Source organism: Pseudonocardia sp., from assembly GCF_035305885.1.
Lineage (GTDB): Bacteria > Actinomycetota > Actinomycetes > Mycobacteriales > Pseudonocardiaceae > Pseudonocardia.
On the sequence record NZ_DATGOP010000034.1, the window covers coordinates 57672 to 170705 of the forward strand.

The 113034-nt window shown below is 74.4% G+C and carries 111 protein-coding genes and 1 riboswitch (2 of these 112 running past the window's edge); of the genes, 70 read left to right on the plus strand and 41 right to left on the minus strand.

Annotation, left to right across the window (positions count from 1 at the left end):
- On the minus strand, positions 1–283 hold the 5' portion of the coding sequence (locus VKZ81_RS06655; RefSeq protein ID WP_324240538.1) for an APC family permease. 1163 nt of this gene lie to the left of the window's left edge; the window shows 283 of its 1446 coding nt (coding positions 1–283); its start codon is at positions 281–283; its stop codon lies beyond the left edge, outside the window.
- An 87-nt stretch (positions 284–370) separates the two neighbouring features.
- On the opposite strand from VKZ81_RS06655, the gene VKZ81_RS06660 reads away from it, so the two are divergent.
- On the plus strand, positions 371–3016 hold the full coding sequence (locus VKZ81_RS06660; protein ID WP_324240539.1) for a valine--tRNA ligase: 2646 nt from the start codon (positions 371–373) through the stop codon (positions 3014–3016).
- A gap of 6 nt (positions 3017–3022) precedes the next feature.
- Here the strand turns inward: VKZ81_RS06660 and VKZ81_RS06665 are convergent, their stop codons facing one another.
- On the minus strand, positions 3023–3463 hold the full coding sequence (locus VKZ81_RS06665) for an alpha/beta fold hydrolase (RefSeq protein WP_324240540.1): 441 nt from the start codon (positions 3461–3463) through the stop codon (positions 3023–3025).
- 24 nt (positions 3464–3487) lie between these two features.
- Between VKZ81_RS06665 and VKZ81_RS06670 the strand changes: the two genes are divergently transcribed.
- Positions 3488–3949, plus strand: coding sequence for a hypothetical protein (locus VKZ81_RS06670; protein ID WP_324240541.1), 462 nt, complete (start codon positions 3488–3490; stop codon positions 3947–3949).
- Here the strand turns inward: VKZ81_RS06670 and valS are convergent.
- A complete protein-coding gene (gene valS, locus VKZ81_RS06675; RefSeq protein ID WP_324240542.1) occupies positions 3939–6458 on the minus strand; it encodes a valine--tRNA ligase in 2520 nt (839 codons plus the stop codon). The genes VKZ81_RS06670 and valS overlap by 11 nt on opposite strands.
- A gap of 73 nt (positions 6459–6531) precedes the next feature.
- Here valS and VKZ81_RS06680 point away from each other — a divergent pair, with 73 nt between their 5' ends.
- The 4 genes from VKZ81_RS06680 to VKZ81_RS06695 are packed head-to-tail and all read left to right on the plus strand — an operon-like array spanning position 6532 to position 9347.
- Entirely contained in the window at positions 6532–8010 is a 1479-nt protein-coding gene (locus VKZ81_RS06680) for a bifunctional folylpolyglutamate synthase/dihydrofolate synthase (protein ID WP_414709335.1), read from the plus strand.
- Positions 8007–8384 (plus strand): DUF4233 domain-containing protein, encoded by a 378-nt coding sequence (locus VKZ81_RS06685; RefSeq protein WP_324240543.1) that lies wholly within the window; start codon positions 8007–8009, stop codon positions 8382–8384. The genes VKZ81_RS06680 and VKZ81_RS06685 overlap by 4 nt, the downstream gene beginning before the upstream one ends.
- Positions 8385–8421: 37 nt before the next feature.
- Positions 8422–8832, plus strand: a complete 411-nt coding sequence (gene ndk / locus VKZ81_RS06690; RefSeq protein ID WP_324240544.1) for a nucleoside-diphosphate kinase — start codon at positions 8422–8424, stop codon at positions 8830–8832.
- Entirely contained in the window at positions 8829–9347 is a 519-nt protein-coding gene (locus VKZ81_RS06695; protein ID WP_324240545.1) for a GNAT family N-acetyltransferase, read from the plus strand. The genes ndk and VKZ81_RS06695 overlap by 4 nt, the downstream gene beginning before the upstream one ends.
- Here VKZ81_RS06695 and VKZ81_RS06700 read toward each other — a convergent pair.
- Genes VKZ81_RS06700 through VKZ81_RS06710 form a run of 3 tightly spaced genes read right to left on the minus strand, consistent with a single transcriptional unit; the run spans position 9340 to position 11991 of the window.
- Positions 9340–10182, minus strand: coding sequence for an MBL fold metallo-hydrolase (locus tag VKZ81_RS06700; protein ID WP_324240546.1), 843 nt, complete (start codon positions 10180–10182; stop codon positions 9340–9342). The two genes, VKZ81_RS06695 and VKZ81_RS06700, sit on opposite strands and share 8 nt — an antisense overlap.
- A complete protein-coding gene (locus tag VKZ81_RS06705; protein WP_324240547.1) occupies positions 10179–10757 on the minus strand; it encodes a TetR/AcrR family transcriptional regulator in 579 nt (192 codons plus the stop codon). Before VKZ81_RS06705 ends, VKZ81_RS06700 begins: the two co-directional genes overlap by 4 nt.
- Before the next feature lie 22 nt (positions 10758–10779).
- The gene (locus VKZ81_RS06710; RefSeq protein ID WP_324240548.1) at positions 10780–11991 is read right to left on the minus strand and encodes an MFS transporter; all 1212 of its coding nucleotides are present in this window, start codon (positions 11989–11991) and stop codon (positions 10780–10782) included.
- 71 nt (positions 11992–12062) lie between these two features.
- Between VKZ81_RS06710 and VKZ81_RS06715 the strand changes: the two genes are divergently transcribed.
- From VKZ81_RS06715 to VKZ81_RS06745, 7 genes are all read left to right on the plus strand, one after another.
- Positions 12063–13022, plus strand: a complete 960-nt coding sequence (locus tag VKZ81_RS06715) for a helix-turn-helix domain-containing protein (protein WP_324240549.1) — start codon at positions 12063–12065, stop codon at positions 13020–13022.
- Between the two features lie 72 nt (positions 13023–13094).
- Positions 13095–14018: an ABC transporter ATP-binding protein gene (locus VKZ81_RS06720; RefSeq protein WP_324240550.1), complete on the plus strand. Its 924-nt coding sequence runs from the start codon at positions 13095–13097 to the stop codon at positions 14016–14018.
- Positions 14015–14845: an ABC transporter permease gene (locus tag VKZ81_RS06725; protein WP_324240551.1), complete on the plus strand. Its 831-nt coding sequence runs from the start codon at positions 14015–14017 to the stop codon at positions 14843–14845. Before VKZ81_RS06720 ends, VKZ81_RS06725 begins: the two co-directional genes overlap by 4 nt.
- Positions 14842–15681, plus strand: a complete 840-nt coding sequence (locus VKZ81_RS06730) for an ABC transporter permease (RefSeq protein ID WP_324240552.1) — start codon at positions 14842–14844, stop codon at positions 15679–15681. The genes VKZ81_RS06725 and VKZ81_RS06730 overlap by 4 nt, the downstream gene beginning before the upstream one ends.
- A 63-nt stretch (positions 15682–15744) precedes the next feature.
- The gene (locus tag VKZ81_RS06735) at positions 15745–16521 is read left to right on the plus strand and encodes a TspO-related membrane protein (protein ID WP_324240553.1); all 777 of its coding nucleotides are present in this window, start codon (positions 15745–15747) and stop codon (positions 16519–16521) included.
- Between the two features lie 57 nt (positions 16522–16578).
- Positions 16579–18570, plus strand: coding sequence for a TIGR03960 family B12-binding radical SAM protein (locus VKZ81_RS06740; protein WP_324240554.1), 1992 nt, complete (start codon positions 16579–16581; stop codon positions 18568–18570).
- The gene (locus VKZ81_RS06745) at positions 18563–19060 is read left to right on the plus strand and encodes a GNAT family N-acetyltransferase (protein ID WP_324240555.1); all 498 of its coding nucleotides are present in this window, start codon (positions 18563–18565) and stop codon (positions 19058–19060) included. The genes VKZ81_RS06740 and VKZ81_RS06745 overlap by 8 nt, the downstream gene beginning before the upstream one ends.
- A gap of 49 nt (positions 19061–19109) precedes the next feature.
- On the opposite strand, the gene VKZ81_RS06750 is transcribed toward VKZ81_RS06745, so the two are convergent.
- Both VKZ81_RS06750 and VKZ81_RS06755 read right to left on the minus strand, forming a co-directional pair.
- Positions 19110–19541 (minus strand): WD40 repeat domain-containing protein, encoded by a 432-nt coding sequence (locus VKZ81_RS06750; RefSeq protein ID WP_324240556.1) that lies wholly within the window; start codon positions 19539–19541, stop codon positions 19110–19112.
- A gap of 118 nt (positions 19542–19659) precedes the next feature.
- Positions 19660–20706: a class I SAM-dependent methyltransferase gene (locus tag VKZ81_RS06755; protein ID WP_324240557.1), complete on the minus strand. Its 1047-nt coding sequence runs from the start codon at positions 20704–20706 to the stop codon at positions 19660–19662.
- Between the two features lie 149 nt (positions 20707–20855).
- Here VKZ81_RS06755 and VKZ81_RS06760 point away from each other — a divergent pair, with 149 nt between their 5' ends.
- Positions 20856–23705, plus strand: a complete 2850-nt coding sequence (locus VKZ81_RS06760) for an AfsR/SARP family transcriptional regulator (protein WP_324240558.1) — start codon at positions 20856–20858, stop codon at positions 23703–23705.
- Here VKZ81_RS06760 and VKZ81_RS06765 read toward each other — a convergent pair.
- Positions 23638–24339 carry a PIG-L deacetylase family protein gene (locus VKZ81_RS06765; RefSeq protein WP_324240559.1) on the minus strand — a complete coding sequence of 234 codons (702 nt, stop codon included), beginning with the start codon at positions 24337–24339 and terminating at the stop codon, positions 23638–23640. The genes VKZ81_RS06760 and VKZ81_RS06765 overlap by 68 nt on opposite strands.
- Positions 24336–25472: an MFS transporter gene (locus VKZ81_RS06770; protein ID WP_324240560.1), complete on the minus strand. Its 1137-nt coding sequence runs from the start codon at positions 25470–25472 to the stop codon at positions 24336–24338. The genes VKZ81_RS06765 and VKZ81_RS06770 overlap by 4 nt, the downstream gene beginning before the upstream one ends.
- 101 nt (positions 25473–25573) lie before the next feature.
- Here VKZ81_RS06770 and VKZ81_RS06775 point away from each other — a divergent pair, with 101 nt between their 5' ends.
- The 8 genes from VKZ81_RS06775 to VKZ81_RS06810 all read left to right on the plus strand — a co-directional run bounded on the left by VKZ81_RS06775 (position 25574) and on the right by VKZ81_RS06810 (position 33709).
- Positions 25574–26164 carry an HAD family hydrolase gene (locus VKZ81_RS06775; RefSeq protein ID WP_324240561.1) on the plus strand — a complete coding sequence of 197 codons (591 nt, stop codon included), beginning with the start codon at positions 25574–25576 and terminating at the stop codon, positions 26162–26164.
- Between the two features lie 58 nt (positions 26165–26222).
- Complete coding sequence (locus tag VKZ81_RS06780; RefSeq protein WP_324240562.1) at positions 26223–26825, plus strand: helix-turn-helix domain-containing protein; 603 nt, start codon at positions 26223–26225, stop codon at positions 26823–26825.
- Between the two features lie 100 nt (positions 26826–26925).
- Entirely contained in the window at positions 26926–27975 is a 1050-nt protein-coding gene (locus VKZ81_RS06785; protein WP_324240563.1) for a BMP family protein, read from the plus strand.
- Positions 27972–29441: an ABC transporter ATP-binding protein gene (locus VKZ81_RS06790; RefSeq protein ID WP_324240564.1), complete on the plus strand. Its 1470-nt coding sequence runs from the start codon at positions 27972–27974 to the stop codon at positions 29439–29441. Before VKZ81_RS06785 ends, VKZ81_RS06790 begins: the two co-directional genes overlap by 4 nt.
- Positions 29438–30526, plus strand: coding sequence for an ABC transporter permease (locus tag VKZ81_RS06795; RefSeq protein WP_324240565.1), 1089 nt, complete (start codon positions 29438–29440; stop codon positions 30524–30526). Before VKZ81_RS06790 ends, VKZ81_RS06795 begins: the two co-directional genes overlap by 4 nt.
- A complete protein-coding gene (locus VKZ81_RS06800) occupies positions 30526–31398 on the plus strand; it encodes an ABC transporter permease (protein ID WP_324240566.1) in 873 nt (290 codons plus the stop codon). The genes VKZ81_RS06795 and VKZ81_RS06800 overlap by 1 nt, the downstream gene beginning before the upstream one ends.
- Entirely contained in the window at positions 31395–32705 is a 1311-nt protein-coding gene (locus tag VKZ81_RS06805) for an amidohydrolase family protein (protein ID WP_324240567.1), read from the plus strand. The genes VKZ81_RS06800 and VKZ81_RS06805 overlap by 4 nt, the downstream gene beginning before the upstream one ends.
- A gap of 14 nt (positions 32706–32719) precedes the next feature.
- Entirely contained in the window at positions 32720–33709 is a 990-nt protein-coding gene (locus VKZ81_RS06810; protein WP_324240568.1) for an isopenicillin N synthase family dioxygenase, read from the plus strand.
- A 205-nt stretch (positions 33710–33914) separates the two neighbouring features.
- Here the strand turns inward: VKZ81_RS06810 and VKZ81_RS06815 are convergent, their stop codons facing one another.
- Both VKZ81_RS06815 and VKZ81_RS06820 read right to left on the minus strand, forming a co-directional pair.
- Positions 33915–34358: a hypothetical protein gene (locus VKZ81_RS06815; RefSeq protein ID WP_324240569.1), complete on the minus strand. Its 444-nt coding sequence runs from the start codon at positions 34356–34358 to the stop codon at positions 33915–33917.
- The gene (locus VKZ81_RS06820) at positions 34355–34756 is read right to left on the minus strand and encodes a helix-turn-helix transcriptional regulator (protein ID WP_324240570.1); all 402 of its coding nucleotides are present in this window, start codon (positions 34754–34756) and stop codon (positions 34355–34357) included. The genes VKZ81_RS06815 and VKZ81_RS06820 overlap by 4 nt, the downstream gene beginning before the upstream one ends.
- A gap of 261 nt (positions 34757–35017) precedes the next feature.
- On the opposite strand from VKZ81_RS06820, the gene VKZ81_RS06825 reads away from it, so the two are divergent.
- From VKZ81_RS06825 to fxlM, 7 genes are all read left to right on the plus strand, one after another.
- Positions 35018–35797 carry a TIGR03936 family radical SAM-associated protein gene (locus tag VKZ81_RS06825; RefSeq protein WP_324240571.1) on the plus strand — a complete coding sequence of 260 codons (780 nt, stop codon included), beginning with the start codon at positions 35018–35020 and terminating at the stop codon, positions 35795–35797.
- A gap of 177 nt (positions 35798–35974) precedes the next feature.
- Positions 35975–39118, plus strand: coding sequence for a translation initiation factor IF-2 N-terminal domain-containing protein (locus tag VKZ81_RS06830; RefSeq protein ID WP_324240572.1), 3144 nt, complete (start codon positions 35975–35977; stop codon positions 39116–39118).
- Between the two features lie 114 nt (positions 39119–39232).
- Positions 39233–39541 (plus strand): 50S ribosomal protein L21, encoded by a 309-nt coding sequence (gene rplU, locus VKZ81_RS06835; protein ID WP_324240573.1) that lies wholly within the window; start codon positions 39233–39235, stop codon positions 39539–39541.
- Positions 39542–39553: 12 nt separating this feature from the next.
- The gene (gene rpmA / locus VKZ81_RS06840) at positions 39554–39811 is read left to right on the plus strand and encodes a 50S ribosomal protein L27 (protein WP_324240574.1); all 258 of its coding nucleotides are present in this window, start codon (positions 39554–39556) and stop codon (positions 39809–39811) included.
- Between the two features lie 81 nt (positions 39812–39892).
- Positions 39893–41383 carry a GTPase ObgE gene (obgE, locus tag VKZ81_RS06845; protein ID WP_324240575.1) on the plus strand — a complete coding sequence of 497 codons (1491 nt, stop codon included), beginning with the start codon at positions 39893–39895 and terminating at the stop codon, positions 41381–41383.
- Positions 41380–42507 (plus strand): glutamate 5-kinase, encoded by a 1128-nt coding sequence (gene proB / locus VKZ81_RS06850; protein WP_324240576.1) that lies wholly within the window; start codon positions 41380–41382, stop codon positions 42505–42507. The genes obgE and proB overlap by 4 nt, the downstream gene beginning before the upstream one ends.
- A 42-nt stretch (positions 42508–42549) precedes the next feature.
- Positions 42550–43773: a methyltransferase, FxLD system gene (fxlM, locus tag VKZ81_RS06855; RefSeq protein WP_324240577.1), complete on the plus strand. Its 1224-nt coding sequence runs from the start codon at positions 42550–42552 to the stop codon at positions 43771–43773.
- On the opposite strand, the gene VKZ81_RS06860 is transcribed toward fxlM, so the two are convergent.
- Genes VKZ81_RS06860 through manD form a run of 3 tightly spaced genes read right to left on the minus strand, consistent with a single transcriptional unit; the run spans position 43715 to position 47345 of the window.
- Positions 43715–44776, minus strand: a complete 1062-nt coding sequence (locus VKZ81_RS06860; protein WP_324240578.1) for an L-idonate 5-dehydrogenase — start codon at positions 44774–44776, stop codon at positions 43715–43717. The two genes, fxlM and VKZ81_RS06860, sit on opposite strands and share 59 nt — an antisense overlap.
- Entirely contained in the window at positions 44773–46122 is a 1350-nt protein-coding gene (locus tag VKZ81_RS06865; protein WP_324240579.1) for an MFS transporter, read from the minus strand. Before VKZ81_RS06865 ends, VKZ81_RS06860 begins: the two co-directional genes overlap by 4 nt.
- A gap of 11 nt (positions 46123–46133) precedes the next feature.
- A complete protein-coding gene (manD, locus tag VKZ81_RS06870) occupies positions 46134–47345 on the minus strand; it encodes a D-mannonate dehydratase ManD (RefSeq protein ID WP_324240580.1) in 1212 nt (403 codons plus the stop codon).
- 82 nt (positions 47346–47427) lie between these two features.
- On the opposite strand from manD, the gene VKZ81_RS06875 reads away from it, so the two are divergent.
- Complete coding sequence (locus VKZ81_RS06875; RefSeq protein ID WP_324240581.1) at positions 47428–48135, plus strand: GntR family transcriptional regulator; 708 nt, start codon at positions 47428–47430, stop codon at positions 48133–48135.
- Between the two features lie 76 nt (positions 48136–48211).
- Positions 48212–49243: a DUF3500 domain-containing protein gene (locus tag VKZ81_RS06880; protein WP_324240582.1), complete on the plus strand. Its 1032-nt coding sequence runs from the start codon at positions 48212–48214 to the stop codon at positions 49241–49243.
- Here the strand turns inward: VKZ81_RS06880 and VKZ81_RS06885 are convergent.
- Positions 49228–50103, minus strand: coding sequence for an MEDS domain-containing protein (locus tag VKZ81_RS06885; RefSeq protein WP_324240583.1), 876 nt, complete (start codon positions 50101–50103; stop codon positions 49228–49230). The two genes, VKZ81_RS06880 and VKZ81_RS06885, sit on opposite strands and share 16 nt — an antisense overlap.
- A 123-nt stretch (positions 50104–50226) precedes the next feature.
- Entirely contained in the window at positions 50227–50931 is a 705-nt protein-coding gene (locus tag VKZ81_RS06890; protein ID WP_324240584.1) for a YdcF family protein, read from the minus strand.
- Positions 50932–51080: 149 nt separating this feature from the next.
- On the opposite strand from VKZ81_RS06890, the gene VKZ81_RS06895 reads away from it, so the two are divergent.
- Positions 51081–51287, plus strand: a complete 207-nt coding sequence (locus VKZ81_RS06895; protein ID WP_324240585.1) for a nuclear transport factor 2 family protein — start codon at positions 51081–51083, stop codon at positions 51285–51287.
- Positions 51288–51399: 112 nt separating this feature from the next.
- On the opposite strand, the gene VKZ81_RS06900 is transcribed toward VKZ81_RS06895, so the two are convergent.
- Positions 51400–53511 carry a RecQ family ATP-dependent DNA helicase gene (locus VKZ81_RS06900; RefSeq protein ID WP_491723611.1) on the minus strand — a complete coding sequence of 704 codons (2112 nt, stop codon included), beginning with the start codon at positions 53509–53511 and terminating at the stop codon, positions 51400–51402.
- Positions 53512–53796: 285 nt separating this feature from the next.
- On the opposite strand from VKZ81_RS06900, the gene VKZ81_RS06905 reads away from it, so the two are divergent.
- The 4 genes from VKZ81_RS06905 to VKZ81_RS06920 all read left to right on the plus strand — a co-directional run bounded on the left by VKZ81_RS06905 (position 53797) and on the right by VKZ81_RS06920 (position 57467).
- The gene (locus VKZ81_RS06905; protein ID WP_324240587.1) at positions 53797–55041 is read left to right on the plus strand and encodes an MFS transporter; all 1245 of its coding nucleotides are present in this window, start codon (positions 53797–53799) and stop codon (positions 55039–55041) included.
- 204 nt (positions 55042–55245) lie between these two features.
- Positions 55246–56148: an AAA family ATPase gene (locus tag VKZ81_RS06910; protein WP_324240588.1), complete on the plus strand. Its 903-nt coding sequence runs from the start codon at positions 55246–55248 to the stop codon at positions 56146–56148.
- Positions 56149–56170: 22 nt separating this feature from the next.
- Positions 56171–56524 (plus strand): permease, encoded by a 354-nt coding sequence (locus VKZ81_RS06915; protein WP_324240589.1) that lies wholly within the window; start codon positions 56171–56173, stop codon positions 56522–56524.
- A gap of 85 nt (positions 56525–56609) precedes the next feature.
- Positions 56610–57467, plus strand: a complete 858-nt coding sequence (locus VKZ81_RS06920) for a phytanoyl-CoA dioxygenase family protein (RefSeq protein WP_324240590.1) — start codon at positions 56610–56612, stop codon at positions 57465–57467.
- 26 nt (positions 57468–57493) lie between these two features.
- Here the strand turns inward: VKZ81_RS06920 and add are convergent, their stop codons facing one another.
- The 5 genes from add to VKZ81_RS06945 are packed head-to-tail and all read right to left on the minus strand — an operon-like array spanning position 57494 to position 61834.
- Positions 57494–58480, minus strand: a complete 987-nt coding sequence (gene add / locus VKZ81_RS06925; protein ID WP_324240591.1) for an adenosine deaminase — start codon at positions 58478–58480, stop codon at positions 57494–57496.
- Complete coding sequence (locus VKZ81_RS06930) at positions 58480–59526, minus strand: ABC transporter substrate-binding protein (RefSeq protein WP_324240592.1); 1047 nt, start codon at positions 59524–59526, stop codon at positions 58480–58482. The genes add and VKZ81_RS06930 overlap by 1 nt, the downstream gene beginning before the upstream one ends.
- 21 nt (positions 59527–59547) lie before the next feature.
- On the minus strand, positions 59548–60276 hold the full coding sequence (locus VKZ81_RS06935; protein WP_324240593.1) for an ABC transporter permease: 729 nt from the start codon (positions 60274–60276) through the stop codon (positions 59548–59550).
- The gene (locus VKZ81_RS06940) at positions 60273–61010 is read right to left on the minus strand and encodes an ABC transporter permease (RefSeq protein ID WP_324240594.1); all 738 of its coding nucleotides are present in this window, start codon (positions 61008–61010) and stop codon (positions 60273–60275) included. Before VKZ81_RS06940 ends, VKZ81_RS06935 begins: the two co-directional genes overlap by 4 nt.
- Positions 61007–61834, minus strand: coding sequence for an ABC transporter ATP-binding protein (locus tag VKZ81_RS06945; protein ID WP_324240595.1), 828 nt, complete (start codon positions 61832–61834; stop codon positions 61007–61009). Before VKZ81_RS06945 ends, VKZ81_RS06940 begins: the two co-directional genes overlap by 4 nt.
- Before the next feature lie 95 nt (positions 61835–61929).
- Between VKZ81_RS06945 and VKZ81_RS06950 the strand changes: the two genes are divergently transcribed.
- Positions 61930–62529: a TetR/AcrR family transcriptional regulator gene (locus VKZ81_RS06950; RefSeq protein WP_324240596.1), complete on the plus strand. Its 600-nt coding sequence runs from the start codon at positions 61930–61932 to the stop codon at positions 62527–62529.
- On the opposite strand, the gene VKZ81_RS06955 is transcribed toward VKZ81_RS06950, so the two are convergent.
- Positions 62514–63365, minus strand: a complete 852-nt coding sequence (locus tag VKZ81_RS06955; RefSeq protein WP_324240597.1) for a TauD/TfdA family dioxygenase — start codon at positions 63363–63365, stop codon at positions 62514–62516. The two genes, VKZ81_RS06950 and VKZ81_RS06955, sit on opposite strands and share 16 nt — an antisense overlap.
- A gap of 64 nt (positions 63366–63429) precedes the next feature.
- Positions 63430–64167 (minus strand): MBL fold metallo-hydrolase, encoded by a 738-nt coding sequence (locus VKZ81_RS06960; protein WP_324240598.1) that lies wholly within the window; start codon positions 64165–64167, stop codon positions 63430–63432.
- Between the two features lie 38 nt (positions 64168–64205).
- On the opposite strand from VKZ81_RS06960, the gene VKZ81_RS06965 reads away from it, so the two are divergent.
- The 7 genes from VKZ81_RS06965 to nadD all read left to right on the plus strand — a co-directional run bounded on the left by VKZ81_RS06965 (position 64206) and on the right by nadD (position 69441).
- Positions 64206–65618, plus strand: a complete 1413-nt coding sequence (locus VKZ81_RS06965; RefSeq protein WP_414709336.1) for a vWA domain-containing protein — start codon at positions 64206–64208, stop codon at positions 65616–65618.
- 36 nt (positions 65619–65654) lie between these two features.
- On the plus strand, positions 65655–66212 hold the full coding sequence (locus VKZ81_RS06970) for a TetR/AcrR family transcriptional regulator (RefSeq protein ID WP_324240599.1): 558 nt from the start codon (positions 65655–65657) through the stop codon (positions 66210–66212).
- Between the two features lie 86 nt (positions 66213–66298).
- Entirely contained in the window at positions 66299–66757 is a 459-nt protein-coding gene (locus VKZ81_RS06975; protein ID WP_324240600.1) for a nuclear transport factor 2 family protein, read from the plus strand.
- A 307-nt stretch (positions 66758–67064) separates the two neighbouring features.
- Positions 67065–67688 (plus strand): alpha-ketoglutarate-dependent dioxygenase AlkB, encoded by a 624-nt coding sequence (locus VKZ81_RS06980; protein ID WP_324240601.1) that lies wholly within the window; start codon positions 67065–67067, stop codon positions 67686–67688.
- 92 nt (positions 67689–67780) lie between these two features.
- Complete coding sequence (locus VKZ81_RS06985) at positions 67781–68140, plus strand: SPW repeat protein (protein WP_324240602.1); 360 nt, start codon at positions 67781–67783, stop codon at positions 68138–68140.
- A 90-nt stretch (positions 68141–68230) separates the two neighbouring features.
- Positions 68231–68848: a TetR/AcrR family transcriptional regulator gene (locus tag VKZ81_RS06990; RefSeq protein WP_324240603.1), complete on the plus strand. Its 618-nt coding sequence runs from the start codon at positions 68231–68233 to the stop codon at positions 68846–68848.
- A gap of 2 nt (positions 68849–68850) precedes the next feature.
- Positions 68851–69441, plus strand: a complete 591-nt coding sequence (nadD, locus tag VKZ81_RS06995) for a nicotinate-nucleotide adenylyltransferase (RefSeq protein WP_414709337.1) — start codon at positions 68851–68853, stop codon at positions 69439–69441.
- A 15-nt stretch (positions 69442–69456) separates the two neighbouring features.
- On the opposite strand, the gene VKZ81_RS07000 is transcribed toward nadD, so the two are convergent.
- Genes VKZ81_RS07000 through VKZ81_RS07010 form a run of 3 tightly spaced genes read right to left on the minus strand, consistent with a single transcriptional unit; the run spans position 69457 to position 70546 of the window.
- Positions 69457–69879, minus strand: a complete 423-nt coding sequence (locus tag VKZ81_RS07000; protein ID WP_324240605.1) for an ATP-binding protein — start codon at positions 69877–69879, stop codon at positions 69457–69459.
- A 6-nt stretch (positions 69880–69885) separates the two neighbouring features.
- Positions 69886–70221 (minus strand): STAS domain-containing protein, encoded by a 336-nt coding sequence (locus VKZ81_RS07005; RefSeq protein WP_324240606.1) that lies wholly within the window; start codon positions 70219–70221, stop codon positions 69886–69888.
- On the minus strand, positions 70205–70546 hold the full coding sequence (locus tag VKZ81_RS07010; RefSeq protein WP_324240607.1) for a hypothetical protein: 342 nt from the start codon (positions 70544–70546) through the stop codon (positions 70205–70207). Before VKZ81_RS07010 ends, VKZ81_RS07005 begins: the two co-directional genes overlap by 17 nt.
- Positions 70547–70703: 157 nt before the next feature.
- On the opposite strand from VKZ81_RS07010, the gene rsfS reads away from it, so the two are divergent.
- The 4 genes from rsfS to VKZ81_RS07030 are packed head-to-tail and all read left to right on the plus strand — an operon-like array spanning position 70704 to position 73343.
- Positions 70704–71108 carry a ribosome silencing factor gene (gene rsfS / locus VKZ81_RS07015; protein WP_324240608.1) on the plus strand — a complete coding sequence of 135 codons (405 nt, stop codon included), beginning with the start codon at positions 70704–70706 and terminating at the stop codon, positions 71106–71108.
- The gene (locus tag VKZ81_RS07020) at positions 71105–71731 is read left to right on the plus strand and encodes a histidine phosphatase family protein (RefSeq protein WP_324240609.1); all 627 of its coding nucleotides are present in this window, start codon (positions 71105–71107) and stop codon (positions 71729–71731) included. Before rsfS ends, VKZ81_RS07020 begins: the two co-directional genes overlap by 4 nt.
- 13 nt (positions 71732–71744) lie before the next feature.
- Positions 71745–72467 carry a diglucosylglycerate octanoyltransferase gene (octT, locus tag VKZ81_RS07025; RefSeq protein WP_324240610.1) on the plus strand — a complete coding sequence of 241 codons (723 nt, stop codon included), beginning with the start codon at positions 71745–71747 and terminating at the stop codon, positions 72465–72467.
- A 27-nt stretch (positions 72468–72494) separates the two neighbouring features.
- Positions 72495–73343, plus strand: coding sequence for a DegV family protein (locus tag VKZ81_RS07030; protein ID WP_324240611.1), 849 nt, complete (start codon positions 72495–72497; stop codon positions 73341–73343).
- A gap of 15 nt (positions 73344–73358) precedes the next feature.
- Here the strand turns inward: VKZ81_RS07030 and VKZ81_RS07035 are convergent, their stop codons facing one another.
- Positions 73359–74396 (minus strand): ComEA family DNA-binding protein, encoded by a 1038-nt coding sequence (locus VKZ81_RS07035; protein ID WP_324240612.1) that lies wholly within the window; start codon positions 74394–74396, stop codon positions 73359–73361.
- Positions 74397–75281: 885 nt separating this feature from the next.
- On the opposite strand from VKZ81_RS07035, the gene VKZ81_RS07040 reads away from it, so the two are divergent.
- The 3 genes from VKZ81_RS07040 (at position 75282) to VKZ81_RS07050 (ending at position 80272) form a co-directional block, all read left to right on the plus strand.
- On the plus strand, positions 75282–77666 hold the full coding sequence (locus VKZ81_RS07040; RefSeq protein WP_324240613.1) for a ComEC/Rec2 family competence protein: 2385 nt from the start codon (positions 75282–75284) through the stop codon (positions 77664–77666).
- A 141-nt stretch (positions 77667–77807) separates the two neighbouring features.
- Entirely contained in the window at positions 77808–79052 is a 1245-nt protein-coding gene (locus VKZ81_RS07045; RefSeq protein ID WP_324240614.1) for an MFS transporter, read from the plus strand.
- A 65-nt stretch (positions 79053–79117) separates the two neighbouring features.
- Complete coding sequence (locus tag VKZ81_RS07050) at positions 79118–80272, plus strand: M20 metallopeptidase family protein (protein WP_324240615.1); 1155 nt, start codon at positions 79118–79120, stop codon at positions 80270–80272.
- Between the two features lie 9 nt (positions 80273–80281).
- Here the strand turns inward: VKZ81_RS07050 and VKZ81_RS07055 are convergent, their stop codons facing one another.
- A complete protein-coding gene (locus tag VKZ81_RS07055; RefSeq protein WP_324240616.1) occupies positions 80282–81238 on the minus strand; it encodes a threonine ammonia-lyase in 957 nt (318 codons plus the stop codon).
- Positions 81239–81262: 24 nt separating this feature from the next.
- On the opposite strand from VKZ81_RS07055, the gene VKZ81_RS07060 reads away from it, so the two are divergent.
- The gene (locus tag VKZ81_RS07060; RefSeq protein WP_324240617.1) at positions 81263–81787 is read left to right on the plus strand and encodes a peptide deformylase; all 525 of its coding nucleotides are present in this window, start codon (positions 81263–81265) and stop codon (positions 81785–81787) included.
- Positions 81784–82464 (plus strand): GntR family transcriptional regulator, encoded by a 681-nt coding sequence (locus VKZ81_RS07065; protein WP_324240618.1) that lies wholly within the window; start codon positions 81784–81786, stop codon positions 82462–82464. The genes VKZ81_RS07060 and VKZ81_RS07065 overlap by 4 nt, the downstream gene beginning before the upstream one ends.
- Positions 82465–82512: 48 nt before the next feature.
- Here the strand turns inward: VKZ81_RS07065 and VKZ81_RS07070 are convergent, their stop codons facing one another.
- Positions 82513–83100 (minus strand): TetR/AcrR family transcriptional regulator, encoded by a 588-nt coding sequence (locus VKZ81_RS07070; RefSeq protein ID WP_324240619.1) that lies wholly within the window; start codon positions 83098–83100, stop codon positions 82513–82515.
- Between the two features lie 126 nt (positions 83101–83226).
- Between VKZ81_RS07070 and VKZ81_RS07075 the strand changes: the two genes are divergently transcribed.
- The 4 genes from VKZ81_RS07075 (at position 83227) to VKZ81_RS07090 (ending at position 88107) form a co-directional block, all read left to right on the plus strand.
- Positions 83227–84141 carry an aldo/keto reductase gene (locus VKZ81_RS07075; RefSeq protein WP_324240620.1) on the plus strand — a complete coding sequence of 305 codons (915 nt, stop codon included), beginning with the start codon at positions 83227–83229 and terminating at the stop codon, positions 84139–84141.
- 154 nt (positions 84142–84295) lie between these two features.
- Entirely contained in the window at positions 84296–85942 is a 1647-nt protein-coding gene (locus tag VKZ81_RS07080) for a PEP-utilizing enzyme (RefSeq protein ID WP_324240621.1), read from the plus strand.
- 7 nt (positions 85943–85949) lie between these two features.
- The gene (locus tag VKZ81_RS07085; protein ID WP_324240622.1) at positions 85950–86756 is read left to right on the plus strand and encodes a PEP/pyruvate-binding domain-containing protein; all 807 of its coding nucleotides are present in this window, start codon (positions 85950–85952) and stop codon (positions 86754–86756) included.
- Positions 86749–88107 carry an MFS transporter gene (locus VKZ81_RS07090; protein WP_324240623.1) on the plus strand — a complete coding sequence of 453 codons (1359 nt, stop codon included), beginning with the start codon at positions 86749–86751 and terminating at the stop codon, positions 88105–88107. The genes VKZ81_RS07085 and VKZ81_RS07090 overlap by 8 nt, the downstream gene beginning before the upstream one ends.
- 7 nt (positions 88108–88114) lie before the next feature.
- On the opposite strand, the gene VKZ81_RS07095 is transcribed toward VKZ81_RS07090, so the two are convergent.
- From VKZ81_RS07095 to VKZ81_RS07115, 5 genes are read right to left on the minus strand one after another with little or no spacing between them, the layout of a single operon-like run.
- Positions 88115–89278, minus strand: coding sequence for an alpha/beta hydrolase family protein (locus VKZ81_RS07095; protein WP_324240624.1), 1164 nt, complete (start codon positions 89276–89278; stop codon positions 88115–88117).
- Positions 89279–89288: 10 nt separating this feature from the next.
- Complete coding sequence (locus VKZ81_RS07100) at positions 89289–90251, minus strand: fumarylacetoacetate hydrolase family protein (protein ID WP_324240625.1); 963 nt, start codon at positions 90249–90251, stop codon at positions 89289–89291.
- Between the two features lie 13 nt (positions 90252–90264).
- A complete protein-coding gene (locus tag VKZ81_RS07105; protein ID WP_324240626.1) occupies positions 90265–91203 on the minus strand; it encodes a VOC family protein in 939 nt (312 codons plus the stop codon).
- Between the two features lie 19 nt (positions 91204–91222).
- Positions 91223–92353, minus strand: coding sequence for an FAD-dependent monooxygenase (locus VKZ81_RS07110; RefSeq protein ID WP_324240627.1), 1131 nt, complete (start codon positions 92351–92353; stop codon positions 91223–91225).
- A gap of 11 nt (positions 92354–92364) precedes the next feature.
- Complete coding sequence (locus tag VKZ81_RS07115) at positions 92365–93354, minus strand: cyclase family protein (RefSeq protein ID WP_324240628.1); 990 nt, start codon at positions 93352–93354, stop codon at positions 92365–92367.
- A 108-nt stretch (positions 93355–93462) separates the two neighbouring features.
- On the opposite strand from VKZ81_RS07115, the gene VKZ81_RS07120 reads away from it, so the two are divergent.
- The gene (locus VKZ81_RS07120; RefSeq protein WP_324240629.1) at positions 93463–94389 is read left to right on the plus strand and encodes a LysR family transcriptional regulator; all 927 of its coding nucleotides are present in this window, start codon (positions 93463–93465) and stop codon (positions 94387–94389) included.
- Between the two features lie 3 nt (positions 94390–94392).
- Here VKZ81_RS07120 and VKZ81_RS07125 read toward each other — a convergent pair whose 3' ends face one another.
- A complete protein-coding gene (locus VKZ81_RS07125) occupies positions 94393–94980 on the minus strand; it encodes a TetR/AcrR family transcriptional regulator (protein WP_324240630.1) in 588 nt (195 codons plus the stop codon).
- Positions 94981–95088: 108 nt separating this feature from the next.
- Between VKZ81_RS07125 and VKZ81_RS07130 the strand changes: the two genes are divergently transcribed.
- On the plus strand, positions 95089–95877 hold the full coding sequence (locus VKZ81_RS07130; RefSeq protein WP_324240631.1) for an SDR family NAD(P)-dependent oxidoreductase: 789 nt from the start codon (positions 95089–95091) through the stop codon (positions 95875–95877).
- Here VKZ81_RS07130 and VKZ81_RS07135 read toward each other — a convergent pair.
- Positions 95874–96434, minus strand: coding sequence for a DUF308 domain-containing protein (locus VKZ81_RS07135; RefSeq protein ID WP_324240632.1), 561 nt, complete (start codon positions 96432–96434; stop codon positions 95874–95876). The genes VKZ81_RS07130 and VKZ81_RS07135 overlap by 4 nt on opposite strands.
- Positions 96435–96537: 103 nt before the next feature.
- Here VKZ81_RS07135 and VKZ81_RS07140 point away from each other — a divergent pair, with 103 nt between their 5' ends.
- Positions 96538–97152, plus strand: coding sequence for a TetR/AcrR family transcriptional regulator (locus tag VKZ81_RS07140; protein ID WP_324240633.1), 615 nt, complete (start codon positions 96538–96540; stop codon positions 97150–97152).
- Here VKZ81_RS07140 and VKZ81_RS07145 read toward each other — a convergent pair whose 3' ends face one another.
- The gene (locus tag VKZ81_RS07145; protein ID WP_324240634.1) at positions 97153–97728 is read right to left on the minus strand and encodes a TetR/AcrR family transcriptional regulator; all 576 of its coding nucleotides are present in this window, start codon (positions 97726–97728) and stop codon (positions 97153–97155) included. It lies immediately after the preceding gene.
- Positions 97729–97870: 142 nt separating this feature from the next.
- Here VKZ81_RS07145 and VKZ81_RS07150 point away from each other — a divergent pair, with 142 nt between their 5' ends.
- The 3 genes from VKZ81_RS07150 to VKZ81_RS07160 are packed head-to-tail and all read left to right on the plus strand — an operon-like array spanning position 97871 to position 101452.
- The gene (locus VKZ81_RS07150) at positions 97871–98335 is read left to right on the plus strand and encodes a (2Fe-2S)-binding protein (RefSeq protein WP_324240649.1); all 465 of its coding nucleotides are present in this window, start codon (positions 97871–97873) and stop codon (positions 98333–98335) included.
- A complete protein-coding gene (locus VKZ81_RS07155) occupies positions 98322–99281 on the plus strand; it encodes an FAD binding domain-containing protein (protein WP_324240635.1) in 960 nt (319 codons plus the stop codon). The genes VKZ81_RS07150 and VKZ81_RS07155 overlap by 14 nt, the downstream gene beginning before the upstream one ends.
- Positions 99278–101452, plus strand: coding sequence for a xanthine dehydrogenase family protein molybdopterin-binding subunit (locus tag VKZ81_RS07160; RefSeq protein ID WP_324240636.1), 2175 nt, complete (start codon positions 99278–99280; stop codon positions 101450–101452). Before VKZ81_RS07155 ends, VKZ81_RS07160 begins: the two co-directional genes overlap by 4 nt.
- A 9-nt stretch (positions 101453–101461) precedes the next feature.
- Here VKZ81_RS07160 and thrC read toward each other — a convergent pair whose 3' ends face one another.
- On the minus strand, positions 101462–102727 hold the full coding sequence (gene thrC, locus VKZ81_RS07165) for a threonine synthase (protein ID WP_324240637.1): 1266 nt from the start codon (positions 102725–102727) through the stop codon (positions 101462–101464).
- Positions 102728–102735: 8 nt separating this feature from the next.
- Positions 102736–102852, minus strand: a riboswitch (SAM riboswitch).
- 103 nt (positions 102853–102955) lie between these two features.
- On the opposite strand from thrC, the gene holA reads away from it, so the two are divergent.
- Positions 102956–103924 carry a DNA polymerase III subunit delta gene (gene holA / locus VKZ81_RS07170; protein WP_414709338.1) on the plus strand — a complete coding sequence of 323 codons (969 nt, stop codon included), beginning with the start codon at positions 102956–102958 and terminating at the stop codon, positions 103922–103924.
- Between the two features lie 384 nt (positions 103925–104308).
- A complete protein-coding gene (gnd, locus tag VKZ81_RS07175; RefSeq protein WP_324240639.1) occupies positions 104309–105757 on the plus strand; it encodes an NADP-dependent phosphogluconate dehydrogenase in 1449 nt (482 codons plus the stop codon).
- Between the two features lies 1 nt (position 105758).
- On the opposite strand, the gene VKZ81_RS07180 is transcribed toward gnd, so the two are convergent.
- Positions 105759–107585 carry a sigma-54-dependent Fis family transcriptional regulator gene (locus tag VKZ81_RS07180; protein WP_324240640.1) on the minus strand — a complete coding sequence of 609 codons (1827 nt, stop codon included), beginning with the start codon at positions 107583–107585 and terminating at the stop codon, positions 105759–105761.
- 199 nt (positions 107586–107784) lie between these two features.
- On the opposite strand from VKZ81_RS07180, the gene VKZ81_RS07185 reads away from it, so the two are divergent.
- From VKZ81_RS07185 to groL, 5 genes are all read left to right on the plus strand, one after another.
- Positions 107785–109422, plus strand: a complete 1638-nt coding sequence (locus VKZ81_RS07185) for a ferritin family protein (protein ID WP_324240650.1) — start codon at positions 107785–107787, stop codon at positions 109420–109422.
- Positions 109423–109517: 95 nt separating this feature from the next.
- Positions 109518–110567, plus strand: coding sequence for an FAD-binding oxidoreductase (locus VKZ81_RS07190; protein WP_324240641.1), 1050 nt, complete (start codon positions 109518–109520; stop codon positions 110565–110567).
- Entirely contained in the window at positions 110564–111766 is a 1203-nt protein-coding gene (locus tag VKZ81_RS07195; protein ID WP_324240642.1) for an aromatic/alkene monooxygenase hydroxylase subunit beta, read from the plus strand. The genes VKZ81_RS07190 and VKZ81_RS07195 overlap by 4 nt, the downstream gene beginning before the upstream one ends.
- Entirely contained in the window at positions 111763–112125 is a 363-nt protein-coding gene (gene mimD, locus VKZ81_RS07200; protein ID WP_349255543.1) for a propane 2-monooxygenase effector subunit MimD, read from the plus strand. Before VKZ81_RS07195 ends, mimD begins: the two co-directional genes overlap by 4 nt.
- Positions 112126–112236: 111 nt before the next feature.
- Positions 112237–113034, plus strand: partial view of a chaperonin GroEL gene (gene groL, locus VKZ81_RS07205; RefSeq protein WP_324240643.1) — the beginning only. The gene runs 891 nt beyond the window's last position; 798 of the gene's 1689 nt are visible here — the first part of the coding sequence; the start codon lies at positions 112237–112239; the stop codon falls past the right edge of the window.

The following is a 113034-nucleotide window of genomic DNA, read 5'->3' on the forward strand; positions in this document are numbered from 1 at the left end:
AGGCGTAGGTGTAGGCCGAGCCGGCCGTCGGCACCGAGGACGCGAGCTCGGCGTAGCAGAGGGCGGCGAGCGCCGCGACGACCGCGCCGATGATGAACGACAGCGTGACCGCGGGCCCGGCGTGCTCCCTCGCCTCGACCCCGGCGAGGGTGAAGATGCCGGTTCCGATGATGATCCCGACCCCGAAACCGATGAGGTCGCGGCCGGACAGCGACCGCCGCAGCTTGGCGTCCCTGCCCCGTTCCAGTACGTGCTCGACGGGCATCGTGCGCAGCACCGACATCCGGGCAACGGTAGCCCTGCCGGGCCGTTCCCGCCGGGTACGCGACCGGTCACGGGGACACCGTCGGTCGCTCGTAAACTTCATCAGGTGACCGAGACCCTCCCACCGCGCACCGTCGACCTGCCCGCCCAGTGGAACCCGGGCGAGGTAGAGGGCGTGCTCTACGAGCGGTGGGTGGAGCGCGGGTACTTCGAGGCCGACAACACCTCCGACCGGCCGCCGTTCTGCATCGTGATCCCGCCGCCGAACGTCACGGGCAGCCTGCACCTCGGCCACGCGATGGACCACACGCTCATCGACATCCTCACGCGGCGCCGCCGGATGCAGGGCTACGACGCGCTGTGGCTGCCCGGCATGGACCACGCGGGCATCGCCACCCAGAACGTCGTGGAGCGCAGGCTGGCCGCCGAGGGGCGCAGCCGCCACGACCTGGGCCGCGAGGCCTTCGTCGAGGAGGTGTGGGCCTGGAAGGCCGAGTCCGGCGGCGCGATCCTCGGCCAGATGCGCCGCCTCGGCGACGGCGTCGACTGGACCCGCGAGCGGTTCACCCTCGACGAAGGGCTGTCGCGCGCCGTCCAGACGATCTTCAAGCGGCTCTACGACGACGACCTGATCTACCGCGCCGAGCGGATCATCAACTGGTGCCCGCGCTGCCGCACCGCGCTGTCGGACATCGAGGTCGACCACCACGACGACGAGGGCGAGCTCGTCTCCATCCGCTACGGCGACGGCGAGGACTCCGTCGTCGTGGCCACCACCCGCGTCGAGACGATGCTCGGCGACACCGCGGTGGCGGTGCACCCCGACGACGAGCGCTACGCCCACCTCGTCGGCCGCGAGATCGAGCTGCCGATCGTCGGTCGGAAGATCCCGGTCGTGGCCGACGAGCACGTCGACCCCGCGTTCGGCACCGGCGCGGTCAAGGTGACCCCCGCGCACGACCCCAACGACTTCGAGATCGGCCGCCGCCACGACCTGCCGATGCCCTCGATCATGGACGAGGCGGCGGTGATCAGCGGGTCCGGCACCCGGTTCGACGGGATGGACCGCTTCGCCGCGCGAGAGGCCGTCCGCGAGGAGCTGCGCGCGCAGGGCCGCATCGTCGCCGAGAAGCGGCCGTACGTGCACGCGGTCGGGCACTGCAGCCGCTGCGACACCGTCGTCGAGCCGCGGCTGTCGCTGCAGTGGTTCGTCCGCGTCGAGCCGCTGGCCAAGGCCGCGGGCGACGCCGTCCGCGACGGCCGCGTCACGATCCACCCGAAGGAGCTGGAGAAGCGCTTCTTCGACTGGGTCGACAACATGCACGACTGGACGATCAGCCGTCAGCTGTGGTGGGGCCACCGCATCCCGGTCTGGTACGGCCCGGACGGCGAGGTCGTCTGCGTCGGCCCGGACGAGGAGCCACCCACCGGTGAGGGCTGGCGCCAGGACGAGGACGTCCTCGACACGTGGTTCTCCTCCGGGCTGTGGCCGATCTCCACGCTGGGCTGGCCGGACAAGACGAAGGACCTCGAGCGCTACTACCCGACGTCCGTGCTCGTCACCGGCTACGACATCCTGTTCTTCTGGGTCGTCCGGATGATGATGTTCGGGCTGTACGCGATGGACGGCGCCCCGCCGTTCGAGCACGTGTTCCTGCACGGGCTGATCCGCGACCAGCACGGCAAGAAGATGTCGAAGTCCAGGGGCAACACCATCGACCCGCTGGACCTCATCGACCGCTACGGCGCCGACGCGCTGCGCTTCACGATCGCCCGCGGTTCCAACCCCGGCGCCGACATGGCGCTGTCGGAGGAGTGGGTCGCCGGCTCGCGCAACTTCGGCACGAAGCTGTGGAACGCCACGCGGCTCGCCCTCAGCAACGGGGCGTCGCCCGACCTGCCGCTGCCCGCCGAGGCCGACCGCACCGACGCCGACCGCTGGATCCTCGGCCGGCTCGCCGAGGTCGTGCAACAGACCGACGCGCTGCTGGAGGACTTCCAGTTCGCGAAGGCCACCGAGGGGCTCTACCACTTCACGTGGGACGAGCTGTGCGACTGGTACCTCGAGCTGGCCAAGGTGCAGCTGCGCGACGAGCGCACCGCCGACGGCACCCGCGCCGTCCTCGGCCACGTGCTCGACGTGCTGCTGCGGCTGCTGCACCCGATCATCCCGTTCATCACCGAGGCGCTCTGGACGGCGCTGACCGGGCGCGAGTCGGTGGTCGTCGCGCCGTGGCCGACCGACGCGGGCGCCCCCGCCGACCCCGCGGCGAACGGCCGGCTGGCCGACGTGCAGAAGCTGGTCACCGAGGTGCGCCGGTTCCGCACCGAGCAGGGCCTGCCGGACAGCAGGCGCGTCGCCGCCAAGGTCGAGGGCCTGGCCGGGGCCGGGCTCGGCGACCCCGGCCCCGGCGGCGCGGCCGCCGCGCTGCGCGCGCTCGCCCGGCTCGACGACCCGGGGGAGGGCTTCGCGCCCACGGCCACCCTCGACGTCCTGCTCTCCGGCGGGCGGGTGCACGTCGAGATCGACACCTCGGGCGCGATCGACGTCGCCGCCGAGCGGGCCCGCCTGGGCCGCGACCTGGCCGCGGCCCGGAAGGAGCTGGAGCAGGCCGACAAGAAGCTGGCCAACCCCAAGTTCCTGGAGAAGGCGCCCGCCGACGTCGTGGAGAACGTCCGCACCCGCCGCGAGGCCGCGGTGGCCGAGATCGAGCGCGTGACGGCGCGGCTGGCGGCCCTGCCGGAGGCCTGACCGGGATCAGCGGGCGGCGCCCGTGGCGGCGTCGATGACGTCGGGAACGACGCCCGCCCGCGTCAGGTAGAGGGCGTGGCCCGCGCTCACGTTGGTGATCGTCGCGCCGGCGCGCTCGGCCATGTGCTGCAGCGTGGCCTGGTCGAACGACTCGTCCTCGGTGGCGATGACGGCCCAGGTGGGCTTGTCGCGCCAGGCGGCGTTCTTCACCGGGGTGGCGAACACCGACATGTCGATCGGCACCTGCGAGTCGCGCAGGAAGGCGGCGTCCTCGTCACCGGCGTCGTGGGCGAAGCCGGCCGTGAACTTCTCGCGGTTCAGGAACCCGTAGCCGTCCTCGCCGACGTCGATGACGAACTCCGGCGTTCGCCCGAAGCCCTCGTACTGCTGGGCCGTGGTCTCACCCGCGTCGGGGGCGAGGGCGGAGACGTAGACCAGGCCGGCCACCTTCGGGTGGACCCGGCCTCGGTGATGACCGTGCCGCCCCAGGAGCGGCCGACGAGGATCGTGGGGCCGTCCTGCCGGTCCAGCACCCGCGTGGTCGCCGCGACGTCGTCCTGCCTCGCCGGCCTCGTGGCGGAAGGCGCCGCCGCGCACCTCGTAGCGCCGGCGCCCGTCCCACGTCCCGCGCCACGCCTCCGCGAGCCGCTCCAGGGCGGCCTCGTCGGTGACCCGGACGGCCTCGCCCTCGACGACCACGTCCGTGCCGCGGTGAGCGGGGTGACGTGCGGGCGGCCGTCGGCGCGCACGGTGGTGATCCAGCAGAGCTCGGCCGTCGCGATGGCCCGCTCGGTCTCGGCCCACGGGGTGGCGGTGGCGGTCGGTTCGCTGGAGCGGGGGTCGAGCGAGGTGGCCGGCGCCCCTGCGGATTCCTCGGCCACCACCGTGGGACCGCCCGCGGGGCCGGAACTCGTCGGTCGGTTCAGAGGCTGACCGCCACGTCGAGCGCGGCGCCCTCGCGGACGTCGAGGTGCCGGACCCGGCCCGCGGCGCGCACGTCCGACTCGGCGAGGGCGAGCCGGGCGAGGACGTCGGGCGGGGCGGCGACCACCACCTCGCTGACGTCGGCCCGCATGGAGACCTTCGCCTCCGACTTCGCCCGGCGCACGACGGTGAGGACGTCGGTGGCCGCGGCGAGCACGGCCGGGTCGCCCGCCTGCGCCCGCAGCTCCTCGGCGTCGGGCCACGGGGCGACGTGCACCGAGCCGTCCTGCCACCACGACCACACCTCCTCGGTGACGAACGGCAGGACGGGCGCGAACAGCCGCAGCAGCACCGACAGGGCGGTGGCCAGCCCGGCGTGGGCCGACGCGGCGGCCTCGGCGCCGTGCTCGCCGTAGGCGCGGGCCTTCACCAGCTCCAGGTAGTCGTCGCAGAAGCGCCAGAAGAAGCGCTCGGTGACCTCGAGGGCCCTGGCGTGGTCGAAGTCGTCCAGCGCCGCGGTGGCGGCCTCGACGGTGTCGGCGAGCTCCGCGAGCAGGGCCCGGTCCAGCGGCGCGGTCACCTCGCCCGGGGCGGCGCCGGTGGACAGCGCGAACCGGCTGGCGTTGAGCAGCTTGATCGCGAGCCGGCGGCCGATCTTCATCTGGCCGGTGTCGAAGGCGGTGTCGGTGCCGGGCCGGGCGCCCGCCGCCCAGTACCGCACGGCGTCCGAGCCGTACTGCTCGAGCAGCGCCATGGGGGTGACGACGTTGCCCTTGGACTTCGACATCTTCTTGCGGTCCGGGTCGAGGATCCACCCGGAGATCGCGACGTGCGTCCACGGCAGCTGGCCGTGCTCGGTGTGCGCGCGCAGCACCGTGGAGAACAGCCAGGTGCGGATGATGTCGTGGGCCTGCGGGCGCAGGTCGAACGGGAACACCCGCTGGAACAACTCGTCGTCGGCGCACCAGCCGCCCGCGATCTGCGGGCTGAGCGAGGACGTGGCCCAGGTGTCCATGACGTCCGGGTCGCCGGTGAACCCGCCGGGCGCGCCGCGCTGCGCCTCGGTGTAGCCGGGCGGGACGTCGGTGCTCGGGTCGACCGGCAGCGCTGACTCGTCCGCGGCGATCGGACGGTCGTGGACCGGCTCGCCGCGCTCGTCGAGCGGGTACCAGACGGGGAACGGCACGCCGAAGAAGCGCTGGCGGCTCACCAGCCAGTCGCCGTTGAGGCCCTCCACCCAGTTCTCGTAGCGGGCGCGCATGTGCTCCGGGTGCCAGGCGAGCTCGCGGCCGCGGGCGAGCAGGGCGGCCCGCAGGTCGGCGTCGCGGCCGCCGTTGCGCAGGTACCACTGTCGGCTGGTGACGATCTCGAGCGGCTTGTCGCCCTTCTCGTAGAACTTGACCGCGTGCGTGATCCGCTCCGGCTCGCCGGCGAGCGCGCCCCGCTCCCGCAGCATCGCGACCACCCGCTCGCGGGCGGTGTGCACCGTGGCCCCGGCGAGCTGCGCGTAGGCGGCGGCGTCGACGCCGGGCGGCGGGTCGGGCAGCAGCCTGCCGTCGTGGCCGACCACGGCGCGGGTGGGCAGCTGCAGCTCGCGCCACCACAGCACGTCGGTGGTGTCGCCGAACGTGCAGACCATCGCGATGCCGGTGCCCTTCTCCGGGTCGGCGGCGGGGTGGGCGAGCACCGGCACCGCCACGTCGAAGACCGGCGTGCGGGCGCGCGTGCCGACGAGCGGGCGGTAGCGCTCGTCGTCGGGGTGCACCACCAGCGCGACGCAGGCGGGCAGGAGCTCCGGCCGGGTGGTGGCGATCTCCACCGCGCCCCCGTCGGCGCGGGTGAACAGCAGGCGGTGGAACGCGCCGGGCCGCTCGCGGTCCTCCAGCTCCGCCTGCGCGACGGCCGTGCGGAACGTGACGTCCCACAGCGTCGGGGCCTCGGCCAGGTAGGCCTCGCCGCGGGCGAGGTTGCGCAGGAAGGCCCGCTGCGCGGCCACCCGGGCGCGGGTACCGATCGTCCGGTAGGTCACCGACCAGTCGACCGAGAGCCCCAGCCGGCGCCACAGCTCCTCGAACGCGGCCTCGTCGGAGGCGGTGAGGCGCTCGCAGAGCTCGATGAAGTTGCGCCGCGAGACCGGGACCTGGTGCTCGCCGGGCTGCTCGGGCGGCTCGAAGCTCGGGTCGTAGGGCAGCGCGGGGTCGCAGCGCACGCCGAAGTGGTTCTGCACCCGCCGCTCGGTGGGCAGGCCGTTGTCGTCCCACCCCATCGGGTAGAACACCGCGCGCCCGCGCATCCGCTGGTAGCGGGCGACGACGTCGGTGTGGGTGTAGGAGAACACGTGCCCGACGTGCAGCGACCCGCTCACCGTCGGCGGCGGGGTGTCGATCGCGAACACCGCCTCCCGCGGCCGGGTGCGGTCGAACGCGTGTACGCCCAGCTCGTCCCAGCGCCGGGCCCACCGCGGCTCGAGGCCGTCGATCGTGGGCCGCTCCGGCAGGGCGGGACGGGGCGGTGTCATGCGGCAACGGTAGCCGGGCGGACGCGACGCCCGCCGCGGGTTTCGCCGCGTTCCGGCTCGTAGACTCGACCGCGTGAGCGACGAGCGCGACGCGCGGCCCGAGGGCGAGGGCGAGATCGCATCGCCGGAGGACGCGGTGCTGTCGCACGTCCTCGGCACCATCCGCGGCGAGGACACCCCGGACGCGGTGCCCCCGGTCTCGGCGTCGATCCGCTACGAGGACTTCCTCGCCACCGAGCAGGAGCTCGACCGGCGGTGGCCGGAGACGGTCATGGAGCCCTCGCTCGAGCGGATCTCGGCGCTCGTGGACGTGCTGGGCGACCCGCACCGCGGCTACCCCGTCGTCCACCTGACCGGCACCAACGGCAAGACCTCCACCGCGCGCATGGTCGACGCACTGCTCAGCGAGGTGGGGCTGCGCACCGGTCGCTACACGAGCCCGCACCTCCAGCGGGCCACCGAGCGGATCAACATCGACAACCGGCCGATCACGCCCGAGCGGTACGTGCAGGTCTACCGGGACGTGAAGCCCTTCGTGGAGCTGATCGACCTCAAGGAGGGGGTCGCGCTCTCCAAGTTCGAGGTGCTCACGGCGATGGCGTTCTCGGCGTTCGCCGACGCGCCGGTGGAGGCGGCGATCCTCGAGGTCGGCCTCGGCGGGCGCTGGGACGCCACCAACGTCGCCGACGCCGCGGTCGCGGTGATCACGCCGATCGGCCTCGACCACGCCGAGTACCTCGGCACCGACGTCCTCGGCATCGCCCGCGAGAAGGCGGGCATCATCAAGCCCGGCTCCGTCGCCGTGCTCGCCGCGCAGGACAAGGCCGTGGCCGACGTGCTGCTGGAACGCTGCGCCGAGGTCGACGCGCAGGTGGCGCGCCAGGACGTCGAGTTCGGCGTGCAGGAGCGGGAGGTGGCCGTCGGCGGCCAGATGCTCGCGCTGCGCGGCCTGGGCGGCACCTACGACGAGGTGTTCCTCCCGCTGCACGGCGAGCACCAGGCGAACAACGCGGCGCTCGCGCTGGCGGCCGCCGAGGCGCTGGTCGGCGCGGGCCCGCAGCAGCCGCTCGACGCCGACGTCGTGCGGGCGGCGTTCGCGGGCGTCACCACGCCGGGCCGCCTGGAGCGGCTCGCCGCCGGGCAGGGCGTGCCGACGGTGCTCGCCGACGCCGCGCACAACCCGCACGGGGCACGGGCGCTCGCCGCCGCGCTCACCACGGAGTTCCGCTTCGACCGGCTGGTCGGCGTGCTCGGGGTGATGCGGGAGAAGGACGTCCGCGGCATCCTCACCGAGCTGGAGCCGGTGCTGCAGGAGGTGGTGGTCACCGCCAACTCCTCGCCGCGGGCGATGGACCCCGACGAGCTGGGCGCGCTCGCCGCCGAGGTGTTCGGCGCGGACCGCGTGAGCGTCGAGCCGGTGCTGAAGACCGCCGTCGAGCAGGCGGGTGAGCTGGCCGAGGAGGGCGGCGAGTCCGGGGTGGGCGTCGTCATCACCGGGTCCGTGGTCACCGCGGGTGAGGCGCGCGCTCTCTTCGGCAAGGAACCGGCGTGACCGCCCCCGACCCGCTCAGGGGTCTGCGGGGCGTGTACGCCGCCACGCTCACGCTCGAGGCGATCGTCGTGGCGCTCTCCCTGCTGGTGCTGTCGAAGTTCGGCGAGGGCGCTACCGCGTTCGGCGTCTCGGTGATCACCGGGCTCGCCGTCGCCATGCTCGTGGCGGCGGGCCTGCAGCGCAGGCCGTGGGGGCTCTGGCTCGCGCTCGCCCTGCAGGCCGTGATGATCCTCTGCGGGCTGCTCGTGCCGGCGCTGGGCGTGATGGGCGTGGTGTTCGCGCTGGTGTGGGGCGGGATCCTGCTGATGCGCCGCGACCTGCTCGGCAAGATGGCGCGCGGTGAGCTGCCGAGCCAGCGGGTGCGCGATCCCTGACGCGGGCGGGCGGAGCGCCGCCGATACCCTCGACCGCGTGACTGAACGCACCCTGGTCCTCGTCAAGCCCGACGGCGTGCAGCGCCGCCTGATCGGGGAGGTCATCTCCCGCATCGAGCGCAAGGGGCTCGACATCGTCGCCCTCGAGCTGCGCACCGTCCCGCGGGAGCTGGCCGAGCAGCACTACGCCGAGCACGACGGCAAGCCGTTCTTCAACGACCTGCTCGAGTTCATCACCTCCGGCAAGGTGCTCGCGGCCGTCGTCGAGGGCCCGCGGGCGATCGCCGCGTTCCGCCAGCTCGCCGGCGGCACCGACCCGGTCGAGAAGGCCACGCCCGGCACGATCCGCGGCGACTTCGGCCTGGAGACGCAGTTCAACCTCGTGCACGGCTCCGACTCGCCGGAGAGCGCCGCCCGCGAGATCAAGCTCTGGTTCCCCAACCTGTGATCGCGGGGCCGGACCTCGTCACCGAGGCCGGCCCGGCCACCGCGGCGTCCCTCGGCGCGCTGTGGACCGCCGTGACCCGCGCCGGGGGCGCCGTCGGCTTCGCCCCCGACGCGCCGGAGGCGGACATCCGGGAGGCCGCCGAGCAGGCGGTCGCGGACGTCCGGGCGGGGCGCGCGCAGATGTTCGCCCTCACCCGCGGCGATGATCTCGTCGGCACCGTCTTCCTCCGGCGGGGCGAGAAGGCCACCGTCCGGCACCGCGCCGACGTGGTGCGCCTGATGGTGCACCCGGACCTGCAGGGCCGCGGGTGGGGCAAGGCCCTGCTCGACGCCGCGGTGGCGCACGCGACGGCGCTCGGGCTCGAGCAGCTGCTGCTGTCCGCGCGGGGTGGTACCACGCTGCCCGACTTCTACGAAAAGCTCGGCTGGAGGCAGGTCGGCCGGTTCCCGGACGCGCTGCGCATCGGCCCGGGCGACCTGCGCGACGAGCACTGGTTCCAGCTGAAGCTCAGCTGACCACCTCGAAGGGGCGCTGCAGCGCGCGCAGCTCGCTCGCATCGTGCGCGCAGAAGATCGTGATGCGGTCGGCGTTGTCGCGCACCAGCTCGCGCAGCCGCTCCTGGTTGGCCAGCCGCAGCCCGCGCGCGGTCTCCATCCGCCGCTGCATCCAGCGCAGGCCCGGCGGGCAGGCGGGGGCGTCGGCGCGCATCTCACGGCGGTGGAAGTACGCGTCGCCCGCGTGCAGCAGCCAGCCGTCCCCGTCGCGCACGGCGACGCCGGTGTGGCCGACCGTGTGGCCGGCGAGCGGCACGAGCCGGATGTCGGCGTCCACCCCGGGCAGCGCACCGACGGCGGCGAAGCCGAACCACTCCTCGCCCTGCGGGTCGTGGGTCACCCACCGCGGCCCGTGCGACCACTGGGCCCGCGGGTAGCGGGTGCGCTCCCTGGACGTGCGGGCCGAGCGCGCCGCCTCCAGCTCGCTGCGCAGCACGTGGACCCGGGCGTGCGGGAAGTCGCGCAGCCCGCCGCCGTGGTCGAGGTCGAGGTGGGTGAGCACGACGTCGCGGACGTCGTCGGCCGAGAAGCCCAGCGCCTCGATCTGCCGCAGCGCGGTCTCGGACTCGTCGAGCACCGGCCGGGCCAGCCGCCGGAACCCGCGGGTGAGCGAGGCGTCCGGGTCGCGGACGTCGTCGACGCCGTAGCCGGTGTCGACGAGGACGAGCCCGTGGTCGGCCTCGACGAGCAGGCAGTGGCAGATCATCTCGGCGGTCGCGAGGAGCGGGCCGCTGCCGCTCACCAGGCGGCCGCCGAAGGGCCGCATCGTGCCGCAGTTGAGGTGGTGGACCCTCATGCCGGTCTCCGTTCGGGTGTGAGCAGGGCGCGCAGGTGCGCGCCGACGGTGTGCAGGGGAGCGACGTCCCGGCGGGTGCGGGCGAGCAACAGGGCCCCCTCGACGGCGGCGACCAGCACGGTGGCGAGGCCGTCGGCGTCGTCCACGCCCGCCGCGCGCAGCCGGTCGGCGACGAGCGCCTCCCACGAGTCGTAGACGCCCGCGCACGCCGCCCGGATCGCCTCGCTCTGCGCCGCGGCGTCGAGCGCGACCGTCGCCACCGGGCAGCCCTCCCGGAAGTCGGTGGCGACGAGGTGGTCGCCGAGCAGGGCGAGCACCTTCTCCAGCGCTTCTGCGGGGTCGGCCCCGGATCGCATCGCCTCGGCGATCGCTGCGCACAGCTCCTCGCCCGCCCGCTGCAGCGACTCGACCGCGAGCTGCTCCTTCCCGCCCGGGAAGTGGAAGTACAACGAGCCCTTCGGCAGGCCGCCCTCGGCGAGCACCTGGTTGAGGCCGGTGGCGTGGTAGCCCTGCGCCCGGAACAGGTGGGCGGCGGTCCGGATGGCCCGGTCCCGCGTGTCGGTTCTCCTCGGCACGCCCCGAACTATAGAGACTGGTCTACTTACTGTCGAGGGTGGGTTCCGGGACCGTGCTCGTCCGGACCGCCCGGCTCGTCCCGGCGAGCGTGAGGGCGGCGAGTGCGGCGAGGCCGAGCAGCAGCACCGGGGGCGCGACGGCGTGGTCCACCGCGGCCAACGGCAGGGCGGCCGCGAACCCGATGTAGGAGATCGCCTGGTAGGCCGCGGTGAGCCCGGCCAGCTGCCCGGGGCGGGCCATGCGCTGCACCTCGGCGAGGCCGCACACCTGGCAGCAGCCGTACGCCGCGCCGAGCACCACGACCGACGCGACGACGAGGAGCGGGTCGGTCGTCGCCGCCGCGGCGGCCGCCACGAGCAGGCCAGCGATCGCCAGGCCCATCGCCACCGCGAGCAGCTGCCCGGTCCCGCCGCGGGCGACCCGGCGCGCGAGCGGCACGACGCTGATCCCGGCGGCGGCGGCGATCAGCGTGACGAACGTGCAGAACAGCAGCACGAAGCCGCCGAGGCGGTGGGCGACGAGCCCGGGGAGGTACGCGATCCCCACCGCGACCACGCCGAACACCCACGGCGCCAGCGGCACCACCACGGTGCGGAACCGCCGCGAGGTCACGCCCGCGATGCGCAGCCCGCCCGTGCCGCCCGCGCTGGTCTCCGGGGTGCGCAGCACCAGGGGGAGGGCGGCGAGGGTCAGGGCAAGGTGCGGAAGGTAGGGCAGGACGGTGGGCGCGGGCGCCCACTGGGCCAGCACGCCCGCCGCGAGGGGGCCGAGCCCGAACCCCGCGGTCATCGCGACCGTCGCCCGCCGCGGCCCGCGTTCGGTGCCGCCGACCGAGCCCGCGCTGAGCTCCCGCACCCAGGCCGCGCCCGCGCTGAAGCCGGCGCCGCTCGCGAAGCCGGCCACGAGCCGACCGGCGAACAGCCATCCGACGCCGTGGCCACCCGCGAGCAGGAGGGCGGAGGCGGCGCCGGATGCGGCCAGCGCCGCCAGGGCCACCGGGCGCCGCCCCCAGCGGTCCGACACCGGGCCGCCGAACAACAGCCCGGGGACCAACCCGACGACGTACACCGCGAACACGGCCTGGACGGTCGCCGCGCCCACCCCCAGTTCGGCCCGGTACACCAGCAGGAGCGGGGCGAACTGCTGCGCCCCCCAACCCACCGCGGCCACCGCCACGCCCGCTCCCCGCCACGCCGTGTCGCGCCGCCGCTGCAGCACACCCGTTTCGTCCACGCCGGGGATGCTGCGCGGCGGCGAGTCGGACGACGAGTGGCCGGAACGCCAACATGCGTACAGTTCCGGACATGCACACCGTGGCGCTCGCCGTGGCCGGGGGACAGTCCCTGCTGGAGGTCGCGGTCGCGTTCGACGTCTTCGGGATCGACCGCTCCGCCCTCGCCGATCCCTGGTACGACCTCGTCGTCTGCGCCCCGGCCGGGGCCCGGCTGGGTGGGGCGTTCCAGGTCAGCACGCCGCACGGGCTCGACCGGCTCGTCGGCGCCGACACCGTGATCGTGCCCTGGAGCCACGACGTCGAGCGGCACGAGCCGCCTGCGGACCTGGTCGACGCGGTGCGGGCGGCCCACGCGGCGGGGGCGCGGATCGCGTCGATCTGCACGGGGGCCTTCGTCCTGGCCGCCGCCGGGCTGCTGGACGGCAGGCGCGCCACCACCCACTGGATGCACGCCGCGGAGCTGGCGCGCCGCCACCCCCGGGTGCGGGTCGACCCGGAGGTGCTCTACATCGACCACGGAGACGTGCTCACCTCCGCCGGCAAGGCCGCGGGCCTCGACCTGTGCCTGCACCTCGTCCGCAGCGACCACGGCAGCGCCGTGGCCAACGCGCTCGCCCGCCGCCTGGTGGTCCCGCCGCACCGGGACGGAGGGCAGGCGCAGTTCATCAAGGCGCCGGTCCCGTCCCATGTCGAGGGCGGGCTCGGGGGAGTGCTGGGCTGGGCGCTGGAACGACTCGACGAGCCGCTGACGGTCACCGACCTCGCCCGCGCGGCCCGGATGAGCGAGCGCACGCTGACCAGGCGGTTCCGGGCGACCACCGGGACCACGCCGCTGCAGTGGCTGCTCGCCCAACGGGTGCGCCGCGCGCAGGAGCTGCTCGAGACCACCGACCTCGGTGTCGAGCAGGTCGCCGCGCGCACCGGCCTCGGCACGGCGGCCACGCTGCGCAGGCACTTCCACCGCACGGTCGGGGTCCCGCCGGACGCCTACCGCCGCTCGTTCCACGGGCGACCGCCGAGCGCGGCGTAGCGGCCGGGCCGGCCCGCTGCCCCGGCGAAATGGCACCGCACCCTGTCGGGGAATCCGGCTAGCGTGCAGGTCGTGGGGGACGGACTGGTTCAGGCACGGGGGTTGCGCAAGCGGTTCGGAGCGTTCGAGGCCGTGCGGGGCATCGACGTCGACGTCGCCCGCGGGGAGGTGTTCGGGTTCCTGGGGCCGAACGGCGCCGGCAAATCCTCCACCATGCGGATGATCGCCTGCGTCTCCCCGCGCTCGGGCGGCGAGCTGCAGGTGCTGGGCATGGACCCGGCCACCGACGGGCCGCGGATCCGGGCGCGCATCGGGGTGGTGCCGCAGCTGGACAACCTCGACCAGGAGCTCACGGTCCGGCAGAACCTCGAGGTCTACGGGCGCTACTTCGGGCTCTCCCGCGCCCACGTCCGCGCCAAGGCCACCGAGCTGTTGGAGTTCGTCCAGCTGGCCGACCGGGCCGACGACGAGGTCGAGCCGCTGTCGGGCGGGATGAAGCGACGGCTCACCATCGCGCGGGCGCTCGTCAACGACCCCGAGCTGCTGCTGCTCGACGAGCCGACCACCGGGCTCGACCCGCAGGCGCGCCACCTGTTGTGGGAGCGGCTCTACCGGCTCAAGCGCGAGGGCGTCACGCAGATCATCACCACCCACTACATGGACGAGGCCGAGCAGCTGTGCGACCGGCTCGTCGTCATGGACGGCGGGCTGATCGTGGCCGAGGGCTCCCCGGCCGAGCTGATCGAGCGCTACTCCACGCGGGAGGTGCTGGAGCTGCGGTTCCCGACCGGGGCCGCACCGCCCGCGGAGGCGCTCGCGCCGCACGCCGACCGCGTCGAGGCCCTCCCGGACCGGCTGCTGCTCTACACCGCCGACGGCGAACACGCGCAGGCCGCCGTCGCGAGCGCGGGCCACCGCCCGCTGTCGGCGCTCGTGCGGCGCTCGACGCTGGAGGACGTCTTCCTCCGGCTCACCGGCAGGAGCCTGGTCGAATGACCGCCACCGAGGTGCGCGCCCGCTCCACCGGCCGGGACCCCGGCCCGGTGCGCGGCGTGCTGCTCGTGGTCGAGCACGCGTGGGTCTGGTACCGGCGCAACTGGCGGGCCACGGCCGTGTCGTCGATCCTGCAGCCGCTTCTGTTCCTGCTGGCGTTCGGCGTGGGGTTCGGCTCGCTCGTGGAGGGCGGCGAAGGCGTCGCGGCGGCCACCGGCGGACCCAGCTACCTGGTGTGGCTCGCGCCCGCGCTGCTCGCCGTGTCGGCCGCGCAGACCGGGGTGTTCGAGTCGACCTACCCCGTCCTGTCCGGGTTCAAGTGGCAGCGCCACTACCACGGGATGACGGCGGGCCCGGTGTCACCGGCGCAGGTCGCGCTGGGCCACCTCGCGTGGGTGGCGCTCAAGATCGCCGGCTGCGGCGCCGTCTACGTCGGGGTGATCGCGGTGTTCGGCGGGGTCGCGAGCGCGGGGATCGTCGTGTCGCTCGCCGCTGCGGTGCTCACCGGGGTCGCGGTGGCCGCGCCGGTCACCGCCTACTCGGCCACGCTGGAGAGCGAGGGGGCCGCGTTCAGCGTGCTGTTCCGGTTCGTCGTCATCCCGATGACGTTGTTCTCCGGCACGTTCTTCCCGATCGACCGGCTCCCGGGCTGGGTGCAGCCGCTCGCGTGGGTGTCGCCGCTGTGGCACGGCACCGAGATCGCCCGTGCCGCCGCGCTCGACCGCTGGCAGCCGTGGGCCGCGCTCGGGCACGCCGCCTACCTGCTCGCGCTGCTCGTGCTCGGCGCGGTGCTGGCGGCCCGGCTCTACACCCGGAGGCTCCAGCCGTGACCGCCGTCGACGAGCCCCCCGCCCCGCCGACGTCGACGGCGCTGGTGCGGCTGCTGCTGCCCGCCGGCAGCTATGCGGGCCGGTCGCGGGCGTTGCTCCTGCGCGCGGTCACCGTGTCGCGCCGAGCGTGGCTCGCGTTCGTGTCGGGCTTCGCCGAGCCGGTGTTCTACCTGCTCGCGATGGGGCAGGGCCTCGGCTCCATGGTGGGCGCGCTGCCCGGCCCGGACGGCACGCCGTTGAGCTACGCCGCGTTCATCGCCCCCGGCCTGCTCGCCGCGTCGGCCATGAACGGCGCGGTGTTCGACTCCACGTTCAACGTGTTCTTCAAGCTCAAGTACGGCCGCATCTACGAGGCGATGCTCGCCACCCCGCTCGGCCCGGTCGACATCGCGCTCGGCGAGATCGGCTGGGCGCTGATCCGCGGTGGCCTCTACGCGCTCGGCTTCCTCGCCGTGATGGGGATGTTCGGCCTGCTGGTCTCGCCGTGGGCGCTGCTCGCGCTGCCGGCGGCGCTGCTCGTGGCGTTCGCGTTCGCCGCCGTCGGCATGGCCGCCACGTCGTTCATGCGCTCGTGGCAGGACTTCGACCTGGTCACGCTCGCCGTGCTGCCGATGTTCCTGTTCTCCACCACGTTCTACCCGCTGTCGGTCTACCCGCGGTGGCTGCAGATCGTGGTGGAGTGCCTGCCGCTCTACCACGCGGTCGAGCTGATGCGCGGGCTCACCACGGGCGTCGTCCACGTCGGGCTGCTGGGGCACCTCGCCTACTTCGCCGTGATGATCGCCGTCGGGGTGGTGGTCGCGGCGCGCAGGCTGGACGCGCTGCTGCTGCGGTAGCGGTCGTGACACCGTCGGGCGGATCGGCGGTTTTGTCCGGCTGATCCGAGGAACAATGGGGGCATGACGGTCCTGTCGCCGGGCCCCACCCGGACCGATCTCATCCGCAACGTCGTGGTGGCGGTGCTCGCGATCGCGCAGGTCGTGGTCGCGGCGACGGCCGGTGATGCGATCGGGACGATCGCGCGCGACTACACCACGCCGCTGCTCGCGGCCGGGTGGGCGTTCGCGATCTGGACGTTGATCTACGCCGGGTTCCTCGGCTACGCGGTCTTCCAGGCCCTGCCCGCGCAGCGGGCCCGGCAGGTGCACCGCAGCACCGGGTGGTGGCTCGCGGCCTCGGCGGTGTTCAACGCCGGCTGGGTGCTGTCGTTCGGGGCCGGCTGGCTGCCGCTCGCGGAGCTGATGATCATCGGGCTGCTGGTGTGCGTCGCCCTCGTCTTCGGCCGCTACTGCCACACCCCCGCCGAGAGCGTCCTCGAACGCGTCGTCGCCCGCGGCACGGTCGCGGTCTACGCGGGCTGGGTCAGCATGGCCACGCCGCTGGGTACGGCGGCCACCGGCGTGTGGATCGGGCTGCCGGGCACCGGCGCGCTCGCCACGATCGCCGCCGTGGTGGTGCTGCTCGCCGTCACCGGGATCGTGGCCTGGGCGATCCTCTCCGGCAATGCGGTGGTCCCGTTCGCGCTCGCCGTCATGTGGGCGCTCGTGGGCATCGCGCTGAACGACCGGCCGTCGGCCGTGGTGATCGCGTGCGCGTTCGCGGTCGTGGTCGTGCTCGCCGCCATCGCGCGCCGCATCGGCACCGCCGGTTACCGCGTGCGCGCGGCCTGGGGCTGAGGGGCCCGGCCCGGCCGAGGGGAGGCCCCGCCGCGTACGGGGCTACCCTGGACAAACATGACGGCACCGTCGATTTTCCCGGACCTCGAGCCGCTGCTCCCGCGCGTCTCGAAGCCGGTGCAGTACGTCGGCGGCGAGCTGAACGCGCAGGTGAAGGACTGGGAGTCGGCCGCGGTCCGGTGGGCGCTCATGTACCCGGACGCCTACGAGGTCGGCCTGCCGAACCAGGGCGTCATGATCCTCTACGAGCTGCTCAACGAGCGCCCCGACGCGCTCGCGGAGCGTTGCTACGCGGTCTGGCCGGACCTCGAGGCCCTGATGCGCGAGCACGGGGTGCCCGCGTTCACGGTCGACGCCCACCGCCCGCTGGGGGCGTTCGACCTGATCGGGGTCAGCTTCGCCACCGAGCTCGGCTACACGAACCTGCTCACCGCGCTCGACCTCGCCGGCATCCCGCTGCACGCCGTCGACCGGGGGATCGACCACCCGATCGTGGTCGGGGGCGGCCACGCCGCGTTCAACCCCGAGCCCGTCGCCGACTTCATCGACGCCGCGGCGATCGGCGACGGCGAGGAGGTCGTCGGCGAGATCACCGACGTCGTCAAGGCGTGGAAGGCCGAGGGCCGCCCGGGCGGGCGCCGCGAGCTGCTGCTGCGGCTGGCCGGCGTCGAGGGCTGCTACGTGCCGTCGCTGTACGAGGTGAGCTACGGCGCCGACGGCGCGATCGCCGCCGTCACGCCGGTCGACCCGCGCGTGCCCCGCACCGTCACCAAGCGCACCACCACCGACCTCGACTCCTGGCCGTACCCGAAGCGGCCGCTGGTCCCGCTGGCCGAGACGGTGCACGAGCGCGCCAGCGTCGAGATCTTCCGCGGCTGCACCCGCGGCTGCCGCTTCTGCCAGGCCGGGATGATCACCCGACCGGTGCGCGAGCGGTCGCTGCGCGGCATCGGCGAGATGGTCGACCAGTCCGTCCGCGCGAGCGGGTTCGACGAGGTCGGGCTGCTGTCGCTGTCGAGCGCCGACCACTCGGAGATCGCGGAGATCACCAAGGGCCTCGCCGACCGCTACGAGGGCACCAACACGTCGCTCTCGCTGCCGAGCACCCGCGTCGACGCGTTCAACATCGACCTCGCCAACGAGCTGTCGCGCAACGGCCGCCGCTCCGGGCTCACGTTCGCCCCCGAGGGCGGGTCGGAGCGGATCCGGCGCGTGATCAACAAGATGGTGTCGGAGGAGGACCTCATCCGCACCGTCTCCGAGGCGTTCGCGCAGGGCTGGCGGCAGGTCAAGCTCTACTTCATGTGCGGCCTGCCCACCGAGGAGGACGAGGACGTCCTGCAGATCGCCGACATGGCCCACAACGTGATCCGGGCGGGGCGGGAGGCGTCCGGCCGCAACGACGTGCGCTGCACGATCTCCATCGGCGGGTTCGTGCCCAAGCCGCACACCCCGTTCCAGTGGGCGGCGCAGGCCTCGCCCGAGGTCATCGACTCCCGGTTGCGCAAGCTGCGGGAGAAGGTCAACAGCAACCGCAAGCTCGGCCGCAACGTCGGCATGCGCTACCACGACGGCGAGCCGTCGCTGATCGAGGGGCTGCTCGCCCGCGGCGACCGCCGCGTCGGGCGCGTGATCGAGCGGGTGTGGCGCGAGGGCGGCCGGTTCGACGGCTGGAGCGAGCACTTCTCCTTCCAGCGCTGGGTCGACGCGTGCGCGGCCGAGCTGGAGCCGCTCGGCGTCTCGCTGGACTGGTTCACCACGCGGGAGCGCGACCGCGACGAGGTGCTGCCCTGGGACCACATCGACTCCGGGCTGGACCGCGACTGGCTCTGGGACGACTGGCAGGACGCGCTCTCGGGGCGGGAGCAGGACGACTGCCGGTGGACGCCGTGCTTCGACTGCGGGGTGTGCCCCGCGACGGGTACCGACATCGAGGTCGGCCCGAGCGGCACCACGCTGCTGCCCCTGACCGTGGTGAACCCGCTGAGCGGGGGGCCGCGGCGCGAGCCGGCGAACGTGCCCGGGGGGAACGCGGGCGCAGGTGGCTGAGACCGGCGCCGAGTTCGGGCAGCAGGTCAGCATCCGGGTCGCCGACGAGCGCGACCTCGGCGCGCTCGCCGCACTGCGCCGGGCCTGGCTGGAGGAGCGCCTCGGGTACCCGGTGGAGGACCCGGGGTTCGAGGCGTCGTTCGCGCAGTGGTGGCGGGTGGAGCTGCCGCGCCGCACGTTCTGGATCGCCGAGGTCGGTTCGCCGCGCAGCGGCTACACCGCGGTCGGCTCGATCAACGTGCTGGAGATCGTGCACATGCCGCGTCCCGGCGCGCGCGGTGGGCGGATCGGGCACGTGGGCAACGCGTTCGTGCTCGCCTCCTTCGCCGACCGCGGGGTGCCCGCCGCGCTGCTCGACGCGGTGGTGGAGCACGCGCGGGCCCGCCGCTACCGGAGCCTGCTGCTGGCCCCGACCCCGGGCAGCGCGCCGTTCTACCGCCGCGCCGGCTTCGAGCCGGCCGGGGACGGCTTCCTGGTCCTCGAACCGTGAGCGGCCGGCCGGTGGCGTCGCGCCGACGGGCGGGCCGAGCCGGTTGATCTCAAGGCCCCAGGTCGAAGATCGCTGTGGAATCCGACACCATGCCGGTCAGCACGAGACGTCGGCCGTCCGGTGTCACAGCCACCCCGCCGACCTGCTCTGCGTGCGCCGGGGATGCCAACGGTGTCCGCAACGGGGTTTCGGACACGACCTGCCCGGTTGCGGTGTCGACCGTGATCAGTCCGTCATAGCGGGCGATGTACAACCAGCGGCCGTCCGGGCTGAAGCACGCAGCTTCCGCGGAGCGGTCGTAGAGCGGCGTACCCAGCGCCGAGCCTCCACGGGTGAGCTCGCCGACCTGGTCTCCCACGTAGTACGTGCGCCCGCCGGACGAGAACACGTCCGAGACCGACTCCGTCGACGGTACGGGGACCGTGGTGCGGGTCGTGACGTCCAAGCGCAGCACCGGCCCGGGTGACGGCTTCACGTACACCTGACTTCCATCCGCCGAGATGCCCAGAACGCCGTCGTGACGCGCCGGGATCGGCAACGGCCGGCCCGGGGCATGACGCCCGCGGGCCGGCCGCTACCTCGTCCCAGGGCTCAGCCGGTCACGGCCGGGCCTCGTAGACGATGTTGAACGGGGTGGCGAGGACCCGCCGGAACCGGGTGAACCCGGCGTCGGTGATCACCTGGCGGAGCGCGGCCTCACCGGCCTGCGCGCCCAGCGCGTAGCCGCCCTCCTGCGAGAGCGCGTTCGGCACGCAGAGGAACGTGGAGCCGTTGTAGTACAGCCGCCCCACGGGGTTGAAGTTCTCCTCGACGACGTCCGACGCGTACGGCTCGACGATCAGCCACGTGCCGTCGGGCGCGAGCGCCTCCCGGATCCGCTTCGCGGCGCCGAGCGGGTCGCCCATGTCGTGCAGGGCGTCGAACATCGCCACGAGGTCGAAGCCGCCGCCGGTGAACGTCTGGGCGGTGGCGACCTCGAAGCGGACCCGGTCGCCCACCCCGGCCTCGGCGGCCTTCTTGCGGGCCAGGTCGATCGACTCGGCGTGGTAGTCGTAGCCGACGACCGTCGTGTTCGGGTACGCCTGCGCGATCAGCACCGACGACGAGCCGAGCCCGCACCCGACGTCGGCGACCCGGCCGCCCGCGGTGAGCTTCGCCCCGACCCCGTCCAGCGCGGGGATCCACTCCGGGACGAGCGACGCCACGTAGCCGGGCCGGTAGAAGGCGTCGACCCCGACGTGCACGTCCTCGTGGTGGTCGTGCCACGCCACGCCGGCCCCGGTGCGGAAGGCCTCGGTGATCTGCGGCTCCGCCCGCAGGTACCCCAGCGCGGTGAGGAACGCCGCTGACACGTTGGGCCCGTTGGGGTCGGCGAGGCAGAACGCCTGCTCCGCGGTCAGCGAGAACTCGCCGCTGGCGGGGTCGTAGCTGACGTAGCCGCCCGCGGCCTGGCCGCGCAGCCACTCGGTGAGGTACCGCACGTGGCAGCCGGTGCGCTCGGCGAACTCCTCGGGGGTCGCCGGGCCCTGCGCGAGCGCGCGGTAGAGGCCGAGCCGGTGGCCGACGACGACGAGGCCGGCGGCGCCGGTCGCGGCGAAGTCGGTGACGACCCGACCCATGAACTCGGTCACCTTCTCCTGGTCCATGTCGCTTCCTTCCTGCTCCAGGTGGGAGGAAGGTTCGACGGCCGCGCTGTCGCGGCGGGCACACGCGCTTTCACGGCGCTGTCTTCTTCACGGCGCTGTCTTCTTCCCGCCGTCTTCATCTGCGCTGGTGAGGCGGGCATGCTTGCCGGGTGAGCCTCAGGCTGGAGGTGCTCGGCCCGCTGCGGCTGGTCGTCGACGGGACCCCGGTCGACGTGCCCGGGCCGAAGCGGCGCGCCGTGCTCGCGCTGCTCGCGCTCGCCGAGGGCCGGGTCGTCACCGTGGAGCACCTGCTGGACGCGCTGTGGCCGTCCGAGGTGCCGGAGTCGGGGCGCCAGGCCCTGCACACCCACGTCTCCCGCCTTCGGGCCCACCTCGGCCCGACGGTGGACCGGCTGCAGACCCGCCACGACGGCTACCGGCTCGACCTCACCGCCGAGGAGCTGGACCTCACCCAGGCCCGGGAGCTGCTCGCCCGGGCGCGCGCCACGTCGGGGCCCGAGGCGTTCGAGCTGCTTCGCGACGCGCACTCGCTGTGGCGGGGCCCGGTGCTCGCCGACCTCACCGAGGTCGCGCCGATCGCCACCGCCGTCGAGGGCTGCGCGCGGCTGCACCGCGACGTGACCGACGCGCTGGTCGCCGCGGGCGTCTCCGCGGGCCGGGCGGGCGACGTCGTCGGGCTCGCCACCGAGGCGCTGGCCGCCGACCCGCTGCGGGAGCCCGCCGCGCTGCTGCTCGTGCGCGCGCTCGCGGGCGCGGGGCGCACGGCGGAGGCGCTGCGCACCGCGCGCGAGTTCCGCACCCGGCTGGCCGACGAGACCGGGCTGGACCCGACGCCCGCCCTGGGCGAGCTGGAGCGCGAGGTCGCCGCGGGGGCGGCCGGGCCGCCGCCGGCCACGCCCGAGCAGCCGGTGCGCCCCGCGACCCGGCTGATCGGCCGCGACGACGAGGTGGCCGAGCTGGACGACCTGCTCGCGCGCGAACGCCTCGTCACCGTCGTCGGGCCCGGCGGCGTCGGGAAGACCAGGGTCGCGCTCGAGGTCGCCGCGCGCCGGGAGGGCACCGTCCGGCTGCTGCTCGCGCCCGTGACGGAGCCGGCCGCGATCCCGCACGCGTTGGCCGGGGCCCTCGGCCTGCACGTCGTGCGGGGCGACGTCCTGTCCGCCTGCCTCGCCGTGCTCGCCGACCGCAGCGGGCTGCTCGTGATCGACAACTGTGAGCACCTGCTCGACGCGGTCCGCGACGCCGTCGAGGCCGTGCTGGCCGGCTGCCCCGGGCTCGCCGTCCTCGCCACGAGCCGGGAGCGGCTCGGGCTGGCCGCCGAGCACACCTTCCGGCTCGATCCGCTACCGCTCCCCGGCCCCGACGCGGACCTGCGGCGCGTGCCGTCGGTCGCGGTCTTCCTCGACCGCGCGGCGCGCGTCCGCCCCGACGCCGTCTCGACGCGGGCCGAGCTGCGGGTCGTCGCCGACATCGTGCGGCGCCTCGACGGGATGCCGCTCGCGATCGAGCTCGCCGCGGGCAGGCTGTCCACCTTCTCCCTCGCCGACCTGCACCGGCGGCTCGACCGCAGCCTCGACCTGCTCGGCGGCGGCCGGCCGAGCGGCGACGCGCGGCACCGGACCCTGCGCGCGACCGTCGAGTGGTCCTACCAGCTCCTGCCCGACGACGAGCGGTGGCTGTTCCGGCAGCTGTCGGTGTTCGCCGACGGGGTCGACATCGACGCCGCCGAGCGGATCGCCGCCGAGCGGGACACCGACCCGGGCACCGCTCTCGCCCACCTCGTCGACGCCTCCATGATCAACGCTGACTTCGGCGGCGCCACCCGGTACCGGATGCTGGAGACGCTTCGGGCCTACGGCCTCGACCGGCTCGCCGCGGCCGGGGAGGCCGATGCGGCGGGGGAGCGGTTCGTCGCCTGGGCGGTCGGGCTGGCCGAGTGGATCCAGGCGGAGCTGTGCACCGAGCGCGAGCCCGAGGCCGACGCCGTCCTGCGCCGCGAGCTGGGGAACCTGCGCGCCGCGTGGCGGCTCACCCGCACCGGCGGGGCGTTCGACGCCGCGGCCGCGATCGTGGTCGCGCTGTTCGACGCGCTCTACCGGGACCTGGTGGAGGTCCGCGGGTGGGCCGAGGAGCTGGCCGAGGATCCGGCGGTCGCGACCCACCCGCTGGGGCCCGCCGTCCTCGGGGCGGCCGCCGAGGCCGCCTACCAGGGTGGCGACCTGCCGCGGGCCGAGCGGCTCGCCCGCACCGGGCTGGAGCGGGCCACCGACGACCGCGCCTCGTTGTACTGCCGGCTGCCGCTGGCCTGGGTGGCGCTGGCCCGCGGGGAGTACGCGGAGACGGTGCAGCACTGCCTGGCCGCCGCACCCCTCGAGCCGCGCCCGAGTGAGGCGTTCGGCGGGGCCGCACTCGCGACCGCCTACGCAGGCGACCTCGACGAGGCGCGGGCGCTGGTCGCGCGGGGACGGCCGCCGGCCCGCTCGTTGTCGATGCGGGCCTTCCTCGACTACGTGGCAGGGGAGATCGAGAGCCGGGCCGGCGACGCCGAGCCGGCGGAGCGGCACTACGAGCGCGCCATCGACCTCGCCCACCGCAGCGGCGCGACCTTCCTCGTCGGGGTCGCGACCGTCGGCTTGCTCACCGTGCGGGCCGCCGGCGGTCGCCTCGGCGACGCGCTGCGCGGCTACCGCGAGGTGATCGACTACTTCGCGCACACGGGCAACTGGACCCACCTGTGGGCCACCCTGCGCGACCTGGCCGGGCTCCTGCGCACGCTCGGCGACGACGAACCGGCCGCGCTGCTCGTCGCCGCGGCCGCGGCGGCACCGGACGCGCCCGTCGCCGTGCCGCCGCCCCCGGTCGTCCCCGGGACGCCGGTGCTGGGGCGCGGTGAGGTGCTCGACGTCGCGCTGCGGGCCGTCGAGCGGCAGCTCACGGCGCGACGAAGGACTCAGCCCCCACCCACGCCGTGTAGCGCTGCACCCCGAGCGCAGCGATGAGCCCGCTCGTCTGCGTCACCTGGGCCGCCAGCGCGCGGACCTTGCGGGCCGCCGTTCCCGGGTCCAGCCGCAGGTCGAGCGCCAGCCGCTCGGCGGGCGCGGCGACCGGGTAGCCCGGCTCGTAGATGCTGAGCTCCTCGCCCAGGCCGCGCCACTTCCGCACGTGCGGCTCGGAGAGCGCGGCGTACAGCAGGCGGGCACCCCGCGGCGCCGCGCGCTCGAACGCCTTGGTGGTCCACGCGGAGACCGTCCGGTGGTCCGGGTGGCCGGTGATGCCGTCCGGGCCGAACGTGACGACGGTGTCCGGTCGGACGCGGTCGATCAGCTCGCAGAGCTTCGCGACCGCGCCCGCCACCTCGGCCTGCTCGCACCCGCCGTCGCGGTAGCCGAGCCAGTGGTGCTCGGTGACGCCGAGGATCTCCAGGCAGCGCGCCAGCTCCACCGTGCGCTCCGCGGCCAGCCGCTGCGGCGGCCACCCGTCCGGGTCGGGCGTGCCGAGCTCGCCGCGGGTGGCCGTCGCGCACACCACCCGCGAGCCTGCGTCGGTCGCCAGCGCCATGAGCCCGCCGGACAGGTAGGCCTCGTCGTCGGGGTGCGCCCACACCCCGAGCACCGTGCCGAGATCGGTGATCATGACCGAACCTCCTTCGTGAGCATCCCGTGCAGGACCAGCCCGGCGCCACAGCAGGCGAGCGGGATCAGCCCCAGCGCGCCCGCGCCCGCCCGGTCGACGACGACGCCGCCGAGCACGGCGCCGGCCGCGAACCCGAGGTGGACCGCCGAGCTGTTCAGGGCGAGCAGCAGCGGCGCCGGGCCCAACCCGGCCACCCGGTGCTGCTGCGCGGCCACGAGCCCCCACGCCGCGGCGCCCCACGCGACCACCACCGGGAGCGCTGCCGGCCCGTCGAGGTGCGGGAGCGCCGCCAGGCCTGCCCCCAGCACGACCAGCGCCGCGGCGGCGACGCGCCGGCTGCCGAGGCGGTCGACCGCGGCCGCGCCCCACCGGGTGCCCGCGAGGCCCGCGATCCCGAACAGCGCGATGGAGGGCCCCAGCGGGCCGTCCACGAGCAGCGCGAGGTAGGTGAAGCTGCTGTTCGACGCGGCCATCGCCAGGAACGTCACGGCGAGCGTCCCGGCCACCGCGGGCGAGCGCAGCGGCCGCAGCCGTTCGGCGAGCGTCGACCGCGGGGGCGGGTCGGCGCCGAGCCCGCCGCGCGCCAGGCCGGCCGCGGTGGCCACCGCGAGCAGTGCGACCAGCGCGAACGCCGCGCGCCACGACAGCAGCCCGGCCAGCAGCACGCCGAGCGGGGCGCCGCACACCGTCGCGAGCGCCGAGCCGGTGAGCACCGCGCCGAGCGCGCGGCCGCGCCCGTCCTCCGGGGCGCAGGCGATCGCCGCGGCTCCGGCCGCCGGCGCGTAGGCCGCCGCGGCGAGCGCGCTGCCCGCCCGGGCCACCAGCAGCGCCGCGAGCGTGGGCGCCAGCGCCGAACCGAGGTTGAACAGCGCGACCAGCGAGAGCGAACCGATGAGGACCTGCCGCAGCGGCCGCGCGTAGAGCAGGGCGCCGAGGACGGGGGCGCCGACGGCGTAGGCGAGCGCGAACACCGTGACCGCGAGGCCCGCCGATCCGACCGGGACGCCGAGGTCGGCGGCGAGGCCGGGGAGCACCCCGGCGACGACGAACAGCTCGGTGCCGATCGCGAACGCGCCGAGGCCCAGCGGCCCGGTGGTGGTGCGCGCTCCCGGGGTCATCACGGTGCCTGGCATCTCGACCTCCGTCCCGTGGTTCGGGATCGACCGTGCGGGGGCGCGCTCGCAGCGCGCTGGCACCGCGCTGACACCGCTCACCGGGCGCTAGCGTGGCCAGCGTGTTGCGTTCCCGAACCGTCGTGTTCGACCTCGGAGAGGTCCTCGTCTCGTCCACCGGCGTGCTGCCCCGCCTGGCCGCCGAGATCGGCGTCACCGTCGACGAGCTCTCGCCCGCGTACTGGTCCGGCCGCCTCGCCTACGACCTCGGCGCCGACGCGGAGGAGTACTGGACGGGCGTGCTGGCCGCGCTCGGACGCGACCCGGAGCCCGAGCTGGTGGCGACGCTCACCGAGCTGGACTCGGTCAAGTGGTCGACGCTGCCGCCCGCGAGCGCCGACCTGCTCGCCCACCTGCGGGGCCGCGGGGAGCGGCTCGGCGTGCTCTCCAACGCTCCCGGCCCGCTCGCGGCCGCGGTGCGGGCGGCCCGGTGGGCCGCGGACATCCCGCACCTGGTGTTCTCGGCCGACGTCGCGCTCGCCAAGCCGGACCCGGCGATCTACGCGCACGCCGACACCGTCTACGGCACCGAGCCCGGCGAGGTCGTGTTCTTCGACGACAAGCCCGAGAACGTCGAGGCGGCCCGGGCCCACGGCTGGGACGCCCACGTGTGGCCGGGGCCGCAGGCAGCGTTGGAGATCCTCGGCGGGTAGCGGGCCGTGTCGCCCGGGTGACTGTTGTCAGCTATCGCGTATGGGCGAGGATGGCGCGGTGACGGACGCGCAGCGCGAGGCGGGCGAAGCGTCGGTGATCGCCGCCATCGGGTCATCGGTGCGCCGGGCGCGCCTGCGCAGCGGCATGTCCACGCGCGAGCTGGCGCAGCGGGCCTCGCTGTCGCAGCCGTTCCTGTCCAACATCGAGAACGGCCGGTCGTCGCCGAGCGTGGCCACCCTCTACCGGCTGGCCGCCGCGCTCGGCGTGGGCGCGACCGACCTGCTCCCGCCGAGCCTCGACGAGGGGGTCGTGGTGGTCCGCGCCGGTGAGGGCGTGGGAACCGGGATGGACGAGACGCCGGGCGTCGCGCAGTCGGTGCTGCTCGCGGGCGCCCCTGGCCGGCTGATGGAGGCACGCCGGGCCACGATCGAGCCGGGCCAGCCCGCGGGCGACTGGTTCGACCACGACGGCGAGGACTTCCTGCACGTGCTCGGCGGTGTGCTTCGGGTCGAGTTCGGCAGCGGTCGCGTCGAACAGCTGCAGGCCGGGGACTCGATGTGGCACGAGGGGCGCATCCCGCACCGCTGGCGGGTGGGGCCCGACGTCGGCGCGAGCCTGCTCCTGGTCACCGCCCGGGTGCCGGGCGGTCAGCGCTCGTGATTTCTCTGAAGAATCGCAACATGGCGGAAACAGAGCGACACACGGAGGTGACGGCATCGACCTAACGTTCGGGCGTCCCCCGAACGAGAAGGACCCGCAGATGCCCTCCTCCTCCCACCCGCGGCGGCGCTGGCGCACCCTGGTCGCCGGTGCCGCCGCAGCCGTTGCGCTCGTGCTCGCCGGCTGTGGCGACGCCGGCCGCCGCGACACCGCGCCCGCGGACGGCGCCGCCACGGCCTCGGACAAGCCCCGGCTCGCGATCGTCTACTACCCGCAGTTCCGGGACGGGTCGTGGGGCGAGGCGGCGCTCACCGGCGCGCAGAAGCTCAAGGACGCCGGCGTGATCGCCGACTTCGCGGTGCAGGAGAACGTCGACCCCGGCGCCGACGGGGTGCGCGCGCTGCGCAGCTTCGCCGAGCAGGGCTACAACCCGATCATCGCCCACTCGTTCAACTACGGCGACGACGTCAAGCAGGTGGCGCCGGAGTTCCCGAACACGATCTTCGCCTACGCCGGCGGTTTCGGGGACGTGCAGGACAACGTCGCCGACTACTCGCAGCCCTTCTGGGAGGCCACCTACCTGGAGGGCATCCTCGCCGCGGGCGTCACCGAGGGCGGCGGCGTCGCGGGCGCGGGCGGGTTCGACATCCCGGTGTGCCGCGCGATGTACAACGCCTACCTCGAGGGGGCCAAGCTCGTGCGCCCGGAGACCACCGGCTCGTTCGTGGCCGTCGGGGACTGGTCCGACGTGCAGATGGCCAAGGAGGCCGCCCTCGCGCAGGCCGACCAGGGCGCCACGATGTTCGTCGGCTGCGGCCAGGGCCCCACCTTCGGCCAGATCGAGGCCGCCACCGAGCGCGGCGCGGTCGCGGTCGGCTACACGGGCGACATGTCCGGGCTCTCCGAGCAGGTGCTCGCGTCGTTCACCTGGAACCTCGACAAGGTCTTCGAGGAGATGGTGGCCGACGTCGTGGCCGGGCGGACCAACCCCACGCGCTACTACGAGGTCGGCATGACCAAGGACGGCATGGACGTCGTCATCAACCCGGTGTGGCGGGACCGGATCCCGGCCGAGGTGATGGCGCTCTACGAGCAGAAGCTCGAAGAGATCCGCAGCGGCGCGTTCACCGTCGCGATGAACACGCAGTGATCGCAGCCGCCCTGCACGGCGTCCGGCGCAGCTTCGGCGCCACCCCCGCGCTCGACGGCGTCGACCTGGAGCTGCGGGCGGGCGAGGTGCACGCCCTGCTCGGTGAGAACGGGGCGGGCAAGACCACGCTCATGCGGATCCTCGCCGGCCTCGACCGTCCCGACGAGGGCACGGTCGAGGTCGCCGGGCAGCCGGTCGAGGAGTTCAGCCCCCGCGCGATGCGCGAGCGCGGGGTGGCGATGGTCCAGCAGCACTTCACGCTGGTACCCACGATGACCGCGGGGGAGAACCTCGCGCTGGCCCGCCCGACCGGCCGGCTGCGCCCCGGCGCCCGGCAGGCGCGGCGGCGGGTGGAGGAGCTCGCCGAGCGCTACGGGCTGCCGGTCCGCGCGGACGTGCCCGTCGAGCGGCTGTCGGTCGGGGAGGAGCAGCGCCTGGAGATCCTGCGCGCGCTCGACGCCGACGCCCGCCTGCTGATCCTCGACGAGCCGACGGCCGTGCTCGTCGACGCCGAGGCCGAGCGGCTGCTCGCCGTGTGCCGCTCGCTGGCCGAGGACGGCCGCGCGATCGTGATCATCACCCACCGGCTGTCCGAGGTGTTCGCCGGCTGCGACCGGGTCACCGTGCTGCGCCGCGGCTCGGTCGTGTGCGCGGGCGAGCCGGTGTCGGCCCACGACCGGGCGAGCCTCGCGACGCTCATGGTCGGCTCGGCGCCCGTCGAGCCGGCCGCGTCCCGGAGGGTCCGGGACGGGGAGGTCCGCCTCCGGGTGGAGGGCGCCTCCCGCGGCCGCCTCCAGCCGCTCGACCTGCAGGTCCGCGCCGGCGAGGTGCTCGGCGTCGCCGGCGTCGACGGCAACGGCCAGTCCGAGCTGGAGGAGCTGCTCGCCGGGATCGCCGCACCCGACGCGGGCCGGGTCACCGTGGACGGGCGGCCGGTGCCCGTGGGGGCGCCGCGGGAGCGGATCGCCGAGCGCATCGCCTACGTCCCGGCCGACCGCTACCGCCGTGCACTCGCCGGGCCGCTCACCCTCGCCGACAACCTGGAGCTGGGCCGGGGCGAGCGGCGCCGCCCGCCGCAGGCGCGCCGCGAGGAGCGGGCCGCTCCCGTCCTCGCGGAGTGGGACGTGCGCGGCAGCGGGCCGTCGGCGCCCGCGTCCAGCCTGTCCGGCGGCAACGCCCAGAAGCTGGTGCTCGCCCGCGAGCTCGCGGTGGGGCCGCGGCTCGTCGTCGCGGCGCAGCCGACCCGCGGGCTCGACCCGGAGGCCGCACGCATGATCAGCGAACGCATCCTCGCCGCGGCGGCCGACGGCGCCGCGGTCGTCTGGTTCGGCGCCGAGCTCGACGAGCTGTTCGCCGTGGCCGACCGGCTCGTGGTGCTCGCGGGCGGGCGCGCCACCGAACCGTTCACCCCGCCCTACGACCGCGGCGCCGTCGGGCTCGCCATGGCCGGGGGGCACGCGTCGTGACCCTCACCCGCCAACCCGCCGACCCCCGGACCGTCCCGGCGCCCGACGGCGTGCTCGGCCGGGTGCTGCGACGCCCCGACGGGAGGCTCGCCGAGGCGGCCGTCCCGATCGGCGCCGTGCTCGCCGCGCTGGTCGTCGGCGGCGTGCTCATGGGCATCGAGGGCGTGGCGCCGCTGTCGGCCTACGGCGAGGTGGTCCACGGCGTCTTCGGGCGCACCCGCGGCCTGATCGACACCGCGGTCATCGCCACCCCGCTGGTGCTGCTCGGCCTCGGCATCGCCGTGGCCTACCGGGCGCGGTTGTTCACGATCGGCGCCGAGGGCCAGTACATCGCGGGCGCGCTCGCGGGCACGGCGTGGGTGACCATCGGTCCGCCGCTGCCCGGGATCGTGCTGCTGGTCTCGGGGCTCGCCGTGGCCGTGCTGACCGGCGCCGCGTGGGCCGGGATCACCGCGTGGATGCTCGCCCGCTTCGGCGCGAGCGTGGTGATCACGAGCCTGCTGCTCAACTACGTGGCGGCGGCCGGGCTGGCGTGGGCGGTGCGGGTGGGCATCCGCGACCCCGACGCGTTCACCCCGCAGAGCAGGCCGGTGGGCGAGGCGGCGCTGCCCGACATCCCGGGCACCGGCATCCACCTCGGCTTCTTCTTCGCCCTGCTCGCGGTGCCCGCGCTGGCCGCGGTGCTGCGGCGCACCCGCTTCGGCTTCCGGGTCGACGTGCTCGGCGCCAACCCCGAGGTCCTCGCGGTCAACGAGGCCCGGCCCGCGCGCACCCGGCTCGCGGTGCTCGCCCTGGCCGGGGCGCTCGCGGGGCTCGCCGGGTTCGTCGAGGTCGCGGGCGTCACCGAGCGGATGACCGACGCGTTCGCCACCGGCTACGGCTTCACCGCGATCATCGTGGCCCTGCTCGGGCGGCTGCGCCCGCTCGGCGTGCTGGTCGCGGCGCTTCTCCTCGCCGGGCTCACCGTGGGCTTCGACGAGGCCGAGCGGGCGTTCATCATCCCGTCCACCACGGTCGGGGTGATCCAGGCGCTGATCGTCGTCTTCTTCGTCGCCGGCGACGCGCTGAGCAGGCGGAGGCGCTGATGGACACGTTGCTGACGCTCGCGACCCTCGCGGCGGCCATCCGGCTCGCGATCCCCGTGGCCGTCGCGGCCCTCGGCGAGCTGGTCGCCGAGCGCGCGGGCGTGCTCAACCTCGGGCTCGAGGGCACCATGCTGTTCGGGGCGCTCGCCGGCTACCTCGCCACCCTCTCCGGCGGCACGCCCTGGCTCGGGCTCGGCGCCGGGGTGCTCGCGGGCGCCGCGTGCGGTGGCGTGCTGGCGCTGCTCGTGGTCCTGGTGCGGGCCGACCAGATCGTCACCGGGCTCGCGTTCACCCTGTTCGCGATCTCCGCCACCACGTACCTGTTCGAGCTGTCGTACACGATCGGGCAGGCGCCGCCGCGGATCCCGAGCCTGTCGATGGTGCCGCTCGTCGTGATCGTGCTCGTCGTGCTGGCCGGGGTCTGGTTCGTGCTGGGCCGCACCACGGCCGGGCTCGTGCTCAGCGCCGCGGGCGAGGCGCCCGAGGCCGTCGACGCGCTCGGGTACCGCATCCCGGTGGTGCGCACGCTGGCGACCGTCGCGGGGAGCTCGCTCGCCGGGCTCGCCGGGGCGATGCTCGTCTGCGGCCCGCTGGGGCTGTTCGTGCAGAACGTCACGGCCGGGCGCGGCTGGGTGGCGCTGGCGCTGGTCGTCTTCGCCCGCTGGCGGCCGGGCCGCGCCGTGGCGGGGGCGCTGCTGTTCGGGCTCTGCGACGCCGCCCAGCTGCGGCTGCAGGGCACCGCCACCGAGATCCCCTACGAGGTGTTCCTCGCGCTGCCGTACGCGGTCACGCTGCTCGCGCTCATGGTGCGGGCCCGACGCAGCGGCACGCCCGCCGCGCTCGCGGTCCCGTTCGTCCGAGGGGCCCGATGACCGACCTGCGGATCGGACCCGCGCTGGTCGTCCCGGTGACCTCCGACCCCTTCACCGGGTACGTCGAGGTCACCGGCGGGGAGATCACCCACCTCGGCCCGAAGCCCACCGGGGGGCCCGCGACGGAGACCGTCGCGGCGCCGGGGCGGATCGTGACGCCCGCGTTCGTCAACACCCACTGCCACACGAGCCAGCAGCTCGGCCGCGGCCTCGGCGACGACGTCGGCCTGCTCACCTGGCTGCACGAGCGGATCTGGCCGTACGAGCTGGCCCTCGACGAGTCCGACTCGGAGCTGTCGGCGCTGGTCTGCGCGATCGAGCAGATCCGCAACGGCTGCACCCTGCTCGCCGACCCGGGCGGCCGCCACGTCGACGGGATGGCCCGCGGGATCGCCGCGGTCGGGATCCGGGCCCTGCTCGGGCGCAGCGCGATGGACTGCGGCGACGGGCGCCCCGAGGGTGATCGCGAGACGACCGCCGAGGTGCTCGCCGCGCAGGACGAGCTGGCCGAGCGCTGGCACGGCAAGGGGTTGCTGCGCTTCTCCTACACGCTGCGCACGATCTTCAACTGCTCCGACGAGCTGATCGCCGCCACGCTCGAACGGGCCCGCGCACTCGGCACCGTCGTCCAGATGCACGTCGCCGAGATCCCGGAGGAGAACGAGCACGCGCTCGCGACCCGCGGCGCCACCACCGTGCGGCACCTCGATCGCCTGGGCGCCCTCGGCCCCGGCTTCCTCGCCGTGCACTCCACCTGGGTCGACGACGAGGAGATCGCGCTGCTCGCCGAGCGCGGCTGCCCGGTGTCGCACAACGCCGCGTCCAACCTCAAGATCCTCGGCACCCCGCGGGTCGCCGACATGCTCGACGCGGGCGTGCGCGTCGCGCTGGGCACGGACGGTGCGCCGTCCAACAACCGCATGAGCGTGCTCGACGAGATGTGGCTCGCCGCGATCGTCCAGAAGGGCGTGCGCCGCGACCCCACCGTGCTCCCCGCCCCGATCGTGCTGCGGATGGCGACCGTCGACGGCGCCACCGCGCTCGGCATGGGCGACCTCGTCGGCTCCCTGGAGGTCGGCAAGCGGGCCGACCTCGTGGTGCTCGACCCGTACACCCCGAACCTCGCCACCGCCGCCGACCCCGTGTCCGCGCTGGTGACCGCGTGCAAGTCCGAGAACGTCGAGTCCGTGCTCTGCGACGGCGACTGGGTGATGCGCGACCGGCGCCTCACCCGCGTCGACGAGGCCGCCGTGCTCGCCGAGGCGGCCGCCCGGGCGGCCGCGGTGCGCCGGCGGCTGCAGCTGTGAATGAGGAGGTACCCGTGACCGAGACCCTGCCCACCGTCGACGTCAGCCCGTTCGCCACCGGCGCCGCGCCCAGCCCCGAGCAGGACGCCGTCGCCGCCGAGATCGACCGGATCTGCCGGGAGATCGGCTTCTTCCTGATCTCGGGCCACGGCGTCCAGCCCGAGGTCAAGGACGCGATGTTCGAGGCGATGCACCGCTTCTTCGCGCTCCCGGTCGAGGAGAAGGAGAAGATCGCGATCGGGAAGTCGGCGAACCACCGCGGCTACGTCGGGATCGCCGCCGAGAAGAGCGACGAGGACGGCGCCGCCGACCTCAAGGAGTCCCTCGACACCGGCGGCGAGCACGGCCCCGACCACCCCGAGGTGAAGGCGGGCATCCCGACGTTCGGGCCGAACCAGTGGCCCGACGACCCCGGCTTCCGCGTGGCGTGGGAGGCCTACCGCACCCAGGCGATCGAGGCCGCCGAGCGCGTGCAGCGGGCGATGGCCCGGGCGCTCGGCCAGCACGACGAGTTCCTGCTCGACCGGCCCGGCGGCGAGGTGATGTACCACCTGCGCCTGCTGCACTACCCGCCACAGGAGACCGTGCAGCCCGGCCCCGACCAGCTCGGCTGCGGCGCCCACACCGACTACGGCACCGTCACCCTCCTCGCCGACGACGGCGTGGGCGGGCTGCAGGTGATGAAGCGCGACGGCACGTGGATCAACGTCGCCATCCCCTCCGACCTGCTCGTGGTCAACATCGGCGACCTGATGGCGATCTGGACCAACGACCGCTGGGTCTCCAACCCCCACCGCGTCGTCAACCCGCCGCAGACCGACCGCTACTCCATCCCGCTCTTCGTCACCCCGCCGTTCCACGCCGAGATCGCCTGCCTCGACACCTGCCTCGAGCCGGGGGAGAAGCCGAAGTACGAGCCGCAGGAGGCGGGGCCGTACCTGATGAGCCGGCTGAACGCGACCCACACCTACCGCAACCCGCTGCTCGCGGCCGCCGGGGCCTGAGGCCCGCGCGCCCATCCGACGAACGGCGCGCTCGTCGGAACCTGTGCGACGGGCGCGCCGGTCGTCGGAACCTCCGGGGGCGAAGCCCTGCCCCGCGGGGAGGGCGGAGGCGGGGCAGACCCGTGCCCGGCCCCGCGGGGCCTGCCGGCGGCCCCGCAGGCTGCGCGGCGCCGCCGACGGGCCACCTACCGGCACCCGGGGGCGTTCACCCCGCGCGGTGCAGCTCCCACCGGCCGGAGTCGATCTCGAAGTGGCGGTCGGGCCCGAGCCACCGGCCGACCATGGAACGGCCCGTGGGATCGAGCACGAACTGCACGACCCCGTGGTACACGGCGCCCCGGTAGTAGCCCGACGGCGACGTGCGCTCGGTCCAACTGCCCGTGACGAGCAGGCCGTCGGTGGACAGGTCGAGCTCGAGCGTGCCCGTCTCCGTCGGCCCGCTCGTGCCGACGAGCCGGCCGCCCACCGCGCGCAGCTCGACCCGGTGCACGCCCTCCAGCTCGGCGCCCCGCCCGGTGCTGACGTACGTGTAGCGGCTCGTCCACACCCCGGCCAGCTCGGACGGCGTCGGGCCTCGGCCGAAGGCGGCCGGCGGGGGAGCGGCGCTGGTCCGGCCCGCCGCGACGGCTGCCGCCGTGCTCAGCTTCAACAGCGGCGCTGCTGCGCCGGTAGCCGCCGGCCCCAGTCCGCGACGGCGCGGGTGAGCTGGTGCAGGTCGAGGTTCTCCACCTGCCAGGCGAGGGCCTCCGCCTCGGTGCCCGCGTCCCGGCCCCGGCCGCCGCCGTGCTCGCCCCAGCCGGCCATGAGGTCGGCGGCGTCGCACCCGTAGACCTGGGCCAACCGGTCGAGCACGAGCAGCGACGGCATGTGGCCGGTGGGGCTGGGCCAGTTCTCCCAGTAGGAGATGTTCTTGAACGTCCTCGGCTCGTCGGGCCAGCGGCGGTTCCACTCCTGGGCCACCCGGGCCTGGGTCCAGCCGTGGGCGAGCCGCATCGCGACCCGGAACGACCGCCACGGATCGCCGTCCGGCGGGGTGGAGATCGACATCGCTCGTCGCGACGCTCGGTGCGTGCGCGAGTACGAAGAGTCGCCGGACTGGCCCTTCGCGGTCGAGCTGGCCGCCCTGCCCGAGGTGTGGGGCGGGTTGCTGGAGCGGGCGTCGGCGGGCGGGACGGCCGGTGCCGCGGCTGCCGCCTCGAGGGCCGGGTCGCGCCGCACTGGCCGTGCACCCTCTACCGCGCCGCCGCCCGGGCGCGCCGCATCGCCGCCCAGCGGGGCTGACGCGGCCGCCCTCCTAGACTCCGCGGCATGGCACGTGTCCGCCCCGGGGAGGCCGCCAACCCCGCCCCACCCACCGTCGCGCGGGTACGGCTGCGCTTCGCCAAACGCGGGCGGTTGCGCTTCCTGTCCCACCGCGACGTGGCGCGCAGCTTCGAGCGGGCGGTGCGGCGGGCGGGCGTACCGGTGGCGTACTCGCACGGGTTCAGCCCGCACCCCCGCATGTCGTGGATCGGCGCCGCGCCGACCGGGACGGCCAGCGAGGCCGAGTACGTCGAGATCGGGCTGACGGAGCCGGTCGATCCCGCCGAGGTCGCCGCCGCGCTGGACGCGGCGCTGCCCGACGGGCTCGACATCCTGCAGGCCGCGCCCGGAGAGGGCACGCCGCTCGCCGACCGGATCGAGGCCTCGAGCTGGGTCGTCGAGCTGCCGGGCGTGGAGCCCGACGAGCTGCGACGGGCGGTCGCGGCGCTGCTGGAGCGGGATTCGGTGGTCGTCGAACGCGTCACACCGTCGGGTCGTCGCAAGATCGACGTGCGGGGCGCGCTCGTGCGCGTGGACGTGCAGGATCCCGCCGCTGCGGGGTCCGCACCGTCGGGTGGCGAGGGTGCGACGCCCCCCGATCGGGCGGGAGTCTGTGCGATACTGACGGCGGTCGTGCGGCAGACGACACCTGCTGTTCGACCCGACGACGTGTTGGGTGCACTCGATGTTGTCGCAGGCCTCAGGCCGTCATCGCCCCCGAAGGCGACCCGGACGGCCCAGGGACTGCTCGACCATCGAGGTGACCTGGCCGATCCTCTCGGCTGAGGGCCGGGCCACCGCCCGGGACCGACCCAGGTGGATCGGCTCGTCGTCGAGGAGTACCGCCCCCGTGGGCGGAGCGAGACAAGAGGATTGCTCGTCGCGAAGCGCGTCGAGAGAACTGCACGTGGCCCCTGCGCGGCCGCCTCCGGAAGCGGAGGCGCCCGGGGGCGGAGGAGCTGGATGTCGAATACCGAATCGCCCGCCGGTTCACCCGGCGGGCCTGTCACCGTACCCGCCCTTGATGACCTGCCCGAAAGGATGCGGGTGCACGCGCTCGCGAAAAGGCTTGCACGTACCAGCCGCGAGATCCTCGCGGCGCTGTCCGCGCTCGGCATGGAGGTCCGCAGCGCCCAGTCCAGCATCGACAAGAAGACGGCCGAGCAGGTAGCCGCCCACCTGGCGGAGCCGGAGCAGGACGCCACCGCCGAGAGCCCAGCCGAGGGCGCCGCCGCCGACGCGGCGCCCGAGGTCGCGACCTCGCAGGACACGGCGGCCAAGGCCGAGCCCGCGCCCGCCGCGACGCCCGGCACCCCGCTGGCGCCCGTGTTCGCGCCGCCCGCCCCGATCTTCCAGGCGCCCACCCGGCCCGCGACCCCGGGCGAATCGGCCGCCGAGGCCCCCGAGCCCGAGGCCGAGGCCGCCCCGGAGGCGCCCGAGGGCGAGGACGCCGAGGAGACCACCGTCCGCAGGCGCAGGCGCCGCGGCCGCCGCGGCCGCGGCCGGGGCCGGGGCACCGACGGCGCCGAGGGCAACGAGAACGGCGAGAACGGCGAGGCCGCGGAGGCCGGCGACGGCCGCGAGGACGAGTCGACCGGCGACGACGCCGACGCGAGCGCGGCCACCGCCGAGGAGCCCGCCGAGGGCGCCACCGAGGCCGGGGACGAGGCCGAGGGCGGGGAGCAGGACGAGACGGCCGAGGGCGAGGCGGTCACCACGCGCCGCCGCAGGCGCAGGCGCCGCCGCCGCGCCTCGGCCGACGAGGTGGTCGACGTCACCGACGAGGCCGACCAGAACACCGTCACGAAGGTGCGGGCGCCGCGCGAGGTCCGCGAGGACGAGGGCGACGGCGTGCAGAGCGTCCGCGGCTCCACGCGGCTCGAGGCCAAGCGCCAGCGCCGCCGCGACGGCCGTGACGCCGGCCGCAGGCGGGCGCCGATCCTGTCGGAGGCGGAGTTCCTGGCCCGCCGCGAGTCGGTGGACCGCACGATGGTCGTGCGCGAGCGCGGCGACCGCGTCGAGATCGCGGTGCTCGAGGACGACATCCTCGTCGAGCACTTCGTCAACACCACCGGCGGTCGCGACGGCACCGGCAAGTCGCTCGTCGGCAACATCTACCTCGGCCGGGTGCAGAACGTGCTGCCCAGCATGGAGGCCGCGTTCGTCGACATCGGCCGGGGCCGCAACGCCGTGCTCTACGCGGGCGAGGTCGACTGGGACGCCGCCGGGCTCGGCGGCAAGCAGCGCCGCATCGAGCAGGCGCTCTCCAGCGGCGACACCGTGCTCGTGCAGGTCACCAAGGACCCGATCGGGCACAAGGGCGCCCGCCTCACCACGCAGATCAGCCTGGCCGGCCGGTTCCTCGTCTACGTCCCGAGCGGCGGCGCCGCGGGCATCAGCCGCAAGCTGCCCGACGTCGAGCGCAAGCGGCTCAAGGACATGCTCAAGGAGATCGTCCCGCCGGACGCCGGGGTGATCATCCGCACCGCGTCGGAGGGCGTGAGCCAGGAGGCTCTCGAGCGCGACGTCCGCCGGCTGCAGGCGCAGTGGGAGGTCATCAAGAGCAAGGCCGAGCAGACCGGGCCGAACGCGCCCAAGGCGCCCGCGCTCCTCTACGAGGAGCCGGACCTGCTCATCAAGGTCGTCCGCGACCAGTTCAACGAGGACTTCTCCCGCCTGATCGTCGAGGGCGACGACGCCTGGGAGACGCTGTCGAACTACATCGGCCACGTGGCGCCGGAGCTGTCCGACCGGCTGCACCGCCACGTCGGGCCGAACGACGTCTTCGCCGAGTACCGGATCGACGACCAGCTGCTCAAGGCGCTCGACCGCAAGGTCTGGCTGCCCTCGGGCGGCACGCTGGTGATCGACCGCACCGAGGCGATGACGGTCATCGACGTCAACACGGGGAAGTTCACCGGCTCCGGCGGCAACCTCGAGGAGACCGTCACCCGCAACAACCTCGAGGCGGCCGAGGAGATCGTGCGCCAGCTGAGGCTGCGCGACATCGGCGGGATCACCGTCATCGACTTCATCGACATGGTCCTCGAGGCCAACCGCGACCTCGTGCTGCGCAGGCTCACCGAGTGCCTCGCCCGCGACCGCACGCGCCACCAGGTCGCCGAGGTCACCTCGCTGGGGCTGGTCCAGATGACCCGCAAGCGCGTCGGCGGCGGGCTGCTGGAGCACTTCTCGACCCCGTGCGAGCACTGCCGCGGCCGGGGCGTGATCGTCAACACCGAGCCCGTCGTGGGCGGCGGGTCGGGCCGTCCGGACCGCTACGAGCGGGAGGGGCGCCGCCGGGGCCGCGGCCGCCGCGACGGCGAGGAGCGCAACGGCCACGACGTGCGCAAGGCCGAGCCGGTCGCCGCCGGGCACCCCAACGGGACCGCCAACGGCAGCCGCCCGGACACCGCCGAGGCCGCGGTCGACGTCGGGGCGCCCGCCCCGGTCGTGACGCCTGCGGTGCTCGACCCGGCGGCCGCCGCACAGCCCGAGCCGCAGGCCGCCACGGAGCCCGCCGAGCCCGCGCCGGCCGGCGCGAGGCGGATCCGGCGCCGCCGGGGCGTCGTGGAGGCCTCCCCTTCCTCCGGTCCGGCGGACGTCGCCGCCGACGAGGTGGAGGAGGTCGTCGTCGAGCGCTCGGTCGCCGCGGCGCAGGACCGCCCCGCCCCCGAGGTGGCCGCGCCCGCGCAGGCCCCTGCGTCCGCGCCTGACGAGCCCGCGCCTGACAAGCCCGCGCCCGAGAAGAAGGCGCCCGAGCCGGCGGCGGCGCCGGAGCCGAAGCCTGCCGCCGCCGCCGGGACCCCGGCCGCGGCCGGGGCCACCACCGCCGACGAGGCGGTCACCGAGGAGGAGCGACCGCGCCGCCGCCGCGGCCGGGTCACCCGCACCGCGGGCGCGCCCAAGGCCACGGTGGGCGACGCCCCCGTCGCCGCCGTCCTCACGGTGCCGGTCACGGGCGGGTCCAACTCGTCCGCCCCGGCCCCGGTCTCCGTCCCGCCGCAGCCCGAGCCGGCCGTCGTCTCGCGGCCGCGCCGCGCCCGGCGGGCGGCGTCACGGCCTGCCGGCCCGCCAGTGGCCGAGGCCGGGGGAGACCCGGCGTGACCGGCCCCCGAACCCGTCCGGTACCCTGGGTTTCCAGCGCCGCGCTCCGAAGCAGTCGCGGCCCGCGCAGGGTGCCCTGTGCCATGACCCCCGAGCTTCAGGAGCAGTGCGTCGATGTACGCGATCGTCAAGACCGGCGGTAAGCAGTACAAGGTGGCCGTCGACGACGTCGTCACCGTCGAGAAGATCGATGGGGAGCCCGGCGCCGAGGTGAAGCTGCCCGCCGTTCTCCTCGTGGACGGCGACGAGGTCACCACCGACTCCGCGGCGCTCGCGGCCGCCTCGGTCACCGCCAAGGTGGTCGAGCAGACCAAGGGCCCGAAGATCCGCATCCACAAGTTCAAGAACAAGACCGGCTACCACAAGCGGCAGGGCCACCGCCAGCCGCTCACCAAGGTGCAGGTCACCGGGATCTCGAAGTAGGAGGACGCCACCATGGCTCACAAGAAGGGTGCGTCCAGCTCGCGCAACGGTCGCGACTCCAACGCACAGCGCCTTGGCGTGAAGCGCTTCGGCGGCCAGGTCGTCAACGCGGGCGAGATCCTCGTCCGCCAGCGCGGCACGAAGTTCCACCCGGGCCAGGGCGTCGGGCGGGGCGGCGACGACACGCTGTTCGCGCTGGTCGAGGGCTCGGTCCAGTTCGGGTACTCGAAGGGCCGCAAGGTCGTCAACGTGGTGCCGGTGCAGGCCTGAGGCCTGCACACCCTTTCAGCAGAAACTGACAACGGCGGGCCGCCCGGGTGGTGGCCCGCCGTTGTCGTGTGAGGAGAGTCGATGTCGAGGTTCGTGGACCGCGTGGTGATTCACGCCACGGCGGGCGCGGGCGGCAACGGCTGCGCCTCCGTTCACCGCGAGAAGTTCAAGCCGCTCGGCGGCCCCGACGGCGGCAACGGCGGGCGCGGCGGATCGGTCGTGCTCGTCGTCGACCCGGGCGTGCACACCCTGCTGGACTTCCACCACCGGCCCCACGCCACCGCTCGCAACGGCAAGCAGGGCCAGGGCGGGTTCCGCGCCGGCGCCAACGCCGAGGACCTCGAGCTTCGGGTCCCCGACGGCACGGTCGTGTTCGACACCGACGGCAACCTGCTCGCCGACCTGGTCGGTGCGGGCACCCGGTTCGTGGCGGCCCAGGGCGGCCGCGGCGGGCTGGGGAACGCGGCGCTCGCGTCGCCGGCGCGCAAGGCGCCGGGGTTCGCGCTCCTCGGCGAGCCGGGGGAGAGCCGCGACCTGGTGCTCGAGCTGCGTTCGCTGGCCGACGTCGGCCTCGTCGGGTTCCCGTCGGCCGGCAAGTCGTCGCTGGTGGCGGCGCTGTCCGCGGCGCGGCCGAAGATCGCCGACTACCCGTTCACCACGCTGGTGCCGCAGCTCGGGGTGGTCACCGCGGGCGAGGACGTGTTCACCGTCGCCGACGTGCCGGGGCTCATCCCGGGCGCGTCGGAGGGGCGCGGGCTCGGCCTGGACTTCCTGCGCCACATCGAGCGCTGCTCGGTGCTGGTGCACGTCGTCGACTGCGCCACCTACGAGCCTGGCCGCGACCCCGTCTCCGACGTGCAGGCCCTCGAGGACGAGCTGGCCCGCTACACGCCCGCGCTGGGCGGCGAGCTCGCCGACCGGCCCCGGCTGATCGCCCTGAACAAGGTCGACGTGCCCGACGCGGCCGAGATGGCCGATCTCGTCACCGCCGAGCTGCAGGAGCGCTACGGCTGGCCGGTCTTCCGGATCTCCACCGCCTCCCGCGCGGGCCTGCGGGAGCTCGCGTTCGCGATGGGCGAGCGGGTCCGGGCGCACCGCGAGGCCCAGCCGCCCCCGGAGCCCACGCGCGTCGTGCTGCGCCCGCCCGCCGTCGACGACGCGGGCTTCACGATCGAGCCGGACCCCGAGCAGCCCGGCGGCTTCATCGTCCGCGGCGCCCGCCCCGAGCGCTGGGTCCGCCAGACCGCGTTCGACAACGACGAGGCCGTCGGCTACCTCGCCGACCGCCTCGCGCGCCTCGGGGTGGAGGACGCCCTCGTCGAGGCGGGCGCCGAGCCCGGCTGCCCGGTCACGATCGGCGACGTCACGTTCGACTGGGAGCCGAGCACCCCCGCGGGTGCGGCCGTGATGATGGCCGGCCGGGGCAGCGACCCGCGCCTGGAGCGCAGCGGGCGCACCACCGCCGCGCAGCGCAAGGCCGCGCGGGCCGAGCGGCGCCGCCACCACACCGACGAGGAGCTGTGGCCGGAAGGCCGCGAGAACGAGAACGAGTACGAGGACTGGGACGCATGAGCGTTGCGCGTGCGCGGATCGCCGCGGCGCGGCGGGTGGTCGTCAAGGTCGGCTCCTCCTCGCTGACCAGCCTCGACGGAGGGCTCGACCCGGCGCGGCTGCAGGCGCTCGTCGACGCGCTGGCCGCCCGGCGGGAGGCCGGGAGCCAGGTCGTGCTGGTGTCGTCGGGCGCGATCGCGGCGGGGCTGGCCCCGCTCGGGCTCACCCGCCGCCCGCGCGACCTCGCCACCCAGCAGGCCGCCGCGTCGGTGGGGCAGCTGCTGCTCGCGGAGGCCTACGCCGCCGCGTTCGGCAAGCACGACCTGCCGATCGGGCAGGTGCTGCTCACCGCCGACGACATGATCCGCCGCTCCCACTACCGCAACGCCCAGCGCACCCTGGAGCGGTTGCTCAAGCTCGGCGTGCTCCCGGTCGTCAACGAGAACGACACGGTGGCCACCGACGAGATCCGGGTCGGCGACAACGACCGGCTGGCCGCGCTGGTGGCCCACCTCATCGGCGCCGACGGGCTCGTCCTGCTCTCCGACGTCGACGGCCTCTACGACGGCGACCCGCGCAAGCCCGGCTCCCGCCTGCTGGCCGAGGTGGAGGCGCCGTCCGACCTGGAGGCGGTGCAGGTGGCGCGGGCGCGGGCCGACTCGCTCGGCACCGGCGGCATGGCCACCAAGATCACCGCGGCCGCGATGGCCGCCGCCGCGGGCATCCCGGTGCTGCTCGCGTCGGCCGAGGACGTCGTCGCCGCGCTGGACGTGGCCGATACCGGCCCGAAGGTCGGCACCGCGTTCCGCCCGTCGGGCAGGCGCATGTCGGCGCGCCGGTTCTGGCTGCGGCACGCCGCCGACGTGCGCGGCGCGCTCGACCTGGACGCGGGCGCGGTCGCGGCGGTGATCGACCGCAGGCGCTCGCTGCTCGCGGCGGGCATCCACGGCATCTCCGGCGACTTCGTCGCGGGCGACGTGGTCGACCTCGTGGGCCCGGACGGCGTGGTCGTCGCGCGGGGCGTTGTGAGCTTCGACGCGTCCGAGCTGCCCGAGCTGATCGGGCGCCGCACCCGCGACCTGGCCCCCGAGCAGCGCCGCGAGGTGGTGCACGCCGACGACCTGGTGCCGATGTCGGGTCCCTGACGGGATTGGCGGCTGCCGTTGCGGGGAGCCAAACTCGCCATCGTGGACGCGGAGCGGGCTCGCAACGAGATGGTCGACGGCCTGCGCACGGCGGGCAGGATCCGGTCGGCCGCCGTCGAGGAGGCGTTCCGCTCCGTCCCGCGCCACCTGTTCCTGCCGAACCTCGCCGTCGCCGACGCCTACGCCGACGAGGCCGTCGCCGTGCAGGTCACCGACGGAGTGGCCACGAGCTCGGCGTCGCAGCCGTCGATGATGGCGATCATGCTCGAGCAGCTGGGGCTGCGGCCCGGCCACCGGGTGCTCGAGATCGGCGCGGGCACCGGCTACAACGCGGCGCTGATGGCGCGGATCGTGGGGCCTGCGGGCGCGGTCACGGCCGTCGACATCGACGAGGAGTTGGTCGACCGGGCCGCCGTGCACCTGGAGTCGGCCGGTGTGCACACCGTGGAGCTGGTGGCGGCCGACGGCGCCCACGGCCACCCGCCGGGCGCGCCGTACGACCGGATCGTGCTCACCGTCGGCAGCGACGACGTGCTGCCGGCGTGGGTGGACCAGCTCGTGCCCGACGGGCGGCTGCTGCTACCGCTCGCGCTGCGCGGCAGCCAGCTCTCGGTCGCGCTCGACCTGGGCCGCGACGGCGTGCTGCGCTCCGACTCGGTGCGCAGCTGCGCGTTCATCCGGCTGCGCGGCGAGGCGGCGAGCACCGACGTGAGCAGGCGCCTCGACGGCACGGGCGTCACACTGCTGGCGCCGGACGACCTCGCGGAGCCGGACCCGGGCCGGGTGGCCGAACTGCTGGGCGAGCCGCGCAGGCGCCGCGACGCGGCGGTGCCGCTGGGCGCGGTGGACGTGTGGGACGGCTTCGGCCTGTGGCTCGCCCTCACCGAGACCGACGCCTGCAGGCTGCTCGCCACGGAGGCCGAGACCTCGCTGCCCGACGAACTGTTCCCGCTCGGCCCGGCGAGCGGAACGGTGGCGCTGGCGGGAGCCGACGGCCTGGCGGCCGTCGTGCCGACCGAGCCGGGGCCCGGCCCGGGGCCGGTCGCGGTGCGCGAGTTCGGGCCGGACGGCGCGGAGCTCGCCGACCGGCTGTTGGCCGCGATGGACGAGTGGGCGGTGGCCGGCCGCCCCGGTGCCCCCGACTGGCGGCTGACCGTGGTCCCGACGGGGGTGGACGCCCCCGCGCTGCCCGCCCCGCGGGTGATCGTCAAGAAGCACTGCCGGGTGCTGGCCGAGCCGGCGGCCCGGGCCGCAGGTCGAGCATGACCTTGCTGCTGCCCTTCGAGCGGTCGGCCGCGGTGTCGAGGGCCGCCTTCGCCTGGTCGAGCGGGAACCGGTGGGTGATGACCGGCGAGACGTCGAGCCCGTCGCGCATCGCCCGCAGCGCGTCGTCGATCTCGTCGACGAACCGGTAGGAGCCCACCCAGGTGATCTCGCGGGTGACGAGGTCGCCCAGCACCGCGGGCGCCGCGGTTCCCGGCAGGTTGCCGACCTGGACGAGGATCCCGCCGCGGGCGGTGGCCCGCAGCACCGGGCCGAGGGCGGCCGGCGCGCCCGACGCCTCGAAGACGACCTCCACGTCCTCGGGGAGCGCGCTGTCGGTGAGGTCGATCGTGGTGTCGGCGCCCATCGCGGACGCCACGGCGAGCGCGGGTGCGGCGACGTCGGCGGCGACCACGGCGGCGGCCCCGCGGTGCTTCGCGGCGGCCACGACCAGCGCCCCGATCGGACCGACCCCGTTCACCAGCACCGTCCGGCCCCGGACGTCCCCCGCCCGGTGCACGGCGTGGAACGCCACGCCGAGCGGCTCGGCCAGCGCGCCGTGCTCGGTGGACACGCCGTCGGGCAGGAGCCGGACCTGGTCGGCGCGCACCACCCGGTACTCGCTGAACCCGCCGTCGGTGTGCGGGTCGAGCGCGGCCGAGCCGAAGTAGCGCACGCGCGGGTGCAGGTTGGTGCGCCCCGCGATGCGGTCGGGCAGGCGCGCGTCCCCGACGAGCGTGGCCGGGTGCACGGTCGCGGCGTCGCCCTCGCGCAGCCCGGTGACGCCCGGCCCGAGCGCGGCGATCCGCCCCGCGACCTCGTGCCCCAGCACGAGCGGGTGGCGCAGCACGGCCGTGCCGGTGGCGCCGTGCCGGTAGTAGGCGATGTCGGAGCCGCAGATGCCGCCCCACTCCATCGCGAGCAACACCTCGCCCGGCCCGGGCGTCGGGTCCGGCCGCTCGTCGACCCGGACGTCGCCCGCGGCGTGCACGACCACCGCTCTCATGCTGCGTCCTGAAGCGCGACCAGGTCGCGTCCACGGGTCTCCGGGGACAGCAGGGTGGCGGCGAGCGTGATCAGGGAGTAGGCGACGAGCATCGCGGCGATCGGCCACCAACTGCCGGTGAGCGCGGTCAGCGTGGCCGCGACGACCGGACCGATCGCCGTGGCGAGGATGCCGCCGATCTCCTTGGCCAGCGCGAGCTGGGTGAACCGGGTGCGGGCGCCGAACAGCTCCGCCATCGTGACGCTCTCCAGCGAGAACAGTCCGAGCACGCCGATGTTGAGCGCGAGGATCATGCCGATCACCAGCGCGACCGTGTTCCCGCTGATGATCATCAGCAGCAGCGGGAACGCGAGCACCGCGGTCAGCACCGACAGGGCGGTGTAGACGGGCCTGCGGCCGAAGCGGTCGCCGAGCAGCCCGATGAACGGCACCGTGGCGAAGCCGATCAGCGAGCCGTACATGATCGCGTCGGTCGGGACCGAACGGTCGGCGATCGCGCTGGAGGCGATGTAGCCGACGAGGAACGTCTGGACCAGGCCGGAGTTGCCCGCCTGGCCGAAGCGCAGGCCGAGCGCGAGGAAGAAGGCCTTGCCCTTGCGCTGGCGCAGGGCCCGCTCCAGCGCGCTGCCCGCCTCGGTGCGGTCGACGGCGCGCCCGTCGACGACGTCGGGGCGCTGCTCGAACACCGGGCTCTCCTTGAGGCTGCGCCGCAGCCAGACCGCGAAGAGCATCAGCACGAAGCTGAGCAGGAACGGTATCCGCCAGCCCCACGCGATCAGCTGCTCGTCCGACAGCACGGCGAGCAGCAGCGCCCACAGGGCCGAGGCGGCCAGCGTGCCGGAGTTGGTGCCCAGCGACACCAGCGAGGCGATCAGGCCGCGGCGGCGCACCGGTGCGTACTCGGTGAGCATCACGGTGGCGCCCGCGATCTCCGCGCCCGCGCCGAAGCCCTGGATCAACCGCAGCACCACCAGCAGGATCGGGGCGAGGATGCCGATCTGCGCGTACGTCGGCAGGACGCCGATCAGCGTGGTGGACGCCCCCATCAGCAGGATCGTCAGGTACAGCACCCGTTTGCGGCCGATGCGGTCGCCCATCCGCCCGAAGTAGACCGCGCCGACGAGCCGCGCCACGTACCCGACGCCGTAGGTGGCCATCGCGGCGATCAGCCCGATCGCGGGGCTCACGTCGGGGAAGAACAGCTCGTTGAACACGATGGCGGCCGCCAGCGAGTAGAGCTGGAAGTCCATGTACTCCATCGCCGTGCCGAGCCAGCCGGACGTGGCGGCCTTGGCCAGGTCGCGGGTGGTGCGGGTGACGGGGCCGGTCGCCGAGCGCTCGCTCATGCCGGATCTCCTCACCAGTCGTGGACGGAACCGTCGAGGCGGCGGGCGACGGGCAGGTAGCGGGGTTCGTACGGGAACCGGGCGGCGGCCTTCTCGTCGTACTCGACGCCGAGGCCGGGCTCCTCGGACGGCAGGAGCATCCCGTCGTGGAAGCGCACCCCGGAGCGGAAGACCTCCATCGTCTCGGGCGCGTGCGGCATGTACTCCTGGATGCCGAAGTTGGGCACGGCGGTGTCCAGGTGCACCGCGGCGGCCAGCGTGACGGGGGACAGGTCGGTGGCGCCGTGCGACCCGGTGCGCACCTGGTAGAGCGCGGCGAGGTCGAAGATCCGGCGCAGGTGGGTGATGCCGCCCGCGTGCACGACGGTGGTGCGCACGTAGTCGATCAGCTGCTCGGTGATCAGCTGCTGGACGTCCCAGATCGAGGTGAGCACCTCCCCGACGGCGATCGGGGTGGTGGTGTGGCTGCGGATCAGCCGGAACGCCTCCTGGTTCTCCGCGGGGGTCGGGTCCTCCATCCAGAACAGCCGGCAGTCCTCGACGCGCTTGCCGAACCGGGCCGCCTCGATCGGGGTGAGCCGGTGGTGCACGTCGTGCAGCAGGTGGAAGCCGAACCCGTACCGCTCGCGCACCGCCTCCAAGTAGGTCGGGGCGAAGCCGAGGTAGGCCTCGGTGTCCCACGGCTGTTCCTCGGGCAGCGCCGTCGCGGCGGGCTCGTAGACGCCCTCGCCCTTGCGCACCCCGTAGGTGCCCGCGACGTCCGGCACCGCGGCCTGGGCGCGCACGGCCTTGTAGCCGAGCTCGAGGAAGCGGCCGACGTCGTCGAGCAGCGACGGGACGTCGGTGCCGCTCGCGTGCGCGTAGACCGTGACGCCCTCGCGCGACCGGCCGCCCAGCAGCTGGTAGAGCGGCAGGCCCGCGACCTTGCCCTTGATGTCCCACAGCGCGGTGTCGACGGCGGAGATCGCCGTCATCGTGACGGGCCCGCGCCGCCAGTAGGCGCCCTTGTAGAGGTACTGCCAGGTGTCCTCGATGCGCGCCGGGTCACGGCCGATGAGCAGCGGGACGACGTGCTGTTCCAGGTAGGCCGCGACGGCCAGCTCGCGTCCGTTGAGGGTGGCGTCGCCGAGCCCGGTCACGCCGTCGGAGGTCGTGATCCGGAGGGTGACGAAGTTGCGCCCCGGGGACGCGACGAACACCTCGGCGCGCTCGATCGTGGTCAATTCTCTGCCGCCTCCTTGTCGCGCAGTGCTGGTATACAAGCATCTGTCGCGCAGGGGTCGCAACCGCGGATAGGCTGGTGCGGTGGCGACCCCGACCCGGCGGAGCAGCCGCAGGACGGTCTACGAGACCCTGCGGCGCAAGGTCCTGACCTTGGAGTTCCCGCCGGGTTCCGCGCTGTCGGAGAACGAGCTCGCCGCCCAGCTCGGGGTGAGTCGCACGCCGGTGCGCGAGAGCCTGATCCTCCTCGCCGAGGAAGGCCTCGTTCAGGTCTTCCCCCAGGTCGGGTCGTTCGTCTCCCGCGTCGACCCGGCCCGCGTCGCCGACGCCCAGTTCCTGCGCGAGGCCGTCGAGCTCGCCTCGCTGGAAGACCTGCCCCGCGAGCTCGACCCCGAGATCGTGGCCGAGATGCGGGAGAACCTCGCCGCGCAGCGCAGGCCGGGGCTCGACGTGGAGGAGTTCTTCGCGCTCGACGAGGCCTTCCACCACGCGCTGCTGCGGCTCGCCGGGCACGGCAGCGCGTGGGCCACGGTCGTCTCGGCCAAGGGTCACCTGGACCGGGCCCGCCGGCTGGGGCTGCAGGCCACCGCGCCGCCCGCCTTCGCCGCCCAGCACGAGCAGATCTTCGAGGCCGTGCTCGCGGGCGACGTCGACGCGGCCCGCCGCGCCATGCGCGCCCACCTGCGCGCGGTGTTCGACGACGTCGAGCAGATCCGCCTGCGCTCCCCGGAGCTGTTCGCGAGCAACCGCGACGCGGTCCCGGTGCGCCGCAACGTGGTCGTCTGGGAGTGAGTGGATATCAAGAACTTGATAGCCATCAAGAAGTAGGTAGCCTGGCGGGTGTCGCCATCCCCTTCGAGGAGGACCCGTGCCCCGCCGGACCCCGCTCCTGGCCGCCCTCGCCGCGGCCCTCGCGCTGTCGGGCTGCGTGAGCAGCGCCGAAGGCAGCAGCCCTCCGCCACCGGCGAGCGGCCCCGGCCCGGCCGCCGTCACCGAGGCCGTCGTCGCGGCCGCCGCCGCCTTCCTCGCCGGCCTCACCCCGGAGCAGCGCGAGCGCGTCCGGTACGACTCCGACGACCCGGCCCTGCGCGAGTGGAGTTACTTCCCGGGCCGCAGCGACCGCAACGGCATCGCCATCGGCGAGCTCACCGACGAGCAGCGCGCCGCCGCGTTCGCCGTCGCGGAGGAGACGCTGTCCGACAGCGGGTACGCCCAGCTGCGGGGCGTGCTCGCCGCCGAGGACGCGCTGGGCGTGCGCAACGGCGAGCCCGAGGTCGACTCCGACCGCTACTTCATCGCGTTCTTCGGCGAGCCCAGCACCACCGGCCGGTTCACCGTGCAGATCACCGGGCACCACCTCGCGGTCAACACCACGTTCGAGGGCGACCGGATCAGCCCCACGCCCGCCTTCACCGGCGTCGACCCGGTGGACTTCGAGGCCGATGGCAGGCGGCTGCGGCCCATGCTGGCCGAGACCGAGGCGTTCACGGCCCTGGTCGAGAGCCTGGGCGAGGACGCGCTCGCCGCCGCGCGGATCGGCGCGATCGACGACGTCCGCGTCGGCACCGGGCGCAGCGACCGGTACCCGGAGCCGGAGGGCACCCTCGTCAGCGACCTCACCGAGGAGCAGCGCGGGCGGGTCACGGCCTTCGTGCGGGCCTGGGTCGGCGACACCGACGAGCGGGTCGCGGAGCCGCTCGTACAGCAGTACGAGGCCGAGTTCGACCGCACCCGCATCGCCGTGTCCGGCTCGCTCGACCCGGACACCCCCGGCGCCTACCTGCGCATCGACGGCCCCCGGCTGTGGATCGAGTTCTCCAACGTCGGCCGCTTCGGCAACGGCGACAACCACTACCACAGCATCTACCGGGACAAACGGGCCGACTACCTGGGCCGATAGCGGCTCGAGCGGCCCGCGCCGCCCGGTCGGGCCACTCCTTCGGCCCCCTGTTCGCCGCCCGTCACGGCGAGCTCCAGCTGCGGCACCGCGTCGGCGCCGAGCCCGCGCAGCACCGTCTCCAGCGTGCGTTCGCAGCGCACCACGAGGCGGTCGGGCGCGGGCAGCGCCGCGGCGAGGTCGATCAGCATCCACGCGCAGTGCGCGTCCACGTCGCGGGCGTCGGCGAGGTCGAGCTCGAAGTGGAGGGGGCCCTGCTCCTGGCCGCGGGCCAGCACGTCGGTCAGCACCCGGGTGAGGTCCTCGCGAGACCCGGACCCGGCGATCCGCGCGCCGCCGGGGTGGCGGGTGACCTCGAGCACGCTCAGCCCGTCGAGCACGCGGACGGGGTGGATCTCGCGCGCGCCCGCCAGCATGTGCTCGCTGAACCGCGCCCGGTCGTACCAGCACAGCGCCGCGAACCGCGCCGACCGGAACAGGTGCTCGGCCGACCCCTCCCACGCCACCAGCTCCTCGTCGCTCCACCCGGCCCGCGGCGCCCAGGCCATCGAGACCGCGACCCGCAGCGCACGGTGCCCGTCGTCGACGGCCCGTCGGGTGGCGGCGAGGTACGCCGCGCGCCGGCGATCGGCGTCGAACCGCCCGTCGGGGAAGTGGGGCGGGGTGTTGCGCGCCACCACCAGGTGGCCGTCCTCGTGGGCGTCGGCGACCACGCCCGTGCCGGCGTCGACGCGGACGACGGTGGCGGCGTCGTCGAGGTCGTCGGGGTCGAGGACCAGCATCACCCGTTCCCCGCGGGCCAGCCCGATGTGCGCGAACGCGGTGAGCACCTCCCACCGGGCCTCGACGTCGTCGAATTCCACGCAAGCGTGGTCACCCGGGCGCAGGCGGTCCACGTGGACGGGGCTCGCAGCGTGCTCGATCACCGGGACGCCTCCCTGGTCACCGGCGCGGCACCGGCGGAAGGGCCAGGGTAGTGAGCGCAGTCACCGGCGCGGTGGTCCGGATGGCCGCAATGCGCGGCCGGTGAAGCCCGCTGCGTGGAGCCGTTCGGCGGCCTCCCGCACCTCGTCGGGAACCGGCTGCGGCACCATGAATCCGCGGGACGGGTAGGCGAGGATCCGCTGCAGCTCACCGACCATCATGGCGATGACCAGGCCTTCGTCGCCGATGCTCTCGACGTAGGCGTCGAAGTCCAGCGGTGTCGAGCTGCAGACGGCCTCGACCTCCGGCCAGAGCTCGCACGCCGTGGCGTGCGTGCGCCGCTCGGCGTAGGGCTTGCAGATCAGCAGGACGGATCGGGCCTCGGTCGCGGCCAGCAGCGCGCGGGCGTTGCGGATGTTCGCCCCGGTGTTGGTGGCGTGCGGGTCGACGAGCACCGCCGAGGCCGGCACGCCGAGGGCGAGGGCGTGCTCGCGGTAGTGCACCGCCTCGCCGCGCGGGAAGCGGGCGCGGGTGGTGGGGGTGCGGCCGCCGGAGAAGACGATCACCGGGAACAGGCCGCGGTGGTAGAGCCGCGCCGCGTGGGTGGCGACGCCGAGGTCGTGGCTGCCGAGGCCCACGGCCGCGTCGCACGGACGCAGCTCGTGCCCGAGGCGCAGGTAGCGCCAGAGCAGGAGGGCGTCGCCCCGTTCGCCGTTCAGGACAGCCCTCCCCTCGCCCGTCGCGCCCGCCCGCACGGCGGGCCGCATCGCTCGTGGGCGACGTTAGGCCGCGCGGCGGAGTGCCGGGCGCGGGGGCGCGCCTACCCTCGTGGCCCCCTTGGTGCGCCTGCGCCGCGAACCGGGGTGTCCCGCCGGAGCCGCGAGGGAGCGCGCAGGACGGAACCGAGGAGAACAAGATGCCCGTCCGCGGGCAGTTCGACGAGATCTCAAACGGCGCGAACTGGGCGACCGTCGACGAGCTGTTCGCCTCGGACCACGTCAACCACGATCCGGACAACCCCGACCAGGAGAAGGGGCCGGAGGGCTTCACGCAGCGGGTCGCCGGATACCGCAGCGCGGTGCACGGATTCGACCTGAGGATCGAACGACAGGGCAGCTGTTGAGCCGGATCGTCGACGGCAGGTTCGCCGAGGAATGGGTCCACTGGGACACCCTCGGCCTGCTCCGGCGGATCGGGGCGGTACCGCCGCCCGCTGCCTGACGGCCCGGGCCCGCTCAGCCGCGTTGTGCCAGCGCGAAGGGCAGCACCGCGGACGCCCCCGCGCGGCGCAGCGCGCGGGCGGCCACCGTGGCCGTCCAGCCGCTGTCGATCACGTCGTCGACCAGCAGCACCGGCCCGTCCGGCACCTCGAACGCGGGTGGCTCGAGCGCCGACCAGACCGCCGCGAGCCGCTGCGCGCTGTTGGCGTGCCCCGCCGGCCGCGGGCCGGCCGGCGCGAGCGTGCCGAGCAGGGGGAGGCGCCCGATCTCGGCGATCCGCCGGGCCAGGTGCGCGAGCTGGTGCGGCCGGGTGCGCGAGCCGATCCCGACGACGCCGACCGGACGCTCCGCCCAGCCCCACCCGGCGAGCACGCGCACGCACGCGTCGAGGACGTCGCCGGGGACGGGGGCGTCCTCGCCCTCGAGCAGCTCGCGCAGCCGGGCGCCCCACCCGATGTCGGACAGCCGTCCGATCACCCGGCCCGGCTCGGCCAGCTCGCCCGCCGGGATCCGCCCCGACGCCGGCACGCCCAGCTCGGCCATGCCGCTCGGCCACTGCTTGCGCGGCGCGACCTCGACGCCCGGCCGGCTGATCCGCTCCTGCGCCGCCCGCGCCGCATCGGCGTCGACCTCGGTGCTCCACGTGGGGGTGGTGCAGTTGTCGCAGCGCCCGCACGGCTCCGCCGCCGGGTCGTCGAGCTGCCGGCGCAGGAACAGCATGCGGCACCCGGTGGTGTCGATGTAGTCGAGCATGGCCTGCTGCTCGGCGCGGCGGGCCTGCGCGATGCGCTGGTGGCGCTCCCGGTCGTAGACCCACTCCTCGCCGGTGGCCACCCAGCCGCCCTTGACACGCCGCACCGCGCCGTCGCTGTCGAGCACCTTGAGCAGCATCTCCAGCCGGGTGCGCGACAGGTCGACGCGCGTCTCGACGGCCGCCGTCGACAGCGGCTCCTCGCCCAGCACGGCCAGCGTCTGGCGCACGAGCGGCTCGGGCGGGAACGCGAGCGAGGCGAAGTAGGCCCAGATGTCGCGGTCCTCCCGGCCGGGCAGGAGCACCACCTCGGCCCGCTCGACGGCGCGCCCCGCCCGCCCGATCTGCTGGTAGTAGGCCACCGGCGAGGCGGGCGCCCCCAGGTGCACGACGAACCCGAGATCGGGCTTGTCGAAGCCCATCCCCAGCGCGCTGGTGGCCACGAGCGCCTTGACCTTGTTGTCGAGCAGGTCGGCCTCGGCGGCGAGGCGCTCGCCCGGGTCGGTCTTGCCCGTGTAGGACGCGACGAGGTGGCCGCGCTCGCGCAGGAAGTCGGCCACCTGCTCGGCGGCCGCGACCGTGAGCGTGTAGACGATGCCCGCGCCGGGCAGCGCGTCGAGGTGGTCGGCGAGCCACCCGAGCCGCTGCGCGGGGGTGGGCAGGGAGACGACCGAGAGCCGCAGGCTCTCCCGGTCCAGCGATCCGCGCAGCACCAGCGGCTCTCCGGAGGCGAGCCCGAGCTGCTCGGTGACGTCGACGACCACCCGGTCGTTGGCCGTGGCCGTGGTGGCGAGCACCGGGATGCCCGCGGGCAGCTCGGCGATGAGCTGCCGCAGCCGCCGGTAGTCGGGGCGGAAGTCGTGGCCCCAGTCGGACACGCAGTGCGCCTCGTCGACCACGAGCATGCCCGCCGTCTCGGTGAGCCGCGGCAGCACGCGGTCGCGGAAGTCCGGGTTGTTGAGCCGTTCGGGGCTGACCAGCAGCACGTCGACCTCGCCGTCGGCCACGGCGGCGTAGGTGCGCTCCCAGTCGGCGGTGTTGGCCGAGTTGACGGTGGCGGCGTGGATGCCCGCCCGCGCTGCGGCCTCGATCTGGTTGCGCATCAGCGCGAGCAGCGGCGACACGATCACCGTTGGCCCGGCGGGCGGGTGCGTCGGCGTGCCGGCCCGCAGGAGCGCCGTGGCCACGAAGTACACCGCGGACTTGCCCCACCCGGTGCGCTGCACGACGAGCGCCCGCCTGCGCTCGGCCACGAGCGCGTGGATGGCCCGCCACTGGTCCTCGCGGAGGCGGGCCCCGTCCCCGGCGAGGGTGGCGAGCACGGCCTCGGCGCGCTCGCGCAGATCCGACGTGACGGTGGGGGTCATGGGCCCCATCGTGGCCGACGGCCCCGACAGCGGCCCGGGCGGGCCGAAGTGGCCGGTCCGCGTCCTGTTCGTGTCCGGGCACCCCGGCTAGCTTCACTTCCGGGGCCGGCGGGGGTTCGGCCTCGTGAGGGGGGACCGGTGAACAAGGACTGGGAGACCGCAGACGCCCGCGTGTCGTTCGGCACGAGGGTCACGTTCGCGGGCACCCGCGTGACGTTCACGGGCACGAGGGTGACGTTCCGCTAGGAAGCGCCGAACACCGGTACCCGCACCGTCCGGTGCGGGTACCGGTGCGTGTCACGGGGGGACGTCATCACCGGTCACCACCGGGTCGTGGCGGCGTCGGGCCTGGCGAACCTCGGCGACGGGGTCAGGCAGGTCGCCCTGCCGCTGTCGGCCGCCGCGATCACCCACGACGCCGTGCTCGTCGCCGGGCTCACGGCCGTCGCGTACGTGCCGTGGATGCTCTTCGGCCTGCCCGTCGGGGCCCTCGTCGACCGGGCCCGTCCCGAGCTCTACGTGGTGTGGGCGGCCGTGCTGCGCGGCGCGCTGTTCGGCGCGCTCGCGCTGGCGCTCGTGCTCGACGTCCGGTCGATGGTCCTGCTGTACGCCGTCGCGTTCCCCCTCGGCGTCGGCGAGGCGGCCTACGACAACGCGAGCCAGTCGCTGATCCCGCGCGTCGTCGCCGACGCCGTCCTCGAGCGGGCCAACAGCGCGCTGGTCGGTGTGGAGCGGCTCGGGCAGGACCTGATCGGGCCCGCCGTCGGGGGCGTCATGTTCGCCGCGGCGGCGTCGCTGCCGTTCGCGGTGAGCGCGGCCGCGCTGCTGCTCGCCGGGGTGTTGGTCACCGGGCTGCGCACCCCCGCCCCGGCGGTCGCGGGCCGCCCCACGCCGGGTGCGGTACTGCGCGAGGCGGCCGAGGGTATCCGGTGGCTCACAGGCCACCGGTTCGTCCGGACGATCGTCGTGACCGGGGCCGGGCTCACGTTCTTCACCCAGACCTGGGAGGGGCTGCTCGTCCTGCTCGCCGTCGGGCCCATGGGCACGTCGGAGGCGGTGTTCGGGCTGGTGCTGGCCGGCGGCGCGGTCGGCGGGATCGTCGGCGCGCTGGCGACCGCGCCGCTGGTGCGGCGCTTCCCGCAGCGCGCGCTCCAGGTCGCCGCGCTCGCCGTGGCCGCGGCGGGCGACCTCGTGCTCGCGGCGGTCCCCACGCCGCTGTGCGCCGCGGTCGTGCTCAGCACCACCAGCTTCTCGTTCGCCCTCTGGAACGTGCTGTCGGTGACGATCCGCCAGCGGCTCGTGCCGCCCGCCGTGCTCGGGCGGGTCAACGCCGCGAGCCGCACGCTGTCGATGACGGCCGCGCCGCTCGGCGCGCTGGCCGGCGGCGGGCTCGCCGCGGCGCTGGGCCTGCGGGCGCCGCTGTGGATCAGCGGGGTGGCGCTGGTGGCGATCACCGGCCTGTTCGTCCGCGCCACCCGCCCACAACTGACAGCCACCGGAAGGTGTGGAGTCACCCGGACGGGGAATCCGGACGCATGAGTAGCCCCCACTGGCCGTTCGCGGTGCGGCGATGCACCCGGTGCACCAGGGAAGCCGTCGTCGTGGTCGCCTCGGACGACGGCCTCGGAACCGTCGCGGCCTGTGCCGAACACCTCGAGTGGGCGTTCTTCCTCGGCGTCGCCGAGTGGAACGGCCGTCGCCGTACGGCGTGACCCCGGCCGGCCCGGCAGGCACGATGGTCGGGTGAACCAGCCCCCGCTCTTCGGCTCGGTCGACGACGTCGCCGAGCGCCTGGCCGGCGTCGGCTACCTCGCCTCCACCGCTGTCGCCACCACGGTCTTCCTCGCCGACCGCCTCGGCAAGCCGTTGCTCGTCGAGGGCCCGGCCGGGGTCGGCAAGACGGAGCTGGCCAAGGCCGTGGCCGACGCCACCGGCTCCGGCCTGGTGCGCCTGCAGTGCTACGAGGGCATCGACGAGGCCCGCGCGCTGTACGAGTGGAACCACGCCAAGCAGCTGCTGCGCATCACCGCGGGGCAGGGCCGTGAGTCGTGGGACGAGACCCGCGACGACGTGTTCTCCGAGGAGTTCCTGCTGCCCCGGCCCCTGCTCACGGCGATCCGGCGCACCGACCCGACCGTGCTGCTGGTCGACGAGGTCGACAAGGCCGACGTCGAGGTCGAGGGCCTGCTGCTCGAGGTGCTGTCCGACTACCAGGTCACCGTGCCCGAGATGGGCACCGTGACCGCGGTGCGGCGGCCGTTCGCGGTGCTCACGTCCAACTCCACGCGCGAGCTGTCCGAGGCGCTCAAACGGCGTTGCCTGTTCCTGCACCTCGACTTCCCCGACCCCGACCTGGAGCGGCGGATCGTGCTCAGCCGGGTGCCGGAGCTGCCCGAGGCGCTGGTCGACGCGCTGGTGCGCACGGTCCGCGTGCTGCGCGGGCTGGACCTGCGCAAGTCGCCCTCGGTGGCCGAGACGATCGACTGGGGCCGCACCCTGCTCGCCCTCGGCATGGACACCCTCGACGCCGACGCCGTCCGCGCCACCCTCGGCGTGGTGCTCAAGCACCGGTCGGACGCGGAGCGGGCCGTGCGCGAGCTGCGGCTCGATGCGGACACGCCCGGAGCAACGCGCTCGGTGCCCTGAAAGCGCAGGTACGCTCCGGAACATGCCTCAGCCCCCCGATCTCGAGGCGCGCGTGGCGGCTCTGGAGAGCCGCGTCGAGGCCCTCACCGACCGGGTGCAGCGCAGCGAGCGCGACGCAGCGGCCGCCCAAGCGCTCGCCGGGGGCGCCGACCGGGACGTCGAGCGGATCCGCGGCGAGTTCACCGATTTCAAGCAGGCCACCACGGCGAGCTTCAACGCGATGCGCGCTGACCTCGACGACCTGCACAGCGAGATGCGCAACGGGTTCGCCGAGATGGATCGCGGGTTCGCCGAGATCCGGGGGCGGCTGGACGCCACCGCCGCGGGGATCGAGCAGATCGCCTCGCTGCTGGAGCGCGGCCAGGACGGTCGCTGACCTGCTTTTCACGCCGGCGTAACGCCACCCTGGCCGGCGACGGCGACACTGGTTGAACCGCTCGGTTCAACCACCAGGAGTCGCCGTGACCGATCTCGACCTGACCGCCTTCGCCGACCTCGGTGTGTTCACGCCCGCCGACGGGCCGGACGTGGCCGAGGCCTTCTACCGCCGCTGGGGCTTCGTCGTGCTCCGGGACCTGGTGGCGTCCGAGGTGATCGACGCGATGGAGGCCGAGTGCGTGGCGGCCCAGCGCGGCGTGCTCGCCGGCGAGCTGGACGCGCGGTTCGGCTCCACCAAGTACCTCGACGACGCCACCAAGGCCGAGAAGTTCGTCAACTACGTCGAGCACGTCGAGGAGCTCGCCCCGACGATCGGGGCCACGCTCGCCACGCCCGCGCTCGTCGAGCTGGTCGGCCGGATCCTCGGGCCGGACTTCTGGCCGGGTCGCAACGGCGTCGTGTACCAGGACGCGCGGCCGGGCCGGGAGTCCGGGTACTCGCGCATCGGCTGGCACGCCGACTGGCAGTCCGTCCCGCACCTGGACATCTGGCCGGGCACCGCGTTCACGATCCACATCGACGCCACCAGCCCCGCCAACGGGTTCCTGCGCGTGGTGCCGGGCAGCCACCTGTGGGCCACGCCGTCGCCGTTCGAGAACATCAACAACGTTCCGGTGCCGGAGGGCGCCCCGCCGGCGCGCGGCTACACCGACACCCCGCCGCCCGCGCCGATGCCGCTCGGCTTCGAGCGGATCCGCGGCGAGATCCCGGTCTACGTCGAGCGCGGCGACGTGATCCTGCACGACGCCTACCTGTGGCACTCCGCCGCCCGCGCCACCGACGACCACACGATGCGCCGCCACGTCCGCGGCGGCTGGCACGGTGGCGACCGGTCGCTCATGGACCGGGAGACGGGCTTCGTGAAGAACGCCGCCCGCTGACCCCTTTCCGACGAACGGCGCTCGGCTCAGGCGGGGCGGGTGAGCCACTCCTCGACGTGCTCCACCGCCTCCGCGACCAGCTCACAAGGCGCGCCCGAGCCCACCAGGCTCGAGCGCGCCAGCTGGGCCAGCTGCTCGTCGGACAGGCCCATGCCGTCGCGGGCGAGCTCGTACTCGGCGAGCAGGCCGGGGCCGAAGAGCAGCGGGTCGTCGCCGTTGAGCGAGCAGCGCACCCCGGCGTCGAGCAGCGCGGCGAGCGGGTGCTGCTCGACCGAGCCCACCACGCCCAGCATCACGTTCGAGGTGGGGCAGACGTCGAGCACGACCTCCTCGGCGGCGAGCCGCTCCACCAGTGCCGGGTCCTCGACCGCCCGCACGCCGTGGCAGATCCGCCGGGCGCCCAGCGCGTCGAGCGCGCCGCGGACGCTCTCCGGCCCGGCCAGCTCGCCCGCGTGCGGCGCGCAGATCAGGCCGGCGTCGCGGGCGATGCCGAACGCCTCGGCGAACGGCTCCGGCGGGAACCGCGCCTCGTCGGAGGCGAGCCCGAACGCGACCACGCCCGACCCCGCGTACTTCGCGGCGAGCGCCGCGAGGTCGACGGCCTGGGTCACCTCGGCGTCGCGCAGCGCCGAGACGATCCACCCGCACCCGATCCCGCGGGCGGCCGCCGCGCGCTCGCCCTCGTCGATGACGATCTCCAGCACCTCTTCGGCCGACCCCAGCTGTCCGGCGTAGCGGGGCGGGTAGAAGTGCGGCTCCACCCAGACCGCGCCGTCGTCGGCCGCGTCGTCGACCACCTCGCGCACCACGCGCCGCAGGTGCTCCTCCGTCGCGATCAGCGCGGATGCGGCGCGGTACTGGAGCCCGAACTCGGTGAACGAGGCGTAGCCGCGCACCGGCGGCGGCGCGACCCCGGCCTCGGCCGCGAGGTCGGCCAGCGTGCCCGGCCGCATCGCGCCCTCCAGGTGCAGGTGCAGGTGGGCCTTCGGCAGCAGGCGCAGGTCACGGGCCATCAGACCGTCGCCCCGCCCTGGAAGACGGCGTCGAGCACGGTGGTGTCGACGATGCGCGAGACCTCGGGGAGCGGGGAGACGCCCGCCGCCTCGTAGGCGGTGTACATGGGCCCGGCGATCCGTTCGGGGTCGATGCGGAACAACCCGCTCGCCTGCGTCAGCTCGCTCTGCGTGTAGGGGATCTGCAGCTCGTTCTCGCGGGTCTGCTGGGCCAGGTCGAGGCCGAGGTCGGCGCCGTAGACCTCGACGGCGAGCCGCGCGGCGACCGTCGGGTCGGCGGCGTTGTCCTGCCAGCCCCGGACGGTGGCCCGCATGAACCGCTCGACGACCGGGCGGTTGGCATCCAGCCACGAGCGCTGGCTGCACAGCATGCCCGCGTACTGCGGCAGCCCGAGCTGCTCGTAGGTCGTCACGATGAAGTCGCGCTCGGCCACCATGCCCTGTTGCTCCAGCGTGATCGGCTGGTTGGTGGCGAAGCAGGTGTAGAGGTCGCCCTGCCCCTCCAACAGCGGGCTCGGCTCGTAGCCGACGGGGATGAACTCGTAGTCGACCGGGACGCCCGCGAGCCGCATCGCCGCCTCGACGTACGGCTGCACGCCCTGCTGGCCGAGCACCCGCGCGCCGACCGCGTCGGCCGCGCTGCGGACCGGGCGCTGCGCGAGCGACAGCCACGCCGCGGGGGAGTTCTGGAACATCGTCCCGAAGCTGACGAAGTCGTTGCCGTCGTTGACGGCGGAGATGAACTCCTGCATCGCCACGGGGATGGCGATCTCCGCGCCGCCCGCGGCCAGGGTCTGCACGGGGCTCGGCGCGTTGGGCCCGCCCGGCAGGAACTCGACCTCGAGGCCCTCCTCGCGGTAGTAGCCGCGGTCGTCGGCGATCCAGAAGCCCGCGAACTCGACGTTGGTGATCCACCCGAGCGCGACCCGCACCGACGTGGTCCCACCGCCCCCGGAGGCGGTGTCGCCGCCGCTGCACGCGGCGGTGAGGCCGAGGCCGGCGAGGCCTGCGGCCTGCAGGAACCGGCGGCGGGACCAGTCGAACATGGCGATCTCCTCGGGGTGGGATCAGGTGAACCGGGCGATGCCCCTGCGCTCGACGGCGCGGGCGGCCACGAAGCAGGCGACGGAGACGGCGGTGGCGACCAGCGCGGTGCCCCACGCGCGGTCGACCTGGTGGAAGCTCACCGACTGGGCGAACAGCGCGCCGAGCCCGCGCCCGCCCATCAGGTACTCGGCGAGCATCGCCGCGAGCACGGCGCTCGACGCGGTGAGCCGCAGCGCGACGAGCAGGCCGGGCACGGCGTGCGGCAGCAGCAGCCGGCGCAGCAGCGTGCGCCGGTTGGCGCCGAGCACGGCCATGAGGTCGGAGGTGGCGGGCGGCGCATCCCGCAGTCGGGCACCGACCAGCACGAAGGCGGGGAAGAACGAGACGACGCTGGTGATCACCAGCACGGTGGTCCACCCGTAGCCGAACACCCGGGCGAGCACCGGGATCATCGCCACGACCGGCACCGACCGCATGATCAGCGCGACCGGCGTCATCATCCCGGACACCACCCGCGACGACCACACCGCGACGGCGAGCGCGGTACCCAGGGCCATGCCCACGGCGAGCCCGCCCGCGGCCATGCCCAGCGTCCACGCCAGATCGGGCAGGTAGACGCCGATGTTCGTGGCGATGTCGCCGAACACGCCGGCCGGGCCCGGCACGACGATCCGGTTGAGCCCCGACAGCGACGAGAACAGCTGCCAGCCGACGAGCAGCGCCAGCACGGTCCAGTAGCGGGAGATCACGAGAACCTCCGGTTCACCGCGCCGCGCAGCGCGACGAGCAGCAGGTAGGCGAGGAGCGACACGGCCGCGGCGGTGAGCGCGGCCGCCCACAGCTGCTCGACCTGCATGTTCTGCATCGAGCTGACCAGCAGCACGCCGATGCCGCGGCGCGCGCCGAACCACTCGCCGATCACGGCGCCGAGCACCGCGGCCGGGGCGGCGAGGGTGAGCCCGTCGACGATCAGCGGCACGCCCGCGGGCAGCTGCAGCCGCAGGAGCGTGACCAGCCGGCCCGCGCCGAGCACGGCGAACACGTCGCGCTGGGCGGCGTTCGTGGCCGCGAGCGCGGACGTGGCCGCCACGAACACCGCGAACCCGGCGGCGAGCGCGGCGACCAGCATCGGGGTGGCCTCCCGGCCGACGGTCGTGATGAGCAGCGGGCCGATGGCGATGAGCGGCACGGCGTGCACGACGGCGGCGAGCCGGTCCAGGCCCGGCGCCAGGGCGGGCAGCAGCACGCCGACCGCGGCGACCACCAGCGCGACGGCGCTGCCGAGCGCGAACCCGGCCGCGGCCGCCGCCCCGGTGGCCGCGAGCGCCCGGCCGAGCACCTGCCGCGCCTGCGGCTCGGTGAGGAACGAGATCACCTCGCTGAGCGGGGGCCACGCGACGCCGGCGAGCCCGAGCCGCCCGATCACCTCGGCCAGCGCCGCCACCACCAGCACGCCGGCCACGGCCAGCGCGCGGTCGGTCACGGCGCCTCCTCGGGGTCGTCGAGCAGCGCGGTGAGTTCGTCGACGATCGCGTGGAAGCCGGGGTCGCGGGTGACGTCGGTGCCCCGTGGGCGCGGGATCGCGATCTCCCGGACGTGGCGCACCCGGCCCGGCCGCCCGGTCATCACGACGACGCGGTCGGCGAGCAGCACGGCCTCGTCGACGTCGTGGGTGACCAGCAGCGTCGTGATGTGCTGCTCGGCCCAGATGCGGGCGAGCTCGAGGTTCATCCGCCGCCGCGTGACCGCGTCCAGGGCGCCGAACGGCTCGTCGAGCAGCAGGACGTCCGGGGCGAGCGCGAGCGCGCGGGCGATGGCGACGCGCTGGCGCATCCCGCCCGACAGTTGCCGGGGCCGCGCCGTCTCGAACCCCCGCAGCCCCACCAGCGAGATCAGGGCCGCGACGCGCTCGTGGTCGACGGGACGGCCGGCTACGCGGAAGGGCAGGGCGATGTTGTCGCGTACCGTGGCCCACGGCAGGAGGGCGTGCTCCTGGAACGCCACGCCGAGGCGGTGGCTGCGGATCAGGTCGGCGGGGCCCGCGCCCTCGACGGAGACCGTGCCCTCCGTCGCCTGCTCCAGCCCTGCGACCAGGCGCAGCACCGTCGATTTCCCGCACCCCGACGGACCCAGCAGCGCCACGAACTCGCCGTGCGCGATCTCGAGGTCGAGGCCGTCGAGGGCCCGCACCGTGGCGCCGCGGCGCAGCGGGAACTCCTTGACGATGCCGCGCAACGCGATCGCGGTGGCGGTGTCGGGGCTGGTGGCGGGGCGGGTGAGCATGCGGGCGGCTCCGGGATGAATCACGCGGTTCACGTCACGCTATGGAGCGGTGGTTGCTGCCGTGTTGCGCACGCGGCGCCCGCACGTAACGCCTTCCGGCTGGGCTACGGTGCTGCGCCATGGGCGGCGAACCGGAGCGGGATCGGCTGCTCCGGCTCGTCGCGGACTACGTGCTGGAGCACGGCATCACCGGGATGACGCTGCGGGCGCTCGGCCGGGCGATCGGCACCAACAACCGGATGCTGCTGTACTACTTCGGCTCGAAGGAGCAGCTGATCGCGCAGGCGCTCGCGGAGGCGGCGCGGCGGTTCCCGGCGTTCACCGCCGCGATGGCGGCCCTCGACGACCGGGGCGTCCCGCTCCTCGACCGGCTGCTCGCGGTGTGGCGGGGGATCGCCGCCCCGGAGAACCTTCCGTTCCTGCGGCTGTTCTTCGAGGTCTTCGGCCAGGCGGTGCACAACCCCGGACGGTTCGACGCGTTCCTCGCCCGCGTCGGGCACGACTGGACCAACCAGGTCGCGGGCGCCCTGCAGGCCGAGGGCATCGCCCCGGCGGAGGCGGCGGCGCTCGCCAGGGAGATCGTCGCTGTCTGGCGCGGGCTGCAGTTCGACCTGCTGTCCACGGGCGACGCGGACGCGGTGGCCGCCAGCTACTCCGCCACCGCGGCCGCGTTCGCGCGGCGGTGCGCCGCGGCCCGGTCCGCTCAGCCGGCGAGCTGAGCGGGCTTCGGCGTCACGATGTCCAGCTCGCCCTCGGGGACGGCGACCGCGGCGCTGGTCCAGCCCCAGATCGAGTAGAGCAGCCGCGCCGGGTCGCTGTAGCCGTGGCGGCCGTGGAAGAACCGGTAGTTGTCCACGCACGCCATCTCGCCCGCCTCGAGGCGGAACCGGGCCCCGGTGTCGCGCGCGGCGATCACCGCGTCCATCCAGTGCCGCACGAACGGCCAGTGCGCCTCCTCGTCGGGCCCCATGACCGGCGCGAGATAGGGGTGGTGGCGCACCTGCGGGCGCCCCGCGGGCGTGGTGCGCAGGATCGGCGAGTAGGTCTCCTGCGGGAAACCGGGCTCGGAGTGGTCGATGTCGACGGTGCGGCAGAACTCGACCATCTCCGCGTTGACCGGGTCGCGCTCGAGGATCTCCAGGACCGCGAGGCCGTCGACGAGGAACGACTCGCCGCCGGTCGCCGCCGGGCGCTGGCTGAACAGGAACAGCCGGTCCGGCGCGTGGTCGCCGAAGGCGAACCCGTCGTTGTGCGGGGGCATCGGCTGCGTGGTGTCGGCGCTGAACCGGCGCTTGCGGCCGCGGGCGTCGGCCGGCTGCTGGGCCACCTTCGCGCTGTCGACCTCCCCGCGCTGCTTGGTGACCTCGATCTGCCTGCCGATCCGCCGCAGGTCGTCGCCCAGCATCGCCGTGCCGAACTCGATGGCGGCAGCCTCGTCGGCGATGCCGCCGACGATCGCGGCGCCCTCGGCGTCGACGACGGCCCGCGCCTCCTCCGGCGTGGACACCCTGCGGGGGACGACGCAGGCCTCTGCGAGTTCGGGGCTGAGCTGCATGACGGCACCTCCGAGTTGAACCGAGCGGTTCAACCGACGGTACGGGCGCCGCATTGCCCCGGTGTTACCCGATCGTGACGGGCTCGCCGGGCGGGGGCAGGACGAGCCGGTCGGCGAGGTCGGCGGCGAAGAACGCCTCGCGCACGGTGGCCGGTCCCTGCGTGAAGTGGGCCCACTGCTCGACGTGCAGCACGACGACGTGGCGGGCGTCCAGGATGCGCGCCGCCTCGGCGGCCGCGTCGCTGGGCAGCGTGAGGAACCCGTCGACGAGCGGGGTGCGGGCGCCGCCCGCGAACAGGATCGCCACGTCCACCGGGCCGGTCCGCCGCGCCACCTCGTGCACGACCGCCAGCGAGGCGTTGTCCCCGCTCACGTACACCCGCTGCGACCCGTGCAGGACGAACCCGGTCACCTCGCCCACGAGGCGCTCCGTGCCGTCGGGGCCGTGCCGGGCGGGCACGCCGATGACCCGCAGGTCCCCGACCCGGGCGTCGGTCCAGTTCGGCAGCGCGGTGACCCCCGGCACGCGCTCGGCCGCCGATCGCGTGGACAGCACCAGCGGCGCGGACGCGAGGAACGCGCGGCCCGCTTCGTCGAGGTTGTCCGGGTGCTGGTCGTGCGACAGCAGCACGGCATCGACCGGCCCGACGGCGTCGGGGTCGAGCGCGGGCCCGGCGGTCTTGATCAGCGCCCGGTCGCCGATCGGGTATGCCCCCGGCGGGTCGAAGGTCGGGTCGAGCAGCACCCGCACGCCGTCGAGTTCCAGCAGCGCGGTCGGCCCGCCGATGTAGACGATCTGCACCCGCGCAGCCTGCCACGGGCGGGGGCATGATGGGGCGCGTGGAGCCGGCGCTGACCCTGCCCGAGCACGGCCTGCCCGGGCACCTGGTCGACTTCGTCGGCGCGCTGCGCAGGTCCGGGGTCGCGGTCGGGCCGGGCGAGACGGTGGATGCGGCCCGCGTCATGGCCGCGCTCGACCTCACCCAGCGCGACCACCTGCGGGAGGGCCTCGCGGCTGCGCTGCTGCGCCGGTCCGGGCATCGGGACGTCTTCGACCCGCTGTTCGACCTGTACTTCCCGGCCGCGCTGGGGGCGGGTGCCCGTCCGGTGGACGTACCGCGCGTCGAGGACGGCGGCCCGGTCGACGTCGACGCGGTGCGCGCCCGGCTGGCCGAGCTGCTGCGCGACGGGGATCCGGCCGCCCTCGCCGAGCTGGCCCGCGCGGCCGTCGACGCCATGGGGCGCTCCGGCGCGGCGGGCAGTTCGGTGCACGGCGCGGCGGCCCGTCCCGGGTGGTCGGCCTACCAGGCCCTGTCCGCGCTCTCCCCGGAGACGCTCCTCGCGCGGATCCTCGACGACCTGCGCGTGGGCGACGAGTTCGCCGACGAGGTGCTGCGCCGCGACGTCCGCGACCGCATCGCGCGGTTCCGCACCACGGTCACCGACGAGGTGCGCAGGCGCACCGCCGAGAGCCGCGGGCGCGAGCAGGTCGCGCGCTCCGCGGTGCCCACCCCGCTCGAGCAGGTCGACTTCCTCTCCGCCCACGGCGAGCAGCTCGCCCGGCTGCGCCGGACGGTGCACCCCCTCGCCCGGCGGCTCGCGTCCCGCCTCGCGGTGCGCCGCAGGCATGCCAAGCGCGGCGAGCTGGACATGCGCCGCACGCTGCGCCGCTCGATGTCCACCGGCGGCGTGCCGATGCGCCCGGCCCACCGCAAGCGGCGCCCCGGGCGGCCGGAGCTCGTGGTGCTGTGCGACGTGTCCGGGTCGGTCGCCGGGTTCAGCCACTTCACGCTGCTGCTGGTGCAGGCGCTGCGCGAGCAGTTCAGCAAGGTGCGGGTGTTCGCGTTCGTCGAGCACGCCGACGAGGTCACGCACCTGTTCGAGCCGGGGGCCGAGCTCTCCGGCGTGATGCAGCGGGTGCTGCGGGAGGCCGACCTCGTCGCGTTCGACGGGCACAGCGACTACGGCGGCTCGTTCGGGACGTTCGTGGAGCGCTGGGGCGACGCGATCGGGCCGAAGACGTCCCTGCTCGTGCTGGGCGACGCGCGCACCAACTACCGCGACCCCAACCTGACGGTGCTGAAGCGGATGGTCGGGCAGGCCCGGCACGCCCACTGGCTCAACCCGGAGCCGCGCCGGCAGTGGGGCAGCGGTGACTCGGCCGCCCCGCGCTACGCCGAGGTCATCCCGATGCACGAGTGCCGCAACGCCGCCCAGCTCGCCGACGTCGTGGAGTCGCTGTTGCCGGTCTGAGTAGCGTGGAGAACGACCGTTCTGCACGAGGGGACCATGCCGTCGCTCGACACCGACACCGCACGCACCCGCCTGCTCGACGCGGCCGAGGAGCTGTTCTACGCCCGCGGGATCCAGTCCGTGGGCATGGACGAGATCCGGACGGCCGCCGGCCTGCCGCTCAAGCGCGTCTACGCCCTCTACCCGGCGAAGGAGAACCTGGTCGAGGCCTACCTGCAGCGCCGCGACGCGCGGTGGCGGGAGCGGCTCGCGGCGGCCGTCGAGGAGGTCGCGGACCCGCGCGAGCGCATCCTCGCGGTGTTCGACTGGCTCGGTTCGTGGTTCCGCGAGCCCGGCTTCCGCGGCTGCGCGTGGATCAACGGGTTCGGCGAGCTCGGCGCCGTGTCGGAGGCCGTGGCCCGGCAGGCGAGGGCGCACAAGCAGGCCTTCGCCGACTACGTCGCCGACCTCGTCGCCGCCGCGGGGCTGCCCGCCGCGCTCGCCCCGCAGCTGGTGCTGCTTGCCGAGGGCGCGATGGTCACGGCGGGGATCTTCGGCACGGACGCCCCCGCGGCCCAGGCGCGCGACGCGGCCGCGGCCCTGATCGACGCCTGAACCGCGCGGCGATCCCCCTTGATCGGAGAACGATCGTTCTCTACCGTTCGGCGAGAACGCTCGTTCTCGCCGAACTGGAGGGCCCGATGTCCGACCGTCCGCCGCTGCCACCGTTCACCCTCGAGACCGCGAAGCAGAAGGTCCAGGCCGCCGAGGACGCCTGGAACACCCGCGATCCGCACCGGGTGGCGCTCGCCTACAGCGAGGACTCGGTCTGGCGCAACCGGGACCGGTTCCTGCGCGGCCGGGACGCGATCATCGAGTTCCTGACCGAGAAGTGGGAGCGCGAGCTCGACTACGCCCTGCGCAAGTCGCTGTGGACGTTCGCGGGCAACCGCATCGCCGTGCGCTTCCAGTACGAGTCCCACGATGCGGCCGGGACCTGGTACCGCAGCTACGGCAACGAGAACTGGGAGTTCGACGAGCGCGGGCTGATGGTGCGGCGGGAGGCCGGCATCAACGACGTCGTGATCGACGAGTCGGAGCGGCGGATCTTCGGTCCGCGCAGGCCGGAGGAGCGCGACCTGGAGATCCCGCTCCAGTAGTCCGGTCGCCGAGCCGTGCGCCGGCGGTCGTCGCGCGAACGATGACGGCATGGGCGCCGCCGGGGCCGCGGTCGTCGTGGGTGCCGGAGGTTGAGGTCGGGGGCGGCTGCGCGAGACCGTCCGGCTCACCTCGCCGATGGCGTCCGCGCGCTGATCGACGCCGGGCGACCGCGGCGCGTGCCGTCGCTCGACGGCTGCCCGCTGCGACCTCGGTGGGCGCCGCGCACCCGTTCCGGCCCAGATCCGCCCGGCGCGGGGTGGAGCGTGGAGGGTCGAACTGATGTTCGATCCCGGGTAGCGTGGCGGCATGCCCGCTCCGGACCTCGCCTGGCAGCCGTCCCTGCTCGACGACGCGCCCGTGGTCGAGGTGGACCGCTCGTTCTCCACCCTGCACCGCCGGGAGCTCGCCGAGGGGGCGTGGGTCGACCACGCGCCCGGCTGGTGTCGCGGCGCCGACGCGCTCTTCGCGCGGCTCTTGGCGGACGTGCCGTGGTCCGCGCGCGAGGTGCGCATGTACGACCGGGTCGTGCCCGAGCCGCGGCTCACCCACCGCTGGCGCCTGGACGAGGGGTCCGGGCCGCCCGCCGAGCTCGGCGAGCTCGCCCGGGTGTTGAGCGAGCGCTACGGCGTGGAGTTCACGCAGGTCGGTGTCAACCTCTACCGAGACGGCACCGACAGCGTGGCGTGGCACGGCGACCGCGTCGCCCGCGAGCTGCCGGAGGCGGTGGTGGCGCTGGTCTCGCTCGGCGGGGTGCGGCCGTTCCGGCTGCGTCCGACCGGCGGGGGAGCGTCCATCTCCTACCTGCCGGGGCCCGGCGACCTGCTCGTGATGGGCGGGTCCTGCCAACGCACCTGGCAGCACGCCGTGCCGAAGACGCGCTCGGCGGCGCCGCGGATCAGCATCCAGTTCCGCCACGCGTACCAGCGCTGATCGGTGTTGCGCAAATCACAGTCAAAGTTTGACCGGGCGGCCAGTCAAGGCGCATCATTGAGGTGTCTCCTCACGAGGGAAGGGTGATCCTCATGGCCAGGAAGTGGCATCGCTGGCAGGACTGGGCGGCGCTCGTGATCGGTGTGCTGACGGCCCTGTCGCCCATCGTGGTGTCCACCGACACCGCCGCTCTGTGGTCGCTCATCGTGTTCGGCGTGCTGATCGCGGCCACCGCCCTGTGGTCGCTGGCCATGCCGGATTCCGTGGTCAGCGAGTACGTGCACGCGGTGCTGGGCGTCCTGCTGTTCATCTCGCCCTGGGTGTTCAGCTACGCCGACATGACGGGCGCGGCCTGGACGTCCTGGGTCGCTGGCGTCCTGACGGTGGCGGCGGGCCTGGCCGCGCTGCCCGAGGCCCAGTCCGAGCACCGGAGGCTCGCCGGCCAGCACTGATCCACACAGTCACCCACGACACAGCGAGACGGCCGCGGGCCGGGTTGGCCGCGGCCGTCTCTCACGTCACGATGGGCCGGTGAGGTGCACATGAGCGACGTCGCGCGGCCCGACGAGCCCGGTGCCCGCGAGCGGATCCTCGCGGCGGCCGAGGAACTCTTCGCCGAGTCCGGCTTCGACGCCACGCCCACCTCGCGCATCGCGGAGCGGGCGGGCGTGCCCAAAGGGCTCGTCCACTACTACTTCAGACGCAAGCCGGATCTGCTGTCGGCGTTGGTCGAACGACTGCCGCAGGACGAGGTCGACCTGGGCGCCGTCGTCGTGCCCGGTGACGTCGCGGCCAGCCTGCACCGCCTCGTCGACGTGCTCGACCGGTCGCTCGACTCGTCGGCGGTCCTGTCGCACCTGCTGTGGCGCGAGGCCGACACCCACCCCGCGGTGCTCGACGCGCTGCAGGCGCGCTTCGACCGCATGGTCGTGCTGATCAGGGAGGTCGTCGCGGCCGCACGCCCGGACGACTGGGTCGAGGCCGACGTCGACTGCGCGGCGCAGCTGCTCGCCTCGGCCATCAGCTACCGGCACTCGGTGGCCCGCCACGCCGAGGACGGACAGGAGACCATGCACCGCGAGCTGCGCTTCCTCGCCGACGCGCTCGCCGCCGGGGCGGGCATGAACAGGGGCGCGAACAGGCCTTCGCATAGTCTTTGACGGTGCACCGCAAGATCGGGGTCATGGGCGGGACGTTCGACCCGATCCACAACGGCCACCTCGTGGCGGCGAGCGAGGTCGCCCACCTCTTCCAGCTGGACGAGGTCATCTTCGTCCCGACCGGGCAGCCGTGGCAGAAGACCGATCGCGAGGTGAGCCGGGCCGAGGACCGCTACCTGATGACGGTGATCGCCACGGCGTCGAACCCGAGGTTCTCGGTGAGCCGCGTCGACATCGAACGGCCCGGCCCCACCTACACCGCCGACACCCTGAGCGACCTGCACGCCGAGCACCCCGACGCCGAGCTGTACTTCATCACCGGCGCCGACGCGCTCTCGCAGATCCTCACCTGGCACCGGCTCGACGAGCTGTTCCAGCTGGCGCACTTCGTCGGGGTCACGCGGCCCGGCTACACCCTCGACGACGACCACCTGCCCAAGGGGGCCGTCACCCTCGTCGAGGTGCCTGCGATGGCGATCTCGTCGACCGACTGCCGCCGCCGCGTCGCCGAGGGCCGCCCGGTCTGGTACCTCGTCGCCGACGGCGTGGTCCAGTACATCTCCAAGCGCAAGCTCTACCGCGACGGGGCCTGACCACCCGGCGACCGCTCAGGCCGGGGCGACCTTCGCGCTGGTCAGCAGCATGGTCACGCCGTCGGCCTCCCGGGTCACCTCGACGGCGTCCATGCACGCGTGGATCATCAACAGACCCGCGCCCTCGAAACCCTCCGGCTCGGGCGTCCAGTGCTCGCCCGCCGCCACGGCGACGATCACCCGTCGTCCGCCGTCCGGCTCGGCGTACTGCCGGGCGGCGACCCGCACCTCGGCGCCGACCGCGGAGGGGTGGGTGTGCTCCACCGCGCTGGTGACCGCCTCGTTCACGGCCATCACGACGTCGTCGATCTCACGCTGCGGCCAGCACAGCGCGCCGAGCCAGCGCCGGAAGCGTTCGCGCACGACCGAGAGCGACACCGGATCGGCCATCAGCACCATGGAGATGACGTCGTCCGGTGGGCGCAGCGGGCTGTCCACGAAAGCTCAGGCCGCGATGGCCTCGTCGACGGTGCGGTAGAGCGACAGCACCTCGTCCAGGCCCATCGTGCGGATGGGCCGGATCACCGGCCGGTCGGGGTCGACGACCACCCGCAGCGGGGCGCCCAGTTCCCGGCCGTCGTCGTGCAGTGCGACGAGGAGACCCAGGCCGGACGACGACAGGAAGTCGACCCGCGTGAGATCGAGGATCACCGGCTGGCGCGCCGACTCCTGCAGCGCCGCGCTGCCGGCCTCCATCAGCCGTCCCCCTGTGCTCAGGTCCACCTCACCCTGCACGACCAGCACCAGGCAACCGTCCCGGTCGTCACGCTCGATCGTCATCAACTGCTCGGCTGGCGGCACCCCGCCGAGTGGACCGTTCATGCTGGCGCAGCGTACAGCGGGTGGCGTCGGGGTCCTCCGCTCGCGGTCCCCCGGACGTCGCAAGGCGGGTGGACTCGCGCAGGACGCGGTGGGCGAGCGCGACGATGTCGCGCAGCCCACGCCGGTCGAGCAGGCGGGCGACGTCGCGCGCCGCCGCCTCGGCGACCCCCTCCTTCTCCTCCGCGGCCGCATCGTTCACCCCTGCGTGCTCGTCGGCCGCTCGCTGCTCGTCAACCGCGGTGCCGTCGATGGTGTCGCCAGGCGCCTCGTTGGTAGCAGTCATCGGCCCTCGCTGCCCTCGGACGTCCGCACACCCACCCCGTTCCCACTCCCTCCACGCGGCAAACGCCGCGCCGGTGGACCGCATACGGGCGTCGCCGGACGGGACTGGGACAATGGGTGGTGAACAGGTGGGCCAGGCCCGCCGGGGAAGGGGAACGGTGACGGCGACCGACGACGCCCTCGAGATGGCCCGCGTGGCCGTGGCCGCCGCGGCCGACAAGAAGGCGCAGGACATCGTCGTGCTCGACGTGTCCGACCAACTGGTGATCACCGACTGCTTCGTGATCGCGTCGGCGCCGAACGAACGACAGGTCCAAGCCATCGTCGACGAGGTCGAGGAGAAGATGCGCCGCCACGGCGCCAAGCCGACGCGCCGGGAGGGCACGCGCGAGGGACGCTGGGTGCTCCTGGACTTCGTCGACGTCGTGGTGCACGTCCAGCACACCGAGGAGCGCGGCTTCTACGGGCTGGACCGGCTGTGGAAGGACTGCCCGCGGGTCTCGTTCCCCGAGGCGGTCGTCGACGCGGGCGCGTCTCCCGATGCGGCGGGGTCGAAGGGGTGACGCTGCGGCGGCTGGTGCTCCTGCGCCACGGACAGACCGACTACAACGTCGGCGGCCGCATGCAGGGTCATCTCGACTCGAAGCTCACCGAGACCGGTGTGGAGCAGGCGATCCAGGTCGCACCCGAGATCGCGCGGCTGCTGCCCGACCGGCTGATCAGCTCGGACCTGCGGCGCGCCGTGGACACGGCCGACCTCGTCGCCGCGGCCTGCGGCATCCCCGTCAAGCACGACGCCCGGCTGCGCGAGACGCATCTGGGCGAGTGGCAGGGCCGCACGGTAGCCGAGATCGAAAAGAGTTGGCCGGGCGCCATCGCCACCTGGCGCTCGGACCCGGCGTGGGCCCCGCCCGGCGGGGAGTCGCGCATCGACGTCGTGCGCCGTTCCCTGCCCGTCATCGAGGAGCTCGACGAGGAGTACGCCTCCGTCGAGCCCGAGGTCACCGTCGTGCTGGTGGCCCACGGCGGCCTCATAGCCGGGCTGGTGTGCGGGCTTCTGGCCCTGCCCACCTCGTCGTGGCCCTCGATCGGCGGCATCGGCAACTGCCGTTGGGCCGCGCTCGCCCGCCGCGCCGACCACCCGCGGTGGCGGCTGGCCGGCTACAACGTCGGCGTCGGGAACTGACCCGGTCCACGCGGTGGACCGCCCGGTGCTGCTGGTGCTCGGCGACTCGCTCGCCTTCCACGGCCCGCAGCGGCCGGAGCCGGCCGACGACCCGCGGCTGTGGCCCAACGTCGCCGCGGCCGCGCTCGGTGCGCGCGCGGAGATCGTGGCCGGCGCGGGCTGGACGGCCCGCCACGCCTGGCACGCGCTGACCTCCGACCCCCGCGTGTGGGCGGTCGTGCCGAAGGCCGAGGCCCTCGTGCTCGGGGTCGGGGGGATGGACACGCTCCCGTCACCGCTGCCCACGGCGCTGCGCGAGCTGATCCCGCTGCTGCGGCCCGACCGGCTGCGCCGCCGCGCCCGCGCCGCCTACCTGCGCGCCCAGCCCGTGCTCGCCAAGGCCTTCGCCGTGGCCCTCCCCGGTGGAGGGCCGGTGGCGCTGCCCCCGCGGCTCACCGTGCGGTACCTGGAGCGCTGCCGCAGCGCGGTGCAGGCGGTGCGGCCCGGGCTGCCCGTCGTGGCCGTGCTCCCACCCCCGCACCGTGCCGAGTGCTACGGGTCGGTGCACCCCGGACGCCTGCCCGGGGAACGGGCCACCCGCGCCTGGGCCCACGCTCGCGGCGTTACCCTGCTCGACCTGCCCGCCCTGGTCACCGACCACGTGCTGGGCGGCCACGGAAACCCCGACGGGATGCACTGGGGCTGGGACGCCCACGCCGCGGTCGGCCGGGAGTGCGCGCGGCTGCTGGGGCGATAGTGGCGGGGACCACTAGGCTCCGGCGTCGTGCCTGTCGCCGTCGTCACGGACTCCACCGCGTACCTGCCGAAAGGCGTCGCGGAGGAGCAGGGGATCAGCGTCGTCGCGCTCGAGGTGCGCCTCGGTGACCGGGTCGGCCGCGAGGGCATCGACATCGACGCCGCCCAGCTGACCGCCGCGCTCGCCGACCGGCACCTCGACGTGCAGACCTCACGCCCGACCCCGGCCGAGTTCGTCGCCTCCTACCGCGCCGCCTTCGACCGCGGCGCCGACGAGGTGGTGTCGGTGCACCTGTCGCGGGAGCTGTCGGGCACGTGGGACGCGGCCCGGATGGCGGCGGAGGAGGTCGGCGCCGACCGCGTGCACGTCGTCGACTCCCGCTCCACCGGCATGGGCCTCGGTTTCGCCGTGCTGGCCGCCGCCGAGGCCGCCCGCGCCGGCGCGCCCGGCAGCGACGTCGCCGCCGCGGCCGAGGCCGTCGCATCGCGGTGCCGCCTCTACTTCTCCGTCGAGACGCTCGACCAGCTCCGCCGCGGTGGCCGCATCGGCGCCGCGGCCGCGCTCGTCGGCACCGCCCTGGCGGTGAAGCCCCTGCTGCACGTGGCGCAGGGCCGGATCGTGCCGCTGGAGAAGGTCCGCACGTCGGCCCGCGCCGCCCAGCGGCTCGTGGACCTCGCCGTGCGGGCGGCGGGGGACGGGCCGGTCGACCTCGCGGTGCACCACCTCGCCGCGCCCAAGCGGGCCGAGGAGATCGCCGAGCGGCTTCGGGAACGGCTGCCGCACGTGGCGCGGCTGCTGGTGTCGGAGGTCGGGGCCGTGATCGGGGCGCACGTGGGCCTGGGGCTGCTCGGTGTGGTCGTGGTGCCGAAGGCGTAGCGACCCCGCGTCCGGTCATCGGCCCACCTCCACCAGCTCGCGCAGCTGGGAGAACCGGCGCTCCCCGATGCCCTCGACCTCCCGCAGCTGTTCCACGCGGGAGAAGCGGCCGTGGCGCGCGCGCCACTCGACGATCCGCTGCGCGGTGACCGGGCCGACGCCGGGCAGCGCGTCCAGCTGTTCGACGGTGGCGGCGTTGAGGTCGACCTTCCCGGCCGGCCCCGACCCGGGGCTCGGCGCTGCGGGGCCGGGTGCCGCGGGCGGGACGGCGTCGGGCGCTGCGGGGACCCCCACCGCGACCTGCTCGCCGTCGACGACCCGCCGCGCCAGGTTGATCGCGGAGAGGTCGGTGCCCGGCAGGGCGCCGCCCGCGGCCTCGAGCACGTCGGCGACCCGCGCACCCTCGGGCACCTCCACCAGGCCGGGCCGGTGGACCTTGCCCGACACGCTCACCACGAGCACGGCAGGCGGTTCGGCGGGCGCCGCCGCGGTGGCGGCGGGCACCGGGGTGGGCGCGGCCGGCGCGCCCCCGCCCTCGGCCGCGGTGACCGTGATCGCGGGCAGCGCGGGCGCGGGATCGGCCCGGGGCCGCTCGAACCAGACCCCGACCGCGGCCACCACCGCCGCCACCGCGGCGACGAGCGCGAGGGCGGTGGCCCCCGGCCGGCCGGGGTCGAGGCGTGCCCCGCGCCAGGACGCCGGCAGCAGCCTGCGCAGCGCCGCGTCCACCGGGCCGGACGGCGGGAGCTCGAGGGGGAGGTCGACCACGCCGACCGTCCTGCCCTCCCCGGCCGCGCCGCGCTCGCCGGCCTCGCGGCCCGTGCCGCCCTTCCGACGACGCCGCGGCCCCGCGCGCGGCTGCGCGTCGGGCACGTCGGTCGGCGCCTCTGCCGGCGGTAGCGGAAGGGTGGGCGGGTCGAACCGGCCGAGCCCGCTCGGGGTGCCCGCCGGCCCGGGCGGCGGCCAGACCCCGCCGGGCCCGATGCCGTCCGGATCGGGCAGGTCGTCGGGCTCGGGTGCGGTGGGGAGGACTGAGGGCTCGGAGCGCGTCATGGCCGCGACGCTAGGTCCGCGGGAGGCGGGGGAACGGGTGGAACGGCGAGCTGTGGATGGCCGGAAGGCGAGGTGGACAACCGCAGGCCGGGCGCCGCGGAGCGTCGGTGTCGTCTGTTAGCGCGCCGGCGCTGCGGCGCCCGCCCTCGGCGCAACCCGCCTGGCCCCGGTGGGTTCTCGTGCGCTGGGATCACGCGGCGCGGTGCCGGGGCTCGATCGCCGACGCGCGTGGACTCGCCCCGGCCGGCCCTGGCGTCCCCTCCGGCGCTGAGCCCTCCGGAGGCATCCTCTTCAGCGCGACCCCACTGGCGGCGACCCCCACCGGTGCCGACCCCCACCGGTGCCGACCTCCACCGCCGGCGGCCCCGACCGGCGGACGTCGTACGGGCGCGGCGTCCGGCGAACACGTACCCACGTCGGTCGCGCCGGCTGCGTCGCCGCTGACCGCCATGAACGTGCCCGGGGCGTGCGGCGCCGCCGTGAAGCGCCGGCGGTGCCCCTGCGGTGGGCTCCCGGCGGAGCAAGCGGGACCTCCCGGCCGGCCCTCCGGTGGCGGCGCCACCGGGACGGCGCCACCGGGATGGCGACCCCGGGCAGCGATCCGGGGCGCCGCTCGATGACGGGCGACCCCGGCGGCGGCCCTTCGGCGGCAACCCCCCGCGGCGGCGCCGACCTGCTCGCAGCACGGCCACCGACCTGCGGCCGCGTTGCGGCACGGCTGCCTTCCCGCGGCGCCGACCACGGCGTGCGACCCGGTGGCACCCGGTCCGACGATTCGCGCGCGGGGTGCCCGGTCCGCCGGCGGGTTGTCCACCTCGCGCTCCGGCCATCCACAGCTCGCACGACGCCCGGTCGGCGCGCCCCCGCGCCCATAGCGTCGCCCGCATGGCGCTCCCCGTGCTCCCTGCCCCGACCACCGGTGCCGACGCACCGGGGCCACCCGACCTGCGGCTCGTCCCCTCGGCGGTCGCCGTGTGGGCCGTCGTGCTGCTGGGCATCGGGCTCGGCCCCGTCGCGGGCGCGGGCGCGCTGGTCGGCTGCCTGCTGCTGGTCGGGTTCGCGGTGGTGCGTCGGGGCCCGCCGTGGGTGCTCGCCGCGGGTGGGTGCGCGGCCGCGGCGGCGCTCGTCGTCACGGCCCATGCCCTGCTCGCCGACCGGCACCCGCTGCGCGCGCCCGCCGAACGCGGCGCGGCGGCCACCGTGCGCGTGGTCGTCAGCGACGACCCGCGGCCGATCCGGTCCACCGGCTTCGGGGCCCGGCCCGGCCGGCCGAGCCACGTGCTGGTGCCGGCCGAGCTGCAGCGCGTCGAGGTCGGCGCCGCCGGCTGGGCTGTGGGCGGCCGGATCCTGCTGATCGCGCCGGTCGAGGGCTGGGCGACGCTGCTACCCGGCCAGGCGACCACCGCGCACGGCCTGCTCGCCCCGGCCGGGCGGCGGGACCTCACGGTCGCCGTGCTGCGCGTGCGCGGCCCGCCCCAGCACGCCGCGGCGCCGCCGTGGTGGCAGGAGGCCGCGGGCGGGTTGCGGGCGGGGCTGCGGGAGGCCGCGCGGGTGCTTCCGGCCGAACCGGCCGGGCTGCTGCCGGGGCTGGCCGTCGGCGACACGAGCCTGCTCACCGCGGAGGTCGAGGACGACTTCCGGGCGGCGGGGCTCAGCCACCTCCTCGCGGTGTCCGGGTCGAACCTCGCGATCCTGGCCGGCGCGGTGCTCGCGCTGATGCGCCTGCTGCGGGCCGACCCGCGGCTCGCCGTGGTCCTCAGCGCCGCCGCCGTGCTCGGGTTCGTGGTGCTCGCCCGACCGTCGCCCAGCGTCGTGCGCGCGGCGGTGATGGCCGCCGTCGTGCTGCTCGCCCTGGGCACCGGGCGGGCGCGCTCGGCGTTGCCTGCGCTCGCGACCGCGGTGCTCGTGCTGCTGCCGGTGAACCCGGTGCTCGCCGTCGACCCGGGGTTCGCGCTGTCGGTGCTCGCCACCGCGGCGCTGGTGCTGCTCGCCCCGGGCTGGTCGGGGGCGCTGCAGCGCTGCGGCGTCCCGCGGTGGGCGGCCGAGGCGCTCGCCGTTCCCGCGGCGGCGTTCCTCGCCACCGCCCCGCTGATCGCCGGGCTGAACGGCCAGGTGAGCGCGGTCGCGGTGGTCGCCAACCTGCTGGCGGTGCCCGCCGTCGCCCCGGCCACGGTGCTCGGCGTGCTGGCCGCGGCCGTGTCTCCGCTGGGCGCGGTCCCGGCGCAGGCGTGCGCGTGGTCGGCCGGACCCGCGGTGTGGTGGCTGGTGCTGGTGGCCGACCGGTCCGCGGCCGTGCCCGGCGCGGTGCTCGGCTGGCCCGACGGGCTGCCCGGGGCGCTGCTGCTGTGCGTGCTGGTGGTGGCCCTGCTGTGGTGCGGCCGGTCCCCGCGGTGGCGGGCGCTGCTCGTCGCCGTCGCGCTGGGGCTGGCGCTCGTGCTCGTCCCCACGCGCCTCGCGCCGCCCGGGTGGCCGCCGCCGGGGTGGGCCGTCGTCGCCTGCGACGTCGGCCAGGGCGACGCGATCGTGCTGGCGACGGGCCGGCCGGGGTGGGTCGTGCTGGTCGACGCGGGGCCCGACGCGGGCCCGGTCGACGCCTGCCTCGACCGGCTCGGAGTGCAGGGGATCGCGTTGATCGTGCTCAGCCACCTGCACGCCGACCACGTCGGCGGCCTCGCGGGCGCGCTGCGCGGCCGCCCCGTCGGGGGCGTGGCGGTCGGGCCCGTGCGTGAGCCGGCGTGGGCGTTGGGCGAGGTCGCGGCCGTGGCCGCGGGCGGCGGGGTGCCGCTGGTCGGTCTCGCCGCGGGCAGGCGGCTGGAGTGGCCGGAGCTCGTCGTCGACGTGATCGGCCCGCGGCACCCCGCGGCGTTCGTCGACGGCGACGACGGCACCTCGGTGAACGACGGCTCGCTCGTGCTGCGCGCCCGCACCCCCGCGGGCACGGTGCTGCTCACCGGCGACGTGGAGCTCGCCGCACAGGCCGACCTGCTCGCCTCGGGCGTCGATCTGCGGGCGGACGTGCTGAAGATGCCGCACCACGGCAGCCGCTACACATCCGTCGGGTTCCTCAACGCGGTGGCCCCGCGGGCGGTGCTGGTGAGCGTGGGCGCGGGCAACCGGTACCGGCACCCGGACCCGGGGCTGGTCCGCGGGCTCGAACGGGCCGGCGCCCTGGTCCGCCGCACCGACCACGCGGGCGACGTCGCCGTGCTCGGCGGCCCGAGCGGGCTGGAGCTCGTCTCGCGCGGCTCGCCGCTCCCCGCCCCGCGGTGAGGCCGTGAGGTCGGCCTTGACAGGCGTTCACCATCTGTTCATCGTATACGATACGCAGCTCGCGGAAAGGATGGTGTGATGGGAGCAGGGGTGGGGACGGCTACGGGCCGGGTGATGGGGCGCAGTGACCGGCGGAGGGCGGTGCTCGGTACCGGTCTCGGGAACGCGATCGAGTGGTACGACTGGAACATCTACGCCGTGTTCTCGGTGGTGTTCGCCCCGGCCTTCTTCTCGGCCGGTACCGGGGTGAGCAACCTGATCCAGGCGCTGCTGGTCTTCGCGGTGGGCTTCTTCTTCCGGCCGCTCGGTGGCCTGGTGCTCGCCGCGTTGTCCGACCGGGTCGGCCGCCGGGCCGGGCTCTCGTTGATGATCGGGCTGATGGCGGCCGGCTCGACGGCCATCGCGGTGTCGCCGACTTACGAGCAGATCGGCCTGTTCGCCCCCTTGCTCCTGCTCATCGCGCGGATCGCGCAGGGGTTGTCGACGGGCGGCGAGTTCGCCGCGGCGTCGACCTACCTCGCCGAGGTCGCGCCGCCGGGGAAGCGCGGGCTGTACTCGAGCGCGTTCTACATCAGCACCGCGCTCGGCACGATCGCCGCGGTGCTCACGTCGTTCCTGTTGCGCGCGGCGTTGACGCCCGAGCAGCTGGCCGCATGGGGCTGGCGGGTGCCCTTCGCGTTGGGTGCGGTGCTCGGCCTGGTCGGCCTGTGGATCCGGTTGGGGCTCGAGGAGTCGGACGTGTACGCGTCCGTGAAGAACGAGCCCCCGGTGTCGATGTTCGCCGGGCTGCGGCGCTACCCGATCGCCTCGCTGCAGGTGTTCGGGATGACGGTGGGGATCACGACCTGGTACTACGTCTTCGCCGTCTACCTGCCCGTCAGCGCGAAGGCCGCCGATCCGACGGCAGCGGGCAGCATCGACGTCGCCTCGCTCGCAGCCCTTGCGCTGTTCTGCCTCGCGCTGCCGCTGTTCGGACGTGCTTCGGACAGGTTCGGTCGACGCCGTTGGATGCTGTTGTTCTGCGGGCTGGGAACGGTGACGGCGCTGCCGTTGCTCGACTCCCTCCGGCCGACCGCCACCAGCGTGTTCGTCGTACAGCTGCTCGGCCTGCTGATCTTCGCCTTCTACGGCGCCATCGCCCCGACGCTCATGTCGGAGATGTTCCCGACCGAGGTGCGAGCGGCCGGCATCGGTCTGCCGTACGCGCTGGCCGTGGCGGTGTTCGGCGGCACCGCGCCCTACGTCCTGGAGTGGATGGCCGACATCGGACAGCGCCACTTGTTCTCCTGGTACGTCGCGGCGTTGTGCCTGGCCTCGCTGCTGACCAGCCTGACCATCGTGGATCGGCGTCACGAGGACCTGCGCGACCTGCGGATCAGCCGGTGAGCGGGCGTCCGGGAGCGGGCCGCGAGCCCCACGCGCGTCCGTCTGCCTCGGCGGCGGTCGCGGAGTTGGCCGAGCGCGAGCACCCCCGGGTGATCGCGCTGCGCCGCGAGCTGCACCAGCACCCGGAACTCTCCTACCAGGAGACGCGCACCGCGGCGCGGGTGGAGGCGGAGCTGCGCGCGGCCGGGGTGCAGACCAGCCGGCCGACCGCGACGAGCGTGGTCGGCCGCATCCGGACCGGCCGGGACGGTCCGGTGCTCGTGCTGCGCGCCGACTTGGACGCGCTGCCGGTCCAGGAGGAGACGGGCCTGCCGTACGCGTCACGCCATCCCGGCGTGATGCACGCATGTGGCCACGACGGCCACGCGGCCGTCCTCATCGGTGTCGCACGCGCGCTCGCTTCCGTGAGCGAGGGACTCGCCGGAGAGGTCCGGCTGGTGTTCCAGCACGCCGAGGAGCCACTGCCCAGCGGGGCACCCGAGCTGATCGAGCGGGGGGTGCTCGATGGCGCGGACGCCGTCGTCGGTCAACACCTGTGGACGCCGCTGGCGTCCGGAACCGTCGCGGTTCCCGCAGGCCCGCTGATGGCGAGCACCGACTACTTCGAGATCACGATCGTCGGTCGCGGCGGGCACGCGGGACTGCCGCACGAGGTCGTCGACCCGATCGCGGTCGGGGCTCAGGTGGTGAGCGGCCTGCAGCAGCTGGCGACGCGGGTGGCCCCACCGACCGAGCCGCTCGTCGTCGCCGTCACCGCGTTCTCGGCGGGCGAGCACGCGGCGGTCGTTCCGGACACGGCGACGCTGCGCGGCACGCTGCGGACGTTCGACGAATCCCTGCGTCGGACCGTCGCCCGCCGGATCGAGGAGATCGCGCGCGGCACCGCGGCCACGTACGGAGCGGACGCGCGGACCGCGGTGCAGTACGGATCGCCCGCGGTGGTCAACGACCCCGCGCTCGCCGCGTCGGCGCAGCGGATCGTGCGCACGTGGCTGGGCGAGCCCGCGCTGGCAGCGGTCGATCCGGTGCTCGCGGGTGAGGATTTCGCCTGGTACCAGCAGCACGTGCCCGGGGTGTTCTTCCTCGTCGGAGCCGGACCGAAGGACCGGCCCTCCTACCCCCACCACCACCCGAGGTTCGACATCGAGGAGCAGGCACTGGCCGTTGGCCTGCGCCTGCTCCTCGGCATGGCGCTCGAGGTGTGCGGGCGCCGACCGTAGCGGCGTCGCTCAGCGCCGGATCCGGTCGAGCAGCTCGGGTGCGAAGTTGCTGCCGGTCAGCACCGTCGCCAGGATCTCGCCGGGTCCGTCGTACTCCATGGCGGCAGCGATCCCGATCGCGCCCGCGGGTTCCAGGGGCAGACCGAGGGTCTCGTCGACGATCCGGACGGCCTGCAGGATCTGCTCGTCGTCGACGAGGAGAACGTCATCGACGTAGTGCTGCATCCACGTCACAGCGGCGGGAACCGGGACGCGGACGGCGACCCCGTCCGCGATGGTGCTGGTCGTGTCGGTGCAGACCGGCTCCCCGCGGCGCCAGCTGATCTCCATCGCGGGTGCTCCTGCAGCGCATACGCCCACGACGCGGGTGTCGGGCGAGGCGAATCGCATCCAGCACCCCACGCCGGCGATGAGGGCGCCGTTACCCACCGGAACCAGCAGCGTGTCCGGCGCGACGGCGGCGAGCTCGAGTCCGATCGTGCCCGCGCCCTCGGCGACGCGCGGATCCTCGCCGTCCTCGAGGAACAGGGCGCCGGGCCGCTGCTTCGCGTGCTCGCGGGCCGCGTTCTTCGCCGCGTCGAAATCGTGGCCGACGAGAACGACGTTCGCGCCGAGCGCGCGCATCCGTGCGACCTTCGCAGGATTGGCGGTGGTCGCGGCGAACACGGAGACCGCGATCCCGCGCGCCCGGCCGGCGTATGCGATCGCCTGCCCGAAGTTGCCGGCGGAGGCGCAGACCACCTCCCGCTGCGCGTCCAGCCGGCTCAAGCAGTAGTCGGCCCCCCTTCCCTTGAACGAGCGCACCGGGTTGACCGACTCGACCTTCACCACGACGTCCTTGCCCAGCCGTTCCGCGAGGAAGGGATCGCGGAACTGAGGTGTGCCGCGGAAGACCGGGTCGATCACCCGGCTGGCGTGCTCGATGTTCGCGGGGTCCAGCTTCCCGGTCTCTGCCTCGACGCTCATTCGTCCATCGTATACGATAAACGCATGACGGTCCGCCCCACTGTTCAGGTCGGTGATCCGCTTCTGCGGGCGCGGTGTCGCGAGATCGACGACGTGCGCTCCCCCGAGGTTCGGCGAACCGCCACGGACCTGGCCGACACCCTGGACGATTGGGTGCGCCGTACCAGCTACGGTCGCGGCATCGCAGCGCCGCAGATCGGCGAGTCCGTCCGCATCGTCTACTCCTCCCTCGGGGAGGACCGCGTCCTGGTCAACCCCACGATCACCGCTTTCTCCACGGATACGTGGGAACCGTGGGAGACGTGCCTCAGCTTGTCAGTCGAGCTGTTCGGCAAGGTGCGGCGTTCGAAGTGGGTGGAGGTCGAGTACCGGACGCTGGACGGCGCGTTCCGCCGGCTCCGTGCCGAGTACGATCTGGCCCACCTGCTCCAGCACGAGATCGACCACCTCGACAACGTCCTCGCCGTGGACCGGATGCGACCAGAGACGATGTGCATGCGCGCCGAGTTCGAGAGGCGCTACCGCCACGAGAGCCCGTACAGCCGATGACGGCGCAGCAGCCGGCCACGGAGGGTCCGATCGCGCGCGCCGAGCCGCTGCGGGCCGCCGTGTACGCGCGCATCGTCGGCCTGATCTGCTCCGGTGAGTACCAACCCGGTGAGGCCCTGACCGAGGCGTCGCTCAGCCGGTCGCTGCAGGTTTCCCGCACCCCGGTTCGCGAGGCCCTCCTTCGCCTGGAGGCCGAGGGCGTGCTCCAGTCGACGCTGGCCCGCGGCTTCACCGTCCGACCACTGGTGCGGAGCGAGACCGAGGAGCTCTACCCGATCCTCGCCGCGCTCGAGGGCCTGGCCGTCACGACCGCGATGCAGCTGGGAACCATCGAAACCGAGCCGCTCGCGGCGATCCTCGCCGAGCTCGAGTCCTGCACCGACCCGGTGCGCCGCTGGCAGCTCGACACGGAGTGGCACGGCGGGATCGTCGCGGCGGCAGGCAACGAGCACCTTGTCGCGCTCACGGGGCAGATCCGGACGAACCTCTCGCGGTACGAGCTCACCTACATGCGCGAGGTCCACTCGCGCACGGACGCCGACCGCGAGCACCGCGAGATCCTCGCGGCCATCGAGGACGGGCGCGTCGACGTCGCGGCGGAGGCGATCCAGCGGCACTGGCACGGAGGTATGCGCCTCGTCCAGGCGTGGATAGACCGGCGTTCGGCGCCCGGCTGACAGATCGATCGCCGGCGCAGACCGCCCGCTGAGGAGCCGGCAGATCGATCACCGGGCCCGGATGCCGTCGATGATGAGCGACAGGACGCGCTCGGCATCCGCCTCGAGCTGCGGGGAGCGCCACTCGGCGGCGTGGAGCGGGTGGTGGAAGCGGGCGGTCGCGTCGAGGACCGCTCGCGCGAGCACCTCGGGGTCGCCCGCGGTGAAGTCCCCGCCTGCGATGCCGTCGGCGATGACCGTGCGGACCTGGTCGACCAGGAACGCGACGTGGGCGGCGGACACGGCGCTGTGCTCCTTCGCCAGCACCCGGAACGTGGCGAACAGCTCGGGATCCTCCCGCGCCTTCGTCCACTTGGCGGTGAACACGGCGGTGAGCAGCCGGCGCAACCGGTCGGGCGGGGAGAGCTCAGGGTCGCGGGCCGCGGCGACGAGCTCCTCGCCGACGCGGTCGAGCCAGCGCCTGATCACGGCCTCGCGCAGCGCCGTCTTCGACGGGAAGTGCCGGTAGACGCTCCCGTGGCTCACCCCCAGCACGCGCGCGACGTCGAGCACCGTGGCCTTCTCCGGGCCGTGGCGGCGCAGCACCTCCTCCGTCGCCGACACGATCGTCTCCGCGTCGAGCGGCTGCGCGCGCATCAGGCCTCCCTGTCGAGCCGGTGCCGGACCTCCGACAGAACCTACGTGAGCCGTTGATCGCGACGAGGCGGGGCGACAAGTGACAGATATTGAAATCTGTCAGCCATCTCGCGTAGGGTCCGGCTCATGATCACTCCCACGGCCCCGTTCGCCGGCCGCACCGTCCACCGCGTCGGCTACGGCGCGTTGCAGCTGGAACGCCTGCACGACCGCCGCGACGAGGCGGTCGCGCTCGTGCGCCGTGCGGTCGAACTGGGCGTCGACCACGTGGACACCGCCGAGTTCTACGGCTCCGGGTTCGCCAACGCCGTGATCCGCGAGGCGCTGCGCCCCGAGGACGACGTTCTCGTCGTCACCAAGGTCGGCGCCGACCCCGACCCCGGCGGGCCGCTGCCGCTGCGGCTCGCGCAACGACCCGAGCAGCTGCGCGCCAGCGTCGAGGACAACCTGCGCAGCCTCGGCGTCGAGCGACTGGCGGTGGTCAACCTGCGCCGCCTCGACGCGGGCCCCGGCCTGCGCCCCGAGGGGGACCAGGTGGTCGACCTCGACGACCAGCTCGCGGTGATGACCGCCCTGCGCGACGAGGGCAAGGTCGGCGCGATCGGCCTGAGCGGCGTCACCGCCGCCGGTCTGCGGCGCGCCCTGCCCGCGGGGATCGCGTGCGTGCAGAACGCCTACAGCCTCGTCTCGCGCGACGACGAGGAGGTGCTGCAGCTGTGCCTGGCCGAGGGCATCGCGTACGTGCCGTTCTTCCCGCTCGGCGGGGTCTTCCCGGGGGTCCCCAAGGCGAGCGACGAGCCCGCGGTGGGCGCGGTCGCCGCCGACCTCGGCGCGACCGCCGCCCAGGTCGGGCTCGCCTGGCTGCTGCACCACGCCCCGAACCTGCTGCTCATCCCCGGCACCGCGGACCCCGCCCACCTCGAGGCCAACGTGGCCGCCGCGGCGATCACGCTGGACGAGGAGGCCATGGCCGCCCTCGACGCCGTCGACTCCCGCTCCGCCGACGTCCCGATCGGCGCCGTGCGCGGCGAGGGATCGTGACGCGCCGACCGCCGCCGGGCCGGGGCGGCGACGCGTCCGCACGGTTCGCCTGGTCGGGTCAACGGCGCTGCGCCGAGCCCCGAGAAGTCGGGGTACTCCGGGTCCGGTGTCGCCATCGGGGGGATGGAGGCCGGACCGGGGAAGGGAGGCCCTCGTGTGCGACGAGACGTTCGAGCCGCCCGACGACGGCACGTGGGAGCTGGACACCACCCACCTCGCTCGGCCGGTGAGCTGGTTCCTCCGGTCCCCTCTGGTCGCGGGCGCACCACGCGGTTTCGAAGCCGGGCTGGCGCGCTACGGCCTGCTGCTCGGACGCCACGAGATCGCGGTGATCGGCGGGTTCATGTACGCCCAGCGCGTGCCGTTCGGCGCCGGCGGGACGGCGACACCGGAGCAGATGCGCGACCGGATCGAAACCTCGGCGCGCGCGTTCCGGGAGCGCTTCTGGCGGGAGGACCTCGCCCACTGGGACGAGGTGGTCAAGCCCGGCGCCGTCGCCGCGCACCTGGCCCTGCAGGAGGTGGACCCGGCGACGCTGTTCGACGACGAGCTCGCCGACCACGTCGGCCGCTGCCGCGACCACCTCGAGGCGATGTTCGAGCTGCACCACCGCTACAGCGCGCCCTCGGTGATGGTGACCGGCGACTTCCTCGCCGGCGCGCTCGAGTGGACCGGGGTCGGCGCGGGGGAACTCATGGGGCTGCTGCGCGGCACCTCGCCCGTGTCCACCGGCTTCGCCGTGGCCGAGCTGGACGCGCTGGCCGATGCCGTGGCCGGCTCCCACTCGGCCCGGGCGGCCCTCGCCGTGCCGGGTGAGCCCGAGGGCGTGCTCCGGGCCCTCACCGCCGACCCGTGCGCCGGCCCGGCCGCGCGGCGGTACCTCGACGCGGTCCGGTACCGGTCGATCGGCTACGACGTCTCCGAGCCGACGGCGGACGAGCTGCCCTCGGCGCTGGTCGGAGCGATCCGGGCGGCCGTCGCACACCGCAAGGACGGGCCCGGTGACGACGGCGACGCCGCGCTGTCCGCGATCAGCGCCCGCGTGCCCGCCGAGCACCTCGCCGAGTTCGACGACCGGCTGCACGAGGCGCGGCCGGCCAACCGGCTGTGCGACGAGCGGGCCACCTACTCCGACGGGTGGGCCGCCGGGTTCGCGCGCCGCGCCGTGCTCGAGGCCGGGCGGCGGCTCGCCGGCCGCGGTGCACTCGCCGACCCGGAGCACGCGGTCGACGCCGACGCCGCCGAGCTCGCGGCGCTGCTGCGCGGCGAGTCCGGGCCGTCCGCGCAGGAGGTGGCCGAGCGGTTCCAGCGGCGGACGACGCTCACCGTCGACGACGCCCCGCCGATCGTCGGGCCGCCGCCCGCCCCGCCCCCGCCGCTGGAGGCGATCCCGGAGCCGGCCCGCCGCGCGACGCTCGCCGTCAACACCGCGATGAGCAACCTGTTCGACGTCCCGGACACCGCGAACGACGCGACGGTGCTGCGCGGGCTCGCGGTCAACAGCGGCGTCTACGAGGGCCCCGGCCCCGCCCGCTTGGTGGCCGACGGCGCCGACTTCGACCGCATCCGGCCCGGCGACGTGCTGGTGACCCGCGTGACCACCCCCTACTTCACGGTCGTGCTGCCCTCGGTCGGTGCCATCGTCACCGACCGGGGAGGCCAGCCCAGCCACGCCGCGATCGTGGCCCGGGAGTACGGCATCCCGGGCGTGGTCGGCACCCGGGCCGCGACCCGGGTGATCCCGGACGGCGCCATCGTGCGGGTGGACGGGACCACCGGCGAGGTGCGGGTGCTCGGGTGAGGGCGGCGTGCCCGCGGTGACCCCGCTCGCCGACGCCACCGACGGGGCGGCGTCCGGCGGCAAGGCGGCCTCGCTCGGGGCGGCCGCGCGCGCCGGGCTCCCGGTGCCGGCGGGGTTCGCGTTGTCGGTCGACGCGGTCGAGGCGGTGGTGCAGGAGGACCCCGCCGTGGCCGCGGTGCGCACCGCCTGCGCCGGCGGGCACCGCCCGCGGGCCGTGCGGTCCAGCGCCGTCGAGGAGGACTCCGGCGAGGCCGGCTTCGCCGGTGCCCACCGCACGGTGCTCGGCGTGTGCGAGCCCGACGCGGTGGTGGCGGCCGTCCGGCGGGTGCACGCGTCCGGTGACGGGGCCGCGGCCCGTGCCTACCGCGGCCGGCTCGGGCTCGGCCGGGCCAGGATGGGGGTCGTGGTCCAGGAGCTGGTGCCCGCGGACGTGGCCGGGGTGATGTTCACCCGCAACCCGGTCACCGGGGCCGCGGAGCGGGTGGTCGAGGCGAGTTGGGGCCTGGGCGAGGCGGTGGTCGCCGGGCTGGTGGTCCCCGACCGGTTCCGGCTGGACGCCGAGGGCCGCGTGCTCGAGCGGACGGTCGGGGAGAAGGACGTCGCGCTGCGGGCCGGGCCGACCGGGACCGAGGAGGTCGTGGTCGACGACGCGGCCGCGCACGCCCCGTGCCTGGACCTCGGGCAGCTCGCCGCGTTGCACGCGCTCGCCGAGGCGTGCGACGCGGTGGACGGCTCGCCCGACCACGACATCGAGTTCGCCTTCCACCGCGGCGCGGTGTTCCTCCTGCAGCGGCGGCCGATCACCGGTGGCTGAGCTGCGCACCTGGCGGACGCTCGGCGCCGCCCTGCTCGCCTCGTCGCTGATGCCGCTCAACTCGACCATGATCGCGGTGGCGTTGCCGGAGATGACGCGCGAGTTCGCCCGGCCGCCCGGGACGGTGACGCAGGCGGCGGTCGCGAGCTACCTCGTGGCCGCGATCGTGCTGCAGGGCCCCGGCGGGAAGCTCGGCGACCGGATCGGCCACCGGCGCGTGCTGGCGCTCGGGCTGGGCCTGGTCGCGGTCGGCGCGGTGGTCGGTGCGGCGGCGCCCGCGATCGGGGTGCTCGCCGCGGCGCGGGTCCTGATGGCGGCGGGCGGGGCCGCGATCGTGCCCGCCACCGTGGCGCTGCTGCGGACCGAGCTGCCCGCCGACCGCCGCGGCCGGGCGTTCGGCCTGTTCGGGGCGGTGATGTCGCTGGCGGCCGGCATCGGCCCGGTGGTCGGGGGCGAGCTCGTGCGCGCCTTCGGCTGGCCGAGCATCTTCGCGGCCAACCTCCCCGTGATCGGCCTCGCGGCGCTGCTCGCGGTGGGCCGCACCCAGCGGGCGCCGGCGCCGGACCGGCCGCGGTTCGACCTCGTGGGGTCCGTCCTGCTCGCCGGGGCGCTCGCCGCGCTGGTGCTGGGCCTGGACGCGTCGGGCGGAACCGCGGCGGCCCTGCTCGGCGCGTGCGCCGTGCTGGTGGTGCCGCTGGTCTGGTGGGAGCGGCGGGCAGGCGATCCGGTGGTGGCGCTCGGGCTGTTCGCCTCGGCGGCGTTCACCGCCGGCTCGCTGCTCATCGCGCTGCAGAACCTGGTGCTCTACACGCTGCTGTTCGAGCTGCCCCAGGTGCTCGCGGCGCTGCTCGCGGTCGACTCCGCGGTCACCGGCCGGTTGCTGGCGGCGCTGACGGCCGCGATGATCGTCGCCTCGCTCGCGGCGGGTCGGCTGACCGACCGGATCGGGGCCCGGCCGGTCGCGGTCGGCGGGGTCCTCGCCTCCCTCGGCGCGGTGGGGTTGCTCGCGGCCGCCGGGATGTCCTCGCCGTGGTCGCTCGTGCTGCCGCTCGCCGTGCTCGGGATCGGGGTCGGCCTCGCCAGCCCGGCGGCGCAGAGCGCGTCGCTGGCCGCGGTCGCCCGGGAGCACAGCGGCGCCGCCGCCGGGATCGCGACGACGATGCGCTACCTCGGCGGGGTCGTCGGGGTCGCGCTGCTCGGGCGCCTGGTCGACCTCGCAGGCGAGCCGTCGGCCGTGCTGGGTGAGCACCGCACCGTCCTGGCCGTCTTCGCCGGCGTGCTGGTGGCGGCCGCGGCCTGCGCGGTGGTCCTGCCGGGGCGGGCGGCGCCGGCCCGGCTGCCCGACGCGTGAGCCGGGGTCACTGCGTGCGCATCTCGGCGAAGGTGTCGGCGACCCAGTCGGCGATGAACGCGCTGACGTGCGCGAGGTGGTCGAGGCCGATGTGCTCGGCGCCGCCCTCCTCGGGGGTGAAGACCCGCAGCTCGCGCTTGGGGCTCGCCACGGCCCGGTCGTAGGAGCGGTGCGCGTGCTCGAGCGGGATCTGCCGGTCGTTCGCGCCGTGCGTGACGAGGAACGGGACGGTGATGCGCTCGACGACGCCGTCGAGGTGGATGGCGGCGGCGAAGTCGATGAAGGTGTCCAGGTCGTCGTGGCCCCACACCCAGAGCACGTGCTCCCAGTAGTGGGGGACGGGGCGCTCGCCCTCGCGTTCGAGGCGCCGCCGCTGGACCGCGCCCCAGTCGTGGTTGGCGCCCCAGGCGACGCACAGCGCGAACCGCTTCTCGAAGGCGGCGGCCCGCGGGGCGTAGTAGCCGCCGAGCGACCAGCCGACGACGCCGATGCGCGTGGGGTCGACGTCGGCGCGGGTCTGCAGCCAGTCGACGGCCGCGCCGGCCCACGCCTCGGCGTCGACGCGGGCGGTGAGCCCCTGCAGGCGCAGCGCCTCGCCGGTGCCGGGCTGGTCGAGCATGAGGCAGGAGATGCCGCGGGCGGCGAGCTCGGCCCAGTGGCTCGACGTGTACATGTGCTCCTTGGTGGAGTCCAGCCCGTTGACCAGCACGACGACCGGGGCCGGGCCGTCGCCGGTGGCCGGGGCGGCGCTGAAGTACGCGGGCAGCGTCGTGCCCTCGTACGGGACCGCCACGCGGGTGATCCGGGGGTCGCGCAGGCGGAACGACCGCTGCGCGAGCTCCAGCACCCGCCGGTAGGTGGGGATGCGGTACGGGTCGGTGCGCGCCAGCATGCGTTCGGCCTGGCAGAGGTAGTTGGTGGCGCGGAAGTACAGCTCGCCCGCGGTGCGGGGGTGGCCGGCCTTCTCCGCTTCCTCGGCGCGGGCGACGAGCTGGTCGGTGAGTGCGGTCCAGGCGCGCAGGAAGTCGGGGGTGCCCGCGTCCTCGCCGCGGGTGGCGGCCTCCCGGATGGGCCGGCAGGCGCGGTCGACCTCGTCGATGAGGCCACCGCTGTTGAGCGCGGCCACGACGGCCAGGTTCCAGACGTAGTTGCCCGGGAAGTACTCGAACACGGGGGTCCTCTCAGCGCTGCCGGGAGCGCGGTCGGCGGCGCGCCGGCCGCACCGGCGGCAGGTCGACGCCGGCGACGACGCGGTTGCGGATGGTGCCGATGCCCTCGACGGTCATCTCGACGACGTCGCCGGGCCGCAGCGGGGGCGGGTCCTGGCGCCCGCGGCGGCCCCACAGCTCGGCGAGGCAGCCGCCGTTGCCGCAGGTGCCCGAGCCGAGCACGTCGCCCGCGCGGACCCAGGTGCCGCGCGAGGCGTAGCTGATCAGCTCCTCGAACGGCCACCCCATGTTGGACAGCAGGTCGCGGCCGACCTCGACGCCGCCGACGGCGACGCGCATCTCCAGCGCGAGGAACCCGTCCGGGTCGCGGAAGGGCTCGAGCTCGTCCGCGGTGACCAGCCACGGCCCGAGGGTGGTGGCGGAGTCCTTGCCCTTGGCCGGGCCGAGCTGGACCTTCATCTCGCGGCGCTGCAGGTCGCGCGCCGACCAGTCGTTGAGGATCGTGTAGCCGAACACGTGGTCGCGGGCCTGCTCCGGGGTGAGGGACGCGCCGTCGCGCCCGACCACCGCGGCGACCTCGCACTCGAAGTCGAACAGGCACGACCCGGGCGGCACCGGCACGTCGTCGTGCGCGCCGATGAGCGCGTACGGGTTGGTGAAGTAGAACGTCGGCGCCTCGTACCACTCGGCCACGACGCCGCCGCCGTCGCCCACGGAGGCGACGACGCCCTCGACGTGCTCCTCGAACGCGACGAAGTCCCGCACCGTCGGCGGCGCGAGCGGGGGCAGCAGCCGCACCCCGTCGAGGGGCACCGCCGGGCCGTCGAGCGCCGCGGACCCGGCGTCGAGCGCGGCTGGCAGCCCCGCGCGGACCAGGTCGAGCACGGTCGTGCCGGCGGTCAGCGGGTGCAGGCCGGCATCGGACACCACGCCCGCGGTGACCGCACCGCCCGCCTCCCAGGTGGCGAACCGCATCGGCGCGCCCCCCTCACACCGGCGGGGCCACGAACAGGCCCTTGTCCGGGTCGTTGAAGGAGCGCTTGGCGACGAACTCGTTCATCGCGTTCGCGGTGCCCCACTGGTCGGAGACCTCGGGTTGGGTGAAGTCGTAGAGGTGGGGGTGCCAGGTGTCCTCGTCGACCAGCTCCAGCTCGGTCGTGTACTCCATCGTGTTGCCGCTGGGGTCGAGGAAGTAGCTGAACGTGTTGTTGCCGGCGAGGTGGCGGCCCGGGCCCCAGATCTTCTCCACCCCGGCCCGCAGCAGCCGGCCGGTGCCGCGCATGTACTCGTCGAGGCCGCGCAGTTCGAACGAGGCGTGGTGCAGCGACGGGTGCGGGCAGCGCGCGATCGCGAGGCTGTGGTGCCAGGCGTTGACCCGCAGGAAGTACATCATCTCGCCCATGCGCGGGTGCATGAGCGTGTCGGAGAGGGCGAAGCCGAGGTGCCGCTCGTAGAACGCGCGGGTGGCCTCCGGCTCGGCCGAGTTGATCACGACGTGGGACAGCCGCACGGGGATCGACTCGCCCGCCTCGATCCGGCGGTGCGCGCGGACGGCGACGTCGGAGGAGATCTCGACGGTGCGGCCCTCGTTGTCGAAGAACCGGAAGCCGTAGCCGCCTCCGGGCGTCTGCAGCGCGGCGGGCTCGCTGACCAGCTGCACGCCCGCGGTCGCCAGCCGGGCGGCGAGCGTGTCGACGTCGGCGGCCGTGGCGGCGCCGAAGGCGATGAGGTCGATCCGCTTCTCGGCGGCCTTGCGCAGCCGCAGGACGTACTGCTCGGGGCTGCCCTCCGCGGCGAGGAAGGTCAGCCCCGTCTCGCCGTGCTCGGGCGTGAGGCCCCACGCCTGGGTGTAGAACTCGAGCTGGCGGGCGTGGTCGGGCACGGCGAGGTCGACGTGGCGCAGGTGGGTGATCAGTCGTTCCGGCATGGGTCGTCCCTTCGCTGGCTCATGCGGGCCTGCTGGTGAGGGCGGCGATGCGCCGGAACAGCGCGGGCGCATCGCCCTGGACGTGGTCGAGCAGCCAGCGGGCGAGCTGGTTGGAGGCGTCGACGACGGTGCGGACGCGCTCGACGCGGCGGGCGTGGAAGGCCTGCCACAGGTCCTCGTCGACCGCGTCCCGCCCGAGGAGGAGCTCGGCGAGCACCGCGGCGTCCTCCAGGGCCATCGCCCCGCCCTGGGCGAGCGTCGGCGGGCAGGTGTGGGCGGCGTCGCCGACGAGCACCACCCGGCCCCGGTTCCAGGGCGGGTCGAGCAGGTGGGTCTCGAACCACGTGTAGTGGACGTGCGCGGCGTCGGTGAGCACCGCGCGGATCTCGTCCCAGGGGCCGTGGTAGGCGGCGGCGAGCCGCGTCATCGTCGCGAGCCGCTGCTCGGGCGACAGTTCGCTGCGGTCGTGGGCGTCCTCGACGATGTAGGCGTAGAGCGAGTCCTCGCCGGTGGGGCAGTAGCCGGCGATGTAGCAGGGGCCGCCGTAGTAGAGATCGGTGCGGGTGACGCTCGCCGGGCGCGGGGCGAACGCCCGCCAGATGCCCATCCCGACCGGCCGGGTCTCCAGCTCGATCCCGATCGCGCGCCGGGTCCACGACCGGATCCCGTCGGCCCCGACCACCAGGTCGTACCGCCCGGCGGAGCCGTCGGAGAAGCCGACGTCGACGCCCGCGCCGTCCTGGCCCAGCGAGACCGGCGCGACGCCGAACCGGATCCGCGCCCCCACCTCGGCGGCCCGGCCGAGCAGGACCCGGGCCAGTTCGGGCCGCGGCATGCCCATCGCGGCGGGCAGGTCCGGGCCGCCGGTGCGGGCGTCCGGGATCTCGGCCACGACGGTGCCGGCCGGGTCGGGGGCCCGGAGGCCGGTGACGTCGAAGGCGTAGCCCCGCTCGCGCGCCCGTTCCCAGACGCCGAGCGCGCGCAGCTCGCGCAGCGCGTTGCCCTGCAGGGTGATCCCGGAGCCGAGCGCGGTGGGCTCCGGCTTGACCTCGACGAGGTCGACGGCGACGCCGCGGGCGGCGAGGTGGGCGGCGGTGGCGGTCCCGGCGAGCCCGGCGCCGACGACGAGGACGCTGGTGACGGCGGGCATCGGCCGCTCCCTCACTTCAGCGCGATCGGGTTGACGGGGGCGCCGACGGCGCCGGTCACCGGCAGCGGCGCGGCGACGAGCAGGAACTCGTAGACCCCGTCGGTCGCGCAGTCGGCGGCGAGCGCGTCGAGGTCCCACATCTCGCCGATGAACAGGCCGATGTGCGGGATCGCGACCTGGTGCAGCGGCTGGAAGGCGTCGTCGAACTCGTTGGGGCGGACCTCGAAGCCCCAGGTGTCGGTGGCGATGCCGGCGATCTCGCTGCGGTGCAGCCAGTCGGCGGTGGTGAACGACAGGCCGGGGGCGGGGCCGCCCGCGTAGTCGCCCCAGCCCTCCCTCCGGGCTCGGGCGAGCCGTCCGGTCCGGACGAGGACGAGGTCGCCCCGGCCGACGCGCGCCGACGGCCCCTGTGCCGCGATCGTCGCCTCCAGGTGCTCGGCGGTGATGGCGAACCCGTCGGGCAGCTCGCCGTCGGTGCCGACCGCCCGGCCGACGTCGAGCAGCACGCCGCGGCCCGCGATGGGCGCGGCGGCGGTCTCGATTCCGGTGACCCGGTCGCCCTCGCTGGTCACGACGTCGCCGGCGCGGCGGCCGTTGTAGGCGAGGCCGTGGTCGAAGATGTGCCCGAGCCCGTCCCACTGGGTGGAGGCCTGCAGCGGCATGAAGACGACGTCGTCGGCGCCGCCGATGCCGTGCGGGAAGCCCTGGGTGCCGCGCTCGGCGTCCAGCCCGGTGTCGAGCATCGTGTGCACCGGGTTGGTGCGCCGCCGCCACCCCTTCTGCGGGCCGTTCGCGTCGAACGACTGGGCCAACGAGAAGCTCGTGCCGCGCCGGACGAGCCCGGCTCCCTCGCGGCGCTTGGCGTCGTCGAGGAAGTTGAGGGTGCCGAGCACGTCGTCGGCGCCCCAGCGTCCCCAGTTCGAGCAGCGCTTCGCCGCGGCGGCGATCGCGCCTTCGGCATCGGTCCGGTCGATACCGACGGGTTCTGGCGGATTCGGCACGTCGTCTCCTCGTTGAGCCGGTCGACCACACGATGGGGGACGGCCTCCGGGGAGGGAAGACGAGATGGCTGATGCGCGATATCAGCCGCGTCTATACCCTGCGGCCGCATGAACCTGGGGCGGCTCGACCTCAACCTGCTCGTGTCCCTGGACGCGCTGTTGCGGCACCGCAGCGTCACCCGGGCCGCGGCGGAGATGGGGCTGTCCCAGCCGGCGCTGTCGGCGTCGCTGGCCCGGCTGCGCAGGCACTTCGGCGACGAGCTGCTCACCCGGGTCGGCAACTCCTACCGGCTCACCCCGCTCGCGGTGCAGCTGCAGGACCTGGTGCGGGTCGCGCTGTCGGGGGTCGAGCGGGTGTTCGGCGCGCAGCCCGGATTCGACCCCGCCCGGGCGCGGCGCGAGTTCTCCGTGCGGGCCAGCGACTACGTGGTGGTCGTGCTCGGGGATGTGCTCGCCCGGCTGCTCGCCGAGGAGGCCCCGCACGCCCGGCTGCGGTTCGCGGCCACCAGCCCGGAGCTCGTCGACCGGGCGGAGGAGGTGCTGCTCGGCACGGACCTGCTCCTGCTGCCGCACGGCATCGTCACCGACCTGCCGCACCGCGAGCTCTACCGCGACGAGTGGGTGTGCGTGGTGTCGGCCGACAACACCGACGTCGCGGACGGGCTGACCGTCCAGCACCTGGAGACGCTGCCGTGGGTGACCGTGTACCACGGGCCGACCGCGGCGACGGCCGCCGCGCGGCAGATGCGCATGCTCGGCATCGAGCCGCACGTCCAGGCCGTCACGGAGAGCTTCCTGACCGTCCCCGGCCTGGTCGCGGGCAGCGACCGGGTCGCGCTGCTGCAGCGCAGGCTCGTCGACCTGCTGCCGCTGGACGCCGGGATCCGCGCATTGCCCGTCCCGTTCGAGGCCGGGCCGCTGGTGGAGGCGATGTGGTGGCACCCGGTCTACGACGACGACCCGGAGAACCGGTACCTGCGCGACCTGGTCGCGCGGGCCGCCGCGCTCGCCGTCGGGTCGCCGGACCGGTCGTAGCCGTCAGAGCGGGGCGCCCGGCGTGCCCATCCCGCGCAGCAGCGTGTCGACCAGCCGGGTGGCGATCGCGTCGACGTCCGGGTCGGACTCGCCGGTGACGTCCCGGCAGGCCTCGTGGACCAGGGCGTAGTACACCCGGCGGGCCCACACCGGGTCGACGTCGGCGCGCAGCACGCCGGCGTCCTGCAGGCGCCGGAACAACCGGTCGCACCCCTCGAGCACCCGGCACTGGATCGCCTCGACCTCGGCGCCCCCGTGGGCGGTGTCCATCGCGAAGCCCCACGCGGCCTTCACCCTCAGCACGTTGGCGGTGGCCTGGTAGAGCGCGACCAGCGGCGGCGCGCTCTCCGGGCGGGCGGCCGCGACGGCCGCCTCGAGCTGCCGGCCCGCCCAGCTCGCGAGCGCGGCGATCAGCGCCTCGCGGGTGCTGAACCTGCGGTGCACCGTGGTGCGGGCGACGCCCGCCGCGGCGGCGATGTCCTCCATCGTGGCCGACGGATCGCGGGCGAGAACCCGCTCGGCCGCCTCCAGGATCGTCCGCACCGTCCGCTCGGCGTCGGCGCGCAACGGGCGGGTGCTGACGTCGCTCACCCCACGGACTCTACTCCCATGTCCTCGTTCGATCCTTCGTTGCGACATCAGTGTTGCAACTTGTAGCGTGTCGACGTCAGTAGTGATGCAAATCGGGAAGGGTTCCGCGTGGATCTCCAGTTGAAGGACAAGGCCGCGATCGTCACCGGAGCCAGCCGGGGGATCGGCCTGGCGACGGTGCAACGGCTCGTCGAGGAGGGGGTCCGCGTCGTGGCGGCCGCCCGGACCGCGCCGGAGGAGCTGCAGCGCACGGGGGCGCACGTCGTCACGGTGGACCTGGGTGACCCCGACGGGCCGGAGCGGCTCGTCGAGGCGGCCCGGGAGGAGCTCGGGGAACTCGACCTGCTGGTCAACAACGTCGGCGGCGGCGACGCGGGCGCCGACGCGACGGCGGGGTTCCTCGAGACCGACGAGCAGGTGTGGCGGCAGGTCTTCGGGTTGAACCTCTTCGCGACCGTGCGGACGACCCGGGCGGCGCTGCCGAGCCTGGTCCGCCGGCGAGGTGCGATCGTCAACGTCTCGTCCAGCGGTGCGCGGGTCCCGTCGGGCGGGCCGATCGCCTACACGACGGCCAAGGCCGCGCTGACCGCGTTCGGGAAGGCGATCGCCGAGGAGTTCGGGTCCCAGGGCGTCCGCGTCAACACCGTCTCGCCGGGGCCGGTGCGCACGGCGCTCTGGGAGCACCCGGACTCCTACGGCGGCCGGCTCGCGGCCAAGCTCGGCGTGCCGCACGAGCAGCTGCTCGCCGCCCTGCCCGCGCAGGCGGGGATGCTGACGGGGCGGCTCATCGAGGCCGGTGAGGTCGCCGACCTCGTCGTGCAGCTCTGCTCGCCGCGGGCGGGCAGCATCACCGGCGCCGACCACCTCATCGACGGCGGCCTGGTGAAGACCGCCTAGTGCGCACCGCTCGGCCGTCCCGTCACCGCGCGTGCCGCGGGGCGGCCGAGCCGCAGCGCCGACACCAGGAAGAACACGCCGCCGAGCAGGGCGTAGCCGCCCACCCCGGCCAGCGACGCCTCCGGGTTCGCGGCCATGAGGACGAACGACGCGCCGGCGAGCACGGAGATCGCCCCGCTGGCGATCATCGCCCACTGCCCGCCGAGCCGGCGGCGTCGGACGGCCACGACGAGCTGCACGACGCCGGACGCGACCGCCCAGGCGCCCCAGACCCGCAGGACGGCGGGCACGCCCGCGGCGAGGGCGACGGCGAGGCCGACCGCGGCGAGCGCGCTGACGGCGATGTTGACGCGCAAGCCGGCCCCGCCCGACGAGCGGAGGTCGACCACGGCGGCGGCCACGTCGAACAGCGGGTACAGCACGATCAGGGCCGCGGTCAGCGGGCCGATGTGCGCCGCCGTGACCAGCAGCAGGGCCGCCCAGACGAGGGCGAAGCCGAATCGGGTGATGTAGAGCCGGCGCAGCGCGGGTGCGAGGGCGGCCGGGGCGGTGGTCATGGCGATCCCTTCGGAAGGTAGAACGACCGTTCCTTCTTTTTCGACCCTGGCACCGGGCCGCCGGCAATGCAAGACCGACCGTTCTTTCTGTTACCCTCGCGACATGTCGACCTCGACGCGCCCCGCGCCAACCGCCCGCCGCTCCGCGGCGCGGGAGCGGCTGCTGGCCACGGCGAGCCGGCTGTTCTACCGCGAGGGGATCCGGGCCGTCGGGGTCGAGCGGATCCTCGCCGAGGCCCCGGCCACGCGGGCGACGTTCTACCGGCACTTCCCCTCGAAGGAAGACCTCGTGCTCGCTTACCTGCGCGGCGCCGACGACGAGGTGCGGGCCGCGGTGCGCACCGCCGTCGAGGCTGCCCCGTCGCCCGCGGATGCGGTGCGCGCGATCGGGAGGCTCGTCACCGACGACCTGGCCCGGCCGGAGTTCCGGGGGTGTGCGTTCCTCAAGGCCGCCGCCGAGTACCCGGACCCCGACGACCCGGTGCGCCGGCTGGTCGCCGAGCACCGCGCCTGGTACGTGGCCACGCTGGCGAAGCTGTTCGCCCAGGCCTTCGCGGACTCGCCGCGGCGGCCCGACCCGGAGCACGCCGCGCGGCACTTCGCGATGATGCGCGACGGGGCGATGGCCGGGGCCCACCTCGACGGTGTGGAGAGCGTGCGCGCCGCGTTCCAGCGGGGCGTCGAGGGCCTGCTCACCGTCCTGCACCGAGCCCGGTGATCAGTCCTGGCGGGGGCGCATGCCCTGCCAGAGCAGGTCTACCAGCGCCTCGGCCTGGCCGCGCCAGTCGCCGTGCGGGTCGAGGTGGAACAGGCCGGCGAGCCCGCGCATGACGGTGTCGGCGTCGACGTCGGCGCGGACCGTGCCCGCCTCGACGTTGGCCGCGAGCAGGGTGGCCGCCGTGTCGGCGACGGCGTCGTAGGCCTTGCGCGCCTCGTCCTCGTGGGAGCGCGTGGCGGCGTGCATGGCGTCGACGAGGCCGCGCTTGGTCATCATGTACCGGGCGAGGTGGTCGGTGATCCACACCCGGAACGCCTCCTGCGGCGGCAGGTCGCGCAGCAGCTCGGGGGCGACGGCGACGAGGTGCTCCACCTCCCGCCGGTAGACCGCGAGGACGAGCGCCTCCTGCGTGGGGAAGTGCCGGTAGACGGTGCCGACGCCCACCCCCGCCGCCTTGGCGATGGCGTTGAACGACAGCTCCTCGGCGGCGGCGAGGCGCTCGGCCGCCGCGGCGAGGATGCGCTCGTGGTTGCGGCGCGTGTCCGCCCGCCGCGGGCTCACCGATCCCGTCGTCACGTCGTCACCTCCCGGTCGGCCCACGAACGGTAATCCACCGCCGGGGGTGGCCGGACGTTGCCGAGCGGATACGTATCCGCTACGGTGACGCCGACCGGATAGTCATCCGGTTCATGCTACGAGCACGACGGGGACGATGCCCGTGAACATCACCCTCGACATCAACGGCAGGTCCGAGGCGCTCGATGTCGACCCCGGGGTCACCCTGCTCGACGCGCTGCGCGAGCGGCTGGGCGTCACCGGGCCGAAGAAGGGGTGCGACCGCGGCCAGTGCGGCGCGTGCACGGTGCACGTGGGCGGGCGGCCGGTGCTGTCCTGCCTCACGCTCGCCGCGACCGTGCGGGAGCCGGTGACCACCGTGGAGGGGCTCGCGGCCGACGGCGAGCTGCACCCGGTGCAGCAGGCCTTCGTCGACCAGGACGCGCTGCAGTGCGGCTTCTGCACCCCCGGGCAGATCATGTCCGCGGTCGCCGCCGTGCAGCAGGGCGTCGCGGACGTGCGCGAGTTCATGTCCGGCAACCTCTGCCGCTGCGCCGCGTACCCGAACATCGTCGCCGCGGTCGAGCAGGCGGCCGAGCGGATGGGGCGGTCCGATGCGTCCGTTTGAGCTGACCGCCCCCGCCACCGCCGAGGAGGCGCTCGCCGCACCGGGCACGTTCCTCGCGGGCGGTACCACGCTCGTCGACCTGATGAAGCTCGACGTGCTCGCCCCGCAGCGCGTGCTCGACATCAACGCGCTGCCGCTGCGCGGCATCGACGCGAGCGACGGGCTGCGCATCGGCGCGCTGGAGCGGATGAGCGACGTCGCGCGCCACCCCGGCGTGTACCCGGTGATCTCCCGCGCCCTGGAGCAGAGCGCGTCCCAGCAGCTGCGCAACATGGCCACCATCGGCGGCAACCTGCTGCAGCGCACGCGGTGCGGCTACTTCCGCGACGTGGCCGTGCCGTGCAACAAGCGCGCACCGGGCAGCGGCTGTCCGGCCCGCGAGGGCGCCAACCGGATGCACGCCGTCCTCGGCACGAGCGACTCCTGCGTGGCGACGCACGCGAGCGACCTCGCCGTCGCCCTCGTCGCGCTCGACGCGCGGGTCACGCTCGCCTCGGCCGAGGGGACCCGCAGCGTGGCGCTGGCCGACTTCTACCGGCTGCCCGGCGACACACCGCACGTGGAGAACGACCTGCGGCCCGGCGAGCTGGTCACCGAGGTCGTGGTGCCGCGGCTGGAGTGGGCGGCCCGCTCCACCTACGTGAAGGTGCGCGACCGCCGGTCCTACGAGTTCGCGCTGTGCTCCGCCGCGGTCGCCCTCGACATCCGCGACTCCCGCGTCGTGGACGCCCGGGTGGCCGTCGGCGGGGTGGCGACGGTGCCGTGGCGCCTGCCTGCGGTGGAGGAGGCGCTGCGCGGCGCGCCGGTGTCGGAGGCCGCCTTCCTCGACGCGGCGGCCCTCGCGACCGACGGGGCCGTCGCGCTGTCGGAGAACGGTTTCAAACTGCCGCTGCTGCGGCGCACGATCGTGCGGGCGCTGCTGGAAATGGGAGGGAGCCCGGCATGACCAGCCGGATCGACGCCCCGCTGAAGGTCACCGGCCGGGCCCGCTACGCCCTGGACCACACCTTCCCGGGCATGCTGCACGGCTACGTCGTCACGAGCACGGTCGCCAGCGGCGAGGTCGTCGCGATGGACGTGACCGCCGCCAAGCGCGCGCCCGGCGTCGTGGCCGTCTACTCGCCGTTCGACCCGTTGCCGCTGCGCAGGCCGTACAACCCGATCCTCGGCGAGACCTGGGTGCCGCTGCAGGACCGCGACGTCACCCACCACGGCCAGCCCGTCGGGTTCGTCGTGGCGGAGACCTTCGAGCAGGCCCGCGACGCGGCCCGGCTCGTCGAGGTGACCTACGACGAGCGGCCCGCCCGCACCTCGCTGCTCGACCACCTCGACCTCGCCCAGGACGCGCCGCCCTCCCTGGACGGCACCCCGTCGACGCACACCGTGCTCGCCCCGGGCGTGGACTCGATCGAGGAGGCGCTCGCCGCGAGCCCGGTCGTGGTCGACGCCACCTACTCCACCGCCGCCCAGAACCACGCGGCGATGGAGCCGCACTCCGCGGTCGCGGTCTGGGACGACGACGGCCTCACGATCTACAGCGGCAACCAGGGCGCCTCCTTCCACCAGGCGGACATGGCGGCGGCGCTGGGGGTCGAGCCCTCGTCGGTGCACACGATCAACCCGTTCGTCGGCGGCGCGTTCGGCGGGAAGGGCAGCACCTCCGTCCCCGCGCTGCTGGCGGCGGCCGCGGCCAGGGCGCTGGGCAGGCCGGTCAAGGCGGCGCTGACCCGGGAGCAGGTGTTCACCGCCACCGCGAACCGCGCCGAGACGCTCCAGGCGGTCACGCTCGGCGCCGACCGGGACGGGACGCTGATCGCCGTGCGCCACGACTCGTGGTGCAGCGCGGCCACCGACCTGTCGTTCGTGGAACAGACCTCGCACGCGACGTCGAAGGAGTGGTACCGCACCCCGAACCTGGCGCTCAGCCAGAAGGTGGTGCCGCTCAACATCCCGCGCACCACGTTCATGCGCGCGCCCGGGGAGGCGCCGGGGTCGTTCGCGCTGGAGAGCGCGATGGACGAGCTGGCCGCGGCGCTGGGCGTCGACCCGGTCGAGCTGCGGATGCGCAACCTCGCGGCCGGCCCGGTCGGCAGCGACCTGCAGTGGTCGAGCAGCTACCTCGAGGACTGCTACCGGATCGGCGCCGAGCGCTTCGGCTGGTCCGGCCGCGGGGCCACCGGCCGCGCGGACGGCGACTGGCTGGTCGGCACCGGCATGGCGACCGCGATGTTCCCGGCGCTGCGGTTCCCGGCGACGGCGGAGATCACGCTGCGCGCCGACGACACCGCGGTGGTCTCGATCGGCGGGGCCGACCCGGGGACGGGCCTGTCGACCGTGATGGCGCTGCTCGGCGCCGAGTCGCTCGACATCGCGCCGGAGCGGGTCACCCCGCGGCTGGGCCGCTCGGCCTACCCACCCGGCGGCATCTCCGGCGGGTCGACCGGCACCGCCAGCGTCGGGTCCGCGATCACGGTCGCGGCGGCGGCCGTGATCGAACAACTCCAGGCGCTCGCGAGCGCGCCCGGTGCCCCGTTCGCGGGCCGGGACGTCACCTACGCCGACGGGCGGGTGCTGGCCGGTGCCCGCTCGATGACGTTCGGCGAGCTGCTGCGCGCGCTCGGCCGTGAGTCGCTCTCGGCGACCGGCTCGTCCGCACCGGGGGAGGAGGTCACCAAGCACGCTTTCCGCTCGTTCGGCGCGCAGTTCTGCGAGGTCCGGGTGCACCGGTGGACGCGGGAGGTGCGCGTGTCGCGCCTGCTCGGCGTGTTCGACGCCGGCCGGATCATCAACGAGGAGACCGCCCGCAGCCAGCTGGTCGGCGGGATGATCTGGGGCGTCGCCGCCGCGCTGCACGAAGGGCTGCGCGTCGAGGACAGCGGCAGGCTCGCCGACGCCGACTTCGCCGGCTACCTCCTGCCGGTCAACGCCGACATCCCCGAGGTCGACGTGCACTTCGTGCAGCACCCCGACACGCTGCACAACCCGGTGGGTGCGAAGGGCATCGGAGAGATCGGCGTCGTCGGCGTGGCCGCCGCCGTCGCCAACGCGATCCACCACGCCACCGGGATCCGCGTGCGGCGCATCCCGATCAGGATCGAGGACCTGCTGCCGGACTGACCGCGCGGGTCAGCGCGCCTCCAGCGCCTCCCGCACCGCCGTGCTCGTGGCCGGCACGGTGGCCGTCGGGCCGACGTGGCCGGACACGGCGTCGAGGGTCTTGAGCCCATCGCCGGTGATCAGCAGCACGGTCTCGGCGTCCGGGTCGAGCCGGCCGGACTCGACGAGCTTCTTCGCGGTGGCCACGGTGACCCCGCCCGCGGTCTCGGCGAACACGCCCTCGGTGCGGGCGAGCAGCCGGATGCCCTCGACGACCTCCTCGTCGCTGACGTGCGCCAGCGCCCCGCCGGTGCGGCGGACGGTGTCGAGGACGTACGGCCCGTCGGCCGGGTTGCCGATGGCGAGCGAGCGGGCGATCGTGTCCGGCCGCACCGGCTGCACGACGTCGTGGCCGTCCTCGAACGCCTTGGCCACCGGCGAGCAGCCCGTGGCCTGGGCGCCGAACACCCGGTACGGGGTGGGCTCGACCAGGCCGAGCGCGCCGAGCTCGGTGAAGCCCTTGTCGACCTTCGTCAGCTGCGAGCCGGACGCCACCGGGATCACGATCTGCTCGGGCAGGCGCCAGCCGAGCTGCTCGGCCACCTCGTAGCCGAGGGTCTTGGAGCCCTCCGCGTAGTAGGGCCGGACGTTGACGTTCACGAACGCCCAGTCCTCGTGCTCGGCGGCGAGCTCGGTGGCGAGCCGGTTGACATCGTCGTAGTTGCCGTCGACGGCGAGCAGCGTGCCGTCGTAGACGGCGGTGGTCAGCACCTTGGCCCGCTCCAGCGAGCTGGGGATCAGCACCACGGAGTCCCAGCCGGCCCGCGCGGCCGCGGCGGCGACCGCGTTGGCGAGGTTGCCGGTGGACGGGCAGCACAGCACGGTGAAGCCGAGCTCCCGGGCCGCGGCCAGCGCCACGGCGACCACCCGGTCCTTGAAGGAGTGGGTCGGGTTGCCGGTGTCGTCCTTGATCCACAGCGAGCGCACGCCCAGCGCCGCGGCGAGCCGGTCGGCCTTGATCAGCCGGGTGAGGCCGGGCTCGGTGTTCGGGTGGGACCGCACGTCGGCGGGGACGGGCAGCAGCTCGCGGTAGCGCCAGATGGACTTGGGGCCCGCCTCGATCGACTCGCGCGTGACGTCGCCGAACTCGTAGGCCACTTCGAGCGGGCCGAAGCACTCGGGGCAGGCGAACTCCGCCGCGAGCGGGATCTGGTGGCCACACTCCCGACAGGACAGCGCCCTTGCCGGTCCGAGATCGAAAGCGGTGGTCGTGGCGCTGTCGGCAGTCAGGGTCATGAAGAGTCTCCTCATCTTTCCCGCACCGTGCGGGACGGAATTGGCACCGTGATCGAGCGCGGGAAAGCGCATCGCCGGTTGCCGGGGCTTCGTCGGGCCGGTCCCTCTGCCCCTCTGGATGAGCCATGTTCGGTTGTGCCCGACACGTTACGGCACGATCACCGGGCGTCCCAAGCTCGTCCCGTGATCTGGGAGCCGGGTCACGTCGTGTCGGGGTCGTGCGCGAGCATGGTTGCCATGGCCGCCCCAGCCCCGATCCACCTCGTCGTCGGTGAGGAGGAACTGCTCGTCGAGCGGGCGATCGAGCGGGTCGTGGCCGAGGTGCGCGCCGCCGACCCGTCGGCGGAGGTCCGCCGGGTGCGGGCGGCCGAGCTCACGCCGGCCGACCTGGCCGAGAGCCTGAGCCCGTCGCTGTTCGCCGAGGGCCGGGTGCTCGTCCTGCTCGCCGCGCAGGAGGTCGGCAAGGAGCTCGCGGCCGCGATCGTGGAGCACGCGGCCGACCCGGCCGAGGGCACCGTCCTCGTGGTCGTGCACTCCGGCGGGGCGCGCAACAAGGGCATGGTCGACGCGCTGCGCAAGTCCGGCGCCGCGGTCACCACCTGCAACAAGATCACGAGGATGGACGAGCGGTCCGACTTCGTGCGCGCCGAGGCCCGCCGCGTCGGCGGCAAGATCACCGGCGACGCGATCGCGGCGCTGCTCGAGGCGGTGGGATCGGACCTGCGGGAGCTCGCCTCGGCCACCAGCCAGCTGGTGGCCGACACCGGCGGCTCGGTCGACGAGCGCGCGGTGCGCCGATACCACCGGGGCCGGGCCGAGGCCACCGGCTTCGCGGTGGCCGACAAGGTCGTCGCGGGCGACCGGGCGGGGGCGATCGAGGCGCTGCGCTGGGCACAGCTGCTCGGCACCCCGTCGGTGCTGATCGCCGACGCGCTGGCCGACGCGGTGCGCACGCTCGCGAAGGTCGGCTCCGCGGGGCGCGGCGACCCCAACCGGCTGGCCGGCACCCTCGGCATGCCGCCGTGGAAGATCCGCAAGGCGCAGCAGGCGGTGCGGGGGTGGCGCCCGGAGGCGCTCGCCGAGGCCTACGCCGCGGCGGCGGAGGCCAACGCCGACGTCAAGGGCGCGGCGGCCGACCCCGACTACGCCCTGGAGCGTGCGGTGCTGCGCATGCTGGCCGCCCGCGCGAAGCGGTAGCCCGGTCGGAGGGTCTCAGCCCTCGCCGCTCGTGCGGCTGTTCTTGAACCAGGCGCCCACCTTGTCACCGAGCAAGGCCCCGCCGATGCCGGCGAGGACGGCGGGGATCAGCGCGAACAGGTCGACGAGCATCGGGGGATCTCCTCGGGGTCGCACGGGCGAGGGGGAGCGTGTGCCCTCCGGGGGCAACCCACTGTCGGTGAGGTGCGCCGGAGCTGTCGACCGGGGTGTTGGGCATCTCACGTTTGAGCTGCAAGATCGCTGATCACGGCATTCGCCGGCGGCACCCACCGGTGACCGACGTCGCGGCCGCCGGGCGCGATCCCGGACCCGCCCTCGGCGGTACGGTTCTGGCGCAGGCTCACCGATCGGCGAGGGGAAGCGATGACCGTGGCAGAGGCCAAGAGCCGCATCGGCGTCACCGGGCTGGCCGTGATGGGGGCGAACCTCGCCCGGAACATCGCCCGCCGCGGCACGCCGGTCGCCGTGCACAACCGGACCGTGGCGCGCACCCGTGAGTTCATGGAGGCCTACGGCTCGGAGGGCGCGTTCACCGCGGCGGAGACCATCGAGGAGTTCGTCGCGGCGCTGGAACGGCCCCGGAAGATCATCGTGATGGTGAAGGCGGGCGCGCCGGTCGACGCGGTGATCCAGGAGCTGGCGCCGCTGCTGGACGAGGGCGACATCATCATCGACGCGGGCAACTCGCACTTCCCCGACACCAAGCGCCGCACCGAGGAGTGCGCGGCCCGCGGCCTGCGCTTCATGGGCGTGGGCGTGTCCGGCGGCGAGGAGGGCGCGCTCAACGGGCCGAGCATCATGCCCGGCGGCGACCCGGCCGCGTACGCCGAGGTCGAGGACATCCTCACCGGCATCGCCGCGCAGGTCGACGGCACGCCGTGCTGCGTGCACGTCGGGCCGGACGGCGCGGGCCACTACGTGAAGATGGTCCACAACGGCATCGAGTACGCCGACATCCAGCTCATCGCGGAGGCCTACGACCTGCTCACGCACGTCGCGGGCCTCGACGCCCCGGCCATCGGCAAGATCTTCGAGGAGTGGAACTCGGGCGACCTCGAGTCGTTCCTCATCGAGATCACCGCCGAGGTGCTGCAGAAGACCGACGCCCGCACCGGCCGCCCCCTCGTCGACGTGATCGACGACGTGGCCGAGCAGAAGGGCACCGGGCGCTGGACGGCGATCGACGCGCTCGACCTCGGCGTCCCGCTCACCGGCATCACCGAGGCGGTGTTCGCGCGCACGCTGTCGTCGCTCAAGAGCGAGCGGAGGGCGGCCGCGGCCACCCTCGCCGGCCCGGTGCCGGGCGCCGGGGAGGACCGGACGGACCTGGTCGAGGACATCCGCCAGGCGCTCTACGCGAGCAAGGTGGTGGCCTACGCGCAGGGCTTCGCGCAGATGCGCGCGGCGTCGCAGGCGAACGGCTGGAACCTCGACCTCGGCGCGATGGCCACGATCTGGCGCGGCGGCTGCATCATCCGCGCCCAGTTCCTCAACCGCATCCGCGACGCCTACGCCGAGCACGGGGACATCGAGAACCTGCTGATGGTGCCGTACTTCACCGAGGCGGTGGCGAACGCGCAGGACGCGTGGCGGCGCGTGGTGGTCACGGCCACGCAGCAGGGCGTGGCGATCCCGGCGTTCGCCAGCTCGCTGTCGTACTACGACGGCTACCGGCGCGAGCGCGGCCCGGCCAACCTGATCCAGGGCCTGCGGGACTTCTTCGGCGCCCACACCTACCGGCGCATCGACGCCGAAGGGGTGTACCACACCCGCTGGGCGCAGGACGGCACCGAGGTGCGCACGGACGCCTGAGCTAGGTCCGCGTCCCCTCGACCGGGCTCGGCATCGCGATCCCGTACTCGCGGATCTTGCGGTAGATCGTGGCGCGCGACGAGCCGAGCCGGCGGGCGGCCTCGACCTTGTTGCCGCCCGTGTCGAGCAGCGCCTGGATGATCGCGTCGCACTCGATCGCCTCGAGCGGGGTGAGCACGCGGCGGGTGGTGACCCGGCACTCGGGCGGCAGGTCGCGGGCCTCGACGACGCCTGCGCGCCGCTTGGCGACGACCTTGCGCAGGACCTGCTGCAGCTGCTCGACGTTGCCGGGCCAGCGGTTGCGCATGAGCACGTGCATGGCCTCGGGTGAGCAGGTGAGGCCACCACGGGCCAGTTCGGCGAGCAGGTGCGGCACCAGCTCGGCGACGTCGTCGATGTGGTGGCGCAGCGGCGGCACCTCGACCGTGCGCGGGAAGCAGGAGAACAGCGGCGCGAGGTCGGGGGGCGGATCCCCCTGGGCGCGCGTGACCGTGGCGACCACCCACGGCCGCTCGACGCCCGGGGCCTCGCGGTAGGGCTCGAGCGCGTCGGCGAGCGCGGCGACCCCGGCCGCGGGCAGCCGGTCGAGGTGGGTGATCACGAGCGTGCCGGCGTGTTCGAGCTCGCCGGTCACCTCGGCGATCCACTGCGGCTCGTACGCGTCGGCGTCGAGCACGCGCAGGTGGGCGGCCGGGGTGCGGTTGCGGTGGGTGGCGCGCGCGAGCGTGGCCTTCCCGACCCCCGGCTCGCCTTCGAGGAGCAGCCACTCCCGGGCCCGGAAGTGCCGGTCCACGGCCTGTCCGCACTTGCGCCACGTGGTGCTCGACCCGACGGCGGTGGGCAGGGTGAGCGCGCGGGCCGGTGCGGCGACGCCGCGCTCCGCCTCGTTGATGGCGACGAGCCGCGCGTGCAGCACCCCGCCGCCCACGCCGCTTTCGCTGACCGACGGCCTGCAGTGCACCCGTGCGGTGAGCCCGCTGGGCAGGTCGACCACCAGCCGGCGCTCCCGGCCGGCGGCCAGCGCCTCCACCGCCTCGGCGAGCAGGGCGTTCTGGTCCCGCGCGTCGAACTGCTCGCGCGCGCGGTCGTTCATCATCAGCACGTCGGCGCCGATCGCGAACACGGCGCCCCGGGCGCGGCGGCAGGCCCTGAGGTAGTCCTGCAGCAGCAGGTGCTCGCGCCGGCCGGAGTGCGCGAGCACGGCCTCCTCGATCCGCCGGCCGATCGAGGCGACCGCGGCGGCCATCATGGCGCCTGCGTGGCGGTTCCAGCAGGTGATGTCGACGACGCCGAGCACACGGCCGGTGCCCGGGTGCCGGACGGGGACGCCCGCGCAGGCGAGGTCCTCCAGGTGCTCGACGTAGTGCTCGTGGCCGAACACCTGGGCGGGGCCGCCGCCCTCGAGGGCGCTGCCGATGCCGTTGGTGCCGACGTAGCGCTCCGCGTAGTTGAAGCCGGGCCGCAGCAGCACGCGGTCGAGGTGCTTCCCGAGGCTCGTGTCCTGGGTGCGCCGGTCGACCACCACGCCGTCCGCGTCGCAGAGGATCACGCTCACCGGCTCGGTGGCGAACTGGTCGGAGACGTCGGAGAGCACCGGGCGCGCGGCGCGGGTGAGCAGGCTGTCCGGGTCGACGTCGTCGTAGGGCAGTTCGATGTGGTCCGCAGGGACCTTCCAGGCCAGCGAGCGGGACCAGGAGGCCAGGATCGGCTCCCGGACCAGGCCCGGCCGCACCGGCTCGTCCAGGAGGAACGACACACGAGCGCGCGCCACGTCCTCGCCGGCGGTCACTGCTGGGGTCCGCGACCCGCCCTCCGTTCGCGCAGCCATGGGCCTCCTCGACCGCGGTGTCGACGCCTCGGCTCAGCTCACAGTAGGGGGCCAGGTCTGTGATCGCCGTCTCATATTGAGACCGCGTGCACGACCTGCGGGAGGTGTGATCGGGACCACGAGCTGGTCGACACCCGCGCCGTCGACGACTCGCCGTCAACCCACCACCCCAGGAGGAGATGTCGTGAGTCGGCAGAGTCTGGCGAAGGCTCACCAGAAGATCCAGGAACTCGCCTGGGAGCCCATGTACCACGAGCCGTACATGAAGTACGGCACGGACTACACCTTCCGGAAGGCCGCGAAGAAGGACCCGCTGAAGCAGGTGCTGCGGTCCTACTTCCCCATGGAGGAGGAGAAGGACCACCGCGTCTACGGCGCCCAGGACGGCGCGATCCGCGGCAACATGTTCCGCCAGGTCCAGGAGCGCTGGCTGGAGTGGCAGAAGCTGTTCCTGTCGATCATCCCGCTGCCGGAGATCTCGGCGGCGCGGTCGATGCCGATGCTGTTCCACACGGTGCCGAACCCGGAGCTGCACAACGGCCAGGCGATCCAGATGATCGACGAGGTCAGGCACTCGACGATCCAGCAGAACCTCAAGCGCCTGTACATGAACAACTACATCGACCCGGCGGGCTTCAACACGAGCCTGCGGGGTTTCCAGGGCGACTACTGCGGCACCATCGGCCGCCAGTTCGCCGAGGGTTTCATCACCGGTGACGCGATCACCGCGGCGAGCATCTACCTGACGATCGTCGCCGAGACCGCGTTCACGAACACGCTGTTCGTCGCGATGCCCGCGGAAGCCGCGGCGAACGGCGACTACCTGCTGCCGACGGTGTTCCACTCGGTGCAGTCCGACGAGTCGCGCCACATCTCCAACGGCTACGCCACACTGCTGATGGCGCTGTCGGACGAGGAGAACCACCAGCTGCTCGCCCGCGACCTGCGCTACGCGTGGTGGAACAACCACCGCGTGGTGGACGCCGCGATCGGCACGTTCATCGAGTACGGCACGAAGGACCGCCGCAAGGACCGCGAGTCGTACGCGGAGATGTGGCGCCGCTGGATCTACGACGACTACTACCGCTCCTACCTCGTCCCGCTGGAGAAGTACGGGCTCACGATCCCGCACGACCTGGTCGAGGAGTCCTGGAACCAGATCTGGAACAAGGGCTACGTCCACGAGGTCGCGCAGTTCTTCGCCACCGGGTGGCTCGCCAACTACTGGCGCATCGACGGCATGACCGACGAGGACTTCGAGTGGTTCGAACACAAGTACCCGGGCTGGTACGACAGGTACGGCAAGTGGTGGGAGAACTACAACCGCCTCTCGGTGCCGAACGGGCACCACGCGATCGTCGCCGAGGACGTCGACTACGTCTACCCGCACCGGTGCTGGACCTGCATGGTGCCCTGCCTCGTCCGCGAGGACATGGTCATGGACGAGGTCGACGGGCAGTGGCGCACCTACTGCCACGAGATGTGCCACTGGACCGACAAGGTGGCGTTCCGCCCGACCTACGAGGGCCGTGACACCCCGAACATGGGCCGGCTCACCGGGCACCGGGAGTGGGAGACGCTCTACCACGGCTGGAACTGGGCCGACGTCGTCAAGGACATGGGCGCCGTGCGCGACGACGGCAAGACCATGACGGCCCAGCCGCACCTCGATCTCGACCCCAAGAAGATGTGGACGCTCGACCACATGCGGCGCATGCCGGTCGTGCAGAGCCCGAACGTGCTGCTCAACCAGATGAGCGACGCCGAGCGCGAGGCGTTCGCGGCCGACTACGTCCGCCAGGGACCCGCCGGACGTCCCGCCCCCGCTGACGCCTGAGCGCGGGTCAGGCGAGGGGAGAGGGCCGGTCTCGGCCGGCCTTCTCCCCGCCGAGCCTGCCCGCATCCCGGCCCGGAACTGCCCAGGAGAACCCATTGGGTGACAAGCACGTCGTCCGGTTCGAGCCGGTCGGCATCGAGATCGAGGTCGACGAGGACCAGACCATCCTGCGCGCCGCCGCCGAGCAGGGCGTCCAGCTCATGCACGGCTGCAAGGAAGGCCAGTGCGCGGCGTGCAAGTCCTTCGTGCTCGAGGGCGAGGACATCGAGCTGGACCGCTACTCGACGTTCGCGCTGCCGGACTTCGAGCGGGAGGAGGGGCAGACGCTGCTCTGCCGGGCCCACGCCTACGAGGACCTGACCATCGAGCTCCTCAACTACGACGAGGAGATCATCCGGGGCGGGTTGCCTCTGCGGCGGGGCACGGTCGAGGTCGTGTCGATCGAGCCGGTGACCCACGACATGCGGCACCTGGTCGTGAAGCTCGTCGAACCCGAGGAGATCAAGTTCTTCCCGGGCCAGTACATGGACTTCCAGGTGCCGGGCACCGACGAGACCCGCTCCTTCTCGATGGCCAACACCCCGAACCGGGACGGCCACTTCGAATTCGTCATCAAGATCTACCCCGACGGCCTGTTCTCCGGGTTGCTGGCCTCCCGGCTGCAGGTCGGGGACCGGTTGGCCGTGGAGGCGCCGTTCGGCACCTTCACCCTCCGCGAGAGCCGCACGTCCGACCTGGTGTTCGTGGGCGGCGGCGCGGGGATGGCCCCCATGCTCGGCCTGCTGCGGTCGATGGCCGAGCGCGGGGTCGAGCGCAAGGTGACGTTCTACTACGGGGCCCGCGCCGCACGGGACCTGTGCTTCGAGAAGGAGCTCGCCCGCCTGCAGGAGCAGCTGCCCGGCTTCACGTACGTGCCGGCGCTGTCCGAACCGACCGCCGAGGACGACTGGCCGGGGGAGACCGGCCTCATCACCGACGTCCTCGCCCGCCACGAGTCCGACCTGTCCGGAAAGGACGCCTACATCTGCGGCCCGCCGCCGATGGTCGACGCGGCGATCGCGGTGCTCGAAAGGCTCGGCTGCACGACCGACCACATCTTCTACGACAAGTTCACCACCACCGGTGACCCGGAGGACCAGCCGTGACGACCACAGAACGGACAACCGCGGAACGCCCGGAACGCAGCGTTCCGAAACCAGTCTTCACCGATGCCGAGGCCGGGGCGCGCGAGTTCCCCGACTCGTCGGCGAGCGCCCGCCGCTACAACTACTTCAAGCCCGCCAAGCGCAAGCAGACCCACTACGAGGACGTCACGGTCGACGTCCAGCCGGACCCGCGCCACTACCTCACCCAGGGCTGGATCTACGGGTTCGCCGACGGCGAGACCGGCTACCCGCTGCACTGGACGAAGCTCAAGGCCTGGGGCGTCGACGAGCCGGAGCCGCAGCGCGGTCCCGGCACCGGCGGGCTGCCCGTCCAGAACTGGCCTGCGCACGGGTGGCACGAGTTCCGCGATCCCAACGAGGAGTGGGAACAGACGATCTACCGCTACAACGCCAACGTCGTGCGGCAGGTCAACCAGAACATCGAGAACGCCCGCCACACGAAGTCGTTCGAGCAGTGGTCGCCGAACTGGGTCCGCTTCGTCGAACGCCACGTCGGCGCCTGGATGCACATCGAGCACATCCTCGGCCTGTACGTGTTCGCGGCCAACGAGCGGTCGGCGCCGACGAACATGCACAACACCGCGCTGGCGGTGAACAGCGCCCACAAGATCCGGTTCGCGCAGGACCTCGCGCTGTACAACCTCACGCTGACCGAGGAGATCGAGGGCTTCGACGGCTCGGCGCACCTCGCGGCCTGGAACTCCGACCCCGAGTGGCAGGGCGTGCGGAAGGTGTGCGAGGCCCTCACCGCCGTCGAGGACGACTGGGGTGAGGCGGTCTTCGCGGCCAACGTCGTGTTCGAGCCGCTGCTCGGGGAGCTGTTCCGCAGCAATCTCGTGATGCAGTCCGCCGCGGGCAACGGCGACTACGTGACGCCCACCGTGATGGGTGCCGGGGAGTACGACTACGCCCAGCGCGACCTGCGCTGGACGATCGCCTGCTTCGCCCCGCTCACCCAGGACCGCGAGTTCGCCGAGCACAACACCGCGCTCATGCAGGGGTGGCTGTCGCACTGGGTGGCGCAGGCGCTCGAGGCGGCCCGTCAGCTGCAGCCGCTGTGGTCGCAGCCCGACGCCAAGCCGCCGCGCTTCGAGGACAGCCTCGACAAGTCCAAGAACCGGTTCGCCGGGATCTGCCGCGATCTCGGCCTCTCGACCCCCGAGGAGCTGAAGAAGTGACCGCGACGACGAGCCGCTTCGAGCAGAACAGCACCGCATCGAACATGTGCGGCTTCACGCTGATGAACAGCCAGGTCGGCGTGCTCATCGCGAACGTGATGTCGCGGATTCCCAACGTGAAGGTCACCCACCTGCCCTCGATGATCCGCGTCGACGGCCAGAACCGGTTCGACGTCGTCTACGCCGACATCGACGAGGAGGCCGGCGAGGAGGAGGGCTGGTTCAACGCCGCCGAGTTCGAGGAGGCGATGTCCACCCACTACGGCCGGATGGTCCACCTCGACGACCGCACGATCATGTTCGCCAATCCGGAGGATGCGGCCGAATACCTGGACTTCGACCTGAAGCCGGTGCAGTAGCCCCTCCCGGCTGGGCCGCCGCCGGCGTCCGCACGAGCAGGCGGCGGCCCGTCCTGTCGATCCCACCCGCGCAGCAGACCGACGACCCCGCACATCCAGGAGGACACCGCCATGGCCAAGGAACTGCGATTCGGAGAGGAGGGCCGTCGGCTGCTCGAGGCCGGAGTCGACCAGTTGGCCGAGGCCGTCAAGAGCACGCTCGGGCCCAAGGGCCGCAACGTCATCCTGGAGAAGATCACCGGATCCCCCGAGGTCACCAACGACGGCGTGACCATCGCCCGGGAGATCCACCTGCGCGACCCGTTCGAGAACATGGGCGCGCAGCTGGTCAAGGAAGCGGCGGTCAAGACCAACGACACCGTCGGCGACGGCACCACCACGGCGATCGTGCTCGCCCAGGCCATCGTCCGGCAGGGGATGAAGGCGATCGCCGCGGGCGGCAACCCGGTGCTCGTCAAACGCGGCATCGATCTCGCCGTGCGCCGCCTCGTGGAGCACCTGCAGACGGTGAGCCACCCGTGCACCACCGAGCAGGAGCTCGCCCGGGTGGCGTCGATCTCCGCGAACGACGACGAGTCCATCGGCCGGGTCGTCGCGAAGGCGCTGCACACCGTCGGCGAGGACGGCGTGGTCACCGTGGAGGACGTCCCGCAGCACGGGGTGAGCGTCGGGTTCGTCGAGGACTTCGAGTTCGACAACGGCTACGTGACGCCGTACATGGTCACCGACCCCGGCCGGCTGGAGGCGATCGTCGACGACCCGTACCTGCTGTTCACGGCCGAGAAGGTCAAGGACGTCCAGCAGCTGATGCCGGTGCTCGACAAGGTCATGCGCGGCGAGCGGCGCCCGCTGGTCATCGTCGCCGAGACCGTCGAGGGCACCGCGCTGCAGATGCTGGTGCACAACCAC

Coding starts and splice junctions, on each gene's coding strand:
- VKZ81_RS06670 (WP_324240541.1), top strand. CDS start 3,488: ATGACCGTGCCGCCCCAGGAGCGGCCGACGAGGATCGTGGGGCCGTCC.
- valS (WP_324240542.1), bottom strand. CDS start 6,458: ATGACACCGCCCCGTCCCGCCCTGCCGGAGCGGCCCACGATCGACGGC.
- VKZ81_RS06700 (WP_324240546.1), bottom strand. CDS start 10,182: ATGAGGGTCCACCACCTCAACTGCGGCACGATGCGGCCCTTCGGCGGC.
- VKZ81_RS06715 (WP_324240549.1), top strand. CDS start 12,063: ATGCACACCGTGGCGCTCGCCGTGGCCGGGGGACAGTCCCTGCTGGAG.
- VKZ81_RS06725 (WP_324240551.1), top strand. CDS start 14,015: ATGACCGCCACCGAGGTGCGCGCCCGCTCCACCGGCCGGGACCCCGGC.
- VKZ81_RS06735 (WP_324240553.1), top strand. CDS start 15,745: ATGACGGTCCTGTCGCCGGGCCCCACCCGGACCGATCTCATCCGCAAC.
- VKZ81_RS06740 (WP_324240554.1), top strand. CDS start 16,579: ATGACGGCACCGTCGATTTTCCCGGACCTCGAGCCGCTGCTCCCGCGC.
- VKZ81_RS06755 (WP_324240557.1), bottom strand. CDS start 20,706: ATGGACCAGGAGAAGGTGACCGAGTTCATGGGTCGGGTCGTCACCGAC.
- VKZ81_RS06765 (WP_324240559.1), bottom strand. CDS start 24,339: ATGATCACCGATCTCGGCACGGTGCTCGGGGTGTGGGCGCACCCCGAC.
- VKZ81_RS06770 (WP_324240560.1), bottom strand. CDS start 25,472: ATGCCAGGCACCGTGATGACCCCGGGAGCGCGCACCACCACCGGGCCG.
- VKZ81_RS06785 (WP_324240563.1), top strand. CDS start 26,926: ATGCCCTCCTCCTCCCACCCGCGGCGGCGCTGGCGCACCCTGGTCGCC.
- VKZ81_RS06800 (WP_324240566.1), top strand. CDS start 30,526: ATGGACACGTTGCTGACGCTCGCGACCCTCGCGGCGGCCATCCGGCTC.
- VKZ81_RS06805 (WP_324240567.1), top strand. CDS start 31,395: ATGACCGACCTGCGGATCGGACCCGCGCTGGTCGTCCCGGTGACCTCC.
- VKZ81_RS06820 (WP_324240570.1), bottom strand. CDS start 34,756: ATGTCGATCTCCACCCCGCCGGACGGCGATCCGTGGCGGTCGTTCCGG.
- VKZ81_RS06825 (WP_324240571.1), top strand. CDS start 35,018: ATGGCACGTGTCCGCCCCGGGGAGGCCGCCAACCCCGCCCCACCCACC.
- VKZ81_RS06830 (WP_324240572.1), top strand. CDS start 35,975: ATGTCGAATACCGAATCGCCCGCCGGTTCACCCGGCGGGCCTGTCACC.
- rplU (WP_324240573.1), top strand. CDS start 39,233: ATGTACGCGATCGTCAAGACCGGCGGTAAGCAGTACAAGGTGGCCGTC.
- rpmA (WP_324240574.1), top strand. CDS start 39,554: ATGGCTCACAAGAAGGGTGCGTCCAGCTCGCGCAACGGTCGCGACTCC.
- obgE (WP_324240575.1), top strand. CDS start 39,893: ATGTCGAGGTTCGTGGACCGCGTGGTGATTCACGCCACGGCGGGCGCG.
- proB (WP_324240576.1), top strand. CDS start 41,380: ATGAGCGTTGCGCGTGCGCGGATCGCCGCGGCGCGGCGGGTGGTCGTC.
- VKZ81_RS06860 (WP_324240578.1), bottom strand. CDS start 44,776: ATGAGAGCGGTGGTCGTGCACGCCGCGGGCGACGTCCGGGTCGACGAG.
- VKZ81_RS06865 (WP_324240579.1), bottom strand. CDS start 46,122: ATGAGCGAGCGCTCGGCGACCGGCCCCGTCACCCGCACCACCCGCGAC.
- VKZ81_RS06890 (WP_324240584.1), bottom strand. CDS start 50,931: ATGCGGCCCGCCGTGCGGGCGGGCGCGACGGGCGAGGGGAGGGCTGTC.
- VKZ81_RS06895 (WP_324240585.1), top strand. CDS start 51,081: ATGCCCGTCCGCGGGCAGTTCGACGAGATCTCAAACGGCGCGAACTGG.
- VKZ81_RS06900 (WP_491723611.1), bottom strand. CDS start 53,511: ATGGGGCCCATGACCCCCACCGTCACGTCGGATCTGCGCGAGCGCGCC.
- VKZ81_RS06915 (WP_324240589.1), top strand. CDS start 56,171: ATGCCTCAGCCCCCCGATCTCGAGGCGCGCGTGGCGGCTCTGGAGAGC.
- add (WP_324240591.1), bottom strand. CDS start 58,480: ATGGCCCGTGACCTGCGCCTGCTGCCGAAGGCCCACCTGCACCTGCAC.
- VKZ81_RS06930 (WP_324240592.1), bottom strand. CDS start 59,526: ATGTTCGACTGGTCCCGCCGCCGGTTCCTGCAGGCCGCAGGCCTCGCC.
- VKZ81_RS06950 (WP_324240596.1), top strand. CDS start 61,930: ATGGGCGGCGAACCGGAGCGGGATCGGCTGCTCCGGCTCGTCGCGGAC.
- VKZ81_RS06955 (WP_324240597.1), bottom strand. CDS start 63,365: ATGCAGCTCAGCCCCGAACTCGCAGAGGCCTGCGTCGTCCCCCGCAGG.
- VKZ81_RS06970 (WP_324240599.1), top strand. CDS start 65,655: ATGCCGTCGCTCGACACCGACACCGCACGCACCCGCCTGCTCGACGCG.
- VKZ81_RS06975 (WP_324240600.1), top strand. CDS start 66,299: ATGTCCGACCGTCCGCCGCTGCCACCGTTCACCCTCGAGACCGCGAAG.
- VKZ81_RS06980 (WP_324240601.1), top strand. CDS start 67,065: ATGCCCGCTCCGGACCTCGCCTGGCAGCCGTCCCTGCTCGACGACGCG.
- VKZ81_RS06985 (WP_324240602.1), top strand. CDS start 67,781: ATGGCCAGGAAGTGGCATCGCTGGCAGGACTGGGCGGCGCTCGTGATC.
- VKZ81_RS06990 (WP_324240603.1), top strand. CDS start 68,231: ATGAGCGACGTCGCGCGGCCCGACGAGCCCGGTGCCCGCGAGCGGATC.
- VKZ81_RS07005 (WP_324240606.1), bottom strand. CDS start 70,221: ATGACGATCGAGCGTGACGACCGGGACGGTTGCCTGGTGCTGGTCGTG.
- VKZ81_RS07010 (WP_324240607.1), bottom strand. CDS start 70,546: ATGACTGCTACCAACGAGGCGCCTGGCGACACCATCGACGGCACCGCG.
- VKZ81_RS07035 (WP_324240612.1), bottom strand. CDS start 74,396: ATGACGCGCTCCGAGCCCTCAGTCCTCCCCACCGCACCCGAGCCCGAC.
- VKZ81_RS07040 (WP_324240613.1), top strand. CDS start 75,282: ATGGCGCTCCCCGTGCTCCCTGCCCCGACCACCGGTGCCGACGCACCG.
- VKZ81_RS07055 (WP_324240616.1), bottom strand. CDS start 81,238: ATGAGCGTCGAGGCAGAGACCGGGAAGCTGGACCCCGCGAACATCGAG.
- VKZ81_RS07060 (WP_324240617.1), top strand. CDS start 81,263: ATGACGGTCCGCCCCACTGTTCAGGTCGGTGATCCGCTTCTGCGGGCG.
- VKZ81_RS07065 (WP_324240618.1), top strand. CDS start 81,784: ATGACGGCGCAGCAGCCGGCCACGGAGGGTCCGATCGCGCGCGCCGAG.
- VKZ81_RS07070 (WP_324240619.1), bottom strand. CDS start 83,100: ATGCGCGCGCAGCCGCTCGACGCGGAGACGATCGTGTCGGCGACGGAG.
- VKZ81_RS07075 (WP_324240620.1), top strand. CDS start 83,227: ATGATCACTCCCACGGCCCCGTTCGCCGGCCGCACCGTCCACCGCGTC.
- VKZ81_RS07100 (WP_324240625.1), bottom strand. CDS start 90,251: ATGCGGTTCGCCACCTGGGAGGCGGGCGGTGCGGTCACCGCGGGCGTG.
- VKZ81_RS07105 (WP_324240626.1), bottom strand. CDS start 91,203: ATGCCGGAACGACTGATCACCCACCTGCGCCACGTCGACCTCGCCGTG.
- VKZ81_RS07110 (WP_324240627.1), bottom strand. CDS start 92,353: ATGCCCGCCGTCACCAGCGTCCTCGTCGTCGGCGCCGGGCTCGCCGGG.
- VKZ81_RS07120 (WP_324240629.1), top strand. CDS start 93,463: ATGAACCTGGGGCGGCTCGACCTCAACCTGCTCGTGTCCCTGGACGCG.
- VKZ81_RS07135 (WP_324240632.1), bottom strand. CDS start 96,434: ATGACCACCGCCCCGGCCGCCCTCGCACCCGCGCTGCGCCGGCTCTAC.
- VKZ81_RS07140 (WP_324240633.1), top strand. CDS start 96,538: ATGTCGACCTCGACGCGCCCCGCGCCAACCGCCCGCCGCTCCGCGGCG.
- VKZ81_RS07155 (WP_324240635.1), top strand. CDS start 98,322: ATGCGTCCGTTTGAGCTGACCGCCCCCGCCACCGCCGAGGAGGCGCTC.
- VKZ81_RS07160 (WP_324240636.1), top strand. CDS start 99,278: ATGACCAGCCGGATCGACGCCCCGCTGAAGGTCACCGGCCGGGCCCGC.
- thrC (WP_324240637.1), bottom strand. CDS start 102,727: ATGACCCTGACTGCCGACAGCGCCACGACCACCGCTTTCGATCTCGGA.
- holA (WP_414709338.1), top strand. CDS start 102,956: ATGGTTGCCATGGCCGCCCCAGCCCCGATCCACCTCGTCGTCGGTGAG.
- gnd (WP_324240639.1), top strand. CDS start 104,309: ATGACCGTGGCAGAGGCCAAGAGCCGCATCGGCGTCACCGGGCTGGCC.
- VKZ81_RS07180 (WP_324240640.1), bottom strand. CDS start 107,585: ATGGCTGCGCGAACGGAGGGCGGGTCGCGGACCCCAGCAGTGACCGCC.